The sequence below is a fragment of the Maritalea sp. YIW29 genome (genome assembly GCF_057219265.1).
The window spans coordinates 570,907-686,249 of sequence record NZ_JBXVVF010000001.1 but is presented as its reverse complement, the minus strand read 5'-3'; the positions used below and the strand labels follow the sequence as shown (position 1 = coordinate 686,249).

103 protein-coding genes and 5 tRNA genes (2 of these 108 only partly in view) are annotated in these 115,343 nt (G+C 49.2%); 53 read left to right on the top strand and 55 right to left on the bottom strand.

Going from position 1 to position 115,343, the window contains the following annotated elements; genetic code table 11:
- On the bottom strand, positions 1-1,014 hold the 5' end (the start) of the coding sequence (locus AC2D8L_RS03365; RefSeq protein WP_484684040.1) for an efflux RND transporter permease subunit. 1,281 nt of this gene lie to the left of the window's left edge; only the first 1,014 of its 2,295 coding nucleotides appear in the window; its start codon is at positions 1,012-1,014; its stop codon lies off the left edge, out of view.
- A 233-nt stretch (positions 1,015-1,247) separates the two neighbouring features.
- On the opposite strand from AC2D8L_RS03365, the gene AC2D8L_RS03360 reads away from it, so the two are divergent.
- The 5 genes from AC2D8L_RS03360 (at position 1,248) to AC2D8L_RS03340 (ending at position 8,057) form a co-directional block, all read left to right on the top strand.
- Positions 1,248-3,077, top strand: a complete 1,830-nt coding sequence (locus AC2D8L_RS03360) for an ABC transporter ATP-binding protein (RefSeq protein ID WP_484684039.1) — start codon at positions 1,248-1,250, stop codon at positions 3,075-3,077.
- 811 nt (positions 3,078-3,888) lie between these two features.
- Entirely contained in the window at positions 3,889-4,746 is an 858-nt protein-coding gene (locus AC2D8L_RS03355; protein ID WP_484684038.1) for a MurR/RpiR family transcriptional regulator, read from the top strand.
- Positions 4,747-4,813: 67 nt separating this feature from the next.
- Positions 4,814-5,962 carry an o-succinylbenzoate synthase gene (gene menC, locus AC2D8L_RS03350; RefSeq protein WP_484684037.1) on the top strand — a complete coding sequence of 383 codons (1,149 nt, stop codon included), beginning with the start codon at positions 4,814-4,816 and terminating at the stop codon, positions 5,960-5,962.
- Entirely contained in the window at positions 5,959-6,711 is a 753-nt protein-coding gene (locus AC2D8L_RS03345; protein WP_484684036.1) for a GNAT family N-acetyltransferase, read from the top strand. Before menC ends, AC2D8L_RS03345 begins: the two co-directional genes overlap by 4 nt.
- Positions 6,712-6,779: 68 nt before the next feature.
- On the top strand, positions 6,780-8,057 hold the full coding sequence (locus tag AC2D8L_RS03340; RefSeq protein ID WP_484684035.1) for an NAD(P)/FAD-dependent oxidoreductase: 1,278 nt from the start codon (positions 6,780-6,782) through the stop codon (positions 8,055-8,057).
- Between the two features lie 8 nt (positions 8,058-8,065).
- On the opposite strand, the gene AC2D8L_RS03335 is transcribed toward AC2D8L_RS03340, so the two are convergent.
- The 6 genes from AC2D8L_RS03335 to AC2D8L_RS03310 all read right to left on the bottom strand — a co-directional run bounded on the left by AC2D8L_RS03335 (position 8,066) and on the right by AC2D8L_RS03310 (position 14,937).
- Positions 8,066-9,568 carry a M81 family metallopeptidase gene (locus tag AC2D8L_RS03335; protein WP_484684034.1) on the bottom strand — a complete coding sequence of 501 codons (1,503 nt, stop codon included), beginning with the start codon at positions 9,566-9,568 and terminating at the stop codon, positions 8,066-8,068.
- A 10-nt stretch (positions 9,569-9,578) separates the two neighbouring features.
- On the bottom strand, positions 9,579-10,532 hold the full coding sequence (locus tag AC2D8L_RS03330) for an ABC transporter ATP-binding protein (RefSeq protein WP_484684033.1): 954 nt from the start codon (positions 10,530-10,532) through the stop codon (positions 9,579-9,581).
- Positions 10,529-11,479 carry an ABC transporter ATP-binding protein gene (locus AC2D8L_RS03325; RefSeq protein ID WP_484684032.1) on the bottom strand — a complete coding sequence of 317 codons (951 nt, stop codon included), beginning with the start codon at positions 11,477-11,479 and terminating at the stop codon, positions 10,529-10,531. The genes AC2D8L_RS03330 and AC2D8L_RS03325 overlap by 4 nt, the downstream gene beginning before the upstream one ends.
- Before the next feature lie 2 nt (positions 11,480-11,481).
- On the bottom strand, positions 11,482-12,366 hold the full coding sequence (locus tag AC2D8L_RS03320; protein ID WP_484684031.1) for an ABC transporter permease: 885 nt from the start codon (positions 12,364-12,366) through the stop codon (positions 11,482-11,484).
- On the bottom strand, positions 12,363-13,292 hold the full coding sequence (locus tag AC2D8L_RS03315) for an ABC transporter permease (protein ID WP_484684030.1): 930 nt from the start codon (positions 13,290-13,292) through the stop codon (positions 12,363-12,365). Before AC2D8L_RS03315 ends, AC2D8L_RS03320 begins: the two co-directional genes overlap by 4 nt.
- 67 nt (positions 13,293-13,359) lie before the next feature.
- Complete coding sequence (locus AC2D8L_RS03310; protein ID WP_484684029.1) at positions 13,360-14,937, bottom strand: ABC transporter substrate-binding protein; 1,578 nt, start codon at positions 14,935-14,937, stop codon at positions 13,360-13,362.
- A 728-nt stretch (positions 14,938-15,665) separates the two neighbouring features.
- On the opposite strand from AC2D8L_RS03310, the gene AC2D8L_RS03305 reads away from it, so the two are divergent.
- The 12 genes from AC2D8L_RS03305 to AC2D8L_RS03250 all read left to right on the top strand — a co-directional run bounded on the left by AC2D8L_RS03305 (position 15,666) and on the right by AC2D8L_RS03250 (position 30,467).
- Positions 15,666-16,700 carry a sugar ABC transporter substrate-binding protein gene (locus AC2D8L_RS03305; RefSeq protein ID WP_484684028.1) on the top strand — a complete coding sequence of 345 codons (1,035 nt, stop codon included), beginning with the start codon at positions 15,666-15,668 and terminating at the stop codon, positions 16,698-16,700.
- A 77-nt stretch (positions 16,701-16,777) separates the two neighbouring features.
- The gene (locus AC2D8L_RS03300; protein WP_484684027.1) at positions 16,778-18,298 is read left to right on the top strand and encodes a sugar ABC transporter ATP-binding protein; all 1,521 of its coding nucleotides are present in this window, start codon (positions 16,778-16,780) and stop codon (positions 18,296-18,298) included.
- Complete coding sequence (locus AC2D8L_RS03295) at positions 18,295-19,305, top strand: ABC transporter permease (RefSeq protein ID WP_484684026.1); 1,011 nt, start codon at positions 18,295-18,297, stop codon at positions 19,303-19,305. The genes AC2D8L_RS03300 and AC2D8L_RS03295 overlap by 4 nt, the downstream gene beginning before the upstream one ends.
- 14 nt (positions 19,306-19,319) lie before the next feature.
- Positions 19,320-20,363: an ABC transporter permease gene (locus AC2D8L_RS03290; RefSeq protein ID WP_484684025.1), complete on the top strand. Its 1,044-nt coding sequence runs from the start codon at positions 19,320-19,322 to the stop codon at positions 20,361-20,363.
- A gap of 81 nt (positions 20,364-20,444) precedes the next feature.
- Positions 20,445-22,262: an ABC transporter substrate-binding protein gene (locus AC2D8L_RS03285; protein WP_484684024.1), complete on the top strand. Its 1,818-nt coding sequence runs from the start codon at positions 20,445-20,447 to the stop codon at positions 22,260-22,262.
- A gap of 350 nt (positions 22,263-22,612) precedes the next feature.
- Positions 22,613-23,422, top strand: a complete 810-nt coding sequence (locus tag AC2D8L_RS03280; RefSeq protein ID WP_484684023.1) for an SDR family NAD(P)-dependent oxidoreductase — start codon at positions 22,613-22,615, stop codon at positions 23,420-23,422.
- Positions 23,423-23,495: 73 nt separating this feature from the next.
- Positions 23,496-24,806 carry a M24 family metallopeptidase gene (locus tag AC2D8L_RS03275; RefSeq protein WP_484684022.1) on the top strand — a complete coding sequence of 437 codons (1,311 nt, stop codon included), beginning with the start codon at positions 23,496-23,498 and terminating at the stop codon, positions 24,804-24,806.
- A 56-nt stretch (positions 24,807-24,862) separates the two neighbouring features.
- Complete coding sequence (locus AC2D8L_RS03270) at positions 24,863-25,855, top strand: thiamine pyrophosphate-dependent dehydrogenase E1 component subunit alpha (protein ID WP_484684021.1); 993 nt, start codon at positions 24,863-24,865, stop codon at positions 25,853-25,855.
- 9 nt (positions 25,856-25,864) lie between these two features.
- Positions 25,865-26,860 (top strand): alpha-ketoacid dehydrogenase subunit beta, encoded by a 996-nt coding sequence (locus AC2D8L_RS03265; protein ID WP_484684020.1) that lies wholly within the window; start codon positions 25,865-25,867, stop codon positions 26,858-26,860.
- The gene (locus tag AC2D8L_RS03260; RefSeq protein WP_484684019.1) at positions 26,850-28,130 is read left to right on the top strand and encodes a biotin/lipoyl-containing protein; all 1,281 of its coding nucleotides are present in this window, start codon (positions 26,850-26,852) and stop codon (positions 28,128-28,130) included. The genes AC2D8L_RS03265 and AC2D8L_RS03260 overlap by 11 nt, the downstream gene beginning before the upstream one ends.
- Before the next feature lie 16 nt (positions 28,131-28,146).
- Positions 28,147-29,574 (top strand): NAD-dependent succinate-semialdehyde dehydrogenase, encoded by a 1,428-nt coding sequence (locus tag AC2D8L_RS03255; protein WP_484684018.1) that lies wholly within the window; start codon positions 28,147-28,149, stop codon positions 29,572-29,574.
- Positions 29,575-29,579: 5 nt separating this feature from the next.
- The gene (locus tag AC2D8L_RS03250; RefSeq protein ID WP_484684017.1) at positions 29,580-30,467 is read left to right on the top strand and encodes a 2-oxo acid dehydrogenase subunit E2; all 888 of its coding nucleotides are present in this window, start codon (positions 29,580-29,582) and stop codon (positions 30,465-30,467) included.
- A 355-nt stretch (positions 30,468-30,822) separates the two neighbouring features.
- Here AC2D8L_RS03250 and AC2D8L_RS03245 read toward each other — a convergent pair.
- Positions 30,823-30,898: transfer RNA gene (locus AC2D8L_RS03245), tRNA-Trp, on the bottom strand.
- Between the two features lie 79 nt (positions 30,899-30,977).
- The gene (locus AC2D8L_RS03240) at positions 30,978-31,364 is read right to left on the bottom strand and encodes an MAPEG family protein (RefSeq protein WP_484684016.1); all 387 of its coding nucleotides are present in this window, start codon (positions 31,362-31,364) and stop codon (positions 30,978-30,980) included.
- A gap of 118 nt (positions 31,365-31,482) precedes the next feature.
- On the opposite strand from AC2D8L_RS03240, the gene AC2D8L_RS03235 reads away from it, so the two are divergent.
- Positions 31,483-32,253: a helix-turn-helix domain-containing protein gene (locus AC2D8L_RS03235; RefSeq protein WP_484684015.1), complete on the top strand. Its 771-nt coding sequence runs from the start codon at positions 31,483-31,485 to the stop codon at positions 32,251-32,253.
- Here AC2D8L_RS03235 and AC2D8L_RS03230 read toward each other — a convergent pair.
- The 3 genes from AC2D8L_RS03230 to AC2D8L_RS03220 all read right to left on the bottom strand — a co-directional run bounded on the left by AC2D8L_RS03230 (position 32,250) and on the right by AC2D8L_RS03220 (position 35,744).
- Positions 32,250-32,807, bottom strand: coding sequence for a TetR/AcrR family transcriptional regulator (locus AC2D8L_RS03230; RefSeq protein ID WP_484685143.1), 558 nt, complete (start codon positions 32,805-32,807; stop codon positions 32,250-32,252). The two genes, AC2D8L_RS03235 and AC2D8L_RS03230, sit on opposite strands and share 4 nt — an antisense overlap.
- Before the next feature lie 58 nt (positions 32,808-32,865).
- Complete coding sequence (locus tag AC2D8L_RS03225; RefSeq protein WP_484684014.1) at positions 32,866-33,384, bottom strand: SRPBCC family protein; 519 nt, start codon at positions 33,382-33,384, stop codon at positions 32,866-32,868.
- A 1,343-nt stretch (positions 33,385-34,727) separates the two neighbouring features.
- Positions 34,728-35,744 carry an AraC family transcriptional regulator gene (locus tag AC2D8L_RS03220; RefSeq protein ID WP_484684013.1) on the bottom strand — a complete coding sequence of 339 codons (1,017 nt, stop codon included), beginning with the start codon at positions 35,742-35,744 and terminating at the stop codon, positions 34,728-34,730.
- A 121-nt stretch (positions 35,745-35,865) separates the two neighbouring features.
- Between AC2D8L_RS03220 and AC2D8L_RS03215 the strand changes: the two genes are divergently transcribed.
- Positions 35,866-36,711, top strand: coding sequence for an alpha/beta fold hydrolase (locus AC2D8L_RS03215; RefSeq protein ID WP_484684012.1), 846 nt, complete (start codon positions 35,866-35,868; stop codon positions 36,709-36,711).
- Between the two features lie 167 nt (positions 36,712-36,878).
- On the opposite strand, the gene tuf is transcribed toward AC2D8L_RS03215, so the two are convergent.
- From tuf to AC2D8L_RS03195, 4 genes are all read right to left on the bottom strand, one after another.
- Positions 36,879-38,069: an elongation factor Tu gene (gene tuf, locus AC2D8L_RS03210; protein ID WP_484684011.1), complete on the bottom strand. Its 1,191-nt coding sequence runs from the start codon at positions 38,067-38,069 to the stop codon at positions 36,879-36,881.
- A 111-nt stretch (positions 38,070-38,180) separates the two neighbouring features.
- A complete protein-coding gene (locus tag AC2D8L_RS03205; protein ID WP_484684010.1) occupies positions 38,181-39,152 on the bottom strand; it encodes a nucleoside hydrolase in 972 nt (323 codons plus the stop codon).
- A 66-nt stretch (positions 39,153-39,218) separates the two neighbouring features.
- Complete coding sequence (locus AC2D8L_RS03200; RefSeq protein WP_484684009.1) at positions 39,219-40,046, bottom strand: RNase A-like domain-containing protein; 828 nt, start codon at positions 40,044-40,046, stop codon at positions 39,219-39,221.
- Between the two features lie 134 nt (positions 40,047-40,180).
- Positions 40,181-40,861, bottom strand: coding sequence for a hypothetical protein (locus AC2D8L_RS03195; RefSeq protein WP_484684008.1), 681 nt, complete (start codon positions 40,859-40,861; stop codon positions 40,181-40,183).
- 286 nt (positions 40,862-41,147) lie between these two features.
- Here AC2D8L_RS03195 and AC2D8L_RS03190 point away from each other — a divergent pair, with 286 nt between their 5' ends.
- Complete coding sequence (locus tag AC2D8L_RS03190) at positions 41,148-41,747, top strand: recombinase family protein (RefSeq protein WP_484684007.1); 600 nt, start codon at positions 41,148-41,150, stop codon at positions 41,745-41,747.
- Between the two features lie 60 nt (positions 41,748-41,807).
- Here the strand turns inward: AC2D8L_RS03190 and AC2D8L_RS03185 are convergent, their stop codons facing one another.
- The 6 genes from AC2D8L_RS03185 to AC2D8L_RS03160 form a co-directional block, all read right to left on the bottom strand.
- Positions 41,808-42,122, bottom strand: coding sequence for a TraR/DksA family transcriptional regulator (locus AC2D8L_RS03185; protein WP_484684006.1), 315 nt, complete (start codon positions 42,120-42,122; stop codon positions 41,808-41,810).
- Positions 42,123-42,217: 95 nt separating this feature from the next.
- Positions 42,218-43,615, bottom strand: coding sequence for an MATE family efflux transporter (locus AC2D8L_RS03180; protein WP_484684005.1), 1,398 nt, complete (start codon positions 43,613-43,615; stop codon positions 42,218-42,220).
- On the bottom strand, positions 43,608-44,231 hold the full coding sequence (locus tag AC2D8L_RS03175) for a DUF2239 family protein (RefSeq protein WP_484684004.1): 624 nt from the start codon (positions 44,229-44,231) through the stop codon (positions 43,608-43,610). Before AC2D8L_RS03175 ends, AC2D8L_RS03180 begins: the two co-directional genes overlap by 8 nt.
- 91 nt (positions 44,232-44,322) lie before the next feature.
- On the bottom strand, positions 44,323-45,330 hold the full coding sequence (locus tag AC2D8L_RS03170) for an alpha/beta hydrolase (protein ID WP_484684003.1): 1,008 nt from the start codon (positions 45,328-45,330) through the stop codon (positions 44,323-44,325).
- Between the two features lie 120 nt (positions 45,331-45,450).
- Entirely contained in the window at positions 45,451-46,938 is a 1,488-nt protein-coding gene (locus AC2D8L_RS03165; protein WP_484684002.1) for a diguanylate cyclase domain-containing protein, read from the bottom strand.
- A gap of 159 nt (positions 46,939-47,097) precedes the next feature.
- Positions 47,098-48,045 (bottom strand): helix-turn-helix transcriptional regulator, encoded by a 948-nt coding sequence (locus AC2D8L_RS03160; protein ID WP_484684001.1) that lies wholly within the window; start codon positions 48,043-48,045, stop codon positions 47,098-47,100.
- A gap of 133 nt (positions 48,046-48,178) precedes the next feature.
- Here AC2D8L_RS03160 and AC2D8L_RS03155 point away from each other — a divergent pair, with 133 nt between their 5' ends.
- On the top strand, positions 48,179-48,976 hold the full coding sequence (locus AC2D8L_RS03155) for a cysteine hydrolase family protein (protein ID WP_484684000.1): 798 nt from the start codon (positions 48,179-48,181) through the stop codon (positions 48,974-48,976).
- A gap of 576 nt (positions 48,977-49,552) precedes the next feature.
- Here AC2D8L_RS03155 and AC2D8L_RS03150 read toward each other — a convergent pair.
- The 6 genes from AC2D8L_RS03150 to AC2D8L_RS03125 form a co-directional block, all read right to left on the bottom strand.
- Complete coding sequence (locus AC2D8L_RS03150) at positions 49,553-49,939, bottom strand: SH3 domain-containing protein (RefSeq protein ID WP_484683999.1); 387 nt, start codon at positions 49,937-49,939, stop codon at positions 49,553-49,555.
- Positions 49,940-49,964: 25 nt separating this feature from the next.
- Positions 49,965-60,152: a cadherin repeat domain-containing protein gene (locus AC2D8L_RS03145; protein WP_484683998.1), complete on the bottom strand. Its 10,188-nt coding sequence runs from the start codon at positions 60,150-60,152 to the stop codon at positions 49,965-49,967.
- A gap of 94 nt (positions 60,153-60,246) precedes the next feature.
- Positions 60,247-64,884: an SH3 domain-containing protein gene (locus AC2D8L_RS03140; RefSeq protein WP_484683997.1), complete on the bottom strand. Its 4,638-nt coding sequence runs from the start codon at positions 64,882-64,884 to the stop codon at positions 60,247-60,249.
- A gap of 670 nt (positions 64,885-65,554) precedes the next feature.
- Positions 65,555-65,815 (bottom strand): L-rhamnose isomerase, encoded by a 261-nt coding sequence (locus AC2D8L_RS03135; RefSeq protein WP_484685142.1) that lies wholly within the window; start codon positions 65,813-65,815, stop codon positions 65,555-65,557.
- Between the two features lies 1 nt (position 65,816).
- Positions 65,817-65,890 (bottom strand) — tRNA-Gly (locus AC2D8L_RS03130).
- Between the two features lie 31 nt (positions 65,891-65,921).
- A tRNA-Tyr gene (locus tag AC2D8L_RS03125) sits at positions 65,922-66,006 on the bottom strand.
- A 223-nt stretch (positions 66,007-66,229) separates the two neighbouring features.
- On the opposite strand from AC2D8L_RS03125, the gene rlmB reads away from it, so the two are divergent.
- The 3 genes from rlmB (at position 66,230) to AC2D8L_RS03110 (ending at position 68,965) form a co-directional block, all read left to right on the top strand.
- Entirely contained in the window at positions 66,230-66,988 is a 759-nt protein-coding gene (gene rlmB, locus AC2D8L_RS03120) for a 23S rRNA (guanosine(2251)-2'-O)-methyltransferase RlmB (RefSeq protein ID WP_484683996.1), read from the top strand.
- A gap of 72 nt (positions 66,989-67,060) precedes the next feature.
- Entirely contained in the window at positions 67,061-67,837 is a 777-nt protein-coding gene (locus tag AC2D8L_RS03115) for a hypothetical protein (RefSeq protein WP_484683995.1), read from the top strand.
- 72 nt (positions 67,838-67,909) lie between these two features.
- On the top strand, positions 67,910-68,965 hold the full coding sequence (locus tag AC2D8L_RS03110) for a serine hydrolase domain-containing protein (protein ID WP_484683994.1): 1,056 nt from the start codon (positions 67,910-67,912) through the stop codon (positions 68,963-68,965).
- Positions 68,966-68,992: 27 nt separating this feature from the next.
- Here AC2D8L_RS03110 and AC2D8L_RS03105 read toward each other — a convergent pair whose 3' ends face one another.
- The gene (locus tag AC2D8L_RS03105) at positions 68,993-70,852 is read right to left on the bottom strand and encodes a putative bifunctional diguanylate cyclase/phosphodiesterase (RefSeq protein ID WP_484683993.1); all 1,860 of its coding nucleotides are present in this window, start codon (positions 70,850-70,852) and stop codon (positions 68,993-68,995) included.
- A 712-nt stretch (positions 70,853-71,564) separates the two neighbouring features.
- Positions 71,565-71,640 (bottom strand) — tRNA-Thr (locus tag AC2D8L_RS03100).
- Between the two features lie 179 nt (positions 71,641-71,819).
- Between AC2D8L_RS03100 and AC2D8L_RS03095 the strand changes: the two genes are divergently transcribed.
- Positions 71,820-72,596 (top strand): NAD kinase, encoded by a 777-nt coding sequence (locus tag AC2D8L_RS03095; RefSeq protein WP_484683992.1) that lies wholly within the window; start codon positions 71,820-71,822, stop codon positions 72,594-72,596.
- Position 72,597: 1 nt separating this feature from the next.
- Here AC2D8L_RS03095 and AC2D8L_RS03090 read toward each other — a convergent pair whose 3' ends face one another.
- The 3 genes from AC2D8L_RS03090 to AC2D8L_RS03080 all read right to left on the bottom strand — a co-directional run bounded on the left by AC2D8L_RS03090 (position 72,598) and on the right by AC2D8L_RS03080 (position 75,413).
- Entirely contained in the window at positions 72,598-73,791 is a 1,194-nt protein-coding gene (locus AC2D8L_RS03090) for a DUF2336 domain-containing protein (RefSeq protein ID WP_484683991.1), read from the bottom strand.
- Positions 73,792-73,911: 120 nt separating this feature from the next.
- Complete coding sequence (locus AC2D8L_RS03085) at positions 73,912-74,772, bottom strand: transglycosylase SLT domain-containing protein (protein ID WP_484683990.1); 861 nt, start codon at positions 74,770-74,772, stop codon at positions 73,912-73,914.
- A 62-nt stretch (positions 74,773-74,834) separates the two neighbouring features.
- Positions 74,835-75,413 (bottom strand): nitroreductase family protein, encoded by a 579-nt coding sequence (locus AC2D8L_RS03080; protein ID WP_484683989.1) that lies wholly within the window; start codon positions 75,411-75,413, stop codon positions 74,835-74,837.
- Positions 75,414-75,559: 146 nt separating this feature from the next.
- Between AC2D8L_RS03080 and AC2D8L_RS03075 the strand changes: the two genes are divergently transcribed.
- A complete protein-coding gene (locus AC2D8L_RS03075) occupies positions 75,560-76,546 on the top strand; it encodes a hypothetical protein (RefSeq protein ID WP_484683988.1) in 987 nt (328 codons plus the stop codon).
- A gap of 48 nt (positions 76,547-76,594) precedes the next feature.
- Positions 76,595-77,104, top strand: a complete 510-nt coding sequence (locus tag AC2D8L_RS03070) for a hypothetical protein (protein ID WP_484683987.1) — start codon at positions 76,595-76,597, stop codon at positions 77,102-77,104.
- A 23-nt stretch (positions 77,105-77,127) separates the two neighbouring features.
- On the opposite strand, the gene thrS is transcribed toward AC2D8L_RS03070, so the two are convergent.
- The 3 genes from thrS to AC2D8L_RS03055 form a co-directional block, all read right to left on the bottom strand.
- Entirely contained in the window at positions 77,128-79,086 is a 1,959-nt protein-coding gene (thrS, locus tag AC2D8L_RS03065; RefSeq protein ID WP_484683986.1) for a threonine--tRNA ligase, read from the bottom strand.
- A gap of 87 nt (positions 79,087-79,173) precedes the next feature.
- Positions 79,174-79,476 carry a membrane protein insertion efficiency factor YidD gene (gene yidD, locus AC2D8L_RS03060; RefSeq protein WP_484683985.1) on the bottom strand — a complete coding sequence of 101 codons (303 nt, stop codon included), beginning with the start codon at positions 79,474-79,476 and terminating at the stop codon, positions 79,174-79,176.
- Positions 79,476-79,925, bottom strand: a complete 450-nt coding sequence (locus tag AC2D8L_RS03055) for an iron-sulfur cluster assembly scaffold protein (protein ID WP_484683984.1) — start codon at positions 79,923-79,925, stop codon at positions 79,476-79,478. Before AC2D8L_RS03055 ends, yidD begins: the two co-directional genes overlap by 1 nt.
- A gap of 200 nt (positions 79,926-80,125) precedes the next feature.
- Between AC2D8L_RS03055 and folE the strand changes: the two genes are divergently transcribed.
- Positions 80,126-80,755 carry a GTP cyclohydrolase I FolE gene (folE, locus tag AC2D8L_RS03050; protein WP_484683983.1) on the top strand — a complete coding sequence of 210 codons (630 nt, stop codon included), beginning with the start codon at positions 80,126-80,128 and terminating at the stop codon, positions 80,753-80,755.
- A 45-nt stretch (positions 80,756-80,800) separates the two neighbouring features.
- Positions 80,801-81,250 carry a phosphoribosyl-AMP cyclohydrolase gene (hisI, locus tag AC2D8L_RS03045; RefSeq protein ID WP_484683982.1) on the top strand — a complete coding sequence of 150 codons (450 nt, stop codon included), beginning with the start codon at positions 80,801-80,803 and terminating at the stop codon, positions 81,248-81,250.
- 4 nt (positions 81,251-81,254) lie between these two features.
- Here the strand turns inward: hisI and AC2D8L_RS03040 are convergent, their stop codons facing one another.
- Positions 81,255-81,992, bottom strand: a complete 738-nt coding sequence (locus tag AC2D8L_RS03040; protein ID WP_484683981.1) for a rhomboid family intramembrane serine protease — start codon at positions 81,990-81,992, stop codon at positions 81,255-81,257.
- A gap of 136 nt (positions 81,993-82,128) precedes the next feature.
- Between AC2D8L_RS03040 and AC2D8L_RS03035 the strand changes: the two genes are divergently transcribed.
- The 4 genes from AC2D8L_RS03035 to AC2D8L_RS03020 all read left to right on the top strand — a co-directional run bounded on the left by AC2D8L_RS03035 (position 82,129) and on the right by AC2D8L_RS03020 (position 85,011).
- On the top strand, positions 82,129-82,854 hold the full coding sequence (locus tag AC2D8L_RS03035; RefSeq protein WP_484683980.1) for a PAS domain-containing protein: 726 nt from the start codon (positions 82,129-82,131) through the stop codon (positions 82,852-82,854).
- Positions 82,855-82,934: 80 nt separating this feature from the next.
- Positions 82,935-83,561: a PilZ domain-containing protein gene (locus AC2D8L_RS03030; protein WP_484683979.1), complete on the top strand. Its 627-nt coding sequence runs from the start codon at positions 82,935-82,937 to the stop codon at positions 83,559-83,561.
- A gap of 185 nt (positions 83,562-83,746) precedes the next feature.
- Positions 83,747-84,361, top strand: coding sequence for a transglutaminase-like cysteine peptidase (locus tag AC2D8L_RS03025; protein ID WP_484683978.1), 615 nt, complete (start codon positions 83,747-83,749; stop codon positions 84,359-84,361).
- A gap of 152 nt (positions 84,362-84,513) precedes the next feature.
- Complete coding sequence (locus AC2D8L_RS03020) at positions 84,514-85,011, top strand: GNAT family N-acetyltransferase (protein ID WP_484683977.1); 498 nt, start codon at positions 84,514-84,516, stop codon at positions 85,009-85,011.
- Positions 85,012-85,037: 26 nt separating this feature from the next.
- Here AC2D8L_RS03020 and AC2D8L_RS03015 read toward each other — a convergent pair whose 3' ends face one another.
- A complete protein-coding gene (locus AC2D8L_RS03015) occupies positions 85,038-85,559 on the bottom strand; it encodes a gamma carbonic anhydrase family protein (RefSeq protein ID WP_484683976.1) in 522 nt (173 codons plus the stop codon).
- Between the two features lie 3 nt (positions 85,560-85,562).
- The gene (locus tag AC2D8L_RS03010; RefSeq protein ID WP_484683975.1) at positions 85,563-85,886 is read right to left on the bottom strand and encodes a DUF6949 family protein; all 324 of its coding nucleotides are present in this window, start codon (positions 85,884-85,886) and stop codon (positions 85,563-85,565) included.
- 109 nt (positions 85,887-85,995) lie between these two features.
- Here AC2D8L_RS03010 and AC2D8L_RS03005 point away from each other — a divergent pair, with 109 nt between their 5' ends.
- The gene (locus tag AC2D8L_RS03005) at positions 85,996-86,655 is read left to right on the top strand and encodes a hypothetical protein (RefSeq protein WP_484683974.1); all 660 of its coding nucleotides are present in this window, start codon (positions 85,996-85,998) and stop codon (positions 86,653-86,655) included.
- Positions 86,656-86,662: 7 nt separating this feature from the next.
- Here AC2D8L_RS03005 and AC2D8L_RS03000 read toward each other — a convergent pair whose 3' ends face one another.
- The 4 genes from AC2D8L_RS03000 to AC2D8L_RS02985 all read right to left on the bottom strand — a co-directional run bounded on the left by AC2D8L_RS03000 (position 86,663) and on the right by AC2D8L_RS02985 (position 88,976).
- Positions 86,663-86,881 carry a DUF3126 family protein gene (locus AC2D8L_RS03000; RefSeq protein ID WP_484683973.1) on the bottom strand — a complete coding sequence of 73 codons (219 nt, stop codon included), beginning with the start codon at positions 86,879-86,881 and terminating at the stop codon, positions 86,663-86,665.
- Between the two features lie 87 nt (positions 86,882-86,968).
- On the bottom strand, positions 86,969-87,349 hold the full coding sequence (locus AC2D8L_RS02995) for a hypothetical protein (RefSeq protein ID WP_484683972.1): 381 nt from the start codon (positions 87,347-87,349) through the stop codon (positions 86,969-86,971).
- Positions 87,315-88,151 (bottom strand): serine O-acetyltransferase, encoded by an 837-nt coding sequence (gene cysE, locus AC2D8L_RS02990; protein ID WP_484683971.1) that lies wholly within the window; start codon positions 88,149-88,151, stop codon positions 87,315-87,317. The genes AC2D8L_RS02995 and cysE overlap by 35 nt, the downstream gene beginning before the upstream one ends.
- 66 nt (positions 88,152-88,217) lie before the next feature.
- Positions 88,218-88,976 (bottom strand): alpha/beta fold hydrolase, encoded by a 759-nt coding sequence (locus AC2D8L_RS02985; RefSeq protein ID WP_484683970.1) that lies wholly within the window; start codon positions 88,974-88,976, stop codon positions 88,218-88,220.
- A 163-nt stretch (positions 88,977-89,139) separates the two neighbouring features.
- On the opposite strand from AC2D8L_RS02985, the gene AC2D8L_RS02980 reads away from it, so the two are divergent.
- The 3 genes from AC2D8L_RS02980 (at position 89,140) to AC2D8L_RS02970 (ending at position 92,082) form a co-directional block, all read left to right on the top strand.
- A complete protein-coding gene (locus tag AC2D8L_RS02980) occupies positions 89,140-89,385 on the top strand; it encodes a zinc-finger domain-containing protein (protein WP_484683969.1) in 246 nt (81 codons plus the stop codon).
- Positions 89,386-89,424: 39 nt separating this feature from the next.
- Entirely contained in the window at positions 89,425-90,627 is a 1,203-nt protein-coding gene (locus AC2D8L_RS02975) for an FAD-dependent monooxygenase (protein WP_484683968.1), read from the top strand.
- Positions 90,628-90,825: 198 nt separating this feature from the next.
- Positions 90,826-92,082 (top strand): TCR/Tet family MFS transporter, encoded by a 1,257-nt coding sequence (locus tag AC2D8L_RS02970; protein WP_484683967.1) that lies wholly within the window; start codon positions 90,826-90,828, stop codon positions 92,080-92,082.
- On the opposite strand, the gene AC2D8L_RS02965 is transcribed toward AC2D8L_RS02970, so the two are convergent.
- Positions 92,079-93,020 (bottom strand): ornithine cyclodeaminase family protein, encoded by a 942-nt coding sequence (locus tag AC2D8L_RS02965; RefSeq protein WP_484683966.1) that lies wholly within the window; start codon positions 93,018-93,020, stop codon positions 92,079-92,081. The genes AC2D8L_RS02970 and AC2D8L_RS02965 overlap by 4 nt on opposite strands.
- 173 nt (positions 93,021-93,193) lie before the next feature.
- Entirely contained in the window at positions 93,194-94,630 is a 1,437-nt protein-coding gene (locus tag AC2D8L_RS02960; RefSeq protein WP_484683965.1) for a mannose-1-phosphate guanylyltransferase/mannose-6-phosphate isomerase, read from the bottom strand.
- 191 nt (positions 94,631-94,821) lie between these two features.
- On the opposite strand from AC2D8L_RS02960, the gene AC2D8L_RS02955 reads away from it, so the two are divergent.
- A tRNA-Leu gene (locus AC2D8L_RS02955) sits at positions 94,822-94,908 on the top strand.
- A 65-nt stretch (positions 94,909-94,973) separates the two neighbouring features.
- Positions 94,974-95,207, top strand: a complete 234-nt coding sequence (locus AC2D8L_RS02950; protein ID WP_484683964.1) for a hypothetical protein — start codon at positions 94,974-94,976, stop codon at positions 95,205-95,207.
- 51 nt (positions 95,208-95,258) lie between these two features.
- Here the strand turns inward: AC2D8L_RS02950 and gpt are convergent, their stop codons facing one another.
- Together gpt and AC2D8L_RS02940 are read right to left on the bottom strand one after the other, a co-directional pair.
- Positions 95,259-95,762: a xanthine phosphoribosyltransferase gene (gene gpt, locus AC2D8L_RS02945; protein WP_484683963.1), complete on the bottom strand. Its 504-nt coding sequence runs from the start codon at positions 95,760-95,762 to the stop codon at positions 95,259-95,261.
- Between the two features lie 11 nt (positions 95,763-95,773).
- Positions 95,774-96,532, bottom strand: coding sequence for a competence/damage-inducible protein A (locus AC2D8L_RS02940; RefSeq protein ID WP_484683962.1), 759 nt, complete (start codon positions 96,530-96,532; stop codon positions 95,774-95,776).
- A 123-nt stretch (positions 96,533-96,655) separates the two neighbouring features.
- Between AC2D8L_RS02940 and sfsA the strand changes: the two genes are divergently transcribed.
- From sfsA to radC, 3 genes are read left to right on the top strand one after another with little or no spacing between them, the layout of a single operon-like run.
- Positions 96,656-97,366: a DNA/RNA nuclease SfsA gene (gene sfsA / locus AC2D8L_RS02935; RefSeq protein WP_484683961.1), complete on the top strand. Its 711-nt coding sequence runs from the start codon at positions 96,656-96,658 to the stop codon at positions 97,364-97,366.
- Between the two features lie 28 nt (positions 97,367-97,394).
- On the top strand, positions 97,395-98,228 hold the full coding sequence (map, locus tag AC2D8L_RS02930; RefSeq protein ID WP_484683960.1) for a type I methionyl aminopeptidase: 834 nt from the start codon (positions 97,395-97,397) through the stop codon (positions 98,226-98,228).
- On the top strand, positions 98,225-98,956 hold the full coding sequence (gene radC, locus AC2D8L_RS02925; protein WP_484683959.1) for a RadC family protein: 732 nt from the start codon (positions 98,225-98,227) through the stop codon (positions 98,954-98,956). The genes map and radC overlap by 4 nt, the downstream gene beginning before the upstream one ends.
- A 4-nt stretch (positions 98,957-98,960) precedes the next feature.
- On the opposite strand, the gene AC2D8L_RS02920 is transcribed toward radC, so the two are convergent.
- A complete protein-coding gene (locus tag AC2D8L_RS02920) occupies positions 98,961-100,166 on the bottom strand; it encodes a GNAT family N-acetyltransferase (protein ID WP_484683958.1) in 1,206 nt (401 codons plus the stop codon).
- A gap of 113 nt (positions 100,167-100,279) precedes the next feature.
- The gene (locus AC2D8L_RS02915) at positions 100,280-101,017 is read right to left on the bottom strand and encodes a cytochrome c biogenesis CcdA family protein (protein ID WP_484683957.1); all 738 of its coding nucleotides are present in this window, start codon (positions 101,015-101,017) and stop codon (positions 100,280-100,282) included.
- Between the two features lie 203 nt (positions 101,018-101,220).
- On the opposite strand from AC2D8L_RS02915, the gene rpe reads away from it, so the two are divergent.
- The 4 genes from rpe to AC2D8L_RS02895 all read left to right on the top strand — a co-directional run bounded on the left by rpe (position 101,221) and on the right by AC2D8L_RS02895 (position 105,553).
- Positions 101,221-101,901, top strand: a complete 681-nt coding sequence (gene rpe, locus AC2D8L_RS02910) for a ribulose-phosphate 3-epimerase (protein ID WP_484683956.1) — start codon at positions 101,221-101,223, stop codon at positions 101,899-101,901.
- Between the two features lie 9 nt (positions 101,902-101,910).
- A complete protein-coding gene (locus AC2D8L_RS02905; RefSeq protein WP_484683955.1) occupies positions 101,911-103,086 on the top strand; it encodes an MFS transporter in 1,176 nt (391 codons plus the stop codon).
- Positions 103,083-104,390 (top strand): adenylosuccinate lyase, encoded by a 1,308-nt coding sequence (gene purB, locus AC2D8L_RS02900; RefSeq protein WP_484683954.1) that lies wholly within the window; start codon positions 103,083-103,085, stop codon positions 104,388-104,390. Before AC2D8L_RS02905 ends, purB begins: the two co-directional genes overlap by 4 nt.
- 266 nt (positions 104,391-104,656) lie before the next feature.
- The gene (locus tag AC2D8L_RS02895; RefSeq protein WP_484683953.1) at positions 104,657-105,553 is read left to right on the top strand and encodes an EamA family transporter; all 897 of its coding nucleotides are present in this window, start codon (positions 104,657-104,659) and stop codon (positions 105,551-105,553) included.
- Here AC2D8L_RS02895 and AC2D8L_RS02890 read toward each other — a convergent pair.
- Complete coding sequence (locus AC2D8L_RS02890) at positions 105,525-105,971, bottom strand: SRPBCC domain-containing protein (RefSeq protein ID WP_484683952.1); 447 nt, start codon at positions 105,969-105,971, stop codon at positions 105,525-105,527. The genes AC2D8L_RS02895 and AC2D8L_RS02890 overlap by 29 nt on opposite strands.
- Positions 105,964-106,302: an ArsR/SmtB family transcription factor gene (locus tag AC2D8L_RS02885; protein ID WP_484683951.1), complete on the bottom strand. Its 339-nt coding sequence runs from the start codon at positions 106,300-106,302 to the stop codon at positions 105,964-105,966. Before AC2D8L_RS02885 ends, AC2D8L_RS02890 begins: the two co-directional genes overlap by 8 nt.
- A 91-nt stretch (positions 106,303-106,393) precedes the next feature.
- On the opposite strand from AC2D8L_RS02885, the gene AC2D8L_RS02880 reads away from it, so the two are divergent.
- Positions 106,394-106,945 carry an RBBP9/YdeN family alpha/beta hydrolase gene (locus AC2D8L_RS02880; protein WP_484683950.1) on the top strand — a complete coding sequence of 184 codons (552 nt, stop codon included), beginning with the start codon at positions 106,394-106,396 and terminating at the stop codon, positions 106,943-106,945.
- A 19-nt stretch (positions 106,946-106,964) separates the two neighbouring features.
- Here AC2D8L_RS02880 and AC2D8L_RS02875 read toward each other — a convergent pair whose 3' ends face one another.
- From AC2D8L_RS02875 to AC2D8L_RS02860, 4 genes are all read right to left on the bottom strand, one after another.
- Positions 106,965-108,344 carry an MFS transporter gene (locus tag AC2D8L_RS02875; protein WP_484683949.1) on the bottom strand — a complete coding sequence of 460 codons (1,380 nt, stop codon included), beginning with the start codon at positions 108,342-108,344 and terminating at the stop codon, positions 106,965-106,967.
- Between the two features lie 128 nt (positions 108,345-108,472).
- Entirely contained in the window at positions 108,473-110,101 is a 1,629-nt protein-coding gene (locus tag AC2D8L_RS02870) for a BCCT family transporter (RefSeq protein WP_484683948.1), read from the bottom strand.
- Between the two features lie 200 nt (positions 110,102-110,301).
- Positions 110,302-110,628: a DUF1476 domain-containing protein gene (locus tag AC2D8L_RS02865; protein ID WP_484683947.1), complete on the bottom strand. Its 327-nt coding sequence runs from the start codon at positions 110,626-110,628 to the stop codon at positions 110,302-110,304.
- Positions 110,629-110,744: 116 nt separating this feature from the next.
- Positions 110,745-111,137 carry a hypothetical protein gene (locus AC2D8L_RS02860; RefSeq protein WP_484683946.1) on the bottom strand — a complete coding sequence of 131 codons (393 nt, stop codon included), beginning with the start codon at positions 111,135-111,137 and terminating at the stop codon, positions 110,745-110,747.
- A gap of 87 nt (positions 111,138-111,224) precedes the next feature.
- Between AC2D8L_RS02860 and AC2D8L_RS02855 the strand changes: the two genes are divergently transcribed.
- The 6 genes from AC2D8L_RS02855 to purL form a co-directional block, all read left to right on the top strand.
- A complete protein-coding gene (locus tag AC2D8L_RS02855) occupies positions 111,225-111,668 on the top strand; it encodes a winged helix-turn-helix transcriptional regulator (RefSeq protein ID WP_484683945.1) in 444 nt (147 codons plus the stop codon).
- A gap of 112 nt (positions 111,669-111,780) precedes the next feature.
- A complete protein-coding gene (purC, locus tag AC2D8L_RS02850) occupies positions 111,781-112,545 on the top strand; it encodes a phosphoribosylaminoimidazolesuccinocarboxamide synthase (protein ID WP_484683944.1) in 765 nt (254 codons plus the stop codon).
- Positions 112,546-112,613: 68 nt separating this feature from the next.
- The gene (purS, locus tag AC2D8L_RS02845; protein ID WP_484683943.1) at positions 112,614-112,856 is read left to right on the top strand and encodes a phosphoribosylformylglycinamidine synthase subunit PurS; all 243 of its coding nucleotides are present in this window, start codon (positions 112,614-112,616) and stop codon (positions 112,854-112,856) included.
- Between the two features lie 346 nt (positions 112,857-113,202).
- Positions 113,203-114,282, top strand: a complete 1,080-nt coding sequence (locus tag AC2D8L_RS02840; protein WP_484683942.1) for an acyltransferase family protein — start codon at positions 113,203-113,205, stop codon at positions 114,280-114,282.
- 161 nt (positions 114,283-114,443) lie between these two features.
- Entirely contained in the window at positions 114,444-115,133 is a 690-nt protein-coding gene (purQ, locus tag AC2D8L_RS02835) for a phosphoribosylformylglycinamidine synthase subunit PurQ (protein ID WP_484683941.1), read from the top strand.
- Positions 115,134-115,343, top strand: partial view of a phosphoribosylformylglycinamidine synthase subunit PurL gene (gene purL / locus AC2D8L_RS02830; protein ID WP_484683940.1) — the beginning only. Its footprint extends 1,998 nt past the window's final position; the window shows 210 of its 2,208 coding nt (coding positions 1-210); the start codon lies at positions 115,134-115,136; its stop codon lies beyond the right edge, outside the window.

Genomic DNA, 115,343 nt, shown 5'->3' with positions numbered 1-115,343 from the left:
TGCAAAGGCGATTGCCGTGGTCAATGCCGTCAACGCACAAGCAGGACCGATTTCGCGTACACTATTATCAATTCGGTCTGTCAGCGGCACCGCATCGTCGGCCCGGCGGAAATGTAGTGCCAAATGCACACTGTCCGCCATCCCCAATACCAGCACCAAAATCGGCACAATATTGGAGATCACCGTCATAGGGATGCCCAAAAGTGGAAATAGGGCCAAGGAAAACACAAGCCCGAAACCTGCAGGTGCAACGGTCAAAATCGACGTCCTGATGTCTTTGAACATCAGCAGTGAAACGACAAACGCCAAAACCGCGCCGACAAAGTTCAGCGCCAACAACTCAAACTTGATCAGGTCGACAACTTCGACAGAAATCGCATCCTTGCCCGCAATTACAATCGAAAGTTCTTCAGTCTCAAACTGCTCTGCCAGCACGTCAAGACCTTCGAGCCCACTGCGAACCGTTCCGCCATTGGCCAAAAAATCGATTGAGATTGAAACGAGCGCAATATTTCTTTTTTCCGAAAGCAACGCATGAAATGCTGGATTGGCCAACTCAAACTGGTCAAATCGCTCGATCTGCGCTTTGCCGGTCAATTCAGGCCGATAAACAGGTTCATTTGCAAACAATTTATGACCCGGCGGAAACCGCAAAACGGTCGGCGCAATAACCCGCGATACCCCATCAAAGAGGCCAAGCTCCAAACTCAATTCACTGAGCACTTCAAAGTCATCTTGAGTAAATGGTTTTTGGCTCGAAACCAGCAGCTGCACATCAGAACCGTCAGCACCCACAGAACCTGCAAACGCCTCAAACTGCTTTGCCTGGTCACTATTGGATGAAAACACCCGCTGAATATCTTCGTCGAATTTCAAATTGGGCAGAAGGATCAAACAAATCAGTGTGCCAATTGCCAAGGCAATCGCCGCCAATTTTGGCCTCTGCGCCGCAAATATGCCCGGCCACTCCAAGCCAAATCCATGTCTCATCCGCGCATCGTACAAAGGGAACATTTTTGGTCAAGGCCATTACCGTGTCCACAGCCTTCATACCCCCTACAATTCGCAGAAAAATGGATAGCAAGCCACTTGACGCGAGTCGTGGTCCATCATAGCTTCAGGCAACTAGATGAAATAGGAGATGACCAGATGACACAAGTAAAAGGAAAGTTCGCCTAAGCGAATTTCGACTGCTGTTCGGCGCTGCGCCGCCAGCTCATCTGACCAAATTTCTCTAGGATTTCCTAATGATTAAATTGCTTGCGGATCTTGTTGACCCGTTCCGGCGCCATGGCGACAGCACCCCTGCGTCCAGCGCTCTGACTTTCATTGTTCAACAAATGCGTCCTTTACGTTGGATCATTGCTTTTAGCTTCGCGACATCCATCTTTGCCGCCCTAATTGAAGTGTGGCTGATCTATTATGCTGGCCGCTTGATCGATAATCTCATCCGCATCTCGCCGGCACCGATTTGGCAGGAAGTGGGATTTGAATTGATCCTCGCGGCCCTCGTCTTGCTCGTGTTGCGCCCCGCTATGGCACTGCTGAACGAAGCGATGGACGATATTGCCTTTCGCCCCGCGTCCGTCAGTCTGATCCGGTGGCGCGCCCACAAACACATAATGAAACAGCCCGTTGGATGGTTCACGAAACAACAATCCGGCCAGCTCGCCTCAAGGGTTCGAGAACTCGGTGTATCGGCGACCAATGTGACCTATGCCGCCCTGCATACCCTCACCTATGTCATGACGTATTTCATATGTTCAGTGTGGCTGTTCGCCACGATAGATCTGCGTTTTACAATTCCACTATCTATTTGGGCTGCGTTATACATTGCCCATATGGTCTATGCCGTTCCACGCTTCCGCGACAATTACGAGCGGTTTGAGAACTCAAAGACCGATCTAACCAGCTTGCTGGTCGATACCTATGGCAGCATCGACACGGTCAAGATGTTCACCAATCAAGAGGAGGAAGACCCAAACGCCCTCTCGAAGTTTCGCAACGCATTTATAGCCTTTATCGGGGTGCAAAAATTCGAAGTGATGATCAATGTGGGCATGGTTTTTCTGACTAACTTGCTGATCGTTGGCCTCGTCGGTTATTCCATCTTCCTCTGGCAATCTGGTGCGGCCATGTTGGGCATGGTCGCCGCATCCCTCACCTTGGCCACACGCATTTCAGGCATGGCAGAATGGATGCTCGATTCTGTTGCATCAATCTATGGCAATATCGGCGCAACGCGCGAAGCATTGCGATCAATTGCGCAACCAATTGAAATGCCAGATGACCCAAAAGCACCTGCATTTCAGTTTGGCGGTGGCGCGATAGGCTTCCACAATGTCTCGCACCATTATGGCCAGGCCGTTGGAGGGCTCAACAATCTGACCCTCGACATCAAAGCAGCAGAAAAAGTGGCCCTGGTCGGCCCCTCTGGTGCCGGAAAATCCACCATCGTGAACTTACTTTTGCGGCATTTCCAACCAGAAACGGGCAAAGTTTTAGTCGACCAACAAGATATCGATCTCGTGCAGCAAGAAACGCTCAGGCGACATATTTCTTGGGTTGGACAGGACACGTCCCTACTCAACCGATCAATCAGCGAAAACATTGCCATTGGTCTGCCAAACGCCACCACTTCGGACATTGAGGCCGCAGCCAAAAAAGCAAGGGCTCATGACTTCATCAGCACACTGGCCGATCATCATGGCAATAGCGGAAACAACACCATCGTCGGCGAAAAAGGCGTGCGCCTGTCCGGCGGTCAAAAGCAACGTATCTCGTTAGCCCGTGCCCTATTGCGAAACGCACCCATCCTCATTTTGGATGAAGCAACTTCGGCCCTTGATTCTCAGGTGGAAGCCGAAATTCTGGAAGCACTCTACGCGTTCATGGCCGACAAAACCGTCATCGCCATCGCCCACCGGCTTTCCACCATTGCCCATATGGACAGAATTGCGGTGATCGAAGATGGGCAAGTCGTACAGCTTGGCCCACACAAAGAACTCGTCAAAGCAGATGGGCTTTACGCAGATTTGTGGCAAAAGCAGATCGGCGGCTCGCTCGGCAAAATATGACGATCAACTGATGAATCTGAGCGCAATTCAGCAGATTATTTGCAAATCATCACCCGTCATCCAACTATTGCGTTGGGTGGCGGGAGTTCAAGAATCGCAGGACCTTGCATAAACAAAGCCCAAAACACTCGACAACAATTTCAATGATTTAAATGGCAGGGGCGGAGAGACTCGAACTCACGACCCTCGGTTTTGGAGACCGAGGGCTTTTGTTTATTTCCAAAAGCTTAGCGCAAATCTGCTGCCTAACTACTTACATAAAATCAACGACTTACTAACATTTTGTCCAACGTCCCAATGTCAGCTGTGCGGACTTTTCAGACCTTCGCTAGGGCATCGCCAATTGGCAAGTCGGGCGGAAAGCGGAAACTCATTGCGCTTGGAACGTAGCCCACACTGCTATGCCAAACCGGACATTCAAGATATGGTTTCAAAATGCACATTTGAGGGCTGTCAGTATTTTGATGGGTAATCATTCAGACAAGAAAACAGGTAAATACTAATCACCCAGCATTTACGCGGAGACCATTTTTGAAATGCCCCAATCCGTTGTATTCTAAAAGTTGAAGCAAGCAGGTCCGGTTCTCATAAACTTCGTGGGTCTCGTCCTGCGTCAAAAGGTTGTACTCCAGAACTGAAGAAGAGCCTTGAATGAGTTGCCCACCATTCAAATTTCGCCATATTCTCTCCAAACAGCCAAGCAAGATGGTGTATCGACTCTCGAATTTGAAAGAAAACCAAAATTCATTGACATTTTGAAATAAATATTACCTATTTGAAGCATTGAGAATAGTTTTTGGGAAATGCTACCGTGAGCAAGTCTATCCGAGATCGTTTGACAAAAGCAATGCCGACGGCCTCTAAAGCTGAAAAGGCCATTGCTAACTATATGCTCACGTCATTGGCAACTTTGCCCTTTGAGACGGCGGCTAGCGTTGCCCAAAAGATCAAGGTCAGCGAGCCCACGGTCGGACGGTTTTGCAGGTCTTTGGGCTACCGCAGTTTTAAAGACCTTAAAGACCAGCTTAAACAAGATGTTGGAGATCGTCCGTGGTTGATAAGCGATAGACTACGCGATTGGCGAGATCGCGCACGGGCTGGAGAGGACCAACTCTCTCAGGGACTCGAACTCGAAATTGCAGCTTTGGTTGCTGTGTATGAGATAACTCAAACGCCAGAGTGGGCAAGGGCCGTAAAGCGGCTCGCCCATATGAAACGCGTCTATGCGACTGGCTTTCAAACCGAACGAGGCATGGCGCAGATATTCGTCAATCAACTACAATACTTGCGCGAAGATGTGCAATTGGTGGACTTAGCGGCGGGTAATTTCTCCGAAATTCTACTCTCGTCGGAAGAATCCTGTTTGGTAATCTTTGAAGCGCGTAGATATTCAAGATTGGCACAGGACTTAGCGCAACAAGCACATGCCGTCGGAATTCCTGTAACATTGGTTGTAGATGCATTTTGCGACTGGGGCCACGGGACTGCTGACGAGATATTCGTTGTACCGACAGAGTTCAATCTATTCTGGGAATCAACATCGCAAATGGCAAGCCTAATAAACTTGTTAGTAAACGGAGTTTTCATTGAATTGGGCCCAGAGGTGGAAGAGCGAATGAATAAGCTCGCGCAGCTATATAGTAAATTTACGGGCCATGTCGGCGACTAAAGGTCTGCGTGTGCAACGTAGATCTGAAGTCCGATGAACTAGACCTTTTTCTCACGGATGAAACATAATGACCGAAAACAACGATGCTATCAGCGCGGTCGATCAAGGCATTCTTATTGAATCTGCCGAACTCCGAATTGTCAGCCTGCCACTTCTCACACCCTTTGTGATTTCCACCGGAACCATGTCCGTGAAAACCTTTCCACTTCTCATTTTGAAGGGAGAGGGCCGCGAGGGTGTGGCAGAGGCTGTCATGGATCCTTTGCCTGACTATTTGGAAGAAACGATCGCAGGATCCGTGGCGTTCCTGCGGGAAGCATTACTCCCTGCTATTCTGGGTCGCCGTTTTCAATCGCCTTATGAACTGGCTCCTATTCTGAACCCTTGGCGCGGCAACCGCATGAGTAAGGCTGTTGTTGAAATGGCCTTTTGGGACTTGTGGGCTAAGTGGCTCAATGTGCCATTGAAGGCTGTTTTGGGTGGCAACGGGGTTGGGGTAGAGGTAGGGGTAAGTTTGGGTATTGATACCATCGAGAAAACGGTCGAACGTGTCAACGAAGCTGTCTCGGCTGGATACAAAAGAACCAAGTTGAAAGTCATGCAAGGACATGATGTCAAACTGGTGAAGGCTGTGCGTAAACATCATCCGAGTATCAAGCTCACTGTCGATGCAAATACGGCTTACGGCCTAGCCGACTTACCAACTTTGCAGGCTTTAGACGAATTCAATCTGGACTATATTGAGCAACCGTTGGCGTTTGACGACATTCACGACCACGCTCATGTGCAATCTGCTCTGAAAACGCCGATCTGTCTGGACGAAAGTATTCGATCTGCCAGCGACGCCCGCAAGGCGCTCCAAGCAGGCGCAGCCCGCGTCATCAACATCAAGTTGGGACGTGTTGGTGGATTTGCAACTGCTCGCGCCATTCATGATGTGAGCGAAGCTTTCGGAGCACCGGTTTGGTGCGGCGGCATGCTTGAAAGCGGCGTCGGGCGGGCACATAACATACATCTTGCAACCTTGAAGAACTTCACGAAACCAGGCGATACATCAAGCGCCAGTCGATATTTCCAGCGTGACATCATTCAAGAGAAACTAGAAACGACCAATGGGGTGATGCCAGTGCCAAACACAGGCCCCGGGATTGGTGTTTTACTTGACCATGACTACCTTGAAACTGTCACACAAAGCGTAGAGGAATTCAGAGCGTGACCGACAAACCCGGCACGTTGAAAATTCGGGACTTAGCGTCCATCGCTGAACTCAAAGCCGCTGAAATCCTGCAGATTGTTGTCTGGGGAGCTGATGATAAGCCGGATAACTCCGATTTACTGCTGGCCGTCCAACATTCTGGAGGTTTGGTTGCAGGTGCATTTGTCGACGATGAGCTGGTTGGGTTTTTATTTGCATTTCCAACCAGTGAACTGGGCACGCAGCAATCACATAGATTGGCTGTTCACCCGTCACGACAAGGGGCTGGGCTTGGTGCAAAACTAAAATGGTACCAGCATGACTGGTGCCTTGAGCGCGGCATCCAGACCGTGCGATGGACATATGATCCCTTGCGCGTTGCAAACGCTAAGCTCAACATCGATAAACTCGGGGCAACAGTTGGCACCTACCATGAAGACTATTATGGCGTAATGGAGGGAATAAATGCTGGCATTCCTAGTGATCGCCTAGTGGCTGAATGGCAGCTCAATTCGCCAGAAGTGCTGCAAAAGCATCCAAACTCCAAAGTTCACTCAAAAATCCAGCGACCAACCGCTGCGATTGAAGTGCCAATACCGCTAAACTTCAGCCAAATGCTTCAACAATCCCCAGACCAGGCCCTACAAGAGCGATTGCGCGTAAGGACATCACTTGTCGACGCATTTGCCAATGGATATCGGATCACCGGTTTTGACGTGGTGCAGAGTGCTTACATTTTGTCTCCGTCAATTCAAAAAATAGATCAATAAATTCGAACGCTAGGGCAACTCTGGGCTGCTCACTTGAACGCTACAACCAAAATACTTACGGGAATAATATGGACGTGAAAGAACGTTGCTATTGGAATGAAGGCTTGAAATTTGATATTCCAAATTTTGGCAAGATTGTAGCTAAGTGTGATGTGGCGATCATTGGAGCGGGCTATACAGGATTGGCAGCGGCACTTGTACTTGCGCGTGCGGGTAAATCTGTTCAAGTTTTTGAAAAAACAAATGTTGGCGATGCCGCCTCTGCTCGCAATGGCGGCATATTAAGTGGAAACTTAAGGATAGGCTTTGCAAGCGCAGTAAATCAACTTGGCCAATCCTCTGCAATTCGTATGATGGATGAAGCCAAATCTGCCCGCGAAGATTTTACAAAGTTCGTTGATGCGGAAGGGATTGAGTGTGATCATTCGCCAACTGGTCGGTTTACGGGCGTGCTGTATAATCAGGATATGAACGGCGCGCGCCGTGATTGTGACCTGATGAACGAACATCTCGATCTCAATTCTCAAGTCATCGAGCAACAGAACATTTCCGAATTCTCGGGCGCTCAGGAATATGTTGGCGGGATTCTGCGGCCAGATATTGGCATGATGAACCCAGCAAAATTCTTACACGCCCTACTCAACAAAGTTATTGAAGCCGGTGCGATTATTCACAATGAGACCCCCGCGTTGGAGATCAAGCGCGACGGCACTTCTTTTGTGGTGAAAAGTTGTTTGGGTGAAACCCTTGCAGACAAAATGATAATGGCGACAAACGGTTACACCGATAGTGTGGACCCTTGGTTCATGCGTCGGGTGGTTCCTGTTCAAAGTCGAATTGTTGTCACCGAAGAGATATCAACCGACTTGATGAAGCGTCTTTTCCCTAAAAATAATGCCTGCGGTGAGAAACGATATTTGTACCGATATTTCCGACCGACACCGGACGGCAAACGCGTGTTGGTCGGCGCGCGCGAACCTTCGTTCCCTAAAAATTCAACGGCAGCAGCAAACTACGTCAAGAAATTGATGGTCGAGATATTCCCGCAACTTCGAGACGTTAAAATAGAATGCTCATGGGCTGGAAATGTAGCGTTTACGCGGGATGAATTGCCAAGTTTATTTGAGCGAAACGGCATGCTATACCCGTGCGGCTATTGTGGCTCGGGTACTGTTTGGGCGCGATGGTTGGGACAAAAGGCAGCATATCGGATATTGGGTATGCCTGAAGCTGAAACCTTCTTTTTTCGCAAGGAACCAAAGGCCATCCCATTCTATAGTGGTAAGCCATGGTTCCTCCCGGCAGTTGTCGCGTTTAACGGCTTGAGAGATCAGATAAAGCGATAATTCTGCTGCTACTCAGAGCGCTTTGTCTGGTATTCCATTTCATCCAATGGATATATTGGCCGTGGTACTGATTTATACGGCATGCTGGCATAGTTTAGCGTGCACAACGCACCGCTGTCACAAACGATAATTCGACCGGCAATCGGAGTGAAAGCCGCTCTAAAGTGCTGCATAGACCGCAGCGCAATGACCCCACAAGATTTCGGATCAATGCCAAACGTTTCGAATTGGCGCAGATCAAGAAGCTGCTGGGCAACGCTGATGATAAGAATGTCTATTCCCTGCACCCGCAATACGGCTGTGGCACCCATGCTTCGTTGTTGCCCGCCCAATATTGGGCCGCTTCCCACAAAATGCCCTTCGCCAGACCATTTAAGCGTACCGGTGACTTTTATCGGCCCACCGCCAAACTCGGGAGCAGTTTTGCCACCTAACTCTAGTGTGATGCTGTCGCCTACCACTGCTGATTGAAGTTGTGCAGCGACGTCGGGGTCAATCATGGGACCGAAACACGCATCGCTAATTTCAGCTTGTAACAAAGCGGACAGCAGTGCCGTCGAATCTCCATAAGCGCCCGACCCAGGATTGTCCGCGTAATCTGCAATTATAAGTGGACCAGCATCAGCCTTCCATCCAGCTGCTGCAGCTGCAGCGTCTTCAACACTAAGATAGGTATTCAATGTCTCACTTCGGCGTGCCCAAATGTCGTCAGCGATTTCCTCAACAATTTCTCGTGCGCCAGCGGTTTTATCTTCGCAGGTGACCAACACAGTTGGGCCAACCTGTGCGGTGTCCGCACATGGAAATGCTGCGTTGATACTAATAGCATAAACGCCTTTTCGAGCCTCATAGGCACGCGCAATTGCATGCCGGTCTATCATTGGCCCCAAATCTGTACGGCCACCGCTCGCTTCTTCTAGCATCGGACGATGTGCGCGGATGGTCATTGGATGAATATCGCCAATCATTGCGCGATGGAGGAGTTCGGCGGTGCGTCGCCCTGTAGCGCGAATATCTACATGTGGGTAGGTGGTGAACGACACAAGAATCTGCGCCAAATCGCACATTTGAACGCTTACATTCGCATGTGGATCAAGCGTAACGGCAATTGGAAGATCGGGGCCAACCACCGCTCGAAGTCGACGCAACATCTCACCTTCGCAATCATCATGGCTCGCGCTTATCATTGCCCCGTGTAAGATTAATAGGGCACCATCCCACTCACCCTCCTCAGCTGCGGCCAAAAGAGGCGCACACAGCAAATCAAATGCGCGATCTGTGACCCGACCGCCGGGACCTGCCGCCGCACTTATTGTGTGGGTTAAATCCCATCCATGATCGCGACTGACGTCTAATACACCGGCAAGCTCGGTATTGTTTTGGCCGCGTGCCGCACAAGCGGAAGGACCGTCGAGCCAAAAACGATCTTGGAAGTCCTGAATATCAGTTGGATGGATGTTGAAGGTGTTGGTCTCGTGCGAAATTTCTGCGGTTAGAATTCTCAAGGGCAAGGTAAGTCCTTTAAAGTGGGTTGTGGCATGCCACCGCGTGGCCACCAGTTTTGGATAATTCAGGTGTTTGTGTTCTGCAAATTGAAGTCGCGTGTGGACAGCGATCGGCAAATGCACAACCCGGCTTCAAATCAAAGGGACTTGGCACCTCACCTTCCAGCGGACTGATTGTGCGGCGTTGATTGGGGTCGGGAACAAATGTGCTATCCATCAGTGTCGATGTATATGGATGACGCGCCTGCTGATCGGTATCTGGCAACACCTCAACAACACGCCCCAAATACATCACCAGAATTTCGTCGCAGAAATACCGCACAAGGCTCAGGTCGTGACTTATGAAGAGATAGGTGAGTTCCAACTCGTCACGCAACTCTTCCAGCAGGCCGATAATCTGAGCCTGCACTGACACATCAAGTGATGCCGTGGGTTCGTCTAGCACCAGAAGCGACGGCCGCAATGCTAGCGCACGCGCTATACCAACACGTTGCTTCTGTCCGCCAGAAATTTGGTGAGGGAAACGGTCCGCAAGGCCGTGATTGAGCCCGACCATTTTCAGCAGTTTTTCAACTTCGGCATCGGCTCCGTCGCTTGGCTTTGTTCCCTGCACGACAAACGGCTCCAATACAGCCCGTGCAATAGTGTATCGCGGATCGATGGCTGAGTATGGGTCCTGAAATACCATCTGCATATGGGCCCGAAGTGCTCGCATTTGGCTTGGAGATTTCGCCCGAAGGTCTTCGCCTTCAAAGCTAAGTGTGCCCTCACTTGGTTCAATAAGACGCAAGATAAGACGAGCCAGCGTAGATTTACCGCAACCACTTTCACCAACAACTCCAACGACACGCCCCTTTGGCAAATCAAATGAAACATTGTTGACAGCATGCATGGTTCGCGCTTTGCGGAATGCCCCGCCGGAGCTTGTGAATTTTTTAGATAAATTTCGCACTTCCAATAGATTGCTCATGTTCCAGCTCCTGCAAAATGACAAGCCGCAGCGCTTTCGCCGTGTCGCTTAAACTCGGGCAATTCTGTGGTGCAAATGTCTTGAGCGCGCGAACAACGTGGGTGGAACGCGCAACCTTTTGGATAGTTCAGCACAGTCGGCACGGTGCCGGGAATTGAGGTGAGCTTTTGATCGTCGCTAAGACCGCGCGGTATGCAACCTATTAGCGCTTGAGTGTACGGATGTTGAGGCGCGTCAAAAATGTCTTCGACTGACCCATGTTCAATTGCGCGTCCGGCGTACATAACGACCACTTTGTCACAGGTCTGTGCAACAACACTCATGTCATGGGTGATGAGCACCAGCGCTAAATCTCGCTCCTTGACCAGATCGTCCAGCAATCGAATGATTTGTGCCTGCACTGTCACATCCAGTGCTGTTGTGGGTTCATCTGCGACCAGTAAATCCGGGTCCGCTGCGAGCGCCATTGCGATAACAATACGCTGTTTCATCCCGCCAGACATTTGATGCGGATATCGTTCACATATAAGCGCAGGCTCTGGAATACGTAACGTTCCCAAAATCTCAATGGTTCGCGCACGTGCTTCAGCGCCCGTCATCCCAAGGTGCAAAACAGCAACTGCATCTACTTGTGGGCCGATCTTTTTCAACGGGTCCAACGAGGTCATTGGGTTTTGTGTGATCAAGCCGATCCGACCACCGCGCATCTTGCAATATTCGCGTTCGCCCAATGTTGTTAGCTCTTGCCCGTCAAACATGATCGAGCCAGCCGTAATTCTACCGCCAAACATCGGCAACAGACCCATTACGCTCATCGCCGTTAGAGACTTGCCTGACCCGCTTTCCCCAACAATCCCGAGTGTTTCGCCTTTAGCGAGTGAGAAATTCACCCCCGATAGTGGGGCTACCGCGCCAAACGCGACTGCAAGGTCCTTGACTTCGAGCATGTTCAAGCCCCCTTTATCCGGTCGCGGATATCAAGCGCTCTAATCAATTCATCGCCAAACAAGTTCACCGCAATAACTGTTATTGCCACAGCCATACCCGGGAAAATGATGACCCATGGACTAAGAAAGAGTTGAGCTGTTCCGCTCGACATCATCGCACCCCAACTTGGTGTAGGTGGCTGAGCGCCAAGGCCAAAAAATCCCAACGTTGCTTCAAGTACAATGCCGTCACCAACAGCAAGCATGCCCACAACAATTACTGGCGTAATAGCGTTGGGCAGCAAGTGCCGCAGCAAAATATGATGCGAGGGTGCACCTAAATTGACGGTAGCCTCAATGAACGTCTCACGTTTCAATCTTACAATTTGCGCCCTGGTCAATCGCGTGAATTGTGCCAAGTAGGCGATGGCGATTGCAAAAATTGTTGATGTTAAACCCGGCCCAATGATGGCGACGAAAATTAGGGCGATCAAGATATCTGGAAACGACCAAGTAAGATCAACAACAGTCATTACAACGCGCTCAAAAATACCACCAAAGTACCCGGCAGCTGCGCCCAAAGTCATGCCTGCAACAATTGAAATTGTGATCGCAGTTACGCTGACTGAAAGTGAAGTGCGGGCGCCATAAATCACGCGACTGAGCACGTCACGGCCAAATTGGTCAGTTCCCAACCAGTGTTGCCAGTCAGGCGGCGAGTTGCCATTCATCAGCTCCTGCGTCGCATAGTTGTATGGCGTAATCCACGGCGCAAAAACGGCAGCGAACAATAAGAGAATTAGAAAGCCGCCAGCGATTTTGCCCAACCATGAATTGAAGGCTCGCGACAATGGCGTGCTTTTTAGCCCGCTTAACGCGCGTGCAGTAATGCTTATAATGCTGCTCATGTTTTAGCCTCTCGAATGCGCGGATCCATTGCGGCTTGCGCCACATCACCAATCAACGTGCCTAGCATCACAGCCAGAGCCAACATCAACAGGCACCCCTGCACTACTGGATAATCCCGTTGCCCAAGCGCTCGGATCAAAAGCGAACCAAGCCCGGGACGCCCAAATACAAACTCTACGGTCACGGCACCGCCTAGGATCCAACCGATACGCAAAGCCAAGATCGTGACCACAGGCAACAACGCGTGTGGCATCAAATGCCGGAATAAAATGGTAGTCGCTGAAAGGCCCTTCGCATGCAGAAGCATCACGAAATCCTCTCGTCGCACGTCCATAAGTGCGACGCGTGTAACTCTTGCCACCAGCGCTACGCCACCGAAACCAATTGTGAGCACCGGTAGAACAAGCGAGTCCCAACCCTTTGCGCCCGAAACCGGAAACCATTGTAGCTGAACGGCAAAAAACAAAATCATCAAGAGCGCGAGCCAAAATCCAGGAACCGTAGATCCAAGTAGAATGAAACCACGGACAACCTGCTCAACTATGGCCGAGCGTGTGGTTGCCGAAATTGTACCAAGGATTATGCCCACAATGCTGGAGAATGCGAAGGCCAGCGCCCCAAGAGTAAGACTGAACGGCAAGTTTTGTGAAATTAGGTCAGCAACTGGTCGCCGTAATACAATGGCTTGGCCAAAATCGCCTTGAAACATAGCCCCCATCCACCGGAAATACTGCGTGAAAAGTGGCTGATCTAATCCATATTTCGTGACCAATAATGCTCGATCACCCGGTGACGAACCAATGCGGATCAAATTGTCAATGGGATCTCCTGGCAGTAGATGCACGATCATGAAAATCACGACGGAGATTGAAATCGAGACCGGAATAAGCATCAGCACTCGAAAGAAAATGTATCGCAAAAGCATTCGCAGGCCTTCCAATTCGTCGAAAATGCCCACCCCCTTAGGGGATGGGCACTGCAGTGGTTTTTGGTTATTCGACCATTGTCATATCAAGGACAGTTTGTGAGCGGAAACGTGTGCCGCGCACTTGCTCAGGTACGTTTACCCGGTCCTTATTGTAGGCGATGTTTTTCGTAGGTTGGTAGATTGGCGCAAAGAGATGTTGTGACAAAACATACTCATGATAGGCCTTGAAATTAGCAATTCGCTCGTCTGAGTTTTTGCTGTCTTCCATCGCCACATCATTCAGGCGTTGTCCTTCAACATCATTCCACATGGACACATTTGGGTATCCCAAACGTTTTCCCGAAAAGAACCAATCCAAAATGTCTGAGTTGTTCCAGTCGTAGCTTCGAACGGCCAACTGATGACGGTTTTCTTTATACTCATCCCTAATAGTGGAGCTATCAAACACGGTGACAACAGCTTCCATGCCAATGTCAGCCAATTGTGCTTGAATAACTTGCGTTAGGGATGTGAACTCAGTGCCATTTTGGGTGAACAATTTGACCTTCAAAGGCTCGCCGTCTTTTGAGCGCACCGCACCGTCGCCTTTGACCCAACCTGCTTCATCCAGCAGAGCATTTGCTTTTTCTAGATCATAAGAAACATTTAGTGCAGGATCGACTTTTGCTTCAGGAAGCGATGAAATCAAGAAGTTATGCGCCGCAGCACCAACACCGTTGTAAATCGAAGCCACAATAGCCTCCTGATTCACGGCAAGCCCAGTGGCCTGACGAACTTTGATGTCATCAAATGGTGGCGCGGTGACATTGATCGGCATGTAATAGATGCCGGTACCCGGCATTTGAATGACGGCAACGTTGCTTTCCGCTTTTAGGATCTGCAGAAAGTCTGTTGGTACGCCCAAAAGCATATCAATTCCGCCAGTTTTCAACTCCAAAAATGCAGTTGATTGGTCAGGAATTTCACGGAACGTGATGCTTTCGATTTTGGCAGCACCTTGATTTTCTGACAGATCGGATGCCCAAGCGTAGTCATCATTACGTACTAAGACGGTTTCAAGACCAATGTCGAATTTCTCAAACTTGAATGGGCCAGTGCCCACGGCTCCAGTCACGCCGAAGTCTTCACCCAACGTGTCGTAAGCCGCTGCGCCCGGTATACCCATAAATGTAGAGGACAAATTGTACAAAAAGTTTGGCTCGGGCCGCGACATAACGAAACGTACTGTTAGGTCATCGATCACCTCAACTGAAGCAACTGCGCCCACAAGGTAGGCATTGTCCGTGTCAGCAAAGTCAGGAATCCAGTCAGCAACTGATTGCGCATTAAATGCTGTGCCGTCGTGGAAAGTGACGCCATCTTTTAGGTGGAATGTCCAGGACATGCCGTCCGCACTTTCATCCCATGATGTTGCCAAATGAGGATGGTAGGATTGGTCGGCATCCTGTTCGACCAGCCGATCATAGATCAGCGAAGCGGCAGAGTTAAGATTGCTGGCTCTAATCGGATCATAAGAGGTTGCACCCAGCTCGTCTGCGGAAAAGGCGATCGTTGCGTTTTGTGCAATAGCAACACTGGACAAGAGACAGGCCGCGATTAGCGCCGTTCCTGACAGAAGTTTATTCTTAGTCGTATAGCGCATTAGATTCGTCCTTTTGTTAATTTGATGTTTCGGAAATTGATTTGCTCACTACTCTCGGGGGCATGCGCTGTACTTACCTTGCCGATGAAACGGCAAAGAAACGTCGCGATACACGCCGAATTCAGATTAGCGAGCTGCCCAAGCACACATTTGCTGTGTTCCTAGTATGCCTCCTCCCACAGACGCTGGTTGAATTAAGTAATAAAACTTTCTTTAAGTCAATAAGTTTAATTAAACTTTCAAAATGTAGTTGTTCGGCCTTCGGCTCTGATGGAACAGATTGCGAGGATTTGGTTAGGGCGAGAATTCTAAACCATCAAATTTTTCTCAGGCAAATATACGTAGAGAGAAAATTCGATGTCGCTGTTAGGTCATCTGGGCTCTGAATGGCTGCTTTGTAGAAGACTGGAGATTCAGTTTCTATTGCTGACAACGGCAGGTTTGGACCGGGAGTGTCGGCCGCCTTCGAAAGCGGACCTTTGGCGATTTTTGAATTATAGTCCCATCTGACTCAATTGCTCGATTTTTCCACCTAACCACCGCCGAGCGTTCGCTTCAACGCGTTCAATTATGCGATCCGTAATTTACAGATTTGTCCAATTTGGAAAGCCATTATCCAATCTGGATAAATTTGGTGTATCGTGATGCGAGTTGTTTTTGGGAGTTTGATTGAGTTAGCGATCCAATTGAATTGCTGGCTAATCGAATTCATCAAGGGAGGAATTTTCATGCGAGTTATTAAGAAATTCGGACAACTGGCAATTGCCGCTTGTCTTGCTGTCGGTGCTTTTACAGGCACGGCAATAGCGCAGACGAAAGGCAATATTATTTCGTTTAACGGCCCAGCAGGCGAAGCATACATTGGTCGCTTTATTAAAGGCATTAAGGAAACCGCCGGAATTAAAGGATTTGATATTCAGGTTTTTGAGAACCAATTCAACCAAGCTGAACAAGATCAGCAAGTTCAGCAGGTTCTAGCAGCTGGTGTTCTTCCAGATGTGTTTATCTGGTGGCCTTCTGATGCGGTTGCTGGTTTGGGTTCGCTTCGCGCACTCGCGAAAACCGGCGTTCCAGTTCTTAAGATCAATCAACTGCCGAACGAGCAAGACAAGCAATATATCTTTGGCTTCGCTGGACCTGATGATCGCCTACGCGCACGAAATGCGGGCTATATGATGCGTCAAGCTGCTGCAAAGAAGAAAGCGGCCGGCGGCGAAGGTTTTAACGTCTTGGTTCTGTCTTATCCTCACTCTTACGGTGGATATGAGTTATCAATCAACGCCTTTAAAGAAGCGATTTCGGGCACTGACCTAACAATCGTCGGCGATGTTGACGAAGGTTTCGGCCAAGCAAACGGTTATAAAGGCGCAGCCAAAATGATCGCTGCGTTGCAAGATACAAGCATCGACTTTGTTTATGGCATGGATGACGCGATTTTGACCGGTGGTATTAAAGCGATTGAAGAAGCCGGCATGAAAATGGGCGAGGAAGTGATCGCAGTTGGTACTGTTTGTAACGGTGACAAGCAGTTGATCGAAGAAGGCAAGCAATATGGTACGACATTGCAGTCACCACTTCACGAAGGTCAGCTCGCAATCAAGATGGTTGAAGAATATCTGACCACAGGCAAACTTGCGAACTATATCAACTTCACCCCAAACCCTGCAGTGACATTGGACAACCTTGAAACAGTGGCGTTGCGTGGCTTTGATGGCAAGCTCTATGGCATTGATGAGCTTTGTTCAGGCGCTTGGGGCGGCTAATAGTCCTCAATGAAACTTAGACCTATGTCGCCGGGAAATCCTCTCGGCGACATAATACATGAAGTAGGTGTTGCGCGATGAAGCCACTATTGAAACTATCAAATATTGAGCGTTCCTACGGTGCAATTAAAGCGCTTAGAGGCGTGGATTTCGAAATAAACGCCGGCGAAGTCATGGGACTTGTTGGCGAAAATGGTGCCGGCAAATCGACCCTCGTAAAGATCATTAGTGGGTTTGATGATGGCTATAACGGTGACTATCAACTCAATGGCAACAGTATACGGTTTGCCCATGCGGGGAAGGCAGAACGCGCAGGTATTGCGATCGCTCAACAAGAGCTGAGCCTGATACCAACAATGAGCGTTGCAGAAAACATCTTTTTATCTGGCGACAATGTTCCAGCATTCTCCACAAAAAAGCTGCTCGCAAAAAAAGCGAAGCCATTTTTGGATGAAGTTGGCTTGGGTGACGTGGACCCCACAATGGCCGTTAGCCGTTTGTCAGTTGGGGAGCAGCAACTGGCTGAAGTTGCGCGCTTGCTGGCGCAAGAACCACAAGTGCTCATTTTGGATGAGCCTACCGCTGCGCTTGGTGAAAGTGACAGCATCCGAATTCTGGCGATGGTTAAAAAACTCGCTGAGCGCGGGAAGTCAATAATTTACGTCAGCCATCGCATGGACGAAATCTTTGAGATATGTGATCGCATTACAGTTTTACGCGACGGCGAAAGTCAGCCAGTTAAGTCTGCAGCCGCATTAGATGTTCCAAAACTTGTGGAACTAATGCTAGGGCGCGAACTCAACAATATGTTCCCAACCCATTTTGAGGGTAAGCGAGACACCCCGTTGTTGGAAGTGCTCGATTTATGGCCCGATGGAACGCTAGAGCCGTTCAATTTTGCCGTCTATCCCGGCGAGATCTTAGGACTTGCTGGGCAGCTCGGCAGTGGGTCAGGCGATGTGATTGCGGCAATCGCGGGAGCAAAAAAGTGCCAGTCCGGTCAAATTGTCTACCGTGGGCGCACCTTTTTGCCGGAAACACCTACCGAAGCGATTAAAGCAGGCATTGCCTATTGTTCCGATGATCGCAAACATGATGGCCTATTTTTAGGGCGCTCGATCATCGAGAACATGACCTCTCCCGCCTTGCGTGCCGTTTCGAAATTGGGTTTTTTGAACCACAGTGCAGAGCATGACCTGGTGTTAAAGAACGCGGAAAAGTTCACCGTGGACTTGCAGCGGCTAAAGTCCGAGGCTGGTGTGCTTTCTGGCGGCAACCAGCAAAAGGTCGCGCTTGGGAAATGGATGGCGATCAACCCAAACATTATTCTGGTGAATGAGCCAACACGCGGGGTTGATGTTGGTGCTCGCGCTGAGATTTATCAAAAATTGCGTGATCTGGCGAGCGATGGCGCCGCTGTGATTTTCGCTTCCACAGACATTCAAGAAGTTGCCGGGCTGTCAGATAGGGTGATTGGATTTTACCGTGGTCTGCAAGTGGGCGAACTGCAACTCGACGACATTAATGCATCGAGCATTCTTCAACTCATCACACATCCTTTCGGGGACGAGTCCAAAAATGTGGAGGCGGCCCAATGACCACTCAATCCATTCGCCAAAGAACAGACAGTATTCTCAACCGTGTGTTGCAGGACTATTCGCCTGCCGTAATTGGCCTGGTTATCGTGTTCATTGCAGCACTCATTTTCGGCATGGCGACCGCGCCAAATTTCCTCACAGTTTTCAATGTGAAGACGATTATTCGAGACGCAGCACTTGTTGGCATTATGGCCATTGGCCTGACTTTTGTGACTTTGTCGGGCAATTTCTTTTTGCTTTCGATCAAAGAAACAGCGGCGCTATGTATCATCGCGTTCGCCACTTCTATGGCGGCTGGCTACGGTTTTGAAATATCGTTCCTGTTCACTATGGGTGTTGCAGTATTGGCGGGAGTTGCCCAGGGCTTGTTGATTGGCTTAGGCGCAAATCCCATCGTTGTGACGCTAGGCGCTGCCGGTCTGCTTTTCGGATTGGGGTCTTACTGGAGCGACAATTTGGTTGTCTCGTTTAGGCGACCACACGGCGCCGAGTGGCTAGGGTCCGGTTCCATCTTTGGGCTCCCCAATATCACCGTTGCATTTATTCTTATTGCTATCATTGCCGAACTCACACTTCGCTACACAAATTTTGGACGGCAGGTTTATCTCATTGGCGCAAACCGGGCGGCGGGTAAGGCCACAGGCCATGAGAATTTCGCCATGGCGATTAAAACCTGCACCATTGCTTCGGTTTGCGCGGCCTTTGTCGCGATTGCTTTTTCAGCGCAGGTATCCAGTGCCCACGTGAATTATTTCTCGTCAGAATTCGGATCATCTGGCGATATGACAATGATGGTGATTGCCACCGTTATGGTGGGTGGCAACTCAATTATGGGTGGGTTCGGTTCATCGATCAGAACCAGCCTTGGTGCCGTGTTTATCGCTACGGTCGACAATATGATGGTGCTGCATGGCTTTAATTCTGGGCCACGAGTGCTTGCCGTGGGCTTGATGATCGTGACTTCAATTATTGTCTTTGCGCTTGTGCAGCGCGGCAAAAGATCTTGAGATCGGGGAAAACAATGAACAAGCTAAAACATTGGATTATTGAAAACCACGATCTAGCATTTGCAATTCTGCTAATGGTTTGCGTGTACGGCTATTTTGCATTCACCAACGAATTGTTTCCGACACAGCGTACAGGCTACGCCATAATGGAGCGGTTTGCGGTGCTCGGGCTTGTTGGCCTTGCCCTCACTCTTTGCATTATCGCCGGAGAGATCGATCTTTCAATTGGCTCTAACGCTGCGTTAGCAGCCGTTTTCGTGGTTCGATTTACAGACAGTATAGGCGCGGTGCCGTCATTGTTTTTGGCTGTTGCCATCTCGACGGGGATCGGGATTATCCAAGGATATTTTATCGCCCATCTAAAGGTCCGCGCCATAGTTTTGACGGTGGGAACGCTGATGCTTTTGCGCGGTGTCGCGCTGTTCGCCGCCGAAGAAAAAACAGTGATGCTGACAGATTTCAGCGTACCTGACTTTATCTCAACAAAGATGCTGACGTTCTTCTCACCCGCTAGCCTGCTGGTCATCGCGATGTTTGTCGCTGTTGGATTGTTTATGTCCTTCACCAAATATGGACGTGAAATTTATGCAATTGGTGGTGCGCGAAAAGAGGCGATCGCAGCCGGGGTCAATCTAAAAAGGCCGATGGTGATTGTATTCGCAATATCTGGTTTTTGTGCTGGTTTGGGCGGCTGTATCATTGGCCTGCGTTCTGGCACGGCCCAAGCACTTGGTTTGCAATATTTGTTACTTGCGGGCACCGTTGCTGCCTTTATTGGTGGCGCTTCAATCGCTGGGGGCAAAGGCGGCGTCATCGGCGCGGCAATCGGCACGCTAACCGTCAACTTCCTCAACACGGGGCTGGTGTTTAATGTAACCCCAGCTTTCATGGTTCAACTCTATCTTGGCGTTCTCTTGATGGTCGTGATTACATTCCAGACGGGCAGCCGAAAATTTGACGAATATCAGCGAAGACAGCAGGTGTTGACAGATGTTGAGCGACGAAAATCGTCGCTGCTAAAACGAAAGGCGGCATGGGCCGCTCGGCAAAACGTTTGAATTGGTCGGCCACAGCATGCTTTAGTCAGGTACTGTGATTTTGGATGATGTGGCATAGTTAAATCTTTCCAGGAGTGGTCTTTGTCAACGAACAAGTATGGCGGTGCATGGCGCCGCCAGACCCCAAAGAGCTCAAAAGAAAAGCCTGAAGGGCCGTACGAAACGGCTGACCGGAATCATAGTTTTGGTGTTTCCAACCAACAGCTTGAACGCTTCGTTGAATTTATCGAACAGCTGGAACTTGAAACGGAACGTTCCTTATCCGTTAAGCGCGGTTATAGCGAGATCCGGATCCTATCGACATTGTTGAAGAACCACCTGAACGGCAAGCCAACAACAAGCACTTCGCTTATCGCATCTTCCGGTTTGACCTATGGGACCGGTGTGCGGGCCCTAACCTCCATTGAAGAGCGTGGGCTAATCGCTAGACGTCAGCGGACAGTGACTGGCAAGTCATTTTCACTTCACCCAACAGAAAAACTCGTGTCGGAATGGCAGGAACTTGCCAGAAGAATGCAGGCAGTACTTGGAAACACATTCGACATTGAAGATGAAGACGGTGGCCGCAAAAACGAGTATTTTTTTGGCGCTTCCTATGCAAGCGGCAACGTGTTGCCGCCACCTTCCATTATGTCAGCCAAACTGGACCTAAGGAATGATCTGCGACTACTCGTGCATGCTGATCCAACCTTTATGGCAATGCATGTTCTAAAGAAGCAATTTGAAAGCATTTTTGGTGTGGGCATTAAGAGCCGGGCGCTTTCGATTGACCGTCTCCGAGATGAAATCTTGGAAAACGCAGAAGCAAAAGTGTCTTCCTATGACATTGTTGCCTGCGACTTACCTTGGTTCGGCGAAATGGCAGAAGCAGGCCGTTTTCTACCAATTGATGATCTCATTCAATCCACTAATTTTGACACTGCGGACTTTCACCCCGAAGCAATTGCGAGCGCTCGCCACAAGGGCATTCAGTATGGGGTTCCGGTACAGACAACGCCTGAATTGCTGGTTTGCCGACGGGATGCGCTGGAAAAATACAATCTGCGACCGCCACGCACGATTGAGGAAACATTGGAAGTTGCTAAGGCCATCCATGATCCATTTCGGGGTATGGCGGGGATCGCTTGGAACGCGGCACGCGGCACGCCACTCGGTCATTCATTTTTGTTTGTATGTGCAGCATTTGGCCAACCGATATTGAACCTTCGCCGAACGGCGAGCGGCTTTGATGGCGAAACTGTACGCGGCGAAGAGTTTCGCCCGATGTTCTTATCGCCCGAAGCATTTCAAACTGCTGAATATCTTCGCGAACTGCTCGATTTTTCCCCACGTGGCATTTTGAGTATGTCTTGGTATGAGCGGGCAAAATGTTACGCCAAAGGCGAAGCAGCGATGGCCTATAGTGCAACACTTCTCGCATCGCTATTTGAGCGCGATCCAAAATCACCTGCCTTTGGAAATACGGAATATTTGCCCCATCCGTGCGGCCCCAAAGGTCGTCCGATTGCACCATTGGGTGGCTACGCCCTTGCCATGCCGTCCAATATCGCACCGGAACGTATCGAACCTGTTTGGGCGGCATTGTCATCGCTCACATCAGCTCAGTCAGTAAAGCTCTACATTGAGAATGGAAGTCTTGTCAGTCCTCGGTTTAGCGTCAGCCTTGACCCCGAGGTTCAAAAAATATCGCCCCTAATATCCATTGTGGACGAAATGGCGAGATTTGATGTCCTCCAAATGTGGCCTCGGCCGCCAGTACCCGAAATTACAGAAATAATCACAATTGTTGGCGAAGAAATGCATACTGCGTTGCTCGGGGACAATTCGGTCAAAGATGCTTTGACAAACACTCAAAATCGAGTGGACGGCCTGATGCGCCAGCGGGGAAGATATAAGTAAGTCGCGTGCAGTTAACTGCGTTCGCCTCCCCTTGCTCAAATTTATTTTGCCGTAAACCGACTTCAAGCTTATGAAGCGGGTGTCCCTCCATCTCAGGCAGCTAACGTGATTTTTTTGCCGGTTCCCGGATGAGTTTGTCTAAGAAATGCTATCCATTGTCCAAAGTGGACAAAACGGCAATTTAACTCCCTGCACGATGCAAATAGCCTGATTTCACAAAGCAAATTGTCCAATTTGGCCATGCGATTTTTTCGAAGGCGTTTGGGTATTGACCATCATTGCGGTTCAGATCTGTGCCGCCAAATACGAATAAAATACTGAAGCCTATGTGCGGCAATTAGGAGGAAATCATGGACCCCAAACGACTATCAGGCAAAAACATTTTGATTACAGGCGCAGCCAAAGGGATTGGCGCTGCAAATGCACAAAGCTTTGCCAGCCAGGGCGCAAATATTTGCATTGGCGATTTGGACCTAGATGAGGCGAACGCTGTTGCAGAAAGCATCAATAGTGCAGGTAATGGTAAAGCCATTGCCTTGAAAATGGATGTGACAAGCCGAGAAGACAATGCCGCCGCAGTTGCCGCAACGGTCGAAGCTTTTGGGTCGATTAATGTCGGGCTGTTCAATGCCGGCATGAACAAACCACGTTTTTTCATGGATATTGACGAAGACAATTGGGACATGATCATGAACGTTAATACCAAGGCGATGTGGCTTGGTATGCAAGAAACTGCGCGCCAAATGATTGCGCAGGGCCCTATGGAAGATCACCCCTATAAGCTCATAAATGTTGGCTCAATCGCTTCACGCAAACCACTTATTGATGTGACAGTTTATTGCACCTCCAAATATGGCTGTTTGGCGCTAACGCATTGCGGTGCGGTAAGCTTGGCTGAACACAATATTACGGTAAACGGCTATGCGCCTGGTGTTGTTGTTACCCCGCTTTGGGAGCAATTGGACAAAGATCTCATAGATATCGGCTTCAAGGAAAAAGCGGGTCAAGCATATGAGGACATCGCTGAAAACGACTTGGTGATCAAGCGCGTTTCTTATCCCAAAGACATTGTTGGAACGGCTTCATTTTTGGCGAGTGACGACAGCGATTACATGACCGGCCAGATGATTCATATCGATGGCGGTTGGTGCATCCAATAATGCCACTTCGTGCACGCGACCTATTCTCACTCATTATTATTTCGCGCGGGGCGATCTTGCGCACGGAGGCTTCATGACAAACCAACCCACAAATGCGCTGAACCCGCGAATTTTGCAGCCCGGTGATATCGACCCGAATTGGCGTTGGGACAAACACATACCCTCTTCCGGCCATACTGCGGTAGATTTTGAACGCCGGGTTGACCACGATCGACTGCGTCGCTACCGCCTATCCCGCGCAAAAGACGCCCTTAAAAAATCGAACCTTGGCTCCATGTTGATGTTTGACGTCAACAATATCCGCTACGTTTCAGGCACCAAAATTGGTGAGTGGGAACGCGACAAGATGTGCCGCTTCTGCCTATTGGCGGGAGATGACGAGCCTTATGTTTGGGACTTCGGTTCTGCCGCCGTCCACCACCGCGACTATTGCGATTGGCTTGATCCAGAGCGCATGTTGCCCGGTGTTGTTGGCATGCGTGGCACAATTCCGCCAAGCTTTGGTTTAATGAAACGCTATGCCGAAGAAATTGCTGGCCTAATCAAAAAGGCAGGCATGGCAGGTATGCCAGTGGGCGTGGATTACGCAGAAACCGCCATGTTCTTTGCACTGCAAGAAGCTGGTCTGAACGTTGTTGACGGTCAGCAAGTGATGTTGAGTGCGCGTGAGATCAAGAATATTGACGAAATCCAACTCCTCAACCAAGCAGCTGCCATGGTCGATGGCGTTTATCACATGATCTATGAAGAGCTGAAACCTGGCGTGCGCGAGAATGACATCGTCGCCATGTCTAATAAGATGCTCTACGAAATGGGCTCGGACGACGTTGAAGCGATTAATGCCATTTCCGGCGAACGCTGCAACCCGCACCCGCACAATTTTACGGACCGTTTGATCAGGCCGGGCGACCAAGCATTCTTCGATATCTTGCAAAGCTACCAAGGCTATCGCACCTGCTATTACCGCACATTCAATGTCGGCTTCTCCACGCCAGCGCAAAACGACGCTTATGTGAAAGCGCGTGAGTGGATTGATGCGTCGATCGCTGCAATTAAACCCGGCGTCACCACCGATCAAGTCGCTAAGCTTTGGCCAAAAGCTGAAGAATTTGGCTTCCCGGACGAACTCAGCGCGTTTGGCCTGCAATTTGGACATGGATTAGGTCTTGCACTGCATGAACGGCCCATCATTTCGCGGGCAGTGAGTTTGGATAATCCAATGGAAATTCAAACAGGGATGGTGTTTGCGCTTGAAACATATTGCCCGGCAACCGATGGCTATTCTGCCGCCAGAATTGAAGAAGAGGTGGTCGTGACAGATACAGGATGTCAGGTGATCTCCCTGTTCCCGGCACAAGACCTGCCAATTTCCCACCGATATTAAATTGAATTGAACTGGGTTCGCCAATTGGGCGGGCCCAGATGAAGGAAATGCACGAAATGGCCGCGCGTAAAAAACCAAAAACCAACTCCGAAGACTATATGCGCATGTACAGGCAAATGGTGCGCATTAGGTCGTTTGAGGACAATGCAAATCAACTCTATTTATCTGCCAAAATGCCAGGCTTGACCCACATGTATTCGGGCGAAGAAGCGGTTGCCGTTGGCATTTGCGAGGCATTAACGGATAGCGACAAAATCACTTCAACCCACCGGGGTCATGGGCACTGCGTCGCGAAGGGTGCAAATTTCAAAGAAATGTTTTGCGAACTTCTGGGCAAAGAAGAAGGCTATTGCCGTGGCAAAGGCGGCTCGATGCACATTGCAGATCAAAGCCACGGAAATTTGGGTGCCAACGCTATTGTTGGTGGCTCAATGGGCATCGCGACGGGCGCGGCCTTCACAGCCAAAAGACTTGGTACGGATGACGTGACTGTATGCTTTTTCGGCGACGGCGCCACCGCACAGGGGCTGATGTATGAGGTCATGAATATGGCCGCCCTTTGGAAACTGCCTGTGATCTATGCATGTGAAAATAATGGCTATTCAGAGTATACAAAAACAGATGAAATTGCCGCCGGGTCGATAACCGGTCGCGCTGAAGCCTTTGGCATCGAGGCCCACCAAGTTGATGGGCAAGACGTTCTTGCGGTGAATGATCTCGCGCAAAAGCTCGTGGCACGTGCCCGAAAAGGCGAAGGCCCGTTCTTCATTGAACTGATGACTTACAGATATCACGGCCACCATGTCGGCGATATCAATCGCGAATATTACCGTTCAAAAGACGAAGAAGCGATTTGGAAAAATGAACGTGACCCAATTGAGAAAATGGGCCGTTGGTTGAACGAGCAAGGCATTGCAAACGCCGACGAGCTGCAATCGATCAAATCTGAAATCGCAGACGAAGCCAAAGCTGCCGTCGAATACGCCCTAAACGCGAAATACCCCGATGTTAGCGAAGTCGATATGCATGTTTTTGCATCGAACGCTTGAGGAGATGACATGAGAGAAATCACCCTATCTCAAGCCGTGAACGAAGCAATTGCCGAAGAAATGCGCCGTGATTCAACAACATTTATCATTGGCGAGGACGTTGCAGAAGCTGGCACGCCATTTAAGGTTTTATCTGGTCTAGTTGAAGAGTTTGGCACGGAGCGTGTTGTTGATACGCCCATCGCAGAACCTGGGTTTATGGGTTTGGCCGTAGGGGCGGCAATGACCGGAACCCGGCCCATTGTTGACCTGATGTTTGGCGACTTCATCTTCCTCATTATGGACCAGCTGTGCAATCAGGCTGCCAAAACCCATTACATGTCTGGTGGGAAACTTAATGTTCCGCTTGTATTGCGCACGAATTTGGGCGCTACGCGCCGATCCGCCGCGCAGCATTCCCAATCATTGCACGCGCTCGTGGCCCACATTCCGGGCCTTAAAGTTGCGATGCCAAGCTCGGCCTATGAAGCAAAAGGCCTGATGAAAACTGCGATTAGGGATAATAATCCGGTCGTCATTTTCGAAGACAAATTGATGTACAACGATAAGGCCCCAGTGCCCGAAGAAGAATATTTAATCCCCTTTGGGGAGGCAAATATTCTTCGTGCAGGAAGCGATATCACCCTGATCGGCACGTCTTCAATGGTGCAGATATGCCAAGCAGCGGCAGAGCAACTCGCCGCCGAGGGCATAGAGGCCGAAGTAATTGATCCGCGCACAATTGTTCCACTAGACGAGGAGACGCTTGTTGCGTCCGCCAAGAAGACGTCACGCGTTATCGTGGTTGATGAAGGCCACCAGAGTTACGGTGTCACTGGAGAAATTGCCAGCAGAATCAACGAGAAAGCATTTTACCATTTGGATGCCCCCGTTATTCGGATGGGTGCGATGGATGTGCCAGTGCCATTTTCTCCGGCTCTTGAAGATATCACGGTACCCACAGCCGCCGGTGTAGCTGATGTTGCGCGTCGCCTGATGAACCGGGAGATGCTCAATGCCTCATGATGTGATCATGCCGGCACTGGGTATGGCACAAGATACTGGCCTCTTGGTGGCATGGCACAAAGTGGCTGGCGATGAAGTTCTTGAAGGTGATGTTTTGTTTGAAATTGAAACAGACAAGGCGACCATGGAAGTTGAAGCCGCCAATAGCGGATTTTTGACCAAAGTTACACATGCGGCCGGTGACGAAGTGCCGGTCGGCGATGTGATCGCTGTGATTTCAGAAACACAAAATGACGATGCACCTGTCAAAAGTGATGGGACAGCCAAGGAAGCTGAATTTCAAATAGAACCTGAAGGTCACAATGTCATTATGCCAGCGTTAGGCATGGCGCAGGAAACGGGATTGGTGGTTGCTTGGCGCAAGTCGTTAGGTGATGCGATAGCCTCTGGCGACGTGCTTTTTGAAGTCGAGACCGACAAAAGCACAGTTGAAGTTGAAGCCAGTGCTGGTGGTTATGTTGGTGCCATTTATACGCAAGCAGGCGAAGAAGCACCGGTCGGCGATGTCATAGCCGTTATCACCGCAAATAAACCAGACAACACGAATGTTCAAACCCGCCCTCCAGCACGTAAAAAAATCGCTCCGAAGGCTAAAACTGTAGCTCCTGAATTGAAACCGTCAAAAAAAGACTTGGCTGTAACTTCTCAACCGTCCAGGGGCATCATTCTCGCATCACCGAAGACCAAACGATTGGCAATTGAACGCGGGTTGGATTTGAACAGCCTCGTCAAACAACGGGTTCAACAGCCATTTCATGTTGCTGATTTGGAAAAAATTGCCCCTAAGATACCGCATCAAAATGCAACAATTTATCAAACCAGTAGCATTTCTGCCCAAGTATCTGCCCTCGCCTTTGTTCAATTTGAAGAAGTGTTGTCGGGTCGCGTATCAATGTCGGTTGTACTTGCAGCCTTCGCGGCAGCAAGCTTGCGCGAGCAGTTGAAAGTGGCAACCGTAAATATCGGTGTGGAACATGCGCCGGCCGCCGAAACGCTGTATTTCACCGACCCTGATCAAGGGCCAATGTCCAGCATTGTTCCACAAGCCACTCTTGTGCCTGACTTCGTTATCGTTGACTTGCGGGGCAGCCGAATTACCAAGGTGCGACTATCAGTGGATGGTGAAACGACGCTTTGTTTGGCCTCTAACGCTGACATGTTTGAGCTAACGCTCGAATTTGCTCAATCGAAATTAGACCACCACATCGCTTTGGCGGTGATTGATGGAATTGCCGCGCGCATTGAAGAGCCATTGCGCCAATTGCTGTGATCAAGGGAAACATCAAATGAAATCTGATTTATATATCGATGGCGAATGGCGCAGTGGAACCGGTAACGAACGTTTTGATGTGATCAATCCAGCTGACGAGACAGTAATTGCATCTGTTGCGTCAGCGGATGTCCAAGACGCCGATTTGGCATTGGATGCAGCAGAACGCGCCATGGCTGATTGGGCGAAACGCACGCCACGTGCCCGTGCAGAGGTGTTGCGAAAAGCTTGGGATTTGATGAGCAAACGCCTTTCCGAATTCGCGGCCCTCATCACCTTGGAAAACGGTAAGGCCCATGCAGATGCAATGGGCGAAGCTACATATGCTGCCGAGTTCTTTCGCTGGTTCAGCGAAGAAGCGGTTCGCGCAGACGGTATGATCACCCATGCGCCAAGTTCAGGCGCGCGCATTATCGTTCAGCACAAGCCCGCGGGCCTCGCTGTGCTTGTGACGCCTTGGAATTATCCCGCTGCTATGGGCACAAGAAAAATCGCGCCAGCCCTTGCCGCAGGTTGCGGCGTGGTCATCAAGCCAGCATCAGAAACCCCTCTTACGATGCTGGCTTTGATGCCCCTACTAGAAGAAGCTGGCGTGCCAAGGGGCTTGGTGAACGTTCTTCCGTCTAAAAGTGCGGGCAAACTTGTTGATCATATGCTGCATGACCCCCGCGTTAGGGTGGTCAGCTTTACTGGCTCCACAAATGTTGGTCGTAAATTACTGCATTCTGCCGCCAACCAAGTCTTAAAACCCGCCATGGAATTGGGCGGCAATGCGCCGTTGATTGTCTTTGAAGACGCCGATATTGACGTGGCGGTCGAAGGTGCCATGTTGGCCAAAATGCGCAATCTCGGCGAGGCATGTACCGCCGCCAATCGGATCTATGTTCACAAAGCTGTCGAAGAAGAATTTACAACCAAATTTACGGCCGCTATGGGGGCGCTCAAGGTTGGCAATGGGGCGGACGAAAGCGTCGACGTAGGCCCACTTGTTAACGCCGATACGCGCGATAAAGTTGCTGAGTTTGTATACGACGCGGTTGAGAAAGGCGCGAGGGTTTTGCTCGGTGGCAAAGCGCCGGAGGGAGTCGGTTTCTTCTTCCCCCCAACGGTTCTCGTCAATGTACCAGAAACGGCTGAATGCGTGCAGGATGAAATCTTTGGCCCTGTCGCCGCTATTCAATCCTTTTCAGATGAAGCAGACGTAATTCGCCGAGCGAATGACACCGAATATGGTCTGGTCGCCTATGTTTTTACCGAAGACATGAAGCGTGGTCTGAACATTTGTGAACAATTGGAGTATGGCATGGTCGGGTTAAATCGAGGTTTGGTTAGTGACCCAGCCGCGCCGTTTGGCGGCGTGAAGCAATCTGGGCTTGGTCGCGAGGGCGGACATGAGGGCATGCTCGAGTTCATGGAAACCCAATATATTTCAGCAAGTTGGTAGTAAGAATGATGTCGCAAACGATTGCTAGCCCATCTGTGCGTGCTCTTGCCCGAAAGAAAGGCCTCGATATTGATCAGCTTGCGGCAAAACTTGGTCGTCAAACAATTGGTCTGGAAGATTTGTCTGGTGAACAACCACTATCTTCGATGTCCGCTGACATGGGGCAATCCTACTGGGCTATTGATCATTCGCACTATGGACCAGTAACCTCAGAGCCAATGTCCAGATTTGCCAAGCTTGCGGCAAAAAACTTAGCAGCCGCGCAAACGCTCATTCCCTCTGTTACCCATCACGACCAAGCCAACATTGAAAAACTAGAAGTATTTCGGGCGACATTAAAACAAGAAGCAAAAACGCGTGGCATTAGACTTACAGCGCTTGCTTTCCAAGTGATGGCGTTGGGCCGCGCGCTAAAGCGTTTCCCCAAATTCAATTCATCCCTAAGCGAAGATGGGGAAACTATTGTTCTCAAACAATACGTACATATTGGGATAGCTGTTGATACTGAGCATGGACTTATGGTGCCGGTAATTCGCGATGTTGCCCAAAAGGGACTATGGCAAGTCGCGAGTGAAATCATGGATTTGGCATCTCGTGCGCAGCAACGCAAAATTGGGCCCTATCAAATGGGCGGTGCATCTATGACTATCACCAATCTAGGCGGCATTGGCGGCACCGCGTTCACGCCAATTGTAAATCCACCAGAAGTCGCCATTCTTGGGGTTACGCGAAGCGAAATAAAACCCGTGTGGGATGGCGAGACATTTCAACCAGCACCAATGCTGCCGTTGGACCTAAGTTACGATCATCGGGTGATTAACGGAGCTGATGCAGCTCGGTTTATGTCTTACTTTGTTGGACAATTGGAAGACCCACGCAAAATCCTAGTCTAGGTAAATGCGTTTAGTGTCGTTGCCTAGAGTCTCAGTTTGCAAAAAGTATCTATCTGCGTAATGTTTCTGAATCTCAGTGCGTTAAAAAACACTGATTTCATCAGGATTGAAACTGAATCCTGTTTTTGTTTGCGAAAGCGCTATTCTGAAGGGCCACTTTGGACCGGGAGCGTCGATAGTCTTCCAAAACCGAATGGCAAAGTTGGGCTAATTCCATTGAAAAGTCATCAACGATGCGCGCGGCAATGTGGTCGGAATCAAGAACAAAAATGCATAACCCTCGAAAAGGTTGCATAACCTCTCCAACATCTTGTGGCGAGATTTTCAAATTAAACAAATATTTCAATGGTTTAAATGGCAGGGGCGGAGAGACTCGAACTCACGACCCTCGGTTTTGGAGACCGATGCTCTACCAACTGAGCTACACCCCTGCATATGCGACAAAAGCCGCTGGCAAGGGTCTAATGCCAACGGCGATTTGTTGCAAGTGCTTTTCTGCGCTGAATTATATTAAATTGCCAACACGATTGGTTTGAGCATGAACATCAGGCCCAAAAATCCAACGCCCCAGACCAGTGAACGCCCCCAAGGAACTGCTGCTAGATAAGTGCCCAAATAAACCGTCCGCGAAATCACAAACATCTGCGCGCCCAAAATGGCGTCCGCTGATACTTCGCCCAACACCAAATTGAGCACTGCGAGCCCCAAGAAAATAGGAAAACTCTCGCGCAAATTATTGAAAGCACGGCTGGCACGTTGGCCGATCACTGGAAGCTCAGGCAAATCATCTCGCGACCCGACATAGCGAGAAATACCAATCTGGGGAATTCTGATAAGGCTGGGCAAGAACAACTGCAAAAAATAAAGTGATATTCCAACAACAATCCAAAGAAGCATGTTTATTCCAATCTAGTTTTTCCCAATCTTAAACTTTGGGATACGCAATTCAATTCCCTCTGAGGGATTTGTTTTAGTGCAAATGTACCTTAAAATGATCCGTTCGGAAGGACGTCAAATGAATGATTTCGGACAAATTCTCAGCGCTGAACGCAAGTCGCGCGGCATTAGCCAAATTCGGTTGGCCAATGACGTGGAAACAACACAGCGCCACCTCTCCTTTTTGGAAACAGGCCGCTCTCGCCCAAGCCGCGAAATGATCATTCGGTTAGCCGAAGCATTAGAGCTTGCCCAATCAAACAGAAGCGAACTGTTCGAAGCAGCTGGTTTCACCAGCCCTTACAAACACCGGAATCTCGACACAAACTCAATTCGAGAAACCATTGAATTGTTAGAGAAATATGTACTCCAGAATTGGCCATACCCCGCGCTAATCATGGATCCGGAAATGAACATTCTCAGCTATAATCAAAGCGCCAAATCACTCTTTTTATTGCCAGATAATGCCGAGACGCCAGTAAGTATTTATGATGTTTTGCTCTCAAATGGCTTTATGGAGCGGGTTCAAAACTGGGAAGAATTGAGCTGGGCGGTTTATCTCCGCTTGCGGCGGCAGGCGCGCAAATACCCACAATTCGTGCAAAAGCTGCAATCCTATGAGGCTGCAGGGCTTTTCGACGACGCTATAAAACGCTTGGCCAATTCGTCTGGCATACCGCCCTTCATTCCAGTCATCATGCAGTTCGAAGATGGCGTGCGGCTTCAATTCACGTCAATGGAAGCAGGATTATCGACCGTGCATGACGACATTTTGTCTGGCATCACCACCGAGTTCCTTATTCCGCTAGACGACGCGAGCGATCAGCTTCTGCGCAATCAACAGGCTTAAACGAGCCCATGCAGCATAAGGTCGACATTTTTGTCCAACCAATGTTGGCGGTATGTTTTGTCGGTGAGAACGTTATGGTCCGCTCCCTCTTTTAGGGTTGCGGCATAGATGACTTGATTGCCCAGCCGATCGAGCACATACCCGACAATCATTTCAATATCGACCTGCGGGCGCAAATATCCCGCCTCTTGCGCAGCTTGAGAAAACTTCGCTAAACCCTGCCGGAAGTCTGACATGGGTAAAAACGCGTCACTCTCTTTAGCCACAATCTGAAAAATCAAATTGTGCGCAATCATCGCTTGAAAAGTCTCGGCGACGAACAGCTTGAATTTCAATTCAAACTCTTCAACCGATGCGGCAGGCGCATCAATAATACGCAGCGGTACGGCCAATGCTTCGGTGGAAAATTGGTCCAATATTTCATCAAAAAGAGCGCGCTTGCCGCCAAAATGATGGTTGATCATGTTGGGGGCAAGCTCAGCGGATTTTGCGATGTCCCGAACTGACGCACCTTTGAAGCCGGCAATAGCAAAATGCTTCTTGCCAGCTTCGATCAGTCTTTGTTTTGCTGAAAGTTCTTGAATGATCTTTCTCCACTGCAGTCTCTAAGAATTAAGCAGCCGCAGTTATACCTGCTTCTTCAAATTTTGCTACTTTGCGTGGATGTGGTTTGCCAGTTTCCACGATGTGTTTCAACTCTTCAAGACTGCGGATAAAGCCAGGATATAGAGCCTTCTTCAACAAGAAGTACATTGGCGATAGGAACCACACAACTTTAGGATCTGCCGTCCAAGTCACTTCGCAACGGTTCTGCCCCATTGGTTTGATGTAAACTGAGTTTTTGAACCCGATCATTGGGTTAAAGCCTTTAATGCCCTTCAAGTCTGTATCCATATGCAAAGTCCAATTCGCCTTGTCGATACCAACAATTTTATCCGCCATTATCGCATCGTTAAGCGGAATATGCGCATCGCGACCAACTGCGGGAGCACCCGGAATTGGTGTGCCAGCCATAGGCGCAGAGCGATCAATAGACGCCATCCATTTATGGACGTTCACAAAATCACCAACAAGCACTTCCCAGATATCTTCAGCACTCGCATCCATCATAATTTTTGGTTGTTTAGACATTTTCGTCTCCGTATTTCAAGTTTTGTTGTTCGTATGTTTCATTTTATAAAACAAACGTTTTATGTTGGCAAGAAGAATCTTACTTGAACGGATGAATATTTTATAACCAATTGTTTTAATTTCGTTTTTAGGAAGAAAATTCGGATCAGGGCGCATGATCTGTGGCGATTTCGTCACCCCAACCCCCGACTTGAAGGTAGTTACCTAACACAAAATCCGAAACTTCACGCTTCAATCTCGCGCCGGTTCAACCGAAAACGTCTCTTGAATGCTTAAGGCGACCGGACACACGCAAACCACACAAGTGGGTGCAAGAGAGATGACTTAAAACACTCCCCGCAACACAAACACCTCCACAAGCACTTTCGCCTTGGAGCTGATAGCGGGATTGCCGAGGAACAACCGATCGATTGCAACGGCGGCACAAAGAAGTGCAGGCACGAGGCGTTTGAGGTCTCTGCCGATTAGTTAGTTAGATGAGACGTCAAACGCCTCGTGCAAATAGCTCACTGCTTAGAAATGCCAATGCCCCGAGGTGCTAAACCCTTCTATCCTCTTTCGCTGCATCATGATCCGCTGATTGATCATTGAAGAGTTTTTCGCGCCGCCGTTGGCCCTTTCGGGCCTTCTCCGGCACCACCGCCAATTCCTGCCCAACACTTGCGCGGTGCAAGCCAGGGACAAGGTGGACGAGTGAAACGAGGACCCCGGCCAACGCACACTAGTGTGTTTGGCCGCCCCGCCGGAGGCTCAACTTGCAGGCATAGCGCGAACACACTAGTGTGTAGCGCGTCATGCCGCAAAGCGGTGCGAGCCGCGAGGCAGAAAATCCTCGCGAAAAAACTTCCAGAACAGCTTCAACATAGCTGCTCGATGACTTACGCCTGCCTTCGGCGTCAGACTGGACATTTCAACTTCTAAGCGAAACACAATCGTCTTGCATTTCAACTATCCCCTTTCTCTAAGGAAGATATTGGGCAAAAGCAAAGGTAGCGGGACGCAGTGCGCCAACCTACCCTGCTCCGTCATACTCGGGCTTGACCCGAATATCCAAACAGCGCTTTGGCTGCGAATTGAGCAAACTTCGCGAACGCGTTTCGCTTCGCCAACTCATCATGGACCCTCGGATCAAGTCCGAGGGTGACGGTTGTATAAAACTATAAAAACCATACACCACCAACACCAATTCCTCACCGTTCCCCACTCGTCAGCAAGCTGCGCAGTTTCAAGAAAGGTGGAACTATGATGACATGGGTTTAGGGGGTGGGGATAAGTTTTGTGCGAACGACTGCTTTGAGCCCGCTTTGATAAATGCCGCAATTTGCGCGAATGGCGGCTTCCGTTCATTTCAACTGACCCGCTTCAGCGCGTGTATCAGATGGCAATTGGCCGAAGTGCGAGTGGTACAACTTTGTGAACTGGCTCCAGCTCCAAAACCCAAAGCTTGCGGCAATATCTCCAATTGAGGCGTCAAATTGCGATGGATCGGCTAGCGCACGCTTTGCCATATGTAAGCGCAGTAGTCGGTGATAGCTCAACGGACCGAGTGCAACGTGTGAGGCGAATGATTTTTGTAGCGTTCTGCGTCCGCCACCTGTTTCCGCGAGCAGATCATCCACACCGTGAATAGTTTCCCATTTTCTGTGAATTGCGCACCGGCCCTTCAAAAATTTCTCATAAGAAACAGGGCCGAGCGTATTCGAAAGGGTCGTTCCGTGTCCCGAAGTTTCAAGTGAGAGTTTTGAAACCAATCCAGCAAGCAAAGCGTCCCCTATATAGGCGGCGCTATCCTGACTCGTTCCCTTAAAACTGGCCCCTTGGATAGCCTGAACCACATCTTCTCGAATGCGGCGCGCGAGATGTGGCGCGTTCAGAAGTTGTGCACCAAAACCTGGGGAAAATAGCCAGTCTTTCGCCGGTGAAGACAACCCTGGATGAGCTTGCAGATGATCCTTTTGAACGGTGATTGCGATGACCCCACCTTCAATGGGACTGAGCAAATGAAAGCTGGAACCAGGCATCACGATCATCACATTGTCGGCGGTAAAGGAAGCGCCGTTTAGACAAAAGGGTTCACGCTGACTTGCCAATACTCCAATGGTGACAGCATCCGTGCCTCCGACCACTGTTTGTTCCAGCGCTTGCGTACAATGCTCTAAATGAATTGAGACATTATCGTTCAGAAAACAGGATAGAAAACGCCCAACAAATGACCCCGTTGTTAGCTGCAGATAAGATTGATCAAAGCCAACCAGTCGTTCGGCTTGTTCGTCAAAGTCATCGTACTGCGCGTCAAGAATGATGCTTGGATTTGCACTTAACAAACAATCAGGAATGCAAGTATTTGATAATATACGCATTTTTTCATTCCTCCGGGCCCTGAAGCCTGCGCGAGCGCGATAACGGTGCCCGTCGCGTCCTTATAAACTAGCCAAGCATCCAGTAATTTGGAAGCTGTAGGGACAATAAAGGGAGAAACAGATGTTAAAAATCTTAATGACGGTCGCAACGATTGGCTTCGCATCGAGTGCTTTGGCGGAGGACGCTTGGATGTCAATTCCAGTGCCGCCCGCGATGCCAGAAGCTGAAGCGGCAGGGCAGGCCGATGTGAATGGTGTCTCAATGTACTATGCGACTTATGGCAATGCTGACAGCACGCCGATCCTCATGATCCACGGTGGTTTGGCCCATGCCGATATTTGGGCTAGCCAAGTTACTGACCTATCAAAAGATTATCGCGTTATCGTCGCGGACACGCGCGGACACGGTCGATCCACAAATGATGGCAGTGCCTATAGTATTGAGCTTTTAGCAAAAGACTATCTGTCATTGCTTGACACACTTGACGTTGAAAAAGTTCATCTGGTGGGTTGGTCGGATGGCGCCAATATTGGCTATGAAATCTCGAAAACTGCGCCAGATCGGTTGGCAAGTCATTTTGGGCATGCTGGGAATGTGACACTCGCTGGTGTCAACCCGGCCGTTGAGACGAATGCGGTGTTTGGCGGATATGTTGGCATGATGGCGGGCGAATACGCCAAGATGTCTCCAACACCGGAAGGCTTTGATGCCTTTGTTGGCGGCATATCAGAGATGTGGTTTTCGGACAAAGCAGATGGACTAAAATTGATCGAGGCAATTTCTGTGCCGACATTGGTTGTTCAAAGTGAATACGACGAAGCAATTTTGGCAGAACATTCCGCGGCAATTGCTAAAGCAATTCCGGGAGCAACGCTCCTGACCATGGAAGATGTCAGCCATTTCGCTATGTTCCAAAAACCGGCAAAATACACTGCCGCCATCAGAGGCTGGTTGAACGCACAATAGGCTTTGGACCGAGCAGGCACCTCCAACCGGCGGGGGTGCCGGGGTCGGGTCAACCTGCGAGGCGTAAACGCGAAACAGCCAAGCGACCAACGGCGTAAAAAACAACCAAACAAAAAAGGCGACCCGAGGGCCGCCTTTAAACTTAGTGCAGTTCTAAAACTTCAAAACTACTCGATGATTTTTGAAACGACGCCGGCACCTACTGTGCGGCCACCTTCACGAATAGCAAAGCGAAGTTGCTCTTCCATCGCGATCGGTACGATCAATTCAACATTCATCTCAACACGGTCACCAGGCATCACCATTTCGGTGCCTTCTGGCAAAGTCACAACACCAGTCACGTCAGTTGTACGGAAGTAGAACTGTGGACGGTAGTTGTTGAAGAATGGCGTATGACGACCACCCTCGTCTTTCGTCAGAATAATCGCTTCACCAACAAACTTGGTGTGAGGCGTTACTGAACCTGGCTTACAAAGAACTTGGCCACGCTCAACTTCTTCACGATCAACACCACGGATCAAAGCACCGATATTGTCGCCAGCTTCACCGCTGTCGAGCAACTTACGGAACATTTCAACACCAGTAACTGTTGTTTTCTGGGTTTCTTTAATGCCGATGATTTCAACTTCTTCACCAACATTTACAACGCCACGCTCAACACGACCAGTAACAACTGTACCGCGGCCAGAAATTGAGAATACGTCTTCAATTGGCATCAAGAAAGGCTGATCTTTAGGACGTGCTGGTGTTGGGATATACTCATCAACAGCTGCCATCAGCTCAAGAATTTTCTCTTTACCGATATTGTCATCACGACCTTCAAGCGCTGCCAAAGCAGAACCCGCTACAATCGGAATATCGTCGCCAGGGAATTCATAGTCTGAAAGAAGCTCACGAACTTCCATCTCAACCAATTCCAAAAGCTCTTCGTCATCAACTTGGTCAACCTTGTTCATGAACACAACAAGCGCTGGAACACCAACCTGACGCGCAAGCAGAATGTGCTCACGTGTTTGTGGCATTGGGCCATCAGCTGCGTTCACAACCAAAATAGCACCATCCATCTGAGCCGCACCAGTGATCATGTTTTTCACATAATCAGCGTGGCCTGGGCAATCAACGTGCGCATAGTGACGATTGTCTGTTTCATACTCAACGTGAGCAGTAGAAATCGTGATACCACGTGCTTTTTCTTCTGGAGCTTTATCGATCTCGTCAAAAGCTGTAGCTTCACCACCTTGAGCCTCAGCCAATACCTTCGTAATAGCCGCCGTCAAGGTCGTCTTGCCGTGGTCAACGTGACCAACTGTTCCAATGTTTACGTGCGGCTTGTTCCGCTCAAACTTTTCCTTCGCCATGCGTATATTCTCCATTCGCTTAGCATCCGGCTAACAATAAACAAGGGGACGCGCCCTGCCGGAAATTCGAGGGTCTATTACCTGAAAAAAACCAACAACAAAAGCCCTAATTTAAGAAGGCCTGATATGCGGCGAGTAAAGGGCCAGTCGCTCGGTCAGTAATCCGAAGAAACGGGCACGATTTGCCTTATATGCCCAAAGCACATTTGGCTCATTTTCGGTTACACCCCAAAAGTCCACCGCCGTGTGCCCGCGGGTGAGTTTGCTAGCGGTTTCAATCGCCACATGGCAAGGTTTTAGGTCAAAAATCTCTGGTTCGATCAACCAAGCAATCGTGCATGGATCATGCAGCGGGCCACCTTCCGCGCTATATTTGGCCGCATCATATTGGCCGAAGAAATCCAACATGCCAGCAGAAGCGTGCGCAACTTTGTTGTCCAGCGCTCGAATATTCTCAACAATTGCTGGATCCGTCATCACCTGATGGGTGACGTCTAGGCCGAACATCACGATGGGTCGCCCACAGCGTAAAACAATATCGGCGGCGTGAGGATCAACATATATATTGAATTCCGCTGAAGGAGTGACATTGCCAGCTTCAAAGCTGGCCCCACCCATCAAGATAATCTGCTTGATTTTGGGCAAAATGTCAGGGGCCTTGCGCAAAGCCATGGCGATATTGGTCAGTGGCCCGGTTGGCACCAACGTGATTTCATCATCATCGGCCTTGCGCAATGTCTCTATGATGAAATCAACCCCATGCATGTCCTGCTTGGCAATTGAAGGTTCGAAGAAATTAATTCCGTCGATGCCCGTATCGCCATGCAGATATTCGGCCGTAAACAATTGCTCGACCATAGGACCAACACTGCCGGCAAAAACCGGTACATCCGTGCGGCCAGCCATCTCGACAAGAATTCGACAATTCAGTTCAGTACGAGCCAACGGCACATTGCCGCCGCATGCAACAACGCCAAGCACGTCCAATTCGGGCGCGTTCAAGGCTAAAAAAAGCATCAAAGCATCATCCTGACCCGGGTCACAATCGATAATGATGGGCATTTTGCCTGCAGAATTGGTCATTTCGGCTCCAAATAGATTTCGGCGACAGACCCAAAAGCCTGCCGCCGAAACTTAGCCAATCATTTTTTATTCAGCAATGAGAATATCAATCTCATTTGACAATTCAATCAGCACATAACTCAGCCAATTTTTGGCATCTGATTTTTCATCAAACGTGCGATTTGCCCAATTGCCAATTAACGAGAAATCACTTTTCGGATCGTTTAGGAATTTTATCCCTTGCTCGATCACTTTTTTATGTGCCTCAATTGAAGTGTGATCTAAGCCCGCAACGGCTGCCACATAATCAGGTTGTTTCGCCACATCGCTCGAAGAGAACTGGCCTGACAAATATCCAGCAAGCGCGGCGACGTCTTCATCTGGTGTTGTATGCACATCGTCCTCCTCAGGTTCGACAATTATGACCGGCGGAACTTGGGGCGGCATGGTTGGGAACGATGTTAAAAGAAAACATCCGCCATGGCCATCCGCTCGCAACACCGTGCGAAACCGGTTTGAGTTCACAATGTTTGCCAATAATGGCGGTCGAAATGCAACGCGGCCAACAATTGCCGCTGCGACAAAATTGTCGACCCGAGCCGCCCCGTGATTGGCATTAGCTGCCCACATGTTGACCGCCGCTCGAACACCGCCAAGCCCTTGTGTGATTGCCAATTCTGCAGTTGCCAAATCCGTATAGGAGCTAGCGTTAGCAATATGCGGTGTGTTGACGAGCCGCTGGACCAACTGTGCATCAGTTCGACCAACATGCCGCGCTATTGTATGTCCACCCGCCAGTTCTTGAGCGTTCAACCATCCAACAGGAAATGGATTGGGGAGGCATTGCGCACTGGCAGAAGTGACGACTAGAGCGAGCATAATCATGCTCAATTGTGTATATTTTAGAAGTTTCATGATCTTTCTCCAAAATTGAGTTGCGGGGCACGTTTTTTTCGCGCACCCCGCCCCGCTCGCTGCCGAGAAATTTGGATCAATTTAGGCAAGGGGGAGATACCTAACTGGATCGTTTTCTCGGCAGAAAGCTTGCTCTAGCTTGTTAGCTGGAACAAGTTTTCCTCAGTGAAATCAAGGGTTAGGTCAGTTACGCCGTCATATTCGACTTTGAACGCGTGCGACGTTTCCTCAACATCAATCACTTCGCCTTCAGAATATGAAGCCGCCATGATGTAATATTCAGGATGTGGCGTGAACGTGTAGTCGATATTTGGCAGCAACTGCACAGAAACCGCAGGCTTCCGGTTCATCGCAATGCCCAATGCAAGGTCCATCTGCGCTGAAGACGCTGATGCGTTGGTTGGCAACTTATCGTCAGCATTTGCAATGATGATGCCAGAAGTTGCGTTGCCCGGTGCACCATCAAAATATGGCGCGCCATTTGGGAATGTCCCGTCATAGCTGACCGCAACTTGGTTGGTGTCATCAACCTTCACTGGAATTTGCGTCGAGGTTTGGAACTTGCGTGGACTTGCAAGGGATCCCTCCTGCTGAAGGTATCCAGCGTTCATTGAATAATCAATGAACCACGTAAACCGCGAGTTGCTTGGGTTGCTAGCGCTTGCACCTGCAGCCGATCCCACAATCCATGCGAGGGAAATTGGATCCGTCGACGGTTTTGAAGTCACCGGCATCTTTTGAAACAGCACGAATGTTTGCAAAAGTGAATTCTGGTTGTTCACTGTAAGCGTATATTGAGTACCTAGTTCTGACATTTTTGTCTCCTTCAATGTCCCGCCTTCGAGGTGTGCCGACCACCGACTCACTGTTCGAAAGCGTTCCTTTTTGAGACAATGCAAATGCGAAACTCGATGGCGCCCAAAGGGCAGATTTACGATCATTATTTCCAACAATCGTCGGGTATACGTGGAGAGACGGATAGGAAAATATTCTTATTTGAGGCTTGACTCTGCGATCCCGTCATGGTTAAAAAGGGAACCATTTAGGAACAAAACAAGAACAAATATCACGCCAAAACATTACTTAAAACAGGAAGTTACAATGCTGCTTGGCTATGCCAGAGTTTCAACTGAAGAGCAGAATGCCGACCTCCAAATTTGCGCACTAAAAAGGGCAGGTTGTGATCGTGTATTTTTAGATCAAGGCATTTCCGGCAAAAAAATATCGCGCCCTGCCCTCAATCAAATGATGGAAGTACTGCAACCCGGTGACCAAATTGTGGTTTGGCGGCTTGATCGGCTTTCTCGTTCCCTGTCAGATCTACTTCGCATCATCAAAGAGCTCGAGAGTTTTGGCGCAACCTTCCAATCGCTATCAGAGCAGATCGATACATCATCCCCCGCAGGGACATTGATGTTCCACATGATGGGTGCATTGGCTCAATTTGAGCGGGCATTGATATCTGAGCGCACGAAAGCCGGGATGCGCGTTGCCCATTTGCGAGGCGCGACACTTGGTCGGCCAACGGCGCTCACCTCAACACAACTTGTGTTGGTGCAGCAATTGGTGCGCGATGGGCAACCCATGCGCAAAATTGCGGATCAATTCGGCGTTAGCCGCTCAACTATTTACCGCGCCATATCCAAACATAATGCCGCCAATGATGATTTGCGCCCTATTGACGGATTGTCTGACCGCTAGCGATCAGGATACGCACATTGAAATAGGCACCAAAAAAATTTGGTGCCTAGACATTTACGGTCACATACAGTGCCGACATTTTGTGGCATAGGCCACGATATCCAGCCTTGCGTCAGAAATTTCATCACCGCATTTTGCACAAATGCCGAATGTTCCATTTTCAATGCGGACCAGTGCAAATCCAATCTTCTTGAGCTCTTTCAAGCCAGCATTGCCTAGGCCTTCCAGCATTTCATCATCTTCTCGCTCAACAGCCCGCTCCTCAGCAGCCGGGTTTGGCGTATCATCAAGCCGGTCTTCAATTTTGAGCAATCGCGCATCTAATTCAGCTTTACGCGCAAGTAGACGATTTTTGTAGATTTCAAAATCTCGCATAGCGTTTTCCTCATGTTCACATAAGGTCATCCTGCCAGAAAGAGGGGGCGGGCAAATTGATCTAACACAACCCGCCCGCGCCTGGCCGTCCAATTCTATTTACTTCGCGTTTGAGGCAGCAACACCCCGGCCTTGTTGCCGTTGCTGCGCTGTGCCAGTGACAAAACACCAATCACCAAACCAAACATAAATACATCTCCAATTGGCGAAGCGTACCAAATGCCAGGCTCACCAAAGATCTGCGGCACCAAAACCAAAAGCGGTAGCGCGATCAGATAATTGCGAGAAAGACCAAGAATAGCCGCTCGTTTGGCATCTCCAATCGCTTGGAAAAACCCGGAAAGGATCATAATTGGCCCAGCCATGAAGTAAAAAACCATGACGAACGGCAACACTTCAGCGACATCCGCGATCATAGCTTCATCCTGAACGAAGAACGCCGCCAACTCGCCCGGAAACGAGAGAAATATGACTTCGATCAACGCACAATAGACAAACGCCACAGCCAAAGCCGACTTGGTGCTAAAATTCACCCGGTCTGGCCGATTTCCGCCAAAATTATTGCCAGCAATCGACTGAAACGCCATGGACACACCCATGAGCGGCATGAACGCAAATGTCATTAGTCGCGTAATGATGCCATAGGCGCCAACCGTCGTGGTGTAGCCGTCGGCACTGTGAAATTTCAGCATCGCAACAACAAGACCAGCGATCAGCGAGATCGAAAGATAATTAAGGCTAAGCGGCGCACCCAATGCCAAGTTTTCCTTGGCCAATGCGAGGAATTCAGCACGGCTCGGCAATTGAAAACCCAACCGAGAGCCGCCCAGCATTCTAAAGGCGACAACGGAGGATAGCGAGATCAATTGCGCAGCAACCGTGCCCCAAGCCGAACCCGCCACGCCCATATCCAAGACCACGATAAATATGTAGTTAAACACCATATTCAAAATGGTCACGCTTAAGGACAAGAGCGACATGAAGCCCATTTTGCCTTCACTCCGCAAAGCGTCAAACTGCACCGATAGGATAAACATCAATGGCGATGTAAACATGATAATGGACATGTATGTCCACGCCATACGTGTAAGCTCAGCGTCACCTGCGGTAACCCAATTAACCAGGGCCTGGCCCCAGATCAGAAACACAATCATCAAGATGGCGCTAAAGGCCACCCCCAATATGATTGCCACCGCAAAGCTGTTGGCGGCCCCTTTAAGATCAGAAGCACCCAACCGCCTCGCAACGATTGATGCGAAGCCGTTCGAGATCATTGTTGTTAGCGAATAGATCAGCATTTGCACTGGAAACATCATCGTGACCGCCGTCAAGGCTGACGCGCCAACAAAGATGCCCAGAAAGTACGCATCAACCAAGTTGAACAACCCGTTGACCACCATAATCAGTATGATGGGCAACGCGGTTGTTAGAAACAATTTTCCAATTGGCTGTGATAAATACTTATTATTTTCAGTAACTTGATTGTCACTCATGATTCAAGTCCTTAGGTCCACCCAAATTCTCGAGCGTAAATAGCTCTTTTGAAATTTTCAAAAGATGATCGCGTAAAGGTGTTGGCCAGTCTGAAATTTCAGACGCAAACTTCTCACCATCGACGGCAAATAGTGCCCTCGCCGCTTCTTCAAATTTGGGCAAATCACCCGCCACCGCCGTCATCAATCCATAAGTTTTGGACTGTAATTGGCGTTGATCCTTTTTCGGATCATCGGCACGCATGGCCTCACCAACCAGCTTGCGCAAGGTAACCGAGGCACCGCCCCTTTGCGCACGCAGCCATTCCCAATGGCGCGGCAACAAAGTCACTTCCTTGCTGACCACACCGAGTTTGGGTCGACCAGCCCGCTTTGGTGGCGGTGCAACGTTTTCAGTAGGTGCATTCTTGAACAGTCGCTCAAAGACCTCATCCATCGATCCACGAAGATCAATTTCGACAATCGACGAATCTTGTTCTTTAAAGACATGAACAAGTTCATTTGGGTTCTTGTCGTAGTGCCGTTTGATTTCATTCGCCAACTCGGCCAACGGCCCAGCGGCAATCAGGTGGTGCCCAACAAAGGCAACACACTCCATTTCTGGTGAAAAAGACATAGCAATAACTCCTGCTTTGGTTGCAGGGTATTTACCCGGGTAAAATAAAAAAGTCAATAACACCCGGGTAAAATATTATACCCGGGTATAATTATGTTAATTTTTCGCTCAAATAGGGCAAGCTTCGGTCATACCGATAATCAAGCGAGAAATGATTGTCTGGAAATTCCTCATATATGTGAGGTACTTGTGCGGCCTTGAGTTTTCTCTCCAACCGGCGCGCGACATAGACGAAGTTGAATTGATCTTTATCTCCGCAATCCACCCAAATGCCTTTTAATCCCCTCAGAGCATCAACATGCTGATCAAAAATGTGCAACGGATCGAATTTAAGCCATTGTGCCCATCGCTCATGGTTCAACTCGCAAGTATGCAAATCAACTGGCAATCGAATGCCACAAAACGCAGCTGGATCCGGATCATATGTCGCCCCCATCGCCAAAATCATCAGCGCATGAATATCGTCATGGCTTGGGCTGTGGTTCTCGTCGACTGATTTAACGAACTTTTCTATCGAATTGCCGTGCTTTGCAATGGCCCGCAGTGCCTTGGGCATGTCGGGCAGATAAGCAACGTCAAATCCCATATCGCCTGAATGGCAAGCAATGGCCGACCAAACCTTTGGATAAAGCATGCCATGCATCAATGCCGCATAGCCGCCGGATGACTTCCCTAGAACACCGCGCTTACCGTTCCCGCCACAGGCAAACTTGGTTTCAATTTCCGGCAACATCTCGTCAATCAGAAAATCAGCCCAGTTTCCCATGGCCGCGGAATTGATATATTGATTGCCCCCTAACCGCGTAAAGCAGTCAGGAAACGCCACAACACATGGCTTCATCTCGCCGCTAGCGATAAGCCGGTCCAAACGCGCTGGTAAATTCTCGTCAAAACCACGCCAACTCGTACGACTTAAACCGCTGCCAGTATAACCTGCCAAATCAACCAAAAGAGGCAAACCATCGCCGCCATATCCATGCGGAACATAGACATCAACATCGCGTAACGTGTGGTCACCCAGCAAATTGTTCTGCAGAGCAACTGATTGAATTTTAATTCGATGGATTTCGCCCTGAGGCAATGAATGGTCGCGCCGCATCTGTTGTTCCTTCGTCAGCCTTTGACGAACGGTAACAACCAAGTTCTATTTCAACCACCGCAAATTTGCGGTAATCAAACATTTTTGCAATTTACACTGCAATCACGTCCAGCACACGACCTATGCGTGTCGACGGTCTTCGGCTTTGCGACGTTCCACTTCCTGAGGGTCAAGTAGATTGGTCGCACGGCAGGTGCGGCCACGGCCTTGCTCTTTGGCTCGATATAGCGCTTGGTCCGCGCTGCGAATAACCGTCTTGGCTGTCATCGCATCATCCGGCCACCACGCGACGCCTATGCTCGCGCCAACACTGGCCCGCCCATTGTCAAAAACAATCTCCTCACAGACATTTTCGATAATCGTGTCGCACAACATCATCACGCTGTCTTCATCCAACCCATCACGAAGCAAAATGATAAATTCGTCGCCACCGACACGGGCTGCCATGCCCCTATTGCCGACCGCATTCGAAATACGAGCCGCAACTTCTTTGATCACCGCATCACCAGACTGGTGGCCATAAGTGTCATTCACCTCTTTGAAGCGATCCAAATCCGAACAAATGATTGCACATCGGTCCAGCTCACCTCTTGCGATGATGTTATCCAATTCATTGTCAAACTGCAGACGGTTGGGCAGACCAGTAAGGGCATCATGTTCCGCCATAAAGCGGTTATGCGCCTCACTCTTTTGGATACGTTGAACGACTTTACTATATCGAATGCTGATAAAAACCAGCCCAATAGTGACAAGACCCAACAACACACTCAAAACCGGCAAAGCACGCTCCCAAATATTCGCGGCTGGCCTCGTCGCTTCCCACACAGCAACAATCTCATTACCCGGCGTTCCGCCAATAACCATCTGATCCAGTTCAGGCTTTGCGTCTTCTTTTTGCACAATGGCAAATCGATTTAGACCCAACTGATCACGAACGGCTGCAAATGCGAACGTGTTCAATGGCCTAAATGTAAACATCACCTTGGGGTTTCCCTCGGCGATCACTTCCAATATGTCGGGCACAACGGCCTGTGCGACGGCCATGCCCAAACTGCCTTCAACAACCCGATAATCTGCGACATAAATTGCGTTCTTGGACCAAACAGGATCACCGATAGTCACAAAACCTCGGCCACGCACTTTCCTGTTGGCGAAATACTTAGCGCGTGCATTTTCAATCAAGTCAAAATTGCGCTCAATATTCGCGGCACCATCCTCGGCGGCCATAATTTCATCCCGGAAAATCGTTATTTCGGGCAAGCCGAGTTCGTCGACAATGATGAGATGTTCAATATCGTTTTCCGACCAACTCTCTTCGGCCAGTTCCTCTTCGACAAAATCCATATCAATTTCATCGCCATAGATCGCGTAAACTGTTTCATCCCAATAGGAAACGGACGACTGATCATCAGCAAGATCTTGAAGTTGCAACTGGACTTCGTTACGCACCAACTCAGCCTCAGCGTCATACTGAACCTTATTCGCAACGTCCCCTGCCGCACTCAACACGTAGAAATTGGACGCGGCAAACCCGGCAACAATTGCAAAGCAAAGCGCGTAAATGCCGATTGAAAGGTTTAGACCAAGGCCCGATTTAGGCGAACTCATCAACAAAATCCCCGAACTACTCGAGTAATTTTGACAAACGAATGTTGAATTGGCGCTAAGTGAGATGGTTTTTATTTGGTAAAGCGAGTGCGTCAGATAACGCAATTTGCAACAATTTATGTCGTTCAGAACGACTTTTGGAGCGGATGGAGCACTAGCTCATTGATCTCGCCGCGATGCCCGAAAAACACTTGGAGATTGTCCCGTAATTGCCTCAAACGCACGGGTAAAAGCGCTGCGAGATGCAAATCCGACGAGGTCCGCAACCCGTTTGACAGGCAGTTCAGTTTTTTCAAGCAGCTGCCCTGCACGTCTCATTCGCAAATCACGCAACAGCTCCATCGGGCCCGATCCGTAAACGTCAGAAAATCGTTTGGCAAAAGCTGCGCGGCTCATTCTGACGCTTTCAGCAAGGCTTTCAATCGTATGATTGTCACCGGGATTGTCCAACATTAACTTTAAAGCATTCCAAATTGACGGGTCAGCCAAGGCTGCCATCCATCGCAATGCGCTTTCGTTTTCCATTAGGCGCTTGCGTAACATGTCAATCATGCATTGCATCAGAAGCGCTTTGATCATTGCGCGGCTTCCCAATTGCGGATTTGACACCTCTCCCAGCAAGGCCTGCAGCGCGGGACGCATTTGGCTTGGTGATGACACGTTCTCAATCATCGGTTCACGAATAACATCAATGATATCCGTTACACCACGCAATCCAACCGAGACATGTGCGCAAAGAGCTGTTAGTTGCCCACTTTCTACTAGCTCTGTGCCAGCCATGAGGCTGGCCAGTTTCAATGCTGCTGGCTGGCATTCCGGCACGGGGTCATGCTGGCTCCCAAAACTGTGCAACGAATGGCTTTGCAATGCGGGTATGAGCACTAACGCGCCGCTCGACACTTTAATCGGCTCGCGGGCACGCATGCTGATTTCCCCCTCACCTGACAAAATATAATGTAGCGTGGCGGAAACATCTCGTCCCAGCCCGAGATCCGATGTTCCGCGCAGTTCACACAAGGCGAACGGATCGGTCGAGATTTCTAGTTCATCGAAGATATGATCGTATTTCATAGCCACCGTATAGTCGAACTTAAGACGGAAAGGCACCCATAATTCCCAGCAGGCACATTTTTGAGACGGAAAGGCACATGGAGAATTCTAAAGATGAGTTATCGAAACTAACCAGAAAGACAATTCTATGTGCAATTGCAATGACCACGACCACAACAATCGCCCAAATATGACGCGCCGTGATGTCCTTCGGGGAGGTGCTGTGGCAACGGCCGCCGCTGCAACAACAGTTGTCGCGGGAGCGCAAGCTGCGGCTGCCCAAGACGCAAGTCCCTATGCGCCACCTGCAGAACCTGCTTTGCCGCCTTCCAACATGAAACTCGACCTGTCGCGCGCAGCTCTGGTCGTGACCGACCCGCAGGTCGATTTCTTACATCCAGAAGGCGTAACTTGGGGTGTTATTGGGGCCAGCGTGACAGAGCACAATACTGTCGAAAACATCGAAACTTTGTTCAAAGCGGCTAAAGCTGCAGATATCACCACTGCCGTTTCGCCACACTACTACTATCCGACCGATCACGGCTGGAAGTTTGAAGGTGCGTTGGAAAAGCTGATGCACAAAATCGGCATGTTCGACCGTAAAGGCCCACTAAACCTTGATGGTTTTGAAGGATCGGGCGCTGATTGGATGCCACAATACAAGCAATATATCGAAGATGGCAAAACCATCGTAACATCGCCGCATAAAGTTTACGGCAACGATACGAATGACCTGTCGCTTCAACTGCGCAAACAAGGTGTGGATCAAGTTATCCTTGCGGGCATGTCAGCCAATCTCTGCACGGAGAGCCATATGCGTGAATTGCTTGAAGACGGGTTCGAGGTTGCTGTCGTTCGTGACGCCACCGCCGCTGCCATGCTTCCCGAGGGCGACGGCTACCTCGCCGCACTGATCAACTTCCGCTACATGGCAAACGCGGTATGGAGCACCGAAGAGGCTGTAGCTCAAATTAAGGGCGCCATGTAAATAGCATCCGTTTTTGAAACCTACCCCATTTACTTGGGGTAGGTTCTTATTTTTAGCAAAACTCAAATCAGCAAATTAAGTTAGGCGTGCACCAAAACATCAGAAATACTTACAACGAGTGCAAAGCGATGGCGTATAGCTAAGTAGGCCATGTCAAAAATGCAGATCAAAGATTGATAGTGCCCGCACTGTTTTTGCCGTGGAACACGCATTGTCAATAAACTGCTGACTTTCAATATGAAATTATTGCAGAAGTGGAGCGGGTAGCGGGAATAAAACTAATTACCAGGACAGCTATAAAATGAAATACTTTCAGATACTTAGAGCGACAACCTCGACCAAACCAGAGTAGCAATGTTGCGGGATATTGTTGCGAGCTACTTTCTCCCGACGGTGTCTGTGCAACCAGTTGATCCACATCGATTAGAACGGGATTGGCGGCGGCAACCTTTTTAGTGGCTGGCACTCGTTTTCCTTGCAACCACCAAATTATTATCCAACTGTTTTTCTTAGGTCACGAAAGGATGACTTGCGGCGCTAGCACTGCCCGCTTCTGGAACTAGTCCTGCGCAGTACCTAACCTGCGATAAACTCAATCCATTTTTCGTGGACCCAGCCTTTTTTGCCCTCATGCTGGACAAGTCGGTGCGCAGGGATTGCACTGCAACTCAAGAACTCAGCGGCATAAACTACACCGATCCACTGCCCCCTTTGATCAAAGATCCAAACTTCGTCGCCGTTTTGGATTTCGTCCAATTTGGAATATTCAGTACCGGGACCTGATCGCACCGCCAGAAAACCGTCGCCGTTTTTGTTCAAACCGAGAACTCGGCCGAGTGAACAGGTGTCTAAGTTCTCATCCGCATACTCGACAATCGGCACATCAAGTGTTTGAGCTGTGGAAGGTGAACAAACTGCTCCAAAGAGAATTAACGCACCTAAAAGCTTCAACATAGAATTCATCATTCGCTCCTATCGCTCCCTATTCCTAATTAAACGAGAAGCTGTTTCTAGACTCTCTAGTTTTAGCGACGCCTGCACATGATCCGTCAGGCCTCAGAATTGAGAAAACAAAGCCTCGAGCAGATTCTATGTCCCAACTCTCAGCTGGTTCGACAATCGAATGCGCTAACGGCTGGTTGTCATAGTCCACGTTCTGGCCTTCGTAGTTCACCCAATAAACATACAGATTGGATGTTCCAGTGTTTTGGATCGTCAGCTTGGTCTCATTGTCGTTCAGATACTGCGATGCCTCTCTTTCTGCATAGCAACCTTGCGCAACTAGGTTTGGATCAAGTGCTGGTGGACGCTGATTGCCGCCAACTGTACCGCCGCCCTGATCGCCACCATTGTTGTTGTCATTATTAGGTGTAGGAGCTGCCGGCGAGAAGTAAGCCAAGCACTCAAAGTAAGCCACTTCATTGTTGAAGGTCGATGGTGAGTTCACATCATCATCTTCGGCAATACAAATGTTTCGATCAACCTCAGACACATTGGGGAAGTCAGCTTCAGTATATGGACCCTGCGGGTTCTCATACCACCGTTGAATATAGGTCGGCTGTTGTGGGTTCTGCGGCGGTGGTACGAACCTATCAAGACAACGCACAAACTCAGCTTCGTTGTTGAACGAAGCAACCAGGTTCTCGTTTTCATTGTCGTCATAGCAGACATCAATATGTTCGGTTGGCACCAACGGGTATTCACTCAAAATGTTTGGCCATTGTGGATTGTCATACCAGTTCACAAACTTTGGCTTAGGCGGCACAAAGCGATCAAGGCAACGAACAAACTCTTCTTCATTGTTAAACGAAGAAGTCAGCGACTTATTCTCGTTGGCTGTGTAGCAAGCATCAATATAAATATCAGTAACTTCAGGGTACTCATCCAAGATGTTCGGCCACTGTGGATCATCGTACCAATTCACGAACGGCGGTACATACCTCTGCAAACAACGCACAAACTCAGGTTCATTGTTAAACGCCACCTTTATGTTTTCATTTTCGTTATTCGCATAGCACTGATCAACATGATCCTGCGGCACCAGCGGATGCTCACTCAGTATATTGGGCCACTGCGGATTATCGTACCAGTTCACGAATGGCGGCACATAGCGATGAAGACACTCTACGAACTCACTTTCGTTGTTAAATGCTTCTGCTAGACTTTCATCTTCGTTGCGCTCGTAACAGGCATCAATGGCATCCTGTGGCACCTTTGGATAGTCGAGCAATATATTTGGCCACTGCGGATTGTCGTACCAGTTGATGAACACCGGGGTATGACGCTCTAAGCAATCAAAGAACTCAACTTCGTTATTGTAAGTCGCTGGCTGTTTATGGTCATTGTCGGCAGCAACGCACTTCGCGCGGTCAGTGGCAATGACTTTGGGGAAGTCAGCCTCAACGCGAGGGCCTTTGGGATTGTTGTACCAACGCTCAACGCGGATAAGATTGAAGTTAAACACGCCAATCTTTGAAGACCCATCATCGCTAGTCGCTTTGATGCGAATTATAGACGCATTTTCGGTCTCTGGATCCAGCTTCGAGATATCTCTTACCCAAACCACGCCCGTTTGAGAGTCGACCCCAAACGGGCCATTGTAGTATCGACCTGCTGCATCAACGACTTCGTACTTCACTTTATGAATGTAGAAATCATCGCCATCGCCGTCTCGAGCATAGGCGGTGATCCCCACCGCCGCATTAAACTCAGCGTGCTCATGCAACTGATTAACGCTCGCATCAGTATCGCTGACTTCACTTATGCTAAACTCATTTACATCGCGAACCTTAATTACAAACTCAACCTCATCACCCCATTGATTGCGACTTCCATCGCTGCTTTGGGCAGAAACTCTCACTCCCGCGTTGCCAAGGTTGTTTAGGGTTTCATAGTCAATTGGGCCGGCAACACTTATCACACCGGTTTTTGGATCAAGCGCGAACTTCCCCCCACTGCTGTCAATTAGCTTGTAGACGGTAGTGTCGCTAACATCACGGTCTTCTGCAAACGCCGTAACACCAACAAGTGTGCCCATCGCAGCATTTTCATCAACGATGTTTACATCATCGTTACTGTCTCGAAGGTGGCCAATCTCGTGCTCATTGACATCTAAAACATCCACGTCGAATGTTGCTGAGCTTCGGGAACGATCTGTGCTGCTTGCGTAGACCTTTATGCTGTGTTTTGTTTTGCTCTCGGCATCCAACCAACTGTTGACGGAGATAACACCTGATTTTGGATCTATCTTGAATATCGGCGTAGAACTGTTCGGCCAAAACTCTTCGACAACTCTATAACTAACAGTGTCTGACGCATCGGCATCACTGGCAAATGCAGTTATGCCAACTGATGCGCCCTCTTTTGCATCCTCGCTTACAACATTTGGCTCGTTATCGTTGTCGGCAACCGCACTGATGCCGAAATCATTGGTGTTCGCAACTGGCACCACAAAGCTCTTTCGAGAAACTGAGCCGTCTGTGCTTGAAGCAACAATTTGCAAGGTGAAACTGGAGAACTCCCCAATCAACCTGCTTACAGTTACTTCACCGCTATTAGGATCAATCACAAATGGTAGGGTTCTACCATTGGCAAGCGAAAATGCCACTTCATCTGTTGCATCGTCATCACGAGCATGAACATCCAAGTTTATTCCAGTGCCAACTTTTGCCTTCTCTGAAACAGAGATCGCTCCTGCAGCCTCATTGTAGACTTCAGCAACGTCAAACTCATCAACATCGTTTATCGCAACTGTGAATATCTTTTCGCTCGTCGACGTATCTGAACTCGTCGCTTTGATGCTCACTTCAATTCTGTCACTTACTTCGCGGTCTATTTCTTCATTGAGCGTTACGACACCTGTTACTGGATCTACAACGAACCAAACACTGTTGTGAGCCCCACCCATGCTGTAGCGCACCGTGTCACCAACATCTTCATCGGAAGCGAATGCTGTTATGCCTAGCGGAGTTCCAAGCGGTGCATTCTCATCAATCGCATCAACAGATTCATTCGCATCGCTAATCTCACTAACAGAGGCCTCGTTGGCATCTTCAATATTGATATCAAAGGTAGTCTTACTTGTGGAGCCATCCGAGCTAGTGGCTGTCACTTCGATCATGTGGGATTTGGCGGTTTCCCAATCAAGTGCGCCCGCAATGGTCACCCGACCACTTTCCGGGTCGATTGCGAACAAATCGCCCGAACTATCAGACAGGCTGTATTGCACAGTATCACTGCTGTCCGCATCGCTTGCTTTCGCCGTAAAGCCGACAATTGAGCCGATTGGTGCCGTTTCAAAAATCGGTCCCACGACGATGCCATCATTATGAACATTTGCAATCGGGCCGACCGAGTTGTCGTTAACCGCACCAACTTCAATAGTTACGTTCATTTTGGAACTGGTTGTGTCTTCGCTTACTGCGACTACTTCAAGAAGATGGCGAACAGCCGTCTCGTAATCTATATTGCCCGCGACGGTGATCACGCCTGTATTTGCGTCAATTTCAAACAATTTGTCATGACTGGTGGTTGAAGCACCAAGGTGAGAGTCAAAGTGGTAAGTTACGTCATCATCAGGGTCGCCTGCGAAGGCAGTTACACCCACTGTCGAGCCAACTGCTGCGTTTTCGGCGATTAAGTTGGCAGACTTATCAGAGTCCTCGATATTGCCGATCGTTGGCAATTTTTTACCCCAAAACTTAAGTCGATTTTCCGTTATCCACTTGCCATCTTGACGAAGTATTTCCTCTGTTCTGAAGTCGGAATAACGTTCACTTCTCAACGATCCGTCCGTGTAAAGCACATCGACCCGTTGCTCCACCGTCGCAAAAAACTTCGTGCCAGCAGCATTGAAAGTCATTTCAATGCTGCTGCTATTCATGTTTACAATCGCTGAACACTTGTCTTTTGTTAAGCTAACATCAAAATCCATGGCTGTAGCGAAGGGCTGTCCCGCAAAATCGTTTCCACGTAACTGATGTGGGAAATCATTGTCGATGATCCAAGAAGAAAGCGAAGGGTCTAGAGGCTGTCGACGACCACCAAAATCGTACGTACCAACTTCCCATCCACCACCAAGCTGTTCTTTTGACTGCTGACCAAATGATTGACTAAAATCGCAGGCTTCTTTGGCCTGACGGGTTTCAAGTTTTGCAACTTCCTCCTTATGCGTAACTACATCTTTTTTCCATTGCTTGGCGCGTTCATCAAATGCCTCCGCCGATTTCTGATCACGCAGAACATAGTATGTTTTCGGCGAATCTGGGCTCTGATCATAGCGACTTGGCAAGTCAGCGATTGGCGTATACCGATCGGATTGCTGCATGATAGCTACGCAACGTTCACCGTCCATAACGGCAAGGACATCTTCGGCGCCATATTTAGACGTCCGAAATTGTTGGCCCGGCTCAATTGTGTATTGAGCTTTTGGTTTGCGCAATGTTTCGCCGTCTTTAAGAGCTCCATAAAATGACATCCACTGCAAATTCAATGGCTTGGTTCCCGAATTTACAATCGTGGGTGCCCAGTCCTTCGCGTAGTTCGGCATTGAAACGACCTTACCATAGGCGGAGCAGCCGTTGGCAATCTGGTGCTTGGACAGGTTTGCGGTTGATATACTGACAACTACGTTGTGGGGGGCAACAGTACTGCCAGTTACGGATGTTGATTCATCACCGAAGGTTCTCGGATCGTTTGGCCTCGCTAGATCGACAATCGCCGTGCATTTCCCTGCTTCATCAAGCACCTGATATTTTGCGGCACCGTGATCCGTAAGTTTTCCCGATTGCCCCGGCTTAAGCGTAAAAAGTGGACGATCTACATTGTATTTTTTATCGTATCCGATCCAATGAACAAACAGGTCGGTTGAGCCGGAGTTAGCAACAAATGCGGTGCTAGCGACGCCTTGCCGAATAGACTTAACACTTCCAAAGTCGAGGCAACCGTTGGCCACCTGAGTTGGGTTGAGATAATCTGAGTGTACTATCGGCACACTACCATCGCCGAAAATCAATTGTGGACTGATAGTACCTCTAACAGGCTCATACGGATTGTAGCCTTCTGTAGAGTTCCGAGATACCAGTGCTTCTATTCGATTGGACTTTTTGCTGATAAAACTGGCAACGCCCTCGCAGGTAAAATCCTTCTTGAAAATTGGATAGTGCTCACCTACGCCCCCCTTCAGGGTTTTCAACTCACCAGGCTTGATTGTTAAAACGGGCTCATGGCTCGAATATCTCCCGTCTTTATCGACGCCGAAGACATGAATATCATACGCGTTTGTGTTACCGATCCGGCGTTCGACCTGATCTCCGGCTCTCCAATTATTGGAATCTGGCTGTGTCCATTGGTACCTTTCACAACCTTGGAATTTTTGCCTTGTTGAATAAGCCTCGCGATAATAAAGGCTGGTCTCAGCTACCCTGTGGTAGGAATAGGTCTGGACACTGTCCGAAACCGTTTGCTGGTCGAACTTCAGAACGGTTCTTGCCGGCGTCGTCAGCTCAGTTGTCTTGTAAATCTCGCCGCATTTATTGCCCTCAACGACAACGAATTCATCCCCAACTACGCCTTGGAAGCTATGCACAAGAACCTGGCCCCTTGACCCCACCGAGCCAGAATACAAAAGCTCTGCCTCTGGCCCTTCAAAATTGACTTTATAAAGTGCAATGGTGGCGTGTTGACTGTAATTACCTTCCCAGAGGCTCCGAATGTCAAAGCCAATACTTCTCCCCTTTGGATTTTTACCGGGTCCAATATCGTTGTTCACCCAGCGCTCAGAACAACGATTGGCAAGCCCCGCGTTGGTGATGATGAGTTCATCATAATTGACAACAAAGCGCAGAGCATCTTCTGGGTCCACAGGGTTGGTGCCTGCCAATGCAAGCGTTTCACCAAATACATCGTATCTACCATCGCCAACCAATGCCTCATCCGCGACAAGTATCCGGCCTTCTGCCGTTTCAGTGCCTTCTTGCACGGTGTAGAGTTTGCGGTCTCCGGTCTCCAACTTGCGTACTTGGAATTCTGCATCAGTCTCAAATCTTTGCTTAGCAATTTTCTCAAGTGCTTTTTGTTCAAGCCTAAACTCTCCGTATAACCTCTTGTGTCGTAGGTCGCGTTTGAATTCAATTGTACTCCACGGATTTTCCTGATGCATCTCATCCCAGTGTTTGTCGGCATCTGGCGACTCGATTTTCATCTTCTCGATCGAAAAGAATGGATCATGTTCCGTCACAAAAAGACGACGATCGCCATTTTTCAGAAAACGTACTTCAATCTTGATTTCAGTTTCAAAACCATAGTTTTTGGCCGTTTCTAAATCAAACACAGCCTTGCCAAAACAATGATGTTCATCAGTCCAACTCGCCGACCAAGGCTTGCCGTCAAAACTACCTGAAACGGTCCCATCAGGATTAAAACTCCATTTGGCATTCTCGCCGGCAGGCACACTGGGGTTACCCAGAGAGTCAAATACAGTAACAGTCCAGTCCCCAACAAATTTTTGTTTGTTTTTGGGTGAAAGTGTGCCGCATTTTCCTTCTAAGTAGGGGTTTCTGTAACGCACCTGTTCAGAACCTACCAGCTGGTAACGCTGGTCGTCGTGTAGCTTTGCGACTTCGCGCGATTTATCCCAAATAGGTTTAAGTTCGTCCCGCTTCGCACTTTGCCGATCTGCATCATCCGAAGCCAATTGTGTGTTTTTGGCGCTGCGCTGATGCATTGCGCGCGTCGCGAGGAATTCTGTGAGTTCGACCACTTCTTCTTCGGGGACTGGAAGGCTGAGTTGGTTGCGCAGCGAGATTAGTTTATCGACTGTTTCGTCGTTGGGTTCTTGCGTCGCAATTGGATAAAGTTCGAAATCCTTCCGGTTCCGACTGCCAGTGACAATTGGCGCTCCCGGCTTCTTTTCGGTTGTAACATCCAAACTCTCGATATGAATGACCCCCTGAGAAGATTTTCCATTGTATTCTCGCCAATACTCGCCAGTTCGATAGACACTAAAGTCGTCGAACTCGAGGTGGAACCAGACTGGTAAATGTATTCGAAATTCTTTTCCCAAAGAGCTGAAATCTGTTCCATGTTCTGAAGCGACAAATTCCTCATCTAATGAAACTGTGAGGCGCTTGTCACCGATGTATTTCCACCGTCCAGTTAGAGCCTTAAAGGCTTTTCCTATCTTCACAGTTGACACAAAAATATTGTCAGACGTGATGGTCCATCGGTGTTCGTTGCCACCAGGGACATCCCAAATGCCAATGACTTTTGGCTTCGCGATTTCCGCGAACTCGGTGACTTGCTCGGCGGACAACGGGTGGTCATCTATTTTTTGCAGCCATCTTCCGTAACCAGTGTAGTCGATGCCTTCTGGCGGACCGAGTTGCAACTTTCCATTCTCATCAGTGAATTGGGTCTGGGAAAACTCATTTTTGGCCAAACGCATCGGCTCAAGGTCGCGCGGTATATCGTTTTTAGTATAAAGGACCAGCCCGTCTTTTTCGCTACTAACAACAATCTTGCCGAACGTTGTCTTTAGCTCGCAAACACCAGGAACTTTAGACCAACTGCGGAGCGTTTCGGTACCCAGATAGCCAGGTCGATAAGTGCCGTTTGAATAAAATGTATAATTAGTGTTGGTCTGTTGCATCTTCTTGGCGTGCAGATTGTCATAGACACCCAGCCGCCAGTCACCAGCTAGAAGCCGGCCGTAGTCCGTGTCATCTGCAGGACAAGTTATCTTTTTCTTGCTGGCGTCGAGCAAGGTATTGTAGACCTGCAAACCTTCATCACCAAAACGTTCCTGGATGGTTTGTGGAACAGAAACAAATCGCTTAATTCTAGCTCTCTGGCGCAACACATCTTTGTGAAGCCTTTTTACATTATTCTCAAATTCATTGACGGCGGTGTAGATCCTTTGTGAGGCTCTAAATTGTCGCTTGCAGGGTTCTACAGTTTTGTGAGCACCGTTTAGACTGGTAATCTTGATATCAACGACGTAGATACTTTTTTCAGATTCATTTCTAATGTAGGCCTGTTCGTAGGTCTCGGTACCAACCAAATCTTGAGCATGTATCACCAGCGAGCCAAGGTAATCATTAGCGCTCCCTGAATCATATTCTTTTAGCTCGATATGAAGTGGTTTTCGTCTGTCAAAAACAACCTCTACGCCGACGTTTTTCACTTGATGCATTTTGATCGTGCGCCAATCGCCACCGCCATTTGGCCACGCGGACATATCATTAATTTTGATTTCCAATTGATCGGGCGTATCTTGCGCCAAAGCCTTTATCGAATTTGTGAGAGACTTGGGGTCGATGGCTGTCAGCAATCCAGCGCCAAACCCTTTGGGCAACGCTTTCATTAGCGTGTTTTTCTCAGGTAGTGCTTCGAGCGCGCCACGCGTTGGAATATTGCGAAACAATGGTGCATTTGGTTTTTCGAAGGCGCATGTGTTGGCATCGCTAATACCCAGCGCACTTGTAATCGTCGCATCATACCGTGCAAATTCAGCTGCTAAACCTTTGGTATATTTACGTAACTCAATTTCAGCTTTTTCCCCTATTGGCGCATAAAGTGGATGGGAAGTGAGTGGAGTTGGTTCAGCTGCTGTCTGCATAACATTCGCTGACAACATGTATTCACTCTGAAATTTGTCGAGCAAGGATGCTTTAACAATAGGCTTCTCTCGCTGAATTTCAGCAAAGAGCTCATAGTCATAGCGCCCATCCCGAACAGCATCTTCAATAGAAATATTGTCAACCTTTGCTAAGCTCTCCCAAAGATCGGCAAGGTCTTGGGTCGTCAATTTGTTCAAAGGATTGTTGAGAATCTCAAGATAAATTGCCCTCTTACTTCTGAGCGATGTCACTTTCAGATTGTTCTCGGTATAAGGATACTCGACCTCGGTTCCCTCTCTTAAATCCAAATCGGCACTAATTTTTGGCTGCGCTTTCCGTTCTTCTTTTGCCAAATCCGCGAAAACGGCTTTAACGTCGGGATCGTCTGTCTTGTCTGCTGCCTCTTCATACGTCTCAATTAAAAGCTCAGATTCAGCTGCAGGCGTCAGCTTTTTGGCTTCCTCCTTGATCAGTTTCTTTGCTGCTTTTTTGGCCGCAGCCTTCGCAATTTCCTTCTTCCAGACCGCAGTGAGGCCCTTGCTAGCAGCGGCGACGGCCTTGTCGCCAGCTTTCTTAATAATGGCCTTTTTGGCGGCCGTTTTTATCTGTTGAGACAGCGATTTTTTGGCAGTTTTTTTCGCGGCCTCTTGTGCAAGGTGGGTCGCAAGTACCTTGCCTCCATGCCTAAGAGCAGAATCTCTGGCAGCCTTCGCAGCTGCTCTTTTTGCGAGTTGCGCAGCACCAAGTTTTCCAAGAGCGGCACCTCCACTTGCGATAGTGGAACCATACTCCACAGCGATATCAATTGCCGTAAATAGGGCTTCAGTCGCTTCGTCTGTGCCGGATGATGTTTTGATCGCTTGGACATTTTCAATTCTCAAAATAGCCAGGTCGCGGCCTTTGTTCGGCGGTTTCTCTTTGACCCAAACATATTTTTTGTCAGTGAATGACTGTTTCGAACGCACAATCGTACGCCCGTCGTAGACGCGCAATCCGCCAGGGTCTTCTTCTCCACCGTAGGAGTAGCCTTTTCTATTATACGCGTTGAAAAGGTACTTTGGATGGACAATCATAAATTCGCCCGGCTGGTTCGGGTTCTCTTCGAATTCCCAATGATCAGAGATTTGATCAGCCGTATACGCCTGTGACCCAACGTCATCAGTGCCTGAGATAGCCAAGCCATCCCATGCGCTAAAAATCCCTTCCGAGCCGTTGGGTCTTATCCATTCAAAAGTAATGTCGTTTGCTATGTATTTACGCATACGAAGTTTACGCTGGGAAATGGCTTTTAGATAAAGACCAGTTTCAACGTTTTTTAACAGGAAAGGCTCTGCAAACTTGAACCCTTCGCCTGTAAATCCAAGACGAGCATTCTCCAAATCTGATTTAGTGGGCTTGTAAACTCTTTTTACGGTAATTTCAGCGGATATCGAATTGGTAGCAAAGACCAAAAATATCGCTAATGGAGCGATCAACAATAAAAAATCACAAATAATGCTGCGCGTGGAAACGAACACTTCAGCCGTCGACAAGGCGATAGAACTGAAGAACTTGTTCATACAATCCAACTCTTTACAAATTGGGACGTTGCTCCCGAGCAGGCTGCCACCAAATAGGCAATGAACACAGCTTTAGGACCAAATGTCTTCACCATTAGAACCAGTTTACTCCACATGCACCGAACGCATCAGAGTCCACACTATTATGCTCGTAGTAACAGTATTCAAGATCCGCATAGCACGCGTCGTAGTTTCCGCCATGCGTTGAACTGCAGTAGTTCTGGATCTGTCCGAACGGATCACCACCATCGCTGGATTGACTGTTATCATTCGCTGGCTGTTGGTCCTGTTGTTGTTGGTTCATGCTGTCCCTGACGCTGTACAGACAATCAAAGAAAGCACCAGAGCCAAAGCCATAACCCGAACATCCATCAATGGAGTTTTGATCCATATCTGAGAACTCGCTGTCAATCCGGTTCCATGCCAAGTCTTCGGCACTTGGTCCTGAATTGCTATTCCCACCACTCGAAGACGTACTGTTAGCACTTCCTAGACCAGCATCCATGCAGTCGTAGTAACTTTTGTCGTCTGCCGGACTGTTGGGATAGCTAGTGCCACACTGCTCCGCATAGGCCGCATCAACGCTCGAATAGTCGTTGTTCTGACGAGGATCTGGTCCGGCGGCGGGCGCAGAATTTCCTCCACCAGAAGTCGTACTACCAGCACTTCCTAGTCCCGCATCCATGCAATCGTAGTAGCCCTTATCGTCTGCTGGGCTATTTGGATAGCTGGTGCCACATTGCTCCGCATAGGCCGCATCAACACTCGAATAATCGTTGTTCTGGCGCGGGTCCGGACCAGCGTTAGTCGGTGTACCGCCAGCGCCTCCTAGACCGGCATCCAAACAATCGTAGTAACTTTTGTCGTCTGCCGGGCTATTTGGATAGCTAGTGCCACATTGCTCCGCATAGGCCGCATCAACGCTCGAATAATCGTTGTTCTGGCGCGGGTCTGGACCAGCGTTAGTCGGTGTACCGCCAGCGCCTCCTAGACCGGCATCCAAACAATCGTAGTACCTCTTATCGTCTGCCGGGCTATTTGGATAGCTGGTACCACATTGCTCCGCATAGGCCGCATCAACGCTCGAATAATCGTTGTTCTGGCGCGGGTCTGGACCGGCGTTAGTCGGTGTACCACCAGCGCCTCCTAGACCGGCATCCATGCAATCGTAGTAGCCTTTGTCGTCTGTCGGGCTATTTGGATAGCTGGTGCCACATTGCTCCGCATAGGCCGCATCAACGCTCGAATAATCGTTGTTCTGGCGAGGGTCAGGCGTGTTGCCCGGTGTTGGTGATCCGGCTGAATTCGCCAATGCGGCATCTAAGCAATCAAAGAAGCCCTTATCGTCGGCTGGACTGTTTGGATGAGCTACTCCGCAGCTTTCTGATTGCGCGGCAGAAACCGCTGAATAATCTTTGTTTTCACGCGGGTCAGGCGTTGAACCCGCCGTAGGAGTACCGCCCGCATTAATCAGCGCAGCATCCAAACAATCGTAATATCCTTTGTCATCTGCAGGGCTATTTGGATACGAGTTATCGCAAACAGTTGCTGCCGCTTCAGGAACTGCTGAATAGTCGTTGTTCTGACGAGGGTCAGCCGCAACGCCTGGTGTTGGCGTACCGCCTGCTCTAATCAGCGCTGCGTCCAAACAGTCATAGAAGCCTTTGTCATCTGCAGGACTATTCGGGAAAGACGCATTACATGCTGTGGCATCCGACTTTGGCACCGCAGTGTAATCATTGTTTTGGCGCGGATCAGCTGCAACGGGTGTTGAGGCATTAGGGGCTAATGGTTGCAAAACCCCTCCACCGGCAATTTGTCCTGCATCGGCACAGTCCCAATAAGCCTTTTCGTTGTTGAATTTGGGCGAATTCGGATTGTTGTTGTCCGCTTCACATGTACCCCACCAAGCGTTTGGAACCATGTCGTAAAGACGAAATGATCTAGGGTCTTGAGGATTGTTGATCCAGTCTACAAAGTTGGGACCTTGATTATTAGCAGGAGTTCCAACACAACCTGGCATGATAATTCCCTGCTCTTTAGTGAACTTGTGGCCATTCGAGTTGAAACCTCGAACTTTCCCTGCCTTGGAAAGTTTCAAATCAAAAGTGCCATTGCCGCCGGTTATCACCAGGCGTTTGTTTGCCCAGTCAGCAGTCAGAGCAATAACCGGGCCACAAAATTCAGTCCAAGTTAGTGAATTGGTGCTCTCATTGAGTTCGATGTTTCCACTTTGTGCAGTATTACTTGAGTAAGTGCCTACAACAGTTCTGTTCTGCTGCAACGTACCACCGGAATTGTTTCCCGTTCCGCCACCTGCAGCCTTTTCAAGCGCTACAAACAATTCAAACTCAACAGCTCCACTGACTGACCCTACCAGGATTTGATAGTTGCCATTCCTTGGCAATACTCCACGGAATGACTGTGTATTTGAGCCTTGAGCAGCGCCGGCAAGCGTAGCACCGCCATCAGATGCTTGATCTATGTAAATCTCAAACACTGCATTTTGAGATGGCGACCAGATAGAAACATCAAGAGTTTGTCCTTTTTTGCCGCGAACTGTGTAGAGCGCCAGATTTTTGGCGTGTTCAATTCTACGCGTTACAATTGCAGGTGTGCCATTTGGCAAAACGTTCAATGTTTGCGTGAATATGTTTGCATTCGAGCTATTATTGCTATCGATGACTTTGCCAATGAGATCCAAAACACTAACGATGACATCAACGCCATCTTTCTTAGTGCCACTGGACGAAGGTTTGCTCGGGCGCTTGCCGTTGGTAGAACTTGCTTTACATGTGCCTTTTACACCAGAAACAGGTTTGCCACTGTTGGCACAGATTCCACCACCCCATTGATAACCAATTGCTCCGTTGCTCATCCGGATCTTAAACCACGGGTAATTTTTGTATTTCTTACCAACATTTTCAAGCAGCGTAATTGGCTGTCCGGCAGCCGTTGACCCAATCTTTTTACCATTTGCGCGTGGTGCACTGCGAACATTGCCACCACGTGATCCAGCAACCATGGGGAACTTCGAATTTGCGTTGGTAGCGCCTGAAGAAGGTCGGGTTGGACGACCACCTGTTCTTACTGGTGTCGTTGTTGTTCCTGCAGTTGGTCGCGTCGGTCGCCCTGTCGTCGTTGTTGTGGTTGTAGAAGGCCGTGAAGGACGACCAGCTGTAGTGGTCGTTGTCGTTGTGGTTGGTGTGGCCGCAGAGTTATTTGACGATGGGCGCGTCGGCCGGCTAGAGGTCGTCGTTGTTGTTGTCGTCACTGTTGGACGCCCAGTTCGACCTGTTGTCGTCGTTGTTGTGGTTGTGTTTGTGGGGCGTGTCGAAGCGGATTGTGGCGCAGCTTGGCCCAAATTTCCATTCTTTGGCGTCGTCGCCACGGTCGCATCAGGCGTTATATTGGTGATGAGCAGAATGCCACCATTTTCATCGGGATTTCCAAGCCGGTCAACAATTGGTGCACCGGAGAAATCCATGAATTGTCCTGCTGCAATGACGAGCAAGTCTTCAATTAGCAGCATGTCCGTTGGTCGATACTGCCCTCCTTGAACATTAGGCAATTGCAGGTCGACCGTGCGCATAATCTCCATATTCAGCAACGACAAGACATAGATCCTGCCCGTCTCGCTTACAGCATAGATGAACACACCATCAGACGCTGCCATCATGATCATTTCTGGAAAAACAACGCGACCTTCTTCAGCAAAAGTATCTGCGTCTATTTTGACAACAAGTCCTTGATCGCTCCCACCGCCACGACGGCCCGCCGCAATTACGGATTGATAATCAGTTGATAGGCTCCATAGATCAGAATCTGGAAGTGCAATCACGCGAGAATTCAAAGTATTCTTGTCGACAATCGTGAGTTCTTCACGGTTTGCGTGAGAAACCCATACACCATTGTGCATTGGAAGAATGTCCGTTGCCCATTCGCCGAGATCTCCCGAAGAGTTTTGAACGCCTGAACGTCCATTAACGCTAATAACGCTGCTGTTAGATGATCCACAGCTGCTCGATGCCAAAACCCACAAGGTGGCGTCTTCGACATCCATTGCGTCGACACACTCAGCAAAAGTTGTAAGGGTTGTCGTCCTGCGTTTTGTGTCGTGCTTCAAAATCTTTTTGTCAGTAGCAATCAACGAATAGACATTGCTATCTTCGCCAACAACTACCTCAACTGGCAGTCTGCCGACGTCATATTGTTTAGCAACTTCGTGGGTATCAAACTCAATTTCTGTAACAGTTCTTTGGCCACTGTCTGCTGTCCAAATAAACCTTCCATCGAAAGCAATGCTCTCTAGCCATTTTCCTGCCTCGATTAGTGTTGGCTCGTGAACAATGGTGTCTGCAACATAGTTTGACGCGTTGCCCCCTCCAGCTTCACCACAACCAATGTCAGGGCTAGCATCACCCTGCTTGAAACCGCACTCAAGTATGGATTGCTGAATTTCAAGCGCGTTAGGTTCATTCGGATCATTTGGCAGTGTCGAAGCAGCACTTTGGCACGCCACAATTGCAGCATTCAGGGATTCGGCAATGCTAGCACTTCTGGGTTGTTTATCGTTATTCTCCTGTAGACAAACGACGTACAGCAAAACATCGAGGTCACTCGATGGGGTGACATACCGTGCATCACGCACGTCATAAGCCCAAGCTTGTGTCAAAAACGAAACGAAGACGACAACAGAAGCCAGAGCTCTGGCTAAACCAAAAACGCGCAAAATATCTCTCCCATAAATGCCGTCTCAGCCTTCAAAAACTCAAATCGACAAGCCCCTTGGTTCCACAAAATCACAATAAAGAATGCGAGACAAGCGAATTAATAATTTGGTTACCTTTGAAAAAGTCAAAATAGATCAATAATTTAGTTAGTTGAAAACTGCCATCAATCGGAAGATCACGATCTAGGCGCAAGCGCGCGCCGATGACATTATAAGTAGTTTCCACTACCACAAGTCGTCTGATTTATGGAGCCGATTTCGCAGCGGAATTTTTACAAATCGAAGATGGAAGCGCCAGCTAACATTCATCCAACCAACGGCTCAAACCGCCTGCTAACGACAACTTATTTGTGCCTATTGATAAGCTTTCGCCTAACGTCATTTCTGGGACGCACTTTGAAGAAGAAAATCAAATCAGAATGGTGCGTTGGTAACGATTACCAACCTATCGATCACGCAAAGCTTGAAGCTCCAAAGCAGCTCAACCTCAGAATTTGCATATAGGTTAGCATCTCCAGTTCAACCTACACGGCCAACTGCTCTTTCAAAGGCGAAGCCCGCAAAACTCTCAAACGACAAGCTAGCAGTATTCGCGAAAAAACAAGAAAACTGCTATCAATCGTCTAAACTTAGTTTTTATTTCGAAACTGCCGTTTTTGAGCTCTGTCATCTAGCCGCGAGCTGTAACTTTGTTTTGGTAAGTTCCGAAATCTTCTATCAGAGATCGCCCATGGGCACAGTTATGTCTGTCACAAAACTCGATCCAAACCTCAACGCATGGCAGATCAATGAGTTCTTCGGTCAACAAAAGTCGCTTTGTAAAGTCTAGATTTGCTTCGGACCTTTGCAGTTCGCTCATTGGTGATATGAGTGCTAGCAAAAGAGCTTTCTGCATGTTGCGGACACCGACGACCCATGCGACGCTCCCGATCTGGAGCGGGTAGCGGGAATCGAACCCGCATATTCAGCTTGGAAGGCTGCTGCACTACCATTGTGCTATACCCGCGTCCTGCAAGGACCGATCTTTTGACATTGAATGGTGGAGGGGACTGGATTCGAACCAGTGTAGCCTAAGGCGCCAGATTTACAGTCTGGTGGTATTAACCACTCACCCACCCCTCCACATTTATTCAATGCAACTCGGGTCCGAGTCTTATTAATTTGAACACTTAAATGAAACAAACTAACGCGCGGTTTATGGTCACCATGGCGCGATCTGTCAACACTAAATATGTTGTTTTTGTGAACCTTTCTTGTTCGCGCCCGAAATCCAGCGTTTTACAACATCAATGCTTTTCACCAATTGTGCTGGACCTGCCGCCTTAATCGCGGTACCGAGCATCCCATGAAAGATAAATCCAGATTTCAGCCTCGTCGCAAACCGAAACGCAATCCGATTGATGACGGGCAATATTACATCTATGGCATTCACCCCGTTCAAGCAGCCCTTGGCAATACGGAACGCGAAAAGCACACGCTCTACGCAACACCCAATGCGCTGAACCGCTTGAAAGAGGAAGGCGCTGAACTCACCGTAAAGGTGAAGGATGTAACGCCCAAGCGTCTTGACGAAATGCTCGGCAAGGACGCCGTACACCAAGGCGCAGCGCTTCACTGCAAGCCAATTGAACGGCAATCATTCAATGGCCTTGAAGATGCGCAGCTTCTGTTGGTACTTGACCAAGTTACTGACCCACACAATGTGGGCGCAATATTACGCTCCGCTTGCGCGTTCGGCGCGAATGCAGTGGTCACCCCTGCCCGGTTTTCTCCGCAAGAATCTGGCGTTTTGGCAAAGTCTGCTTCCGGCGCGCTGGACTGGACGCCCATGATCGAAGTCAAAAATTTGGGCAATGCTATTCAAGAACTCAAAAATATGGGCTTCACTTGCCTCGGGTTCGATTCTGAAGCACCAGAGCAACTCCAATCGGGCAGACATGGCGACAAATTGGCCATAATCTTGGGTGCTGAAGGCAAAGGCCTAAGACAGCGTACACGTGACCTTTGTGATCAAATGGTGCGTTTAGACATGCCCGGCCCGATCAAGTCGCTCAACGTATCAAACGCAGCTGCAATTGCTCTATTTGCGGCAACGAGCAAGTAAACACGAAAACAAAATGCTGGCATGCTAATTGCATTTATTTCGACATAGATTTTCTTTGTCGATGGTATATTTATGCAAATTTCCCCAGCAAACGCCCACGAACTGCGTAGAACAAGCGTGTTCGCGGCTTCCACTCAGCAAACTTACATGCCGCCAGCAAAAGCGGATGGTGACAAACAGGCCGGTCCAGCAGCAAATTCTGCCCCACGGGCGGTAATTTCTGCCGAGCCCAAATTGTCATCCAGCATGCTGCATTTATTGTTGAAAGCGCAAGAAACCTCATCATCGTCACCGTCATCGAGTGATGTCCCTATGCTGGAAACTAGTAAGGGCAGAGTAGCCATGGACTTTGATAAGATCTATGCAAACGATCCGCCCAAGCCCACAGGCGAAGTCAAACTATCTGACATTCCGTTTTTGATGCCGAATGCAGAAAACATCACGATACTTTCAGAGCATGCCTCGCAAAATTTCAAACAAATGCTGGCCGATAACGATATTCCAGAATCCCCGGGAATAATCACGTATGATCGCGAGGGCAGTATGAACCTGCCCTCAGATTATGCCTATGCCGAAGAGCTCCAACAAGCCTTGAAGGATAATCCGGGCTTAGACCGAGAATTACGCGACCTGAACGCCCTCAGCAGCCATTTTGCTGAATTGCAGGCTCTTGAGCCGCTTCATGCCGAGCTAGACGCGGCCGAAACCAAACAACAAATCGAGCAAATTATTGAAAAATATGCCTACCTGTTGGACGACAACAAAAAGGCCAAAAGCATTTCGCTACAATTTGCTGAGGACGGTACAATAAGTGTCAATGCTGACAATGAACCGCTGAGACTGGCTTAACGTCCAATCCTTAGGAAGGCTTTAGATATACCGTCACGCGTTTGGTGACACATTTGAAAGAAGGTTTGCGCAATGGCTTTGCGATTAGTTTTGGCCAGTATCTTGTGGGCATTTGCCGGGTGTGCGCTGGCGCAATCCAATTCGCTGACTGACGAACTCACCCACTATCTGGAACATAATGATATTGATGGGGCGAGCTTTCTCGTCGAAATGGACGGCAAAAACATCGCGATAGCTCAAGGCACCATTGACGAAGCAGGTGAAATCGAAACGAAGGCGAATACTCGTTTCTATATCGCTTCGACCGGCAAAATGATGACCGCGGCCGCCATTCTTTCTATGGTCGAAGAAGGCAAACTACAACTCGACGCCCTCGTTTGGCCTCACATCAAGTCCATCGCAGGGATAGAGCGACTGGAAAACGCAAACAAAGTGACGTTGCGGCAATTGCTCAACCATACATCTGGACTTGCAGAATATCTTGGCGATGAATTTGGCGATGCAAGCGACAATGATCCGACCAAGAGATGGACAGCGGCTGAAGCGCTGGCCTTGGCATTTGACGCGGAGCCAGCCTTTTCCCCAGGATCGTCATTTGAATATACAAACACCAACTATGTTCTGCTGGGGCACATCCTAGACGTCGTCGATAGATCGCTGGAAAACGCCTTACAAAAACGAGTATTTGACAAAGCTGGCATGACACAAACAAGCGTTGGAGCCAACCCGAACGAGATCGGATTGGCGCGCGGGTTTGATGAAGATGGAGATGATGCCAGTGAACAAGCATGGGCGAGCATTCTTGGTGACGGTCCGGCCGTCTCAACCTCGCAGGATGTTGCAAAATTCATGCACGCGCTCTTGGGTGAAAAATCAATTTTAGGCTCCAACATTCTCGACCAAATGCTCACCGGATCGGCCCATGACAAAAGCTATGGGCTAGGCATTGGCATCGATAGCGATGAGTGGGGCGAATGGTATGGCCACGCAGGCTCATATGGCGGCTACGAGGCTGATGTGCGCTACTACGAAGAAGAACAAGCCGTGTATGTTGTTCTGATGAACGGCAATCCGGGCGAAGAGGACGCGTTTTTGGATCTTGCAGCCGAGCTCGTTTGGAAAAATTGAGGTAAAATTGCAGGACGGATTGGACCGCTATGACGCGAGGATTTTGCGGATAGATTCAAATCGATCTGGCATAGGCAAAATATCAGCAACAATCGGCGGAATATCCACTTCTTTAAGCCAATTGATTGCGTCACAAACTGGCATTGGTCGACCAACGCCGTAACCTTGGATGACGTCACAACCTGCGGCCAATAGCAATTGCGCTTGTTCTTTATCTTCAATGCCTTCAGCAACAACACTTAGACCCAACTCGGCACACAAATTGATCACCGCACGAACAATGGTCAGCGTTGATTTGTCATGCATCATATCGCGGATCATGACCCGATCAATCTTAACGCCATTCGTCGCAATACGCGCCAGATGGGCCAGCCCAGCATATCCCATGCCAAAGTCATCCAGTTCCACCTTAAACCCAGCCTGAACCAGAGCTTGGATGGTTTCGATGTTATAGCCAGTTGTTCCTTCTAGAAGGTTTGATTCTAGAACTTCAATCGTCACCTGCTTGTTGCTCAATCCTCTTCGAGCAACTTCTTGAATGAGCCGTTTAATGAAGTTTGGCCTGTTCAACGTGGCCGCAGAAACATTGATCGACATCCGCATATTCTGATACCCAAGATCACGCATGTCTTTCAGAGCATCCAGCGCGCCCCACATAGCAACCTTATCGATTTCAGACATCAAGCCATTCTGTTCGGCAACTGGCAAAAACTCACCGGGCGCAAGTTTTCCAAACTCAGGATGGTGCCAGCGAATAAGCGCTTCAAACCCATGCACCTCATTTGCAACGAGGCTATATTGGGGCTGAACATCTACGATCAGCTCACCATTTTCAATGCCTTGAGCAAGCTGCGAGGACAGCTTCATTCTGCGCTCATAGAGCTTGCCGATTTCCTGATTAAAGCATGACAAACCATTTCGACCGCCCCGCTTAACGTCATAAAGCGCTACATCAGCATGTTTGATTAACTCACTCGCAGAACAGCAGCTTTCGTTTGAAATCGCGATGCCAATACTACACCCCACCGATATGAGATGTTCATCATGCTCGAACGGCTTATGAATTTCAGCAAGAATGCGATTGGCCATCTCTTCAAGCGGCTCAAAACTATCTGCTTGCGGACAAATAATCAGAAATTCATCGCCCCCAAATCGGCCGGACATGCCAAGTTCACACACATTATTCGTCAATATGCTCGCTGTGTGTTTGAGCACTGCATCACCAGCATCATGCCCCAACGTGTCATTGATGGCTTTGAAATTATCCAAGTCAATGTGCAACAGCCCCACACTCTTGTTGGACTGTTGAGTCAGCGAGATTTGCTCATCAAGAAATGAAGATAGTTTCATCCGGTTGGGCAGTCCGGTCAACGTATCACTTTCAGCCAACTCGCGATTCAAGGCCTCAGATCGTTTGAGTTCCTTTTCGTGCTCAACTTGCTCGGTAATATCCCGAGCGATCACAATGATTTTCGCTTCTCCATCGTCGCCCTGCATGCATGCCGCAAAGCTAAGCTGGTTCCAAAACAATTCGCCATTTTTGCGCATGTTCAGGACACATTCAAAGTCTGCTAGCGCACCTGTCGAAAGATCATAACGAAAATCGGCAATTTCTTGATCTGTTGGCCGATGTTCAGGGGGTAAAATGAATGATTGCGGGTTGCGACCCAAAATCTCTTTCTCACAATAGCCAGTAAGCCTGGAATAGGACGGATTGCACCACTCAATTACGCCTCTAACATTTTGGATAAACAAAGCGTCTTTGGCATTGTTCACAATCATTTCCATCAACGCATTATCAGCGCGCATTCGGCGCAATTCGCTTTCAAGCCGTAGCGTTCTAAAGCGCGAAGATAAATTTGAAAATAGTCGCTTTACTCTTTGCATATTACCTAAAGTCGTCCGCTGGGCTGGTCTCCCACGAATGTGATTGTAATGCTTACAATCAAATTCACCAGCCAATTCCCCAATATATGTAGGGTATGCCGTGCATCTTAACCGCAACCAAACGCCTGCAAAAAAAGTTTGATATTTGCAATTAGGCCTAATGAGCACTTAACACTCACAAGCGGAGTATTACGCAAATGATGGTGCCCAGTCCCGCATTGCCAGCATGTTTTGCCCAGCCGTCAAAGTGTTTCCGGTTTGCCGAATCAAATTTCGACACGTTTCAACTTGAAACCGAATTCGAGGACACCATCTTTGATCGACAGTGGTATGAGTTAGGGGGAAAGTCTGTCCAAAAGGGATAAAAGGCGCTTCGAACGCCAGTTTGATCGTATAGAGAGCAAGGTGCCATCAGCCTTTCGGCGCGCACTTCAGTTCCTGCGTCACCCCTATGCCCGTCTTATTCGCATACCCCTCGGATTTCTGCTTGTCCTTGGTGGCATTCTAAGCATTTTGCCATTCTTGGGCATCTGGATGCTGCCACTGGGTCTCTTGTTGTTAGCGATCGACATTCCATTTCTTCAAGCCCCAGTTGGCCAATGGATAATTAGAATACGTCGATGGTGGGAGAATTGGCGCAGAAAGAGATAGGCCACGGAGCAAGGCACAATGACTTGATTGTTCAAATAAGCTAAGTAATTTTGGGAAAAAGTGGTGCCGGTTGAGAGACTTGAACTCCCGACCCTCTGATTACAAATCAGATGCTCTACCAACTGAGCTAAACCGGCAACGCGCGCTTGATACATCGTCACAGCACCCGACGCAAGCATGATTTTGGCAAAAGCCAAATTTTTTTTACCAGCCAATTCTAAGGGGACCGTTTGCAAAAATTTGGGGCTTTCCCAATCCCTTAGGATTGTGGCACGGTGCAACTCATGTCCGCAAAATTCACGTCCGGAGCAAATAAGTGGCAGCAATTTCGACGAGCAAAATCTCCTTTGTTTCTTCTGGCACAAAAGAGTCAGAACAGGCCAAGGCTGAATTGATCGCGAAATATGGCGATTGCCCGGCTGATGCGGCTGAGGTTATCGTTGCCCTTGGCGGCGACGGGCTGATGCTGGAGACATTACACACTGTGATGGACCGTGACGTGCCGGTCTATGGCATGAACTTCGGGTCTGTCGGCTTTTTGATGAATGATTTTGATATTGATGACCTTGCACATCGATTAGAACAGGCTGAACCGACCAAGATCCATCCGTTGCAAATGATGGCCACAACCAAACAGGGCGAAACACACAAGGCCCTAGCCCTAAATGAAGTTTCGCTTTTGCGGACGTCTTATCAAGCAGCTAAAATTGAAGTGCTTGTCGATGGCAAACCCCGACTAGACGAACTGATATGCGACGGTGTGCTTGTTGCAACACCTGCTGGGTCCACCGCATACAATCTTTCGGCCCATGGACCAATTTTGCCAATTGAAGCCCCCCTGCTCGCCCTTACGCCCATTTCGCCCTTTAGGCCAAGGCGTTGGCGCGGCGCCATTCTGTCTAACCGCGCAGAAGTGACGTTTCGTATTCGCGAGATCGAAAAACGCCCAGTAAACGCAGTGGCGGACAGCAAAGAAATCATTGATGTGGTGGAAGTGCATGTTTGCGAAGCACGAACCCATTCCGTGACGTTGCTGTTTGATCCTGGCCACAGCTTGGACGAACGTATCCTAAACGAGCAATTCGACTATTAATCTATGCTGCTGGCAACGCAAGTTGCTCTACTCTCGGCTCATCTCTTAGATGAGTGATGTTGATTGAAGCATCACTGCCTGTTTCCGCACAGAAGCTTGCCATAACGCCACGTGCAGCTTCACGGGCCAGTGCAACATTTTGCTCGTTTAGATAAGCAAATACTGTTTCAAGGCTTTCAGGGATACTGCCATCGTGATCGTCGATTAGTGCAGCAATCAACTGTGAGACGACAAAATGGCGCCCAGCAACATCAACCTCAAGATCGGCTTCGCGAGCAAGAATAGTCAATCTCGACATGAGGTTACGCAAAGACGGTTCAAATCCGCAACGTGTGTAAAGCGCGTGCAGCGCACGTCGTGTCCCTGAATGCAGAATGCCGTCAGCTTTTTGCATCGGCAGTTCAGCAAGAACGGAGAGCGCAGTAACGAAAAATTGCGTGCGTCCATTTACAATCGCATTGATCAAAAGCCGCGGCGTCAGTCGCTCTGATTGGTAGAGTGCGTAAACATAGTCAAATTGCTCCACGCTCGGCGCACCACGTACTAGCCCGGTTGTCGCCTTATCCAATTGATCGCGCATTAAACGATTTAAACGGCGGCGTTGAATACTGCCCTTAACAATGCGCGCGCCCATCAGTGCATCGGCAATTCGCTCAGTCAGCAGAAACCGACCGGCAATTGGCAAATCATCCCGTGCCAGCAAAAGGCCGCGCATTGACGCATTGTCGCACCAGCGATCTGCTAACTCGATGACCAAATCAGCAGGTAATTGCAAATCAAGACGCGCCAATAAAAGTTCATCAATCTGATGAGAATGTTGGGCGACAAGCGCCTGACAAAGTTTGACCCCAACATTTGCCCGGGCCAAAATCGCCTCCGCGACGCGCAACGCATCTTTGCTGATCAATGCGATCAGGTCGCCATCCAACAAAACGGGCGAGAACTGTACAACTGCCGCCGCAATAATGGGCTCATCTTGCGCAAGTGCGAACATAAGTGGCCGTGGCGAATTGGGTGAACGCAACAATTCGTAAGCCAGTGCAGCACGCACTTTCACCGAACTATCATCAAGGAAACTTAAAACCGCAGCATAAAGCGCCGCCTGCTCGTCTGCAGGGCCATCGTGCTCTAGATATGCACGTGCCGCAATTCTTGCGGCTTGTCCACGTTCCTCACTATGGGGGGATTGGGACAATGAATGATACTCATGAAATCCAAGCACGTCAGCGAGCGCCTCTACACAACACTAAGAAAACTATGTATTGGAGCTTACGCGCGAAGGTTTAATGAAGCGTTCACCATAAATTGGATGTGCTTAGTTGTTGTAAAATCGGGAGAAAAATGATTGTGCCCGGGCCGCAACATCTTCTTCAATCACCTTGTCCTGCTCATTGATAGCTGTGGGGCCAAAGCGGCTTGGCAATGCATCGGATGACGTAGAGCGATAAAGAGATTCAAATGGCGTTGGCGGCTTAGTCGCGTTGCCAACTGAAAACGGTCCGGTTGGCGAAACAGCCATTTGCTGGGCTGCAAACGCTGCGGAACTTTGTGCGGGTTGAGAATTGCCGAGGTCGCGGTGTTTTGCGACAAGAACTTGGTAGACTTCTTTAATCGTCCGGGGTCGAGTGCCCTCATAAAAGATCGATTTGTTCGCTTTAGCTTGGGACGGAAATCGCTCCGCTGCGACCGCATTTGGCTGGCTCAACCCAAGGTCGAAGAACCTTTCTGCCCCACGCGCACCCATAAAGTGGGCTATATACAACTCACCCGGCGACGGCATCCGCCCAAATTTTTCCTGCAAATATTGTCCATTACGCCTTGTAAAGGCTGCTGCCAGATCAGCCGACATATCTGGATTTTCACGTAATGAAAGAATGCCAGCCTTCACCTTGGCATCCCGCACCACATAACCATCAACGGTGCGTTCAATCTTATCGGCAATTGAGCCGTAGCCAAGCTTTACGCCCTCTTCCTTGATCACTTCCAGCCACGTGCCTTCGATGAACTGAAAAAGCCCAACAGCGCTAGACGTCTTGGCTTTCGCCTCTGGGTTTAGCGAGCTCTCCCTGATGGCGGTTTGCAGCAAATAGTCGAAATCCACACCATTCTTGTCCCCGGCCTTGGATAAAGCTTGGGTTAGATGGGCGGGAACTTGAACCGGCTTTACACCAGACATTTGATTTCAACTCACATGAGATAGGCTAATCTTAACAAAGCATGAAGCTCGTTAAACAATTGTTAACCACGCCAATATTCCACAACATCTGCAATTGCCGGGCGCGGACGTTCCTGCGGTTTAACGGTTGGCGTCCCAATATGCACAAAACCGGCAAAATACTCGTCGTCCTGAGCGCCCAGAATTTTTGCTGCATCTTGATCAAAAGCAAACCATCTTGTCACCCAATGCCCAACAAACCCGAGCGCGTTGGCGCCATGCAAAAGATTGAAACATACACATGCAGCCGACAGTTCTTGTTCGATTTTAGGCACCTTGGCATGCAATTTCGCTGCCGCAACGACGCCAACGGTCAAAGGTGCAGGTAAGAATCGCTTGCGCTCTGCCTCCAAAAGTTCCTCTGGCGTGTCCGGATTGCGGCTAAACAACAGTTCCGCCAATTTTTCGCCTGCTTTGGCACGTTGTTCGCCAGCGATCACGACGAGCCGCCAAGGCACTATTTTACCGTGATCCGGCACACGCAGCGCAATTTCAAACAATTCCACCAATTGGCTTTCGCTCGGCCCAGGTTCTGACAAAAACGGCGCTGTGATGGACCGACGTGTCTTCAAATACTCAACAAGCTGACGATTTTCACTCATTTACCGCTTCAAACCTCTTACAATTTTGAAAAATTCAATTGTTTATGTCATAGGTTAGCCGCAAACTAAATCCAAACAGGGTTGAAATATGATTGTGAGTTGAACAACAGGCTCACTTTCAAGTTTTAATTGCAAGCGCGGCGCACATGAACAACAAATATTGGCGAGCAATCGGCCTATCGGCACTTCTTTTCGTTGCACCCAGCTACGCGCAAGAAAGCGCGCCTGTGCCACCGCCAAGGCCAGAAACCCTTGGCAATTCAAATAGTTCGACGCCAAACACGAATCAGAATGCGAACACGCCGCCCGATTCTAATGCAGCACCAGCGCCCGCACCAACGGGCACTCAAAATGCAAACCAACCCGCCGGCATCCCGCAGCCGGTCAATTTGAGCGCTCGCGTCGCAGAAGACGGGGCCTTCATTCCAAATGGACTTGAGTGGAGAATTTATTCCACAACACCAAACGAAGTTGGTGAGCTCGAACTATTAACCCGTTCGAGCGACGCAAACGCCAGTTTCAGCCTTGCGCCCGGATCATATATTGCACACGCCGCCTTTGGTCGCGCCCAGGCATCCGACACGATCACTGTGGTTGAAGGTCCAAACCAAATTGAGTTGATCTTAAATGCAGGTGGTTTGCAGCTAAACGCCGCGGTGACCGGCGATATTACAATTCCACGCCGATGGTTGCGCTTCACAATTTATGCTGACAGCCCTGATGGCGGACAACGCATTCTCGCGCAGTCGGTTGCACCCGGCAAAGTCCTTCACCTCAACTCTGGCACCTATAGCGTTGTTTCCCATTTTGGTGACGTGAATGCCACCGCCAAAGCTGACTTGCGGGTTGAGCCCGGCCAACTGACGTCCGCAACACTTTACCACAAAGCGGCCCTTGCTACCTTTAAGTTGGTGTCTGAACCGGGCGGCGAAGCCATTGCCGATGCGGAATGGACAATCAAACAACTGGACGGCAAGACAGTTTACCAGGAAAAAAACGCATTTCCTCAAACTGTGCTGGAGCAAGGCGAGTATATTTTGATCGCCAAATTAGGTTCGCGCGTATTTAACCGAGAGTTTGAAATTGTCGCCGGCCTTCCCCGCGAAATCGAAATGCTGGTGATTTCAAACTGATCCAATCTTCGTTGGGTCACGTACTCCCCCTAATTGGGAGATCATAGAATGAAAAAACTCACGCTTTTCGCTGCGCTACTATTCGGCTTACTTTCACTGTCCGCTCCAGCATTGGCCGGACAATTTCCTTCTGTCAGCGCGAAAAACCTCAATGATGTCAAAATGAATTTGCCCGCAGATTTCGGCGCGAGGCGGTCAATCATCATGGTTGCTTATTCGCAAAAACAGCAAGATGCGGTGAATACGTGGCTACCCTTCTTGCAAAAGGCCGCAAAAAAATCTGGCGTCAAATTCTATGAGGTTCCAGTGATCTCTTCAGGCTACAGCCTGATGAGTGGCTTTATCAACAACGGTATGCGCTCTGGCATTACCAACAAGGCCACCCGCGGAAAAACAATTACGCTTTTCACCAATGTGGGCAGATTTAACCGCCAATTGGGGATTAGCGGTACAGGCACAATCCATGCGGTCGTAATCGACCGTAATGGAAAAGTGCTTGAAACAGTAAGCGGCGCTTACTCGAAGGCAAAAGCCAACAAAATAAGCGCCGCTCTATAAGTTATCGACGTTCTACAAAATTGCTATCGTAGATCGGGAGGCGTTGCCTCTTTGACCAACATAGCAATCACGTCCTCGACGGGCATGACCTTTTGGCCTTGTTCCCCCAAGCGGCGAACGGAAACTGTACCTTCGTTTGCCTCGCGCTCGCCGAGGACAAGAATCGCAGGTACTTTTTTTGTCGAATGCTCACGCACTTTGTAGTTGATCTTCTCGTTGCGGAAATCAGTTTCAACCCGAATACCCGCCGCCTTCAGCTTCTCAACCACCTGCAGCGCCGCAGGATCAACATCAGAGATGATTGTGGCCACAACGGCTTGAACGGGAGACAACCACATCGGCATGCGTCCAGCATGGCTTTCAATCAAAATACCAATAAAGCGTTCCAACGTACCCAAAACAGCGCGGTGCAGCATTACTGGACGCTGGCGTTCACTGTTTTCGTCGATATAGGACGCGCCCAAACGCTCTGGAAGCACGAAATCCAACTGAAGCGTACCGCACTGCCAAGAACGGCCGATGGCATCCTTCAAGTGGAATTCCAGCTTAGGCCCATAAAATGCACCCTCGCCTTCAGCGATCTCAAACTCACGGCCAGTTGCCCGCAAAGCATCGCCGAGCCCTTTTTCAGCACGATCCCAGACCTCATCAGTGCCCGCACGCATTTCGGGGCGAGTGGCCAACAAGATTTTGACTTCAGTAAAGCCCATATCCTCATAAATCGAGTCGAGCAAAGCACAGAACGCTTCTGTCTCAGAGGTGACCTGATTTTCACGGCAGAAAATGTGTCCATCATCTTGGGTCATTTGGCGCACACGCATCAAACCATGCAAAGCACCGTGCGCTTCGTTCCGATGACAACACCCGAACTCTGCGTAACGAAGCGGCAGATCGCGATAGGACTTGATGCCCTGATTAAACACTTGGACGTGCGCTGGGCAGTTCATTGGTTTCAGCGCAAGAAGTTTGGCGTCTTGTTCAACTTCCAAATGATCAGAATCAGATGAGAATTCTAAATCCGGCACAACGAACATGTCCTCACGGAACTTACTCCAGTGACCCGACTGCTCCCACATTTTGCTGTCCATGAGTTGAGGCGTTTTGATCTCACCATAACCAGCATTGCCCACTTTGCGGCGAATATACTGCTCCATCTGATTGTAGATGGTGAAGCCTTTTGGATGCCAAAAAACAGAACCCTGCGCTTCTTCTTGAAGGTGGAACAGGTCTAACTCTTTGCCAAGCTTGCGGTGGTCGCGCTTTTCAGCCTCTTCAATCATATGAAGATATTCATCAAGCTGCTTCTGGTTCGCCCAAGCAGTGCCATAAATACGCGACAGCATCTTATTGTTGCTATCGCCGCGCCAATAGGCACCAGCCACTTTGGTCAGCTTAAACGCAGTGCCGATATCTTTTGTTGTGCGCATATGTGGCCCACGACAAACATCCATCCACTGGCCCTGCTTATAGATTTTTACATCTTCATCAGCAGCAATCGCGTCGATCAGCTCAACTTTATATTCTTCGCCCTTAGACTTGAATACACGCTTTGCTTCATCGCGGTCCCAAACTTCCTTGGTAAACTCAGCTCCACGCTCAATAATCTGACGCATTTTTTTTTCGATAGCGACAAAATCTTGCTCGGTGAAATGCTGATCGCGGGCAAAATCATAGTAGAACCCATTTTCAATTGATGGGCCAATTGTAACTTGCGTATCAGGCCATAATTCTTGCACAGCTTCCGCGAGCACGTGCGCGCAATCGTGCCGGATCAGTTCCAGCGCGTCGTCGCTGTCACGCATGACAAATTCAATCGCTCCATCGCGATCAAACGGCTGAGCTAAATCAACAATTTCGCCATCCACTTTCATCGCGACAGTTTTTTTCGCCAGCGATTTTGAAATGGAATTTACGATGGTGGTGCCGGTGGTACCTGCCGGATATTCTCGAACAGCACCATCAGGAAACGACACATTGACCATGATCTTTCTCCATTTCAAATCATTATCGCCACGCCAGCATTATTGCTGTGTGATCGGTCAGAAAAGTTGCTTTAACATGTTTTGCAATTATTTCCAGCGCCCAAATCGCCAAGGCGCGTACCAACGGCCATTTGAAGGCAATTTTTCTGGAATTGGATCATATCCGTCACTGCCGCCGGGCCGACATCGGTAAATCCGTGCCGCGCCCATCCAACCACCTGGCCAAAAACCGTGCTTTTTTATGGCGTCCAAAGTGAACTCGGAACAGGTTGGTGCATGTCTGCACGTGCGGCCCGTAAACGCCGAAAGACTATATCGATAGATCAGAATAAGCCCGATCGCTCCCCACCTAAATGGAAAGTCGATGATGCGGCCAATTATTTGTAACATCAAACCGCGCGCTCTTTTTGCTCTAGTTCATATTGATCAATCGCGTCCACCACCGCCTCAAACACCAACAATGTCGAAGTATGACGCGGCTTATAGTCTTTAACCGGCTCTAGATACTTCAAGTCTTCCCACTTGCCGGTTGGCGCAGGGCCATCTGCCTTCAGCATCGCCACCATCTGTGTTCGAACGGTGCGCAACTCATCAAGTGTGGAGCCAACAATATGCTGGGCAACAACTGAGGATGAGGTTTGACCAAGTGCGCATGCATTCACCTGATACGCATAATCAGTCACCGTGCCATTTTCAATTTTCAACTGCACATCAATAGCAGATCCACAAATGCGCGAAACGCGCCGCGCTGTGGCATCCGGCTCGGCAAGCGGCGTGGTTTGCGGCAAATTGCCGGCCAGCTCCAAAATTCTGTCGCTATAAATCTGATTAATGCTCATTGCGAATTCCTATTGACCAATTGGCTAGGCGCTTTGCCATCACAAAATTGGGAAGCACTTGTTAATTGCAATATCATCATTTTATATAGGATGAGAACAAAGAAACACCAATGCCCGGTAATTTCGTTTAGGCGTTACGAAGTTGAAAACCGTTCAGACGTTGCGTGAATTTTAATGGTCGACGCCATCAGGAGATGATTATGGATGCGACCACCAAACCACTAAAACCGACCATAATATCCAAAAACACCGAAAGCCGCCCTTCGCGCGAAGAGGCAGAGGCAGCGGTGCGCACACTTATTGCTTGGGCCGGAGACGACCCAAAACGCGAAGGCCTGCTGGATACACCGGGCCGGGTTGTGCGGGCATATGAAGAGCTGTTCGACGGCTACAATATGGATGCAGCCGACGCACTGAACCGCACATTTGATGAGGTTGGTGGTTATGACGATATCGTTTTCGTCCGCGACATACCTTTCTTCTCCCATTGCGAACATCACATGGTGCCCTTTGTCGGCAAGGCGCATATTGCTTATTTGCCCACAGACAGCGTTGTCGGCCTGTCAAAACTTGGCCGTGTCACCGATGTTTTTGCCAAACGCTTGCAAACCCAAGAAACACTGACCGCGCAGATTATCGATGCCATCAATGATGTGCTCAATCCACGCGGTGCAGCGGTAATGCTTGAAGCTGAGCACATGTGCATGTCTCTTCGTGGCGTCAAAAAGCATGGGGCTTCGACGATTACCCAGCGTTTCACTGGCGTTTTTGCTGAAGAACTATCCGAACAACAGCGCTTCTTTTCTCTGCTCAATATGGGCAAAAGCTAGCCACCCGTTGGCTTTCCGCTCATCCAGATAACTCACGGAACAATGATGGCCAATTTTGCACTCCAATCGAGCCTGTCCAAGTCTGAAATTGAAGACGGAGAAGTGTTTGCGCCTCGCTTTGATCAGAACGGTTTGATCCTCGCGGTTACCTGCGATGCAACTACAAATGAAGTGCTCATGGTTGCTTATATGAACGAAGAGGCAATCAGCCTAACGTTGGAAACCGGTTTTGTTCATTATTATTCGCGCTCGCGCCAGAGCCTTTGGAAAAAAGGCGAAAGCTCTGGTGAGCTGCAAGAGCTAGTCGAAATGCGCACGGACTGCGATCAGGATGTTTTGCAGGTTCTTGCCGTTCAAACCGGCACGGGAGCCGCTTGCCATACGGGCCGAAAATCATGCCTTTATCGCAAAGTTGTTGTTGAAGATGGCAAAGCAAAACTTGCCGATCTGAACATGCAGCCGCTGTTCGATCCCAAAAAGGTTTACTCCAAATAATCGGCTAGAATCCGCGTTGCTCCAACCACGCGACCATAAAGTAACCCGCAACAAATCCACCCAAATGCGCTTCCCAAGCTACTGCGCCAGCAACGCCCATGATGCCCGGAGCCAGACCGAACACAACGTTGAGCACAATCCAAAATGCAGCAAAGCTGAGTGATCGCTTGTTCTTAACCAATTCGATCAAACTCGCTAATTTTCGACCAATAACATGAACTTCGCCGGTCTCTGGATCGACCTTGGTTTGAACAGGTTGAAACATAAATCGGGTGGCCCCGCCAATAAAGGCAGACACCGCACCCGACGCGCCGATCAACACCGAAAATCCGCCTCCGGACATAGCGGTAAAAACGACTGCACCAACCGCCGAGCCGAAAAAGAACACCGCCACAAATCCAAGATTGCCATATCGGCGTGCAACCGGGCTGCCAAATACCGCCAACCACGCGATATTGAAGATCAGATGCTGCCATCCACTGTGCAAAAAAGCGTGAGAAAACAAAGAGTAATACTTAACCAGCTCACCACCACGAAACTCAGCCGGCAACATTTCACGGCGCGTGATATAGCCAAACTGCACGAACAGCTGATCATAGGCATCAGGGTCCAACATGATGGATGCGGCAAGGTGAATGAAGAACAGCAATCCAATCGTCGCCGTGACAATAATTGGCAGATTAAACGCTGGCGGCTGCCCTTGCGTTTTTTGTGAACTATTTTGGTCGGGTGGGAAATTCATATGCGCTCCTTATTTACCCTTATGCCCGTTCTTTTCACTTTTTTCCACAGCCGTTCCCGCCGTTAACCTTAATAAAGCTTTAAGGGCGATTTTTGTGTCCAAATAGGGCAAGTTGGCGAGGTAATTTTTTGGAAGCTTGGCTGAACTGAGCGTCGATGTAACGACGCCAGAATATTGGAATGCGGGGAATATGACTGACATGCAAATGCAAAGCACGCAGCGGTTGTACAATTACTGGAATGAATTGCGCGGCACGCGCAGCGCGCCCGAGCGTCGCGATGTGGATCCAACTAAGATCCGCAATGCGCTTGCAAACACTTTCATTTTGGAAGCCTCCCCTGATCATGACACATTCAATTTTCGTCTAGCCGGATCACATATTTGCTCGACCTATTGTCGTGAGCTGAAGAACCGATCATTTATCGACCTTTGGCATCGCCGCGACAAAGACGCGATTGAGACATTGATTAAAGCTGTAACTGACGATCACGCTGCGGCGCTCGTGACGTTTAACGGCACAAGCCAACACAATGCTCAGCTGACATTTGAAACAATTTTGCTGCCGCTTCGTCATAACGGTTCAACCAACAATAGAATTATTGGCTCCATCACAGCGTTTGAGGAGCCTTTGTGGTTTGGTACCCAGCCGATCATGGAGCAACGGGTAACCGGCCTTCGCCTCATCTGGCCTGATGACCATAAATCAGAATTCTCTGGGCGTGACCTCAGCGCGGACGTTGACTTTCATGACAGCGAAGATGTCATCGACATTCGCTCGAACTATGGTCAGTCATCAACGGTATTTGGTTTGAGCGCCCGACGCTATGCTCACCTTTCAGTGATTGATGGCGGCAAACAGTAATAAACTTGCTGGCCATTACAATCGGTTAACCACCCCAATGCTATCTTTGGCGACAATCAAATCAGGTCGGCAAAGCCTTTATGCAAACTGAAGCACTGAATACCGATTCGTTAGTACGAAGACCCCTGCTTAGTCAGGGTCAGTTTCAACGCGTCAAAGTATCGCTGCTTGGCCGCTACATGCTGGCAGACCGTCGCGAGTTCCCTTGCCAGATTGTGGAAATGTCACCGGGTGACGTCCACATAATTGCACCTGAGATGGGGAAAATCGGAGAGCGCGTAGTCGCCTATATCGACCATATCGGCCGAATTGAAGGCGAAATTACCGAAGAAATCGACGGTGGGTTTGCTGCTAGCGTGACGGCATCGCCAAGAAAACGCGAAAAATTCGCCGCACAACTTACCTGGTTTGCGAACAAAGATATTCTCAACCTCCCAGAAGACCGACGCCACGAGCGTCAGGTGCCCGATATTCGGCATTCACGTATCATTCTTGAAGACGGCCGTACTTATCGTTGCAAAATCATCGATATCTCGCTGTCCGGTGCGGCGGTTGATATTGATGTTAAGCCTGCCATGGGCACACCAATTACTTTGGGTCGCATGCGCGCACGTGTTGTTCGTCACTTTGATGACGGCATCGCGGTTGAGTTTTCGTCTGTCCAAGAAATATTCACCGTAGTTCAGGCAAACCTTAGATCTGAATAACTAGGCTCCACACGAGCAATCATCACATCGCCCGCATTTTCATGCGGGTTTTTTTGTGCGTGAGGATGACCCATGCTTAACAAGGCTTGAATCTAACCCTTTGTTTTTGAATAAAAGTCTGCCGTTTTATTTTTGAAGCCCGAAATTTCCAATCTCCATAGTGATCCTCGTCAGGGAGATTACAAATGGAAAAGTTCAAACGGGTACTTTGCAAATGGGCGATTGGCGCGACAGTGGTCGCAGCCAGTTTGTCGCCCGCATATGCAATTTCATCAAACGAAGCGTTCGTTGCCGAGGTAAGAGAAACATCCATTCCGATGGGGCACGCAGAATTCTGCAAAACACGCCCCAATGAGTGTGGTCAAAATGCCGAAATTGTTTCTTATGAGCAACTGACGCAGGCCAAATGGCAAACATTGTTGAACATCAATGCCAAGTTCAACGCTGAAATAAAGCCGATAAACGACATTGATCTCTACCAAACCGTGGAATTTTGGACCTATCCACGTGGGTATGGAGATTGTGAAGATTACGTATTGGCGAAACGCAAAGCCCTTATTCAAGCCGGATGGGCCCCAAGCACTCTGCTGGTAACAGTGGTGATGCAAAAATCCGGCGAAGGCCACGCTGTACTTACAGTTCGCACAGATCGCGGCGACCTGATTTTGGATAACCAGGAAGGGCTGATCAAAGTTTGGAGCGAAACGCCATACGACTACATAAAACGCCAATCGCAAGTCCACGCCGGGCGTTGGATGGAATTGGCTGACAACAGATCCATAACGTTAGCGAGCAACTAAACAACAATCATTTTCAAGACATTTCGGCCAAACTTCCAACCCTGACACCGGCCGAAACACAAAGGCCAGCTTTCCCCGAAGCTGGTCTTTGGCCTTTTTGGAATGTAGGCTGCAAAACCCAGCCCGACTCATCCATGATTTTGGAAAATTTGATGCAACCGACATTCAAAACAGAACGCCTTATCGTGCGCCCCCGCGTTAAAACCGATCTAGAAGCGTGCCTGGCGATGGACCGCGACCCGCTTGTAACTCAATATATTCCCGGCCCATGGCAAGAACCGGCCAAACACAAAGAATTTGTTCTGGCCAGAATGAACCAAACCTATCCAGAAGGCATGGGCTATTGGTCGGTTACCAACAAGGATCAGCGGGAAATATTTTTGGGGTGGATCATGTTAGTGCCCGGCGAATTCCAGAACGAAGGCGAGATTGGCTGGCGGTTCATCCGCGAAAGCTGGGGCTCAGGCTACGCAACAGAAGCAGCAGAACCAGTTTTACGCCACGCTCTTGAAACCTTGAAGTTGCCGAACGTTGTCGCAGAAATAGATGTTGAAAATCTTGGCTCTAGAAAGGTCGCGCAAAAACTCGGTTTGCGCATTTCAGATACAAGAAAAAGCGATCTTTTCCAGACAGTTTCATCAACTATCTGACTGCGAAAATGAGATAGGCGCCAAACTTATTTAACCGCCTTGAGCGCTTGCAAATATTGCTGCCCACGCTCGACATAATTCATCGCATGCGCAATTCGATCAGAAAATGTTGTCTCATCCAACGTTTTGCGAACTTTACCAGGCATGCCCAAGACCATCGAGAATGGCGGGATTTTCTGTCCCTCGGTCACAACCGCCCCAGCAGCAACGATTGAGCCACGGCCAATAACGCTACCATTCATGATGGTGGCACCCATACCAACAAGAACGCCCTCTTCCAACACGCATCCATGCAATATGGCGCGATGGCCGACCGTGCAATTGTCGCCGATAATGCAAGGAAAGCCGGGATCAGTATGCAGAACACTTAGATCTTGAACATTGGAATTCACGCCAACAACAATCGGCTCATTGTCGCCACGCAAAACAGAACCAAACCAGATATTGGCTTTTGATTTGACCACAACATTGCCGATTAGGTCGGCACTTTGTGCAACAAAAACATCATTTTCAAGTTGGGGTACGATCCCGTCAAATTCATACAGCATGCATTAAAAGCCTAAAACGCCCATGTAAAACCAAAGAACCCCAAGCCCAATGACGAAGCTCCAGCCAAACGCGATGAAGGCGGACAAGAGTGCTTGGCTAATTTGCATGCCGCCCGCACTGTCCCGGCTCCACCCCATATGCAACATGATGAAAGGGCCGCACACGAAACTCATCGACAAATGGGCGATGGTGACAAAAACATTGTCGCCATCAAATCGCAGGGCCGCTTGTTGCTTCCAAACAGATTGATAGAAATAAGTCGCAGTTCCCGCAAAAGCGATCCCTACCCCAATAATGTAAAGTGCTATCAAAAACTCGCTTGCCACTTCTATCCCCTGAAACGTTCGATATTTACCTTTTGTTAAACATATTTCTGCGTCTATCAATTGTCACGCACGACTCATGTAAATGGTTAACACGCCAAGCTGGAGAAAAATGCCCGAACAGCAACACCAAAAACCGCAAAATTCGTTGTTTTCCAACGTCTTAGGATTAATGGTGATTTTGGCATTGTTCGGAATATTGATTGTTTATGTCATTGAGTATTTTGAAAAAAATGCTGATGGCATTGATATTCAAGAGAATTCTGAAGTCTCATTCTCGATTGCTGCATCTGAATTGCACGCGCCTAAATCCTGGATACGCACCAGCATGGGCCCAGACCAAAGCGCTTTCAGCTCTGTTGATTTGCAAATTCCAATCCTGCTCAACAATGTCGAGCAGTTGATGAACGTGACATTGTTGCCAAGCTCCAAAGCTGTCCCCAGTGCCTATCTGCTGGACGCGCTATATATTCACAAATTCGATGAAGCTGCATCGCAGCAGTCGTTTGGACTGGTCATCAAGAAGCTGAAGAATGAAGCGGGATTTGAAGATGAGGAAATTTGGTACGACGCACTAAGCGCCCAACCATTTGTCGCCAAGTGTCTTCGCGAGGATCATTTAGATACGAATAGCAAAGACTGCATCACAACAATTTTGGTGAATAAGCGCGTGTCCGCGCTTATCAAATTCGAACGAAGCCTGCTGCCTCACTGGCGTCAATTTTCAGCAGTCGTCAGCGAACAACTGAAACTTCTGAATGCGCCGTCTTAAAATTGGCTTAGGAATATTCTTCTAGATCAATATCAAGAATTGCCATTTGGAAGTTGAATGAACGCTCACCTTCATCTTCATCCAAATACATAACACCAATAAACTCTTCGCCCAGATAAACCTCGGCAGAATCAGTCTTTTTTGGTCGTGCACGAACTTCAAACGCTGGATTACCAAATTTACCGCGTAGGTACTTCGTTAGATTTTCAATTTCTTCTTTTGTCATTTTGACCACCGCTTTTGGCATTAATTATGAGTGGCGAACCTACCAAGATCCCACCATCGCTCAACCGCTAGATTGGTTTTCCCCATCTTAGCTGATTTTTTGATTCTCGTGGTGAAATGTCTTCTGCCACTCACCGTCTCGCTCAATCCAAAGCACCAAGCAAACATTTTCAATGCCCTGATCATCAACCCGTATGTAGGCAAGGCAACAACTATCGTTCGACCCGAAATATCCCCACAAACGGCGAATACCCGGTTTACCTGCCGCGGAATGCTCATCACAATATTCGGCTTTCACAACCGCGTTGCCTTGGGCATCAAAACTAACAAAGTCCTTCGCCACATCCGCACGTAGTTGCACAGAACGTTGATTTAGCAACTGTTCTTCACGTTGCCAAATCTCATCCAACAATGCTTGCTGGTCGGCTGTAAGTTCACTCTTTGGCGTTTGGGGAGCTATCATCGACAATCATCTGGTCCATTCTGGATGCAGGTTGGGCACAACCGGCCTCGCCTACAACTTTTGCAGGCACCCCGGCTACCGTTGTCTTAGCAGGAACATCCTTTAAAACTACTGAACCCGCTGCAACACGTGCGCAATCTCCAATAGAAATATTGCCCAAAATCTTCGCGCCCGCGCCAATCATCACACCGCAACCAATTTTTGGATGGCGGTCGCCATCTTCTTTGCCGGTTCCGCCAAGAGTTACTGCATGCAATAGCGACACGTCATTGCCAACGCGAGCGGTTTCGCCAATCACCAATCCTGTTGCATGATCGACCATAATTCCGCGCCCGATGTTAGCCGCTGGGTGAATATCTACCTGGAAGATTTGAGACGTCCGGCTTTGCAAATATTTTGCAAAATCGCGTCGCCCCGAATGCCAAAGCGCATTCGCAAAACGATAGGTTTGAATGGCTTGGAAGCCTTTAAAAAACAACACCGGGTCAATTAGCCGATTGCATGCAGGGTCTCGCTCAAGCGTCGCTGCCAAGTCAGAACGGATAGCTTCGGCCACTTCCGGTTTTTCACGCAAGACATCAAAAAATGCACGGCGAACAATCGCTGCAGGCATATCACGGTGATCAAGCAATTCCGAAGCCCGGTAAGCTATTGCCTCTTCTACCCGTTCATGGTTGAGAACATTGGCGATAACAAAGCCAGAAAATGCAGGTTCGTTAGCCATCATTTTCTCCGCATCATTGCATATCGCATTCCAAATCGGGTCTACGATTTTCGGTTTCTGCGCTTGCAATATTGTCTCAGCCATAGCTGGTCTCCAAATTCGTTTCAATTCATATAGGCATAGTTTTGCCTAAAACCACATGTCGCTCAACTAAACAGCGTAATGTTGTTCAAAGAAGGATAACACAGCTTTCTTAAACTGTTTATCCCCTGTCGCACGCATGTGATCTCGACCTTCAATCACAAAGGCCTCACCATTTTTCATTAAGGCTGCCAATGGCTCTGGCCTGCCACCCACCTCGTCTTCGCTGCCAACGGCCACCAGCACCGGCATTTGAATTGCATTGACTTCCGCCTCTGTGATTTTTTGCCGCGACGAACCCATGCAGGCGGCTAGTGCCTTGCGGTCACTTTTTGTGTGGTCTGCAAATATACGGAACATACGCCCGGTTTTGTCCGTCACATCTTCAAGGCGAGGCGCAAGTAGGGCTTCAACGATCACGCCAGACGTCGACATACCGACAGTCATATTTTCACCAAGACCGCCAAACACTGCACATTTGATCAATTCTGGCGCTGTCATGCTGACATAGGCCGAAATCCGCGCGCCCATGGAATATCCCATGATCGCCACATCTTTCACCCCAAGATATTTGATGAGGTTGACCGAATCTTTTGCCATTTCACTGGACGGATAAGCCGCAGAATCATAAATCTTCTCTGATTTTCCGTGCCCTCGGTTGTCGATCGTGACGACCCGATAGCCAGCACTAACCAACTCATCAACCCATCCGGTATCAACCCAATTGATTTTGCCATTCGATCCAAACCCGTGAACAAGCAAGATTGTGGGCCCCTCGCCATATATGGAATATGCGATTTGATAGCCTTCAGATTGGAAGTGCGGCATTTTGGCCTCTATTTAGTTGCATTTACTCGGCTCAATATCAGCAAAATGTGTTTTGGCAAATTGTCATCTTGTTCCGCAACAGGTATACGCTGTTAAAGGCGACGAGTTCGGATCAAGTTCGTACATCTTGTCACGGGACCATTTTTGAAAAAACGAGAGCAATATGGCACACGGCACAACACCACATTATCACAACGCAATGGGCATCCAAAAAATTGAAATTGGGTCCAAAGAGTTCAAATGTGTTGGCGCTCTGCCGCCATTCGATCACCCACATGTCTTTTTGGACATGGGTGAGGACAATGACATCGTGTGCCCTTACTGCTCTACACATTACATTTTTAATGGTAATCTTGGCGCCGCTGCATCTTCTCCAAAAGAAGCCGTTTTCGACGCCCAACAGGCCTAGGGCTAGTCCCAAAAACTAGAGCCCGGAAACGAGGAAACAATGAGCCCCGACAAAACGATTTCGATCAATGGGGCTGGCATTGCCGGGCTGACGCTCGCAATTGCGCTCGCTAAATTCGGCTTCCGGGTGGTTGTCGCAGAGCAACAGCATGAAATTTCTGAATTTGGCGCTGGGCTGCAAATCAGCCCAAACGCACGACGCGCATTCGATGCATTGGGTCTAAGCAACCTCATAAGTGAAAAAAGCTTTGAGCCAGCTGGCATAGATATTTATAGCCATGGCAAGCAGAGCCCCGTTGCTAAAGTCAAATTGGGCGAGTTTGCTACCAATAGATACAACGGAACGCCCTACGCCGTCATGCACCGCGCAGATTTGGCTCAACAGCTTTTCAAGGCTGCAAAAGGATATTCCAACATCGAAATATTGTTCGGTGTCACCAACACGCGGGTTGAAGATATTGGCGGCGGCGTTTCCGTTATCATTGAGCGAGATGGGCACGCGCCCTATCCTGTAACAGCACGAGCGCACATCGGAGCAGACGGCGTGCGCTCGAGCACACGCATCGACTTGCTGGGCGGCAAGCGCCCGCAATATTCAGGCTATGTCGCGTGGCGAGCCATGGCCGATTTTGATCGGCTGAGTAAGATTGTTTCAACTGAGCGCACTTCGCTGTTCTGGGGTCCCGACTATCATATGGTCGTTTACCCACTGCCCGAACGCCAGCAATTTAACGTCGCGCTGTTCACTGAGTTCTCCCTGCCGCTAGAAGATAGCGACACGCCAGAAATCAGCAACAAATCATTACGCAAAAACAGCCTCTTAGCGCAAATACTGGAATCAATTTCTGATCCATGGACCGCTTGGCCACTCTTCAGTGTGAAAACGCCAACATGGTACAAAAACAATGTCGCAATATTGGGCGACGCCGCTCATGCGATGTTACCCTTTCAAGCCCAAGGCGCCGCGATGGCCATTGAGGATGCCGCCCTACTCGCCGCAATCTTCGCTTCTGATAATGACAACCCGAGCGCGTTCGAGAAATGGCAATCCCTTCGCCAACCGCGCGCCAATGCAATTCAGGAAGTGTCGCAAAAAAACGCCTATATCTTCCACCTTTCCCCGCCCCTAAGTTGGGGGAGAGATCTTGTCGTTTCGCGCAAAAGCGAAGAAGCACATTTGCAACGATTAGATTGGATTTACAATCATGACCCATTTGAAAACATGGTAAGCCCGATGTCTTAGCCACGGCTTGTGGGTATGAATTCGTCGCATGACAATTGACAGAAAGTGGCGGCGCGTTCCGTCACATTTCTGATATATTTCCAACCCGTTTGGGTTTTAGATTCGGTTTCCCCCTAAACAAAGCACTTGCTATTCCCATATTGGGCGTGTCAATTGCCAAAAATTGAACATGAAATTCATAGACGAACTTGGACGATAATGACTGGTGTGAAAAACCCCCGCCTGGCGCTGATCTTTATTCTGGTCACCGTCTTCATTGATATATTGGGCTTAGGGATCATCGTACCTGTTTTGCCTGATTTGCTCGAAGAGCTGACCGCTGAAAAAGTATCCAGCGCGGCAGCCTATGGCGGCTTTCTGATTGCCGCCTATGCATTGATGCAATTCATCTTTTCCCCCATTCTTGGCAACTTATCTGATCGATTTGGTCGCCGCCCGATTCTCCTCGCCTCACTGTTTGGTCTCACCCTTGACTATTTGCTCATGGGTTTTGCGCCCACGATCATGTGGCTGTTCATCGGACGGATTGTTGCTGGGATTATGGGCGCAGCCGTTTCCACAGCAACGGCCTATATTGCAGACATTTCGGAAAAAGAAGAACGGGCACAAAATTTTGGCTTGATCGGCGCGGCGTTTGGTGCAGGCTTTATTATCGGCCCCGCAATTGGTGGACAACTGGGTGAAATTGGGACGCGAGTTCCATTCTTTGCAGCGGCAGGCATTGCTTTCTTAAACTGTGTCTATGGCTATTTCATTCTGCCGGAAAGTCTTGGTATGCGCAAACGCCGTCGGTTCGATGCAAAACGCGCTAACCCATTGGGGATGCTGATTTCATTGAAGAAATTCCCGTATATCTTGTCATTCCTAGCGGTTTTGATGTGCTTCTCGTTTGCGTTGCAGTCCTACCAAAGCATTTGGAGCTTCTTCGCAAAAGAACGCTTCAGCTGGACCAGCGGACAAATTGGCCTATCTGTTTCCGCGTTTGGAATTATGTTTGTGGTTGTGCAAGCCATTTTGATCCGACCTGCAGTAAAATGGTTTGGCGAAACATGGTCTGTTGCAATGGGGCTTGGCTTCGCAATCATCGGCTATTTTGGATTGGCCTTCGTCGATACCACAATTGCCCTCTATGCATTCTTGGTGCCCGGCGCCCTTAGTGGTCTGGTTGTTCCCAGCCTAAATGGCATCATGTCAAACCGCGTTACAGACAACGCGCAAGGGGAACTGCAAGGCGGCGTAAACGCCATCAATTCGATGACAGCGTTTGTGGCACCCATCGTCCTAACGCAGCTGTTCGCCTATTTCAGCCACTCGCCAAACGCCCCAATGTACTTTCCCGGGGTGCCGTTTTTCGCATCTGGCGTTGCCATCGTTGTCGGCGCACTCATTTTCTCGCAAGCGGCGCTTCGCGCTGGGCCGTTGAGCAAATCCAAGGCCGAAGGCAAAGACGCCTAACGCCCTGTTTCGGCTGACCATTTATCATAAATGAGCTTAGACACCATCAGGTCCAAATGCGCCCCGCCACCATTCTTTAAAATGGTAATTTGCTCGTCGTTCGAACGCCCAATCCCCTGTTCTTGCTTGGCGAAATCATAATAGTCGGCCAAGATATCGGCTTCACCGATTACGCCATCCGCAATGGGAATAGATAACTCACCTATGTCGTGGATTGTCGTCTCCCGTGAGTCGACAAACAACGCACCCTTGCGCAGCAATTCATCATCCCCTTCACGCATATCCAACCGGAAGGCGCCAATAAGGTCGACGTGTGTGCCGGGCTGAACCCAGTCACCCAAAATGATCGGGCTTCGCGCCATCGTTGCAGATGATACAATATCTGCCTCCGATACCGCTTCTGCCAAATTTTCAACTGCCAAACATTGCTTTTCTTCCGCAAGGGCGGCGGCGTTGGCCCCGTTTCTGCTCCAGACCGACACTTTTTCAAGTTGAGGGAAAACCTCGCGATATGCATCGATCAACGATCCGGCGACAATGCCCGAGCCAACCACCAACAGTTTCTTAGAATTTTGGCGCGCCAATAACCGTGCACCAAGAATACTGTCGCCCGCGGTCTTCCATTTGGTAACCAACTGTCCATCAATCAGCGCTTTGATCCCGCCTGTTTCATCATCAAACAACACGACTACAGACTGGATCGTCGGCAATGGCGGCGTGCGTTCAGCGTTGGATGGATAGATGGTAACCGACTTTAGCGCCAAACCAAGCCCATCAATCCACGCAGCACGGTTAAGCATGGATTGGGTCCCGCGTTCTAACGCCAAATCACCAAGTAGCGCCTTGGAGTTCGCATGGCCTGCAAAGATCGCATCCGCAACTTCAGTCCAGCTAAGCTTAGCGTCTATATCTGCAACAGAAATGAACGGTATATCCATCATCGGCTCCTCAAAAAAACGTGCGCCAAGTCGAAACCAAGTCCGTATCAATTGCAAGTTCAGATTTCGCCAACAACTAAGCTTGGCAATGTTATCCAAACATAGAAGACAAAAAACCCGATCACCTTTTGGCAATCGGGTTTCTCAAGACATCATGTGGTTAGAACACCTGATTAGGTGCGACCAAACTCGTCTTCAAGTCGAACAATGTCGTCTTCACCGAAATACGATCCAGTTTGCACTTCAATCAATTCGAGCAAAATTTTGCCCTTATTTTCCAGCCGGTGAACAGCGCCAAGCGGAATGTACACGGATTGATTTTCGCTAAGTGTTTGAACACTATCATCAATCGTCACTTCAGCAGTGCCACTGACAACAACCCAGTGCTCAGATCTATGATGATGTTTTTGCAAGGAGAGCTTTTTACCCGGTTTCACAAACAGCCGCTTCACCTGAAAACGATCACCAACCACCAAAGATGAATATCCGCCCCAAGGGCGGTAGCAGGTCCGGTGAGTTTCCGTCAGCGGCGCAGTCCTAGGATCGTTGCGCAATGTCTTCACCAGCGGCCCGACTTGTTGCGCATCACTCAACGCCCCAACAAAAATCGCATCCTCACTAACAATCACCGCAACATCATCAAGTCCGTTTACCGTGACTTGGCCAGTTTCAGAATAGACCAAAGAATTCTTGGTTTTTGACAACATAACATCGCCCACCGCCACATTGCCTTCGCCATCCTGATCGCCGACTTTCCAAACGGCGTCCCAACTGCCCAAATCTGACCATTGGATTGCAGCTGGTACAACCGCTGCCTTTTGCGTCTTTTCAAAAATCGCATAATCGATTGAAATATCGGGCGCTTTGGCAAAGTGCTCTTCGTTCAAGCGCACAAAGTCCAAATCTTTATCAGCCTGCTCAACCGCAGGCCCGACAGCAGCCGCAACTTCTGGCGCAAGCGCTTCACACTCAGAAATCATCACGTCGCGATCAAATAGAAAGCTGCCCGAATTCCAAAGATGTTGCCCACCAGCAACCAATTTTTCTGCAGTCGCCAAATCAGGCTTTTCAACAAACTTTGCAACCTTGTTGCCACCTTCTGGCAAGGCTTCACCCTGCTCGATATATCCGTAGCCAGTTGCTGGTTCAGTTGGCCGAATACCGAACGTCACCAAGTTGCCAGCGGCGGCAGACTTGGCCGCCAAATCAACTGAAGCGCGATAATTTCCGTCTTCGATAATGCGGTGATCAGAAGCCAAAGCATAAATCAGTTTGTCGTCACTATCGATGTGATCGAGATATTTCGCCGCCGCCAAAATCGCAGCGGATGTGTTCCGCGCAATGGGTTCAAGCAAAATTGCGCCAAGATCAATACCAATTTCTTGCGCCTGCTCAGCAACCAAGAAGCGATATTCCGCATTTGTGATGATCACTGGGGCAGCGAACTTTTCACTATCATTCACACGCAGGAGGGTTTGTTGGAATAGACTGTCACTGCCCGCCAAGTTCAAAAATTGTTTTGGTCGAGACGAACGCGAGATCGGCCAAAGCCGTGTCCCTTTTCCGCCTGCCATAATAACTGGAACAATGCGCCCTACTTCACCCGACATCAAAGCCACTCCAAGTTCAAAAATAAAGCTACGAGATACGGCCTTTTTGCGCCCATTGCAAATATCAATTCGCCTTCTGGCAAATCAATGTGCCTTTTGCCGTATTCTACACCCAAAATCAAATAACTTAACCATTGAATTTGCTCCAATTTTATGACACACCGTCGCCTATTGCATACGCCATGCAGAATGCGGACGTGGTGAAATTGGTATACACAAGGGACTTAAAATCCCTCGCCTTAATCGGCTTACGGGTTCAAGTCCCGTCGTCCGCACCAAATCACTTGATACTTTGACAACGAGCGGTTTTGAGCGTCTAGTCGCTGACAACCTGTGAGGATTTATGCCAAACCTAGTCGTACTAGCTGCTTTTGATAAAAATGAAGATGGTGAACTTGTTGCCGCATTTGACCCGATGCAGATGCCTAATGAAGGCAGCGCCATTTCTAAGGGTAAGGCAATAGCAGACAGCCATGCCGGGGTCGTCGCTTGGTCCAGAACCGCAGACCCGTTAATGGGCGACTATGGCGAGTCCGTTGAGTTATTTAGATCAGGCGAAGTGCCGGATTTGGAATAATGGATGACGGCGGTCTGTTGTGTACAAATCGCCGCCAATTCACACTAAAACCTAGTCGTCGGCGCCGTCTTTGATTGGCGGTGCGTAGGACACATCCATATCCCATGGGAAATAGATCCATGTGTCCTGGGAAACTTCGGTGATGAAGCTGTTCACCAAGTCCCGGGCCAATGGTTTTGCGTACACTGTAGCAAAATGGGCATTCGGCAACATGGCCTGAACAGCACGTCCGGTTTTGCCGGTGTCGACCAGATCATCCACAATCAGAACTTTCTTGTCCGCATCTGCATCAAGCGCGAGAATATCATCGGCAATCTCTTTAAGAACAACAAGCTCGCCCTGGTCTTGATTGTCGTATGATGCAACCGATACGCTTTCGATCACGCGAATGCCGAGTTCTCGGGCAATAATCGCTGCTGGAACTAAACCACCACGGGTGATGCATACGATAGCGTCAAAAGGCCCTTCAGCATTCAATCGCCACGCCAGCGCCCGAGAATCACGATGAAATTGATCCCAAGAGACGGGAAAAGATTTATTTTGCGGTGCGCTCATGGCTCAGCCCTTTAGATTTTCAGTTTTAGCCGCGTTGCAGCATCAATTATGTCCCGCACCTTTTGTGTTGCCTCTGCTAAAAGCGCTTCGTCAGAAGACCGCAACACAATTTGCGTCATATATTTGTCCAACCCCATTTGAGGGTAAGAGCCGATCTTGACTGTTGGATAAGCGTTTTGCAATGCCGCAAGTGGCTCTGAGAGCGAACTTTCCCCAACTTGGGAATCACAGGAAGCGGTATAGACCTCAATTCCCGTTTCTAGATTGGGCGCAAGCGCCTCCAACATGCACTGCATGATTTTTGGCACACCTGCCATCACAAACACATTTTCCATATGAATGCCGGGCGCACCAGACACCGCGTTTGCGATCAGCTCACCGCCCTCAGGAATGCGCGCCATGCGCAAGCGGCCTTCGTTCATGGGGTAGTCAGCAAATCGATCCTGCATCATTTTTATGGCACGATCGTCAACGTTTAGCGCCACACCAAAGGCATGGGCGACCGCATCGGCGGTTATGTCGTCATGTGTTGGACCAATGCCGCCGGTGGTAAAAACATAGGTATATCTCACCCGCATGGCATTAATGGCATCTGCGATCTCTTCAATCTCGTCTGCGACGATCCGCGCTTCGCACAATTCAATATTCAACTCGGCGCAAAAATCCGCCACCGTCCCGATATTTTTGTCCTTGGTGCGACCTGACAAAATCTCATCGCCAACAACAAGCATACCGGCCGTAACGCGCTTTACAGATTGATTAGTGCTCATATACCTATCCCATTCCTGCTTGACTGAATGGCCGAGCCAATCAACAATTGCAAGAAATTTGTCGAACTAGACAATCTTCTAACCAGTCCCAATTCCATCACCACCTGTTGCGGAGATCCTCAATTGCGCCTACCTGCCCCGCTTCTACGCGGCACACTTATTAAGCGCTATAAACGCTTTCTGACCGACATTGCGCTCGAAACTGGCGAAGAGATCACCGCCCACTGCGCCAATCCCGGCGCAATGCTGGGGCTCAACATGCCCGGGCTGCCGGTCTATGTTTCCAAATCTGACAATCCAAAGCGCAAGCTGAAATACTCGTTGGAACTGGTGGAATTGCCAACCGGGCTAGTTGGCATCAACACATCTTACCCAAACAAGATCGTCGGTGAGGCATTGAAGGACAGATTAATTCCTGAACTAGGCACCTACCAAGATTTCCGAGCTGAAGTGAAATATGGCGAAAACTCACGGATTGATTTTCTGTTGGACCAACATTCGGCACGCAAAACATATTTGGAGGTCAAAAACGTCCACCTGTCGCTTGAGCCGCCCCTGGCGCAATTTCCCGATTGTGAAACCGAACGCGGGGTTAAACACCTGAAAGAGCTAACCAATATGGTTCAATTGGGTCACCGTGCGATCAATTTATATCTGGTGCAACGCACAGATTGTGAGCGATTTGCTTTCGCACCAGAATTGGCGCCCAAATATGCAGCGGCAGCGGTAGCGGCCAGCAAAGCAGGGGTTGAATTTATGTGCTATGATTGCGACATAAACACAGAAGAAATTTGCATCTCAAACAGGCTTCCAATTTCGTTGCCCACCAGCTAATTTGCGCTCGAATTGAATTGAGAGAAATATGGTCACCTATACTACAGCAAAACCAAATCAAAAGCGCACACCCGGCATCATCCCCCTTCACACAGAAGAGGGGTTTGAAGGCATGCGCAAAGCAGGCGCTTTGGCCGCTCAGGCGCTTGATCTGATGTATGAGCACGCCCAACCCGGCGTCACGACAGCTGAGCTTGACCGCATTGCATACGAATTTGCCAAAGACCACGGCGCAGTGCCGGCGACATTGAATTACCGTGGCTATCGCCACTCTATTTGCACAAGCATCAACCACGTGGTGTGCCACGGCATACCCAACGGCAAGCAACTCAAAAGCGGCGATATCGTCAATATCGATATCACCCTGATCGTTGATGGCTGGCATGGCGACACGAGCCGCATGTACCCGATTGGTGACATTTCGCGAAAAGCCGAGCGACTGATTGAAGTAACCTATGAAAGCCTTGCGCGGGCACTTGAGGTTGCAAAACCGGGTAAAACCACTGGCGATATTGGCGCGGCCATCCAAACCTATGCAGAAGGCGAACGCACATCGGTGGTGCGCGACTTTGTAGGACATGGTCTGGGTCGCTTGTTTCATGATGAGCCCAACATTTTGCATTTCGGCACCCCGGGCAGCGGCCCTGAATTGAAACCGGGCATGATCTTTACCATCGAGCCTATGATCAATTTGGGTCGACCACATGTGAAGGTTCTAGCAGACGGATGGACAGCCGTGACGCGAGATCGCACACTTTCAGCACAATGCGAGCATTCCATCGGCATCACAGAGCATGGCTGCGAGATTTTCACCCAAAGCCCAAATGACCTATTCAACCCTTTGGAAGCCCGCACCAGATGAATGATGAGCCGAAGTCACCAGGGTTGAAGAATACAGCCGGTTTTTCGGAAAGCGCACAGCCGCATTATCATGGCCATCGCGATAGGTTGCGTTCAAGGTTTCAGTCTTCAGGGGCGGACGATCTTCAAGATTATGAACTGTTAGAGCTTCTGCTGTTCCGAATTTTGCCACGTCGTGACACAAAACCAATAGCCAAAGCCCTCATCGATCGATTTGGCAGTTTTGCAGGTGTGTTGTCCGCCTCACCACAAATGTTGCAAGAAGTAGATGGTCTGGGACCAAACGCGGTAGTTGACCTAAAGGTGATACAGGCTGCCGCCCAACGATTCTCCAAATCGAAACTACCTGAGCGACCAACTTTAGGTTCATGGAGTGAATTGCTTGAATATTGCCACACCCAGATGGCATATGAAGATAAAGAGCAATTTCGGATCTTGTTTCTCGACAAGAAAAACAAGCTAATCGCGGATGAGGTTCAACAGATCGGCACCGTCGACCACACGCCAGTTTACCCACGCGAAGTGATCAAACGATCTTTAGAACATTCCGCCACAGCTTTGATTTTATTGCACAATCACCCCTCCGGTGACCCGACGCCATCAGGCGCGGACATACAGATGACGCGGGCAATCGATGAGATTGCGAAACCCTTGGGCATCACCGTGCATGATCACATCATTATCGCAAAAGATGGCCACGCTTCAATGCGGGGACTTAAGCTGTTTTAGTGATCTAAGTACGTAAGATTGGCGGCAAGATGCCCCGTACAGATTTATAGAAATTAAATAGGGCTTTGTTGGTTTTCACAGCATATTTTGTTTTTTGCAAAGCAATCTGGAAAAACATAAACCCCCACCCCACAACAGTGCGTGGGATGAACCTATTGCAAACCGGCTGTAATTCATTGCACCAACGGCGTTTTTCGTCTGACTCACCAACACCAATATCGACCATGGTGTAGCCGTCTTCCTTGTCCAATTCACTTTTTAGAACTTCAAGCAAGCATTGATTACCAGGCGATCCAGGCAATATTTCCTCATCATTGCTCATGGAGGAAATCAACATGAACAAATCTTTGCCATGGCCAACGCAATATCTGGATGCGATGAGCTCATCATCTAGATAAAGAGCGTAAAATACCGGCTTGACCGAACGAGCCGTCTTGAACACATCAAAATAGGCGTTGCGGACCAATTCATCAGCAAATGGGTTATCAATATCCAGTTGTTCAAATCGGGCGCGCTTTTGTTCAAACATCTGCACGAGAGCCAGTTTGACGTCGTCGGGTTCTACCAATTTGACCAACTTGACTTCGCCCAATGCATCCAGTTTTTGCCGGTGCTGTTTATCTCGGCGACGACGTTTGCGGTCGCGTTGCGATTTGTCTGCCTCGTCCCAACTCTGAAAGCTTGCCCGATAGACATGGTCTAATACGTGCTTGTTGCCTTGCCCCTCAAATCCTTCAAACTCAATCCAATCACCTGTTGGCATTCCTGGCAAATATACGGCGTCTGATGGAGGCAAAGCATCTACAAGTTTCTTCCAGAACTGCATGCGCTGCTCGTCGCTCAACTTCGCCATTATCAGCCGGTTGATCAGAGGCGCGTTGCAGGCAACATGAGAACCGACGAACCAAGTCAACACTGTGGCGCCAAGCTTGCGCGTCACCAATAGCGGCAAAACAACAAACGGCTGCTTGTCAAAATAGGCAGTGACGAAAAACTGTTTTTGAACTGGGATTTTGTTTTGATCAATCCAAGAACGAACAAAATCATAGCTTTGCCCGGGCGATTGCAAACCAAATTGCTCCAACGCGCGCCACTGAGGTTCGACGTCTCTTATGTCGGACGTGACGGTAAACATTGGTTTCCACGCTGAAAGCTGCCCCGCCGGCACCATGTCAGAATTCACCTTTATGTGATTTTCGGCCAAAATCAATTTTCTGCTCCTGAATTACGCAGGAACATCCTCACGAAAAAAACATTAAATACTTCACAAACTCTATCAAACTTGGGTGCAAATGGTCCGACCAAATCGATATAGGGTTAATACTACCCAAAGCTCTGCAAAATCGGAAATGTTTCAAGCAGCCAAAAACTGATGCGGGTGAAGTCGCCTGTCAAAAACAGGATGCCAGTGACCACCAAAAAACCACCCATGAATTTCTCAACTAAACCAAGGTTCTTCTTGAACTTTGCGAAAAAGCTCATGAATGGTCGAACAGCAAGTGCGGCAAGGAAGAATGGCACGCCTAACCCAAGCGAATAAACGGCCAAAAGGCCAGCGCCTTGCCACGCGGTTTCAGAGTTTGCCGCAACGGGCAGAATTGCTGCCAAAATTGGGCCAATACATGGGGTCCAACCAAGTGCGAAGGCAAGCCCAAGCAGATAGCCACCTAGCGGGCCAGATGCCTTTGATGGGCCTTCAAACCGCGCTTGACGATACAAAAATGGCAACCTGAACAGGCCAAGAAAATGCAGCCCCATCACAATAATTGCAACGCCGGCCAACGAAGTGAGCCATGTGAGCGAGGACCGCAACAGTTCACCAAATAGTGTCGCCGTAGCGCCAAGCCCGACAAATATGGTTGAAAAACCTAGAATGAAGAAAAGCGACGTCATGACCGTGCGCCACCACACAGCGCTTCCTGTGCTTCCTTCTTTGCGCAATTCCTCAAATGTCGTGCCACCCATATAGCTGAGATAGGGCGGTACTAAAGGCAAAACACAAGGCGACAAGAAGCTTAAGACGCCTGCACCAAAGATCACGGGTATACTAAGAGATATCATAAGAACTCCATTCCAGACCAGTAATGCATCATCAACTCTTTACAGGCAAGCACCTCACTGTCGCACTCAAGCAAATGTGAATCTTGTTGAGAATCGCACTATTTCGCTGATTTGGGCCCGAATATCCAAAGGAGCAATTGGCAGCACCATTCTCATGTGCTAACCCGCGCCGCATAAGCCCCAATGAGAATAGGACCTATGCGATGACCAACTTGCCCATCAAGATCGCCCCTTCCATCCTTTCCGCGGACTTTTCGCGCCTTGGCGATGAAGTTAAAGCCATTGACGATGGTGGATGCGACTGGGTCCATATCGACATTATGGATGGCCATTTTGTGCCAAACATCTCATTCGGGCCAATCGTCGTTGATGCCATTCGCCCAGCGACGAAGAAATTCTTCGACGTTCATCTCATGATTTCGCCAACAGATATGTATCTTGAAGCCTTCGCGAATGCGGGCGCTGATGCAATTTCTGTGCATGCAGAGGCTGGACCTCACCTTGATCGCTCTTTGCAGGCCATCCGCAATCTGGGCAAAAAGGCTGGCGTGGCGATTAATCCTGCGACACCGGTTTCAGCAATCGAAAACGTGCTCGACCGTATCGATTTGATCGTCTTGATGAGCGTTAACCCTGGGTTTGGCGGGCAGGCCTTCATCCCCCAAACGTTGGAAAAAATCCGCCAGGCAAAAGCTCTGATCGGCGACCGCCCAATTGACATTGAAATCGATGGTGGGGTAACAGATGTAAACGCTGAAGAAATAGCCGCCGCTGGTGCCACTGTGCTGGTTGCAGGCTCTTCGGTTTACAAAGGAAATGTCCCGTCCACTTATGGTCCGCGCATTGAAGCAATTCGAAACGCGGCAAATAAAAGTCGCGCGTAAGGACATCAAATGACGATCGCCAACATAACGCGAAACGCACTTTACTTTATCTTCTTCACGCAGCCGATTATTTTGGGCGCGTGGCTACCACGCATACCTGAAGTTCAGGAAAAACTGGCACTCGGCCCTGCAGATCTCGCTTTAGCCTTGATCGGCGCACCCGTAGGCACACTTTTGTCGCTACTCTTCGCCGGAAAAATCGGCGATGCGCTGGGCGCAAAAAGAACGATGATCATCTTTTATCCTTTGTTCTTCGCTGCCATGTTCTTGCCGTTCATTGCGCCAAGCCAATTTACCTTGGCTGTCGCTTTAGCCGCCTTTGGTGCAAGCATCTCCATTCTTGAATTGGGCATGAATATTTCAGCCGACTTGGTCGAAAAGCATCACGATAAATTGGTGATGAGCAAAGCCCACGGGCTTTGGAGCTTTGGCCTAATGGCTGGCACATTGATCGGCGCGGGTGCCGCGTCTTTGGCGATCAGCCCAATTTGGGTCAATGTCGGACTGACCATCCTATTTTTGCCAACCGCGTATGTGGCGATCAATAAACTGTCCATTCCAGCGCACAAGGCCCCGGAAAAGACACAAGAGAAGGCTGGCTTCACTTTCCCTCACCCCATATTGCTGGCCATTTGCGCCTTCACTTTCGGCACCACCCTTGTGGAAGGTGCTGTTGCGGATTGGGCTGCCATCTTCATGCGTGATGCGCAAAATGCGGGCCCCGGCATTGCCGGATTGGCAATAACTGTCTTTACGCTCATCGTTGCCGTCACCCGATTGTTTGGCGATCGATTGCGCAAAATTGTCAGCACTGAAAAATTGGCCTTTGGCCTTGCCTTATTGGGTGTGGCTGGTGTTGCAACCGTCTATTTCTCACCCAACATCCTTGTTGCCTTTTTCGGATTTGGTCTGATCGGCATCGGCGCATCACTGGCCTTCCCAATTGCCATCAGCGCCGCCGCCAGCGCGCCCGGGCGTTCTGTATCTAGCAATGTTGCGACGCTAACATTCCTCGCCCTAACCGGCTTCTTGGTCGGCCCCATCAGCATTGGCTTTATCGCAGAATATACCAGTATCCGCATCGGCTTGCTGGTTTTAGGACCTGCACTAATGCTCAGCGCAATATTAGCCTTCTCCTTAAAACCCAATTCATCCACGACGCCAATTGAAAGTCCTGCTCAATGATCCCTCGTTATTCTCGCAAAGAAATGACCGCAATCTGGTCACCTGAATCAAAATTCAAAATCTGGTTTGATATCGAAGCTCATGCCGCCAGCGCGCAGGTCAAGCAAGGTGTTGTGCCCCAAGAAGCTGCAGACGTCATTTGGGCAAAAGGCAAAGATGCGCAGTTTGACGTTGATCGGATTGATGAGATTGAGCGTGAAGTTAAACATGACGTTATCGCGTTCCTCACCCACTTGGCCGAGATCGTTGGCCCAGAGGCTCGTTTCGTCCACCAAGGTATGACGTCTTCTGATGTGTTGGATACGTGCTTCAATGTTCAATTGGTCAAGGCTACCGACCTGTTGCTTGAGGATATGGACAAGCTGCTCGCGGCGCTCAAAAAGCGTGCGTTTGAGCACAAAATGACCATCACAATTGGCCGCAGCCACGGCATCCACGCTGAGCCAACAACTTTCGGCATTAAATTGGCCCAGGCTTACGCAGAATTTGATCGCTGCAAAAAGCGCTTGATCAATGCCCGCGAAGAAATCGCAACCTGCGCGATCTCGGGCGCGATTGGCACATTCGCCAATATTGACCCTAGCGTTGAAGAATATGTCGCGGACCAAATGGGACTTTCAGCAGAGCCTGTTTCAACCCAAGTGATCCCACGTGATCGCCATGCCATGTATTTTGCAACTTTGGGCGTTGTTGCTTCCTCGATCGAGCGCCTTGCGGTTGAAGTACGTCACTTGCAGCGCACCGAAGTTTTGGAAGCCGAAGAGTTCTTCTCTAAGGGCCAAAAAGGCTCATCTGCCATGCCCCATAAGCGCAATCCAATCCTAACGGAAAACCTTACTGGTTTGGCGCGTATTGTTCGCATGTCTGTTACCCCGGCCATGGAAAATGTTGCCCTTTGGCACGAACGCGATATCTCCCACTCTTCAGTTGAACGGATGATCGGCCCGGACGCGACAGTAACGTTGGACTTCGCCCTAATGCGTTTGACCAATGTGGTTGAGAACTTGCTGGTCTATCCAGAAACGATGAAAGCCAACATGGACAAGCTTGGCGGCTTGCACAATTCACAACGTGTGCTGCTTGCCCTCACCCAAGCTGGCATGTCTCGCGAAGACAGCTATAGCGCCGTCCAGCGCAACGCCATGAAAGTTTGGCGTGGTGAAGGTGACTTTGCGACATTCCTAAAAGCTGACGAAGATGTCTCAGCTTCGCTTTCAGATGCGCAGATCGACGATATGTTTGATGATGCCTATCACATGAAACATGTGGACACGATTTTTACACGGGTATTTGGCGAAGCCTAAGCTCTCGCGGACTAAGATTTCAATGCCGCCGCACCCAAGTGTGGCGGCATTTTTGTTTCAACCGTCACTCATCACGAACTTTCATAGTGCCATTCACAAAGCTTAAACCTGAGTTGATTAGCCAAAATTCTCCTTATATATCAAATTCTTACGTCAAGTTACTGAATCAAAAATTTACATCGCCGAACGCTGCTTCTGACCAGAAGACTTGACGAACCCTCTTTCAGACCACCTAATCTAAACCTGCCCCCACTTGGAGATTTCCTTTGCCCATTCGCGACATTTTACTAGCCATCTTTGCCGTCGCAATTTGGGGCTTCAACTTCGTTGTGATCAAAGTTGGGGTGGCTGAAATTCCACCATTCTTGCTCACGGGCTTGCGGTTTATGCTGGCCGCCTTGCCGTTGGTGTTTTTCATCAAGAAGCCAGCTGCTGGTTGGGGCTATATCATCGCATACGGCATGAGCTTAGGCGCTATGCAATTCGGGCTTTTGTTTCTTGCCATCAAACTTGGCATGAGCGCATCCCTGTCTTCCGTGATCATGCAGCTCCAAGCCTTCTTCACCATCGGCTTTGCATTCATTTTTTTGCGCGAGGTGCCAAAGCTATGGCAGATATTAGGCGCAGTGGTAGCTTTCTCAGGGATTGCGATTATGGGCAGCGAGCAAGCGGCGCAGGCACAACTTGTCCCATTCCTCATATTGATTGTGGCTGCCATGTTCTGGGGTGTTGCCAACATCATTTCAAAGAAAGTTGGGCAAATCGATATGTTCAGCTTTGTGATATGGACCAGTTTGGTGCCGCCAATTCCCCTGTTCGCCCTGTCCTGGGCAATTGAAGACCGCAGCCAAATCATCAACACGTTCACCAATCCAACTTGGGTTGGTTTTGGGTCAATAATCTTCCTTGCTTATCCCGCAACCGTTATCGGCTTTGCAATTTGGAACCAATTGCTGAAAAAGCACCCTGCCAGTTTGGTAGCCCCGTTTTCACTTTTGGTGCCTATTTTCGGCATCCTGTCCGGCTATTTAGTACTGGGGGAAACAATGTCCCCCCTTGCCATCATCGGCGGTGCGGTGATTTTTGCAGGTCTCCTGCTCAATATATTTGGCAAACCCCTGTTTGCCGGCAGGTCTAAGCCACCTTCGCGAAAGCCCCAATAATATCCGGCCATCCGGTAACTGAAGCGAGGCTGTTGCGTACTTCGGCGGCTTTTTCGCCAAAATTCTCCAATTTGGAATGGGTTAGGCGCACAGCACATCCGTTCTCATCAGGCTTAAATGTCACCAACACTTCGCTATATTTATTCGGGTCAAATTCCCAATCTGCATTTAAGTGCCAAGCAAATAGAATGCTTTCACCACTGGTGAATTCAAGCACCCTGCCCCAATCACATTGTTGCTCACCACAAACCTCGTACCAGCGCCCACCTTGTTTCAACTCAACCATCAGCGCGGTGCGTTCAGTTTCGCCAATCGAATGGCCCATCGGCCAAAATTGATGCATCTGCTCTGTGAAAAACGTGAACGCATCCTGCGGCGATTTTCTGGTTTTTACGTCAACAATTACCGGTTCAATCATCTTCACTCTCCTCATCCCTGTCGGCGGCCTCAGCAAAATTATGCATTGCCTCCGTCCAATATTGATTTAGCCAATGGCGCAATGCCCGCAATGCGCTGGGGTCCGCCGCATAAATGCGCTGGCGTCCAACCTTCTTGCCGTGCACCAACCCCGCATCGTCCAGCAATTTAAGATGCTGCGACACCGCAGGTCGGGTCACCGGCAATCGGTCTGCAATTTCCTGCACACCCTGCTGTTTTGCCGACACAATTTCAAAAATGCTGCGCCGCGTCGGGTCAGCTAACGCCATCCACATTTGGTTTGTCTGTTCTGTATTCAATTCGTAAGTCACTACTAACCGTTAGTATATACTTACCAATGAGTCAAGCGTCCCGAAACAAATTCCACTTGCATGGCGGGCGCAAATTATGCACGAAGGCAATATGAAAATATCTGAAGCAGACATTTTGGTTATTCCTGGATATCAGGGCTCGCCCGAAGGCCACTGGCAACATGGCTGGGTGCAAAAAATGCCAAACGCGAAATTTGTCGAACAAGCAAACTGGGACAAGCCAAACCAAGACAAATGGGTGGAAAATATCTTGCAAGCCATCATGATGGCGACCCGCCCTGTGGTTTTGGTCGGTCATTCGCTTGGCGTGATTGCCATCTCCCATGCGGCGGGAAAATTGGCCGACACAAAAGTCGTTGGTGCTCTACTGATCGCTCCGCCAGATCTGGATCGCAAAAAGGGTATACCGAAACAAATATTGGGATTTGCCCCCATTCCACGCGATCCGCTTCCTTTTCCTTCAACCCTCATCGCATCGTCCAACGATCCATTTTGTGAAGTTGAAGCCGCCGCCGAAATGGCTGCAGCATGGGGTTCTGCCTTCAATAATGCTGGTGAATTGGGCCACGTTAATCCAGCAGCAGGTTTTGGCCCATGGCCTGAAGGCTTAATGGCATTCGCCAACCTAATGAAGAACCTGTAAGTCCGACTAGGGTCCACCCCTAGTTCGTTCGCGCTGGCCACTCCGTGTGGTGGCCATCAATCACATATTTGTGGCTATGGCGCACTGCCGCATGTTTATGAGGATGTTTATGGGGCTCCGGCCCTTCCCATCCCTCATGTTCGTGCTGATGGTGGGGCCCATGGTAATGCAGATGATCATGGTAAAGTTCATCATGCTGATGTTCTATTTCCGCCGGATCATCATTTTGCCAAATCTGCTGCGAGATGAACATCATCACCAGCGACGCAAGCGCAAACAAAATAAACGCCGCCTGAAATCCAAAAACGTTCGCCACCCAGCCCGCAAGCGGATAACTCACCAACCAGCAGGCGTGACTTAGTGTGAACTGAGCCGCAAATAGTTTGGGTAAGTCCGCGTCGCTTGCGGACCTTCGAAGCACACGCCCTGCTGGGGTTTGCACCAGTGAATAGCCGATGCCAAGAAAGAACCAAGTCACGAGCAACAATTCAAACTGCCCCACATAGGCGCCGAGCAAAAGCATGATGCCCAGCAACCAACCGCCACGTCGCATGACCGCTTGATCGCCCAACCGACTGACCAAACGCGGCACCATCAATGCAGCCACCAATGAACCCAAGCCAAAAGCGCCCATCGCAATCGCGACCATGCTCTCGTCGCCACCAAATTGCACCCGCACCAAAACAATTGTGTTCACAATCACCATGGCACCAGCCGCGGACACCACGAAGAACATCCCCAACATACCCTTAAGGCGGGGCGTTTTGCGGTAAATCTGAAACCCCTGTGCGATCTTCTCTCCTGCACCCAGTGCCTTATCTTGCATATCGACAATTTTCGGCAGGCTCGTCGACAGCACAAGCCCCGCAGAAATAATGAAAGCGCCGGCGTTGGCGACAAAGAAGATATCGAAACTGACAAACAGCAATAAAGCCGCGGCAATGGTCGGGCTCAAGAGATTTTCTAAATCATAAGTCAAACGCGCCATGCTCAGGGCTTTTGTGTAATCTTCTTCATCGTCAAACAGTTGGGGAATGATCGACTGGAATGTAGGGGTAAATCCAGCAGAACATGCGTTAAGCAGAAATATCAAAACATAAATCTGCCACTCTGCGGTGACGATTGGCAGAACCAAAACACAGGCAGCACGGGCCAAATCCAAGATAACCAAAAGCCGTTTTCGCCCCTCAGGCCGAATGAGACCGCCGACCACGGGTGCAACGAAGATATAGGCGATCATTTTAATCGCAAGTGCGGTGCCAAGGACCAAACCGGCACGCTCCCCAGCAATTTCATATGCCAACAATGCCAATGCAATAGTCGTCAGGCCGGTGCCGGCCAATGCAATCAGCTGAGCACCAAAAAGTTTCCTGAAAACCTTGTTTTGAAATACCGCCATTTCGCGCCTCTGCTTGCATTCTCAATCAGAATGTCACCACAGCTGGCAGGAAAACGCAAAAGAAAACAGTTGCCTATCAAAGCAACTGGTAATGCACGGCCCTTAAACGTAAAGGGCCGTGCATTTGTTTAGATTTTTGCCAGAAGATACCGACGCATGCCGATATACAAGCTGGCGCACATGCCCAAAAGCACGATGGTGAATGGGAAACCAGTCGATACGGCCATGGCTTGAAGAGCGGTCAGCGCACTGCTGCCCCCAACAAGAAGCAATGTTGCAGCAACAATTCCCTCAAATACGCACCAGAACACACGCTGGGACACCGGCGCAGCCGTTTTGCCACCTGCCGTAATCGTATCAATAACCAACGATCCAGAGTCAGAAGACGTCACAAAGAACACCAATACGAGGACGATACCCAATAACGATGTCACAGCGGCGAACGGCAACTGCTCAAGCATAACAAACAGCTTCAGTTCTTGCACCACACCAGCCACCGGTGCAGCTGCATCGGCCATCACTTGGGAAACAGCAGTTCCCCCAAATGCGCCCATCCAAATGACACTAGCAATCATCGGGATCAAGATCACACACGCGAGGAACTCGCGTACTGTCCGGCCGCGGGATACACGGGCGATAAACATGCCCACAAATGGTGACCAAGAAATCCACCACGCCCAGTAAAAGGCTGTCCAACCTTGGGAGAAATTCGCGTCTTCACGTCCAAATGGGTTGGAAAGCGGAATGATCTCGCGCGCATATGAAATGCCGCCTGAAACAATCGTATCAAAAATGACGGCTGTTGGCCCAACAATGATGATGAACAACAAAAGTAGAACCGCCAGGCCAATATTGACTTCTGAGAGGATTTTTACGCCCCCATCTAGACCACGGATCACCGAAATCGTCGCAAGGGCCGTAATCACCGAAATCAGAACGACTTTTGCAACATTGCCTGTGCCCCAACCAAACAGATAGTTAAACCCAGCAAGTGCTTGCTCTGTACCAAAACCAAGCGATGTCGCCAAACCAAACAAGGTCGCAAACACCGCCAAAATGTCGATGACATGACCGGGCCAGCCCCAAACACGTTCACCCAAAACGGGATAGAATGCAGAGCGCAAAGTCAGTGGCAAGCCATTGTTAAAGCTAAAGAATGCCAAGGAAAGAGCAACAACAGCATAGATTGACCAAGGGTGCATACCCCAGTGGAAAATCGTTGCTGCCATGCCAAGGTCTCGAGCGGCCACGGCATCACCTGCAGCAGCGCCAAGCGGCGCCCAATCCGTTCGCGCACCAACCTCACCGGCTGTTCCGCCTACAGAAGAAGCAAAATGCGACATCGGTTCAGACACACCGAAGAACATCAATCCAATGCCCATACCAGCCGCAAACAACATCGCGAACCAACCCAAATAGCTGTAATCAGGGCGAGCTTCTTGACCACCAAGGCGAATTTTACCCATTGGTGACACCATCAGAAACAGACAAAACAGCACGAAAATATTTGCCGAACTGAGGAAGAACCAGTCAAATGTTGAGGTTAAAAAGGGGCGAAGCCATCCAAAAAAATCAGTGGCTTGGTCCTGCAACATCAAAGTAATGATGACAAATGCGACAATCGCGACACTTGAGATAGCAAAGACGGGGTTGTGGATATCAAGTCCAAATGGCCTCACATTATCCTGTCCGATTTCGAAATCGGTCTCGACAGGATGGGGTACATCCTCTCGCGATTCGGTTGAATTGTTGGGCAAAAAGTCTCCTTCTAGAAATAGCATAAGCCGTTGTTTTCCCGGCCTTTCCAGCTAAATTTCCATCCTTTATCAACGGATCATCCGTTGCTCAGCACCCTAACAGTCTGAAAATTAAACGCAAATTCGCGCCGCCAGCATACAAAAAAAGCCCCGCCAAAAAGGCGAGGCTGAATATTCAATTCAGACTTTTCAGCTTGTGATTAGCTAGCAGGTTTTACTTGCTCTTCAGCTTCTGCATAAAGGCTTTTCATTTTGGCCCGCAGATCATCGTCAGAAATCGCGACATTCTTGGCATCCAAATCGCCGCGTACCTTGCGGAACACATCTTCGTCGCCAGCCTCTTCAAAGTCAGAGGCAACAACTTCTTTGGCATAAGCTTCAACTTCAGACGCTGCTGAAATGCCCATTTGCTCTGCAGCCCATTGGCCCAACAATTTGTTGCGGCGAGCTTCAATTTTAAACTTCAGCGCTTCGTCATGCGCATATTTTGCTTCTTCAGCCTTTTCGCGATCGTCAAACCCAGACATAACATTCTCCAAACAGGGCAAATATTTCCATTGACTGCTAATAGAACCTATAGAGCATCAAATCAAGAATAATGCCGTGCAAATTGCCACACTGCCGAACAACCCAATGTCAGTTCTCAAAACCAAATGTGTGCCAGTGCGAGGATCGGTCCGTAAAGAGTGAACTGTACGGCACTTGCGGTTCCTTCCACACGCATCCATTTTCCAACATCCGGCACGTCATATTTGGCAGGTTCCACAACCACAATATAGGCGGCTAAAAACAGTCCGAACGCATAAGACACCACAAATCCGTCTGAAATTGAAACTGCGTCAGGGCGCCATGTGGCCAAGGCAGCCGAAAAGATAAGTCCCTGAAATACCATCACCGAAAGTCCCATAGGAACATTGGAGTTCTCACGAACAAACTCGACAGATTGGTAATGCGCTTTGTTCAACACGAAATGGCTGACGCCCTGCACCAAGAACGACACCAACATAAATCCAACTATAGAAACAAAATGATCCACAACACCCTCTTACTTGTTTTTTGCAAGTGATTTTTAGACAAAGTACTTTCATATTGCAAGTGACGGTTTCATCGTTAAAATCTACTCATGAGCAAAAACCACAAATTTAGCCCTCACGGTTGCCCAATTCGCTATATTTCAGCAGTGTTTGGCGATAAATGGTCACTTATGATCCTGCGGGATATCATGTTCAAGGAGCGCCGCTACTACGGCGAATTCTTGCGAGCGGGTGAAGGAATTTCCACGAACATTCTGGCCGATCGATTAGCAAATCTTGAAGCAAACGGAATCATCGTCAAACAAACCGACCCTCAAAATGGTACTCGGCAAGTCTATACACTTACTGAAAAAGGTCTTGACCTGATGCCAGCCATGCTGGAAATGATGCAATGGTCGGCCACCTACGACGCAGCCACAGAAGTGCCCGAAAAGTTCAAAAGTGATCTGTTAAACAATAGAGAAAACCTACGGCAGAGGCTGCAAGCTCAAATCAGACATCTTGATCAAGAGTTAGTTTCCATTCCTAATTAAGGATCACACAGCCAGCCAAGCGTCTTTCACAACAAAACGCTTGCAATTAGGCACTAAAAAGGCCCATTAAGCGCACGAAGCTTCACTCTTGATCAGAATCATGGGGAACCAGATGAACCGCCGCCGCAAAATCTACGAAGGCAAGGCCAAAACTCTATATGAAGGCCCTGAACCCGGCACCCTAGTGCAACATTTCAAAGATGATGCCACTGCAGGCAATGGCGAAAAGCACGAAGTGATCGAAGGTAAAGGCGTTCTGAACAATCGCATATCAGAGCATATCTTCACGAAACTGAACGAGCTTGGCATCCCCACACATTTTGTGCGCCGCATGAATATGCGCGAGCAGCTCATCCGTGAAGTCGAAATTATCCCGATTGAAGTTGTCGTTCGAAACGTAGCCGCTGGCTCAATTTGCCCGCGGCTTGGATTAGAATCAGGTACGCGCCTGCCCCGCTCCATCATCGAATTCTACTATAAAGATGATGCGCTGAACGACCCGATCGTTTCCGAAGAACACATCACAGCATTTGGTTGGGCGAACCCACAAGAGCTAGATGACATCATGACGCTGGCTGTTCGGATCAATGATTTCCTTTCTGGATTGTTCATGGGCGCAGGCATCCAATTGGTCGACTTTAAGATCGAATGCGGGCGTCTTTATCAAGACGAAACCATGCGCATCGTGTTGGCAGATGAAATCTCACCTGACAATTGCCGCCTGTGGGATGCTAAAACCAAAGAAAAATTGGACAAGGACGTTTTCCGGCAAGGTCTGGGCAGCTTGGTAGATAGCTACCGCGAAGTTGCACGCCGCCTTGGCATTCTTGTTGAAACAGATAACGCCTTAACAACAGGCCCCCGTTTGGTGACATAGGTCCCTTGGATTGAAGTCTATAAGCAATGCGCCTTCGGGCTAAAGATACAAATTGAATGGTTAGAACGATGAATGCACGTGTATTTGTAACGTTGAAAAATGGTGTTTTGGACCCGCAGGGCAAAGCAATTGAAGGCGCTTTGGATAGTTTGGGGTTCGACAATGTTGATGGTGTGCGCCAGGGCAAAATCTTTGACCTAAAAGTCAACGCAACCACCAAAGAAGCTGCAGAAAAAGAAATTGCGCAAATGTGCGAAAAACTGCTTGCCAACACTGTGATCGAAAACTATTCAATCGAGCTGCAAGACTAAGCCAAGCGTTCATGCTTGGTTCAGCCGAGCAAAACTATTCTATCATCAAAATCAATTGTAAAGCGCGGAACACCGGTTCTAGCGCACTGGGATCATTATGCTGAAATCTGTATCACTTTCTCTTATGTTTTTCCTCGCCATGGGCATCTTCGTTGCAGCATATGGCACCCTGCCTGCATAAATCGCCCAGCAACTGCGAACAGACAGAATTAGATAAAGCTTTACGCATTAATATTAACAGTTAATCACCCCTTACGAAATCAGCCCAGATCGCATTCTCGTGATCGCTCCAATCGTTAAAATCTGGTAAATTACCCTCAACGCAATAGTATTGAGGAGCGTTAGAATGAACCAGAGCAAACGTTTAAATTGGGTCGATGCGGCCAAAGGCATTTCAATTCTATTGGTTGTGATGATGTATGCCGCCAACGGCGCAGGCGAAGCCACAAACAATGTTGGTGCTCTGCACTATGTCATTGGTTTTGCAACACCATTTCGTATGCCAGAGTTCTTTTTGATCTCCGGGCTGTTCCTCGCAAACGTCATTGCGCGCCCTTGGGCAAAGTTCGCTGATCGTCGTGTAGTTCACTATTTCTATTTCTATGCAATCTGGGCCGTCATTCACATCGTGCTCAAAGTCGGCATCATGTCTCGTGATCCGGGAACAGCGCTGGAATATCTAGCTTGGTCTGTCATTCAGCCCTATGGCGTCTTGTGGTTCATCTATGTTTTGGCACTCACAAGCGTTGCTGCAAAAGTGCTCATGGAATTGCGTATTCCACATTGGTTGGCCTTTGCTGGCGCTGCAGCACTAAACCTGGCTCAACTCGACACACAGAGCTACGCATTTGACCAGTTCGCCCGTTATTTCGTGTTCTTCTATGCCGGCTATGCTTTTGCACCATTCATCTTCAGCACCGTTGTAAAAGCAATCAACGCACCGAAAACCGCCATTGCCCTTCTCGGCATCTGGGCCGTTGCCAATGGTGTACTGGTGTTCACACCGGGATTCATTGCAGAACCGGGCCACTTCACCATGGGATTGGCAGAAGCACCGGTGGCCAAATTCGCACTCGCCCTTGTTGGCACGCTAGCCCTTTGTGTAAGCGCTGGATTGCTCACCAAGGTAAAATGGATGAGCTGGTTGAACTTCATCGGCAAGAGCTCGTTGGTGATCTATGTGGCATTCGTATTGCCCCTTGGCATTGCCAGAACCGCGTTGGTTAAACTCAACCTGATCACCGACACAACGCTATTGAGCGTCGTCACCATGCTGATCGCTTTGGCCGCGCCGCTTATCGCCCATTGGGTCATCAAAAAGATCAATTTCGGTCATTTTCTGTTTGAGCGGCCTACATGGGGCAAGCTGCCAGAAACAGGCGCAAAAGCTGACCAACCAATCAAATATGGCGCCCCAGCGGAATAAGCCCACAAGAAAACGCGATAAACGACAAAAAAGAGGCTCAGTAATACACTGGGCCTCTTGCTTTTTGCCCCCAAATTCCGTCAAAGAAGGGCAAATATCAGCGCCATCGCAAAGATGAGCCGCTTGATCAATGCAGCACTCACACCCAATGGGGACTGAACATGAAATCAGCTGTGATTCTCTTTCCCGGTCTAAACCGCGACCGCGACATGCTCACCGCACTTGAAAACATCACTGGCACCAAGCCTCACGCTATCTGGCATGCCGACGCTGACATTCCAAAAGTTGATCTGGTGGTCGTACCGGGTGGATTTTCCTATGGCGATTATTTACGCGCCGGGGCCATTGCAGCACGTTCACCCGCCCTCGCCGCAGTTAAGAAACATGCTGACGCTGGCGGCTTAACATTGGGTGTTTGCAACGGATTTCAAATCCTCACGGAAGCCGGTTTGTTACCCGGTGCTCTAATGCGCAATCGCGACCTGAAATTCTTATGTAAAACGGTGCATTTGAAAGCCGAAAACACCACCAGCGCCTTCACCAATCAATATGCCGACAACCCGGTGGTTCCCTGCCCAATTGCTCACCATGATGGCAATTACACAATTGACCCAGACGGTTTGAAACAGCTTCAGGACCAAGACCGGATCGCCTTCCGCTATTGCGATGCCGACGGCAACACAGATGTTGCAGCCAATCCAAACGGCTCCATCGACAATATTGCAGGCGTGATGAACGAACGCGGCAATGTGCTCGGCATGATGCCGCACCCGGAAAACCTGATCGAAAAAGCCCATGGCGGTCTTGAAGGCCGCTACATCTTTGACAGCCTTGTAAAAGCGGTGGCGTAAATGTTGAAAAATCAAACCATTGAAATCACCAAAGACCTCATCACAGAACACGGTATCAATGATGAAGAATATGCCAAAATTCTGGAGCTGATTGGTCGCGAACCGACTTATACAGAGCTTGGCATTTTCTCCGCCATGTGGAACGAGCACTGTTCGTATAAATCCTCAAAACTTTGGCTCAAAACACTGCCAACTGAAGGCGAACGCGTG

What these genes read in the sequence shown, in the direction of transcription:
- AC2D8L_RS03360 (WP_484684039.1), top strand. Translation starts at nt 1,248, where the DNA reads ATGATTAAATTGCTTGCGGATCTTGTTGACCCGTTCCGGCGCCATGGC.
- menC (WP_484684037.1), top strand. Translation starts at nt 4,814, where the DNA reads ATGACCGAAAACAACGATGCTATCAGCGCGGTCGATCAAGGCATTCTT.
- AC2D8L_RS03340 (WP_484684035.1), top strand. Translation starts at nt 6,780, where the DNA reads ATGGACGTGAAAGAACGTTGCTATTGGAATGAAGGCTTGAAATTTGAT.
- AC2D8L_RS03330 (WP_484684033.1), bottom strand. Translation starts at nt 10,532, where the DNA reads ATGAGCAATCTATTGGAAGTGCGAAATTTATCTAAAAAATTCACAAGC.
- AC2D8L_RS03325 (WP_484684032.1), bottom strand. Translation starts at nt 11,479, where the DNA reads ATGCTCGAAGTCAAGGACCTTGCAGTCGCGTTTGGCGCGGTAGCCCCA.
- AC2D8L_RS03320 (WP_484684031.1), bottom strand. Translation starts at nt 12,366, where the DNA reads ATGAGCAGCATTATAAGCATTACTGCACGCGCGTTAAGCGGGCTAAAA.
- AC2D8L_RS03315 (WP_484684030.1), bottom strand. Translation starts at nt 13,292, where the DNA reads ATGCTTTTGCGATACATTTTCTTTCGAGTGCTGATGCTTATTCCGGTC.
- AC2D8L_RS03310 (WP_484684029.1), bottom strand. Translation starts at nt 14,937, where the DNA reads ATGCGCTATACGACTAAGAATAAACTTCTGTCAGGAACGGCGCTAATC.
- AC2D8L_RS03305 (WP_484684028.1), top strand. Translation starts at nt 15,666, where the DNA reads ATGCGAGTTATTAAGAAATTCGGACAACTGGCAATTGCCGCTTGTCTT.
- AC2D8L_RS03300 (WP_484684027.1), top strand. Translation starts at nt 16,778, where the DNA reads ATGAAGCCACTATTGAAACTATCAAATATTGAGCGTTCCTACGGTGCA.
- AC2D8L_RS03295 (WP_484684026.1), top strand. Translation starts at nt 18,295, where the DNA reads ATGACCACTCAATCCATTCGCCAAAGAACAGACAGTATTCTCAACCGT.
- AC2D8L_RS03290 (WP_484684025.1), top strand. Translation starts at nt 19,320, where the DNA reads ATGAACAAGCTAAAACATTGGATTATTGAAAACCACGATCTAGCATTT.
- AC2D8L_RS03280 (WP_484684023.1), top strand. Translation starts at nt 22,613, where the DNA reads ATGGACCCCAAACGACTATCAGGCAAAAACATTTTGATTACAGGCGCA.
- AC2D8L_RS03275 (WP_484684022.1), top strand. Translation starts at nt 23,496, where the DNA reads ATGACAAACCAACCCACAAATGCGCTGAACCCGCGAATTTTGCAGCCC.
- AC2D8L_RS03270 (WP_484684021.1), top strand. Translation starts at nt 24,863, where the DNA reads ATGGCCGCGCGTAAAAAACCAAAAACCAACTCCGAAGACTATATGCGC.
- AC2D8L_RS03265 (WP_484684020.1), top strand. Translation starts at nt 25,865, where the DNA reads ATGAGAGAAATCACCCTATCTCAAGCCGTGAACGAAGCAATTGCCGAA.
- AC2D8L_RS03260 (WP_484684019.1), top strand. Translation starts at nt 26,850, where the DNA reads ATGCCTCATGATGTGATCATGCCGGCACTGGGTATGGCACAAGATACT.
- AC2D8L_RS03255 (WP_484684018.1), top strand. Translation starts at nt 28,147, where the DNA reads ATGAAATCTGATTTATATATCGATGGCGAATGGCGCAGTGGAACCGGT.
- AC2D8L_RS03250 (WP_484684017.1), top strand. Translation starts at nt 29,580, where the DNA reads ATGATGTCGCAAACGATTGCTAGCCCATCTGTGCGTGCTCTTGCCCGA.
- AC2D8L_RS03240 (WP_484684016.1), bottom strand. Translation starts at nt 31,364, where the DNA reads ATGCTTCTTTGGATTGTTGTTGGAATATCACTTTATTTTTTGCAGTTG.
- AC2D8L_RS03235 (WP_484684015.1), top strand. Translation starts at nt 31,483, where the DNA reads ATGAATGATTTCGGACAAATTCTCAGCGCTGAACGCAAGTCGCGCGGC.
- AC2D8L_RS03225 (WP_484684014.1), bottom strand. Translation starts at nt 33,384, where the DNA reads ATGTCTAAACAACCAAAAATTATGATGGATGCGAGTGCTGAAGATATC.
- AC2D8L_RS03220 (WP_484684013.1), bottom strand. Translation starts at nt 35,744, where the DNA reads ATGCGTATATTATCAAATACTTGCATTCCTGATTGTTTGTTAAGTGCA.
- AC2D8L_RS03215 (WP_484684012.1), top strand. Translation starts at nt 35,866, where the DNA reads ATGTTAAAAATCTTAATGACGGTCGCAACGATTGGCTTCGCATCGAGT.
- tuf (WP_484684011.1), bottom strand. Translation starts at nt 38,069, where the DNA reads ATGGCGAAGGAAAAGTTTGAGCGGAACAAGCCGCACGTAAACATTGGA.
- AC2D8L_RS03205 (WP_484684010.1), bottom strand. Translation starts at nt 39,152, where the DNA reads ATGACCAATTCTGCAGGCAAAATGCCCATCATTATCGATTGTGACCCG.
- AC2D8L_RS03200 (WP_484684009.1), bottom strand. Translation starts at nt 40,046, where the DNA reads ATGAAACTTCTAAAATATACACAATTGAGCATGATTATGCTCGCTCTA.
- AC2D8L_RS03195 (WP_484684008.1), bottom strand. Translation starts at nt 40,861, where the DNA reads ATGTCAGAACTAGGTACTCAATATACGCTTACAGTGAACAACCAGAAT.
- AC2D8L_RS03190 (WP_484684007.1), top strand. Translation starts at nt 41,148, where the DNA reads ATGCTGCTTGGCTATGCCAGAGTTTCAACTGAAGAGCAGAATGCCGAC.
- AC2D8L_RS03185 (WP_484684006.1), bottom strand. Translation starts at nt 42,122, where the DNA reads ATGCGAGATTTTGAAATCTACAAAAATCGTCTACTTGCGCGTAAAGCT.
- AC2D8L_RS03180 (WP_484684005.1), bottom strand. Translation starts at nt 43,615, where the DNA reads ATGAGTGACAATCAAGTTACTGAAAATAATAAGTATTTATCACAGCCA.
- AC2D8L_RS03175 (WP_484684004.1), bottom strand. Translation starts at nt 44,231, where the DNA reads ATGTCTTTTTCACCAGAAATGGAGTGTGTTGCCTTTGTTGGGCACCAC.
- AC2D8L_RS03170 (WP_484684003.1), bottom strand. Translation starts at nt 45,330, where the DNA reads ATGCGGCGCGACCATTCATTGCCTCAGGGCGAAATCCATCGAATTAAA.
- AC2D8L_RS03165 (WP_484684002.1), bottom strand. Translation starts at nt 46,938, where the DNA reads ATGAGTTCGCCTAAATCGGGCCTTGGTCTAAACCTTTCAATCGGCATT.
- AC2D8L_RS03155 (WP_484684000.1), top strand. Translation starts at nt 48,179, where the DNA reads ATGACGCGCCGTGATGTCCTTCGGGGAGGTGCTGTGGCAACGGCCGCC.
- AC2D8L_RS03150 (WP_484683999.1), bottom strand. Translation starts at nt 49,939, where the DNA reads ATGAATTCTATGTTGAAGCTTTTAGGTGCGTTAATTCTCTTTGGAGCA.
- AC2D8L_RS03145 (WP_484683998.1), bottom strand. Translation starts at nt 60,152, where the DNA reads ATGAACAAGTTCTTCAGTTCTATCGCCTTGTCGACGGCTGAAGTGTTC.
- rlmB (WP_484683996.1), top strand. Translation starts at nt 66,230, where the DNA reads ATGAAAGATAAATCCAGATTTCAGCCTCGTCGCAAACCGAAACGCAAT.
- AC2D8L_RS03115 (WP_484683995.1), top strand. Translation starts at nt 67,061, where the DNA reads ATGCAAATTTCCCCAGCAAACGCCCACGAACTGCGTAGAACAAGCGTG.
- AC2D8L_RS03110 (WP_484683994.1), top strand. Translation starts at nt 67,910, where the DNA reads ATGGCTTTGCGATTAGTTTTGGCCAGTATCTTGTGGGCATTTGCCGGG.
- AC2D8L_RS03105 (WP_484683993.1), bottom strand. Translation starts at nt 70,852, where the DNA reads ATGCAAAGAGTAAAGCGACTATTTTCAAATTTATCTTCGCGCTTTAGA.
- AC2D8L_RS03085 (WP_484683990.1), bottom strand. Translation starts at nt 74,772, where the DNA reads ATGTCTGGTGTAAAGCCGGTTCAAGTTCCCGCCCATCTAACCCAAGCT.
- AC2D8L_RS03080 (WP_484683989.1), bottom strand. Translation starts at nt 75,413, where the DNA reads ATGAGTGAAAATCGTCAGCTTGTTGAGTATTTGAAGACACGTCGGTCC.
- AC2D8L_RS03075 (WP_484683988.1), top strand. Translation starts at nt 75,560, where the DNA reads ATGAACAACAAATATTGGCGAGCAATCGGCCTATCGGCACTTCTTTTC.
- AC2D8L_RS03070 (WP_484683987.1), top strand. Translation starts at nt 76,595, where the DNA reads ATGAAAAAACTCACGCTTTTCGCTGCGCTACTATTCGGCTTACTTTCA.
- thrS (WP_484683986.1), bottom strand. Translation starts at nt 79,086, where the DNA reads ATGGTCAATGTGTCGTTTCCTGATGGTGCTGTTCGAGAATATCCGGCA.
- yidD (WP_484683985.1), bottom strand. Translation starts at nt 79,476, where the DNA reads ATGTTACAAATAATTGGCCGCATCATCGACTTTCCATTTAGGTGGGGA.
- AC2D8L_RS03055 (WP_484683984.1), bottom strand. Translation starts at nt 79,925, where the DNA reads ATGAGCATTAATCAGATTTATAGCGACAGAATTTTGGAGCTGGCCGGC.
- folE (WP_484683983.1), top strand. Translation starts at nt 80,126, where the DNA reads ATGGATGCGACCACCAAACCACTAAAACCGACCATAATATCCAAAAAC.
- hisI (WP_484683982.1), top strand. Translation starts at nt 80,801, where the DNA reads ATGGCCAATTTTGCACTCCAATCGAGCCTGTCCAAGTCTGAAATTGAA.
- AC2D8L_RS03040 (WP_484683981.1), bottom strand. Translation starts at nt 81,992, where the DNA reads ATGAATTTCCCACCCGACCAAAATAGTTCACAAAAAACGCAAGGGCAG.
- AC2D8L_RS03030 (WP_484683979.1), top strand. Translation starts at nt 82,935, where the DNA reads ATGCAAACTGAAGCACTGAATACCGATTCGTTAGTACGAAGACCCCTG.
- AC2D8L_RS03025 (WP_484683978.1), top strand. Translation starts at nt 83,747, where the DNA reads ATGGAAAAGTTCAAACGGGTACTTTGCAAATGGGCGATTGGCGCGACA.
- AC2D8L_RS03020 (WP_484683977.1), top strand. Translation starts at nt 84,514, where the DNA reads ATGCAACCGACATTCAAAACAGAACGCCTTATCGTGCGCCCCCGCGTT.
- AC2D8L_RS03015 (WP_484683976.1), bottom strand. Translation starts at nt 85,559, where the DNA reads ATGCTGTATGAATTTGACGGGATCGTACCCCAACTTGAAAATGATGTT.
- AC2D8L_RS03005 (WP_484683974.1), top strand. Translation starts at nt 85,996, where the DNA reads ATGCCCGAACAGCAACACCAAAAACCGCAAAATTCGTTGTTTTCCAAC.
- AC2D8L_RS03000 (WP_484683973.1), bottom strand. Translation starts at nt 86,881, where the DNA reads ATGACAAAAGAAGAAATTGAAAATCTAACGAAGTACCTACGCGGTAAA.
- cysE (WP_484683971.1), bottom strand. Translation starts at nt 88,151, where the DNA reads ATGGCTGAGACAATATTGCAAGCGCAGAAACCGAAAATCGTAGACCCG.
- AC2D8L_RS02985 (WP_484683970.1), bottom strand. Translation starts at nt 88,976, where the DNA reads ATGCCGCACTTCCAATCTGAAGGCTATCAAATCGCATATTCCATATAT.
- AC2D8L_RS02980 (WP_484683969.1), top strand. Translation starts at nt 89,140, where the DNA reads ATGGCACACGGCACAACACCACATTATCACAACGCAATGGGCATCCAA.
- AC2D8L_RS02975 (WP_484683968.1), top strand. Translation starts at nt 89,425, where the DNA reads ATGAGCCCCGACAAAACGATTTCGATCAATGGGGCTGGCATTGCCGGG.
- AC2D8L_RS02970 (WP_484683967.1), top strand. Translation starts at nt 90,826, where the DNA reads ATGACTGGTGTGAAAAACCCCCGCCTGGCGCTGATCTTTATTCTGGTC.
- AC2D8L_RS02965 (WP_484683966.1), bottom strand. Translation starts at nt 93,020, where the DNA reads ATGGATATACCGTTCATTTCTGTTGCAGATATAGACGCTAAGCTTAGC.
- AC2D8L_RS02960 (WP_484683965.1), bottom strand. Translation starts at nt 94,630, where the DNA reads ATGTCGGGTGAAGTAGGGCGCATTGTTCCAGTTATTATGGCAGGCGGA.
- AC2D8L_RS02950 (WP_484683964.1), top strand. Translation starts at nt 94,974, where the DNA reads ATGCCAAACCTAGTCGTACTAGCTGCTTTTGATAAAAATGAAGATGGT.
- gpt (WP_484683963.1), bottom strand. Translation starts at nt 95,762, where the DNA reads ATGAGCGCACCGCAAAATAAATCTTTTCCCGTCTCTTGGGATCAATTT.
- AC2D8L_RS02940 (WP_484683962.1), bottom strand. Translation starts at nt 96,532, where the DNA reads ATGAGCACTAATCAATCTGTAAAGCGCGTTACGGCCGGTATGCTTGTT.
- map (WP_484683960.1), top strand. Translation starts at nt 97,395, where the DNA reads ATGGTCACCTATACTACAGCAAAACCAAATCAAAAGCGCACACCCGGC.
- radC (WP_484683959.1), top strand. Translation starts at nt 98,225, where the DNA reads ATGAATGATGAGCCGAAGTCACCAGGGTTGAAGAATACAGCCGGTTTT.
- AC2D8L_RS02915 (WP_484683957.1), bottom strand. Translation starts at nt 101,017, where the DNA reads ATGATATCTCTTAGTATACCCGTGATCTTTGGTGCAGGCGTCTTAAGC.
- rpe (WP_484683956.1), top strand. Translation starts at nt 101,221, where the DNA reads ATGACCAACTTGCCCATCAAGATCGCCCCTTCCATCCTTTCCGCGGAC.
- AC2D8L_RS02905 (WP_484683955.1), top strand. Translation starts at nt 101,911, where the DNA reads ATGACGATCGCCAACATAACGCGAAACGCACTTTACTTTATCTTCTTC.
- purB (WP_484683954.1), top strand. Translation starts at nt 103,083, where the DNA reads ATGATCCCTCGTTATTCTCGCAAAGAAATGACCGCAATCTGGTCACCT.
- AC2D8L_RS02890 (WP_484683952.1), bottom strand. Translation starts at nt 105,971, where the DNA reads ATGATTGAACCGGTAATTGTTGACGTAAAAACCAGAAAATCGCCGCAG.
- AC2D8L_RS02880 (WP_484683950.1), top strand. Translation starts at nt 106,394, where the DNA reads ATGAAAATATCTGAAGCAGACATTTTGGTTATTCCTGGATATCAGGGC.
- AC2D8L_RS02875 (WP_484683949.1), bottom strand. Translation starts at nt 108,344, where the DNA reads ATGGCGGTATTTCAAAACAAGGTTTTCAGGAAACTTTTTGGTGCTCAG.
- AC2D8L_RS02865 (WP_484683947.1), bottom strand. Translation starts at nt 110,628, where the DNA reads ATGTCTGGGTTTGACGATCGCGAAAAGGCTGAAGAAGCAAAATATGCG.
- AC2D8L_RS02855 (WP_484683945.1), top strand. Translation starts at nt 111,225, where the DNA reads ATGAGCAAAAACCACAAATTTAGCCCTCACGGTTGCCCAATTCGCTAT.
- purC (WP_484683944.1), top strand. Translation starts at nt 111,781, where the DNA reads ATGAACCGCCGCCGCAAAATCTACGAAGGCAAGGCCAAAACTCTATAT.
- purS (WP_484683943.1), top strand. Translation starts at nt 112,614, where the DNA reads ATGAATGCACGTGTATTTGTAACGTTGAAAAATGGTGTTTTGGACCCG.
- AC2D8L_RS02840 (WP_484683942.1), top strand. Translation starts at nt 113,203, where the DNA reads ATGAACCAGAGCAAACGTTTAAATTGGGTCGATGCGGCCAAAGGCATT.
- purQ (WP_484683941.1), top strand. Translation starts at nt 114,444, where the DNA reads ATGAAATCAGCTGTGATTCTCTTTCCCGGTCTAAACCGCGACCGCGAC.